The organism is Arthrobacter sp. AZCC_0090, assembly GCF_014207375.1.
Taxonomy (GTDB): Bacteria; Actinomycetota; Actinomycetes; order Actinomycetales; family Micrococcaceae; genus Arthrobacter.
Genome location: NZ_JACHEE010000009.1, coordinates 137,520 through 222,739 on the forward strand (window position 1 = coordinate 137,520; position 85,220 = coordinate 222,739).

General features: G+C 62.1%; 84 protein-coding genes. 22 read left to right on the plus strand and 62 right to left on the minus strand.

From position 1 onward, the window contains the following. The first annotated feature begins 102 nt into the window (after positions 1–102). Positions 103–1,062 carry a DUF559 domain-containing protein gene (locus tag HNP00_RS15200; protein ID WP_184740540.1) on the plus strand — a complete coding sequence of 320 codons (960 nt, stop codon included), beginning with the start codon at positions 103–105 and terminating at the stop codon, positions 1,060–1,062. A gap of 27 nt (positions 1,063–1,089) precedes the next feature. On the opposite strand, the gene HNP00_RS15205 is transcribed toward HNP00_RS15200, so the two are convergent. The 9 genes from HNP00_RS15205 to glmS form a co-directional block, all read right to left on the minus strand. Next, positions 1,090–1,614 carry a DUF2306 domain-containing protein gene (locus tag HNP00_RS15205; protein ID WP_184740542.1) on the minus strand — a complete coding sequence of 175 codons (525 nt, stop codon included), beginning with the start codon at positions 1,612–1,614 and terminating at the stop codon, positions 1,090–1,092. Positions 1,615–1,788: 174 nt separating this feature from the next. Continuing rightward, on the minus strand, positions 1,789–2,874 hold the full coding sequence (locus HNP00_RS15210) for an inositol-3-phosphate synthase (protein WP_184740544.1): 1,086 nt from the start codon (positions 2,872–2,874) through the stop codon (positions 1,789–1,791). A gap of 165 nt (positions 2,875–3,039) precedes the next feature. Then, positions 3,040–4,077 (minus strand): L-glyceraldehyde 3-phosphate reductase, encoded by a 1,038-nt coding sequence (mgrA, locus tag HNP00_RS15215; protein WP_184740545.1) that lies wholly within the window; start codon positions 4,075–4,077, stop codon positions 3,040–3,042. 60 nt (positions 4,078–4,137) lie between these two features. Beyond that, positions 4,138–5,886: a malto-oligosyltrehalose trehalohydrolase gene (gene treZ / locus HNP00_RS15220; RefSeq protein ID WP_184740547.1), complete on the minus strand. Its 1,749-nt coding sequence runs from the start codon at positions 5,884–5,886 to the stop codon at positions 4,138–4,140. 67 nt (positions 5,887–5,953) lie between these two features. Further along, positions 5,954–8,272, minus strand: a complete 2,319-nt coding sequence (treY, locus tag HNP00_RS15225) for a malto-oligosyltrehalose synthase (protein WP_184740550.1) — start codon at positions 8,270–8,272, stop codon at positions 5,954–5,956. Continuing rightward, positions 8,269–10,632 (minus strand): glycogen debranching protein GlgX, encoded by a 2,364-nt coding sequence (gene glgX / locus HNP00_RS15230; protein ID WP_184740552.1) that lies wholly within the window; start codon positions 10,630–10,632, stop codon positions 8,269–8,271. Before glgX ends, treY begins: the two co-directional genes overlap by 4 nt. 75 nt (positions 10,633–10,707) lie before the next feature. Continuing rightward, complete coding sequence (locus tag HNP00_RS15235; RefSeq protein WP_184740554.1) at positions 10,708–12,252, minus strand: NAD(P)H-hydrate epimerase; 1,545 nt, start codon at positions 12,250–12,252, stop codon at positions 10,708–10,710. Positions 12,253–12,266: 14 nt separating this feature from the next. Further along, positions 12,267–12,614: a holo-ACP synthase gene (locus HNP00_RS15240; RefSeq protein WP_184740556.1), complete on the minus strand. Its 348-nt coding sequence runs from the start codon at positions 12,612–12,614 to the stop codon at positions 12,267–12,269. Positions 12,615–12,618: 4 nt separating this feature from the next. Next, complete coding sequence (gene glmS / locus HNP00_RS15245) at positions 12,619–14,511, minus strand: glutamine--fructose-6-phosphate transaminase (isomerizing) (protein WP_184740558.1); 1,893 nt, start codon at positions 14,509–14,511, stop codon at positions 12,619–12,621. Positions 14,512–14,645: 134 nt separating this feature from the next. On the opposite strand from glmS, the gene coaA reads away from it, so the two are divergent. The 3 genes from coaA to mscL all read left to right on the plus strand — a co-directional run bounded on the left by coaA (position 14,646) and on the right by mscL (position 16,990). Then, on the plus strand, positions 14,646–15,656 hold the full coding sequence (gene coaA / locus HNP00_RS15250; RefSeq protein WP_184740559.1) for a type I pantothenate kinase: 1,011 nt from the start codon (positions 14,646–14,648) through the stop codon (positions 15,654–15,656). A 5-nt stretch (positions 15,657–15,661) separates the two neighbouring features. Further along, positions 15,662–16,510, plus strand: coding sequence for a D-alanyl-D-alanine carboxypeptidase family protein (locus tag HNP00_RS15255; protein ID WP_184740562.1), 849 nt, complete (start codon positions 15,662–15,664; stop codon positions 16,508–16,510). Between the two features lie 90 nt (positions 16,511–16,600). Beyond that, a complete protein-coding gene (mscL, locus tag HNP00_RS15260; RefSeq protein ID WP_184740564.1) occupies positions 16,601–16,990 on the plus strand; it encodes a large conductance mechanosensitive channel protein MscL in 390 nt (129 codons plus the stop codon). A 60-nt stretch (positions 16,991–17,050) separates the two neighbouring features. Here mscL and glmM read toward each other — a convergent pair whose 3' ends face one another. The 3 genes from glmM to rplM all read right to left on the minus strand — a co-directional run bounded on the left by glmM (position 17,051) and on the right by rplM (position 19,587). Further along, a complete protein-coding gene (gene glmM, locus HNP00_RS15265; protein ID WP_184740566.1) occupies positions 17,051–18,415 on the minus strand; it encodes a phosphoglucosamine mutase in 1,365 nt (454 codons plus the stop codon). A 184-nt stretch (positions 18,416–18,599) separates the two neighbouring features. Next, positions 18,600–19,106 (minus strand): 30S ribosomal protein S9, encoded by a 507-nt coding sequence (gene rpsI / locus HNP00_RS15270; RefSeq protein ID WP_184740567.1) that lies wholly within the window; start codon positions 19,104–19,106, stop codon positions 18,600–18,602. Positions 19,107–19,143: 37 nt separating this feature from the next. Beyond that, on the minus strand, positions 19,144–19,587 hold the full coding sequence (rplM, locus tag HNP00_RS15275) for a 50S ribosomal protein L13 (RefSeq protein ID WP_024817563.1): 444 nt from the start codon (positions 19,585–19,587) through the stop codon (positions 19,144–19,146). Between the two features lie 295 nt (positions 19,588–19,882). On the opposite strand from rplM, the gene HNP00_RS15280 reads away from it, so the two are divergent. From HNP00_RS15280 to HNP00_RS15325, 10 genes are all read left to right on the plus strand, one after another. Then, on the plus strand, positions 19,883–20,536 hold the full coding sequence (locus tag HNP00_RS15280) for an A24 family peptidase (RefSeq protein ID WP_184740569.1): 654 nt from the start codon (positions 19,883–19,885) through the stop codon (positions 20,534–20,536). Positions 20,537–20,806: 270 nt separating this feature from the next. Next, positions 20,807–21,019: a Flp family type IVb pilin gene (locus tag HNP00_RS15285; protein WP_184740571.1), complete on the plus strand. Its 213-nt coding sequence runs from the start codon at positions 20,807–20,809 to the stop codon at positions 21,017–21,019. 126 nt (positions 21,020–21,145) lie between these two features. Further along, positions 21,146–21,529 (plus strand): TadE/TadG family type IV pilus assembly protein, encoded by a 384-nt coding sequence (locus tag HNP00_RS15290; RefSeq protein ID WP_184740573.1) that lies wholly within the window; start codon positions 21,146–21,148, stop codon positions 21,527–21,529. Beyond that, the gene (locus HNP00_RS15295) at positions 21,517–22,551 is read left to right on the plus strand and encodes a pilus assembly protein TadG-related protein (RefSeq protein WP_184740575.1); all 1,035 of its coding nucleotides are present in this window, start codon (positions 21,517–21,519) and stop codon (positions 22,549–22,551) included. The genes HNP00_RS15290 and HNP00_RS15295 overlap by 13 nt, the downstream gene beginning before the upstream one ends. Before the next feature lie 42 nt (positions 22,552–22,593). Then, positions 22,594–23,361, plus strand: coding sequence for an RcpC/CpaB family pilus assembly protein (locus HNP00_RS15300; protein WP_311770589.1), 768 nt, complete (start codon positions 22,594–22,596; stop codon positions 23,359–23,361). Further along, a complete protein-coding gene (locus HNP00_RS15305) occupies positions 23,358–24,563 on the plus strand; it encodes an AAA family ATPase (RefSeq protein WP_184740577.1) in 1,206 nt (401 codons plus the stop codon). The genes HNP00_RS15300 and HNP00_RS15305 overlap by 4 nt, the downstream gene beginning before the upstream one ends. Next, the gene (locus HNP00_RS15310) at positions 24,560–26,035 is read left to right on the plus strand and encodes a CpaF family protein (protein WP_395893824.1); all 1,476 of its coding nucleotides are present in this window, start codon (positions 24,560–24,562) and stop codon (positions 26,033–26,035) included. The genes HNP00_RS15305 and HNP00_RS15310 overlap by 4 nt, the downstream gene beginning before the upstream one ends. Continuing rightward, a complete protein-coding gene (locus HNP00_RS15315; RefSeq protein ID WP_184740579.1) occupies positions 26,032–26,982 on the plus strand; it encodes a type II secretion system F family protein in 951 nt (316 codons plus the stop codon). The genes HNP00_RS15310 and HNP00_RS15315 overlap by 4 nt, the downstream gene beginning before the upstream one ends. Positions 26,983–26,995: 13 nt before the next feature. Further along, entirely contained in the window at positions 26,996–27,871 is an 876-nt protein-coding gene (locus tag HNP00_RS15320) for a type II secretion system F family protein (protein ID WP_184740582.1), read from the plus strand. 34 nt (positions 27,872–27,905) lie between these two features. Next, complete coding sequence (locus HNP00_RS15325) at positions 27,906–28,097, plus strand: Flp family type IVb pilin (protein WP_184740584.1); 192 nt, start codon at positions 27,906–27,908, stop codon at positions 28,095–28,097. A gap of 178 nt (positions 28,098–28,275) precedes the next feature. Here the strand turns inward: HNP00_RS15325 and HNP00_RS15330 are convergent, their stop codons facing one another. The 15 genes from HNP00_RS15330 to HNP00_RS15400 all read right to left on the minus strand — a co-directional run bounded on the left by HNP00_RS15330 (position 28,276) and on the right by HNP00_RS15400 (position 41,357). Further along, positions 28,276–29,166 carry a tRNA pseudouridine(38-40) synthase TruA gene (locus tag HNP00_RS15330; RefSeq protein WP_184740586.1) on the minus strand — a complete coding sequence of 297 codons (891 nt, stop codon included), beginning with the start codon at positions 29,164–29,166 and terminating at the stop codon, positions 28,276–28,278. Between the two features lie 32 nt (positions 29,167–29,198). Beyond that, complete coding sequence (gene rplQ, locus HNP00_RS15335) at positions 29,199–29,747, minus strand: 50S ribosomal protein L17 (protein WP_184740588.1); 549 nt, start codon at positions 29,745–29,747, stop codon at positions 29,199–29,201. 66 nt (positions 29,748–29,813) lie between these two features. Further along, entirely contained in the window at positions 29,814–30,824 is a 1,011-nt protein-coding gene (locus tag HNP00_RS15340) for a DNA-directed RNA polymerase subunit alpha (protein ID WP_184740590.1), read from the minus strand. Positions 30,825–30,967: 143 nt separating this feature from the next. Next, a complete protein-coding gene (gene rpsK / locus HNP00_RS15345) occupies positions 30,968–31,369 on the minus strand; it encodes a 30S ribosomal protein S11 (protein ID WP_028265083.1) in 402 nt (133 codons plus the stop codon). A gap of 99 nt (positions 31,370–31,468) precedes the next feature. Next, positions 31,469–31,846 (minus strand): 30S ribosomal protein S13, encoded by a 378-nt coding sequence (gene rpsM, locus HNP00_RS15350; RefSeq protein WP_011775569.1) that lies wholly within the window; start codon positions 31,844–31,846, stop codon positions 31,469–31,471. A 191-nt stretch (positions 31,847–32,037) separates the two neighbouring features. Continuing rightward, positions 32,038–32,151, minus strand: coding sequence for a 50S ribosomal protein L36 (gene rpmJ, locus HNP00_RS15355; protein ID WP_011775570.1), 114 nt, complete (start codon positions 32,149–32,151; stop codon positions 32,038–32,040). Positions 32,152–32,226: 75 nt separating this feature from the next. Further along, positions 32,227–32,448 carry a translation initiation factor IF-1 gene (infA, locus tag HNP00_RS15360; RefSeq protein WP_009358723.1) on the minus strand — a complete coding sequence of 74 codons (222 nt, stop codon included), beginning with the start codon at positions 32,446–32,448 and terminating at the stop codon, positions 32,227–32,229. A 256-nt stretch (positions 32,449–32,704) separates the two neighbouring features. After that, the gene (locus HNP00_RS15365; RefSeq protein ID WP_184740592.1) at positions 32,705–33,655 is read right to left on the minus strand and encodes a P1 family peptidase; all 951 of its coding nucleotides are present in this window, start codon (positions 33,653–33,655) and stop codon (positions 32,705–32,707) included. A gap of 15 nt (positions 33,656–33,670) precedes the next feature. Beyond that, positions 33,671–34,711, minus strand: a complete 1,041-nt coding sequence (locus HNP00_RS15370) for a sugar phosphate isomerase/epimerase (RefSeq protein ID WP_184740594.1) — start codon at positions 34,709–34,711, stop codon at positions 33,671–33,673. A gap of 108 nt (positions 34,712–34,819) precedes the next feature. Further along, positions 34,820–36,439 carry an ABC transporter substrate-binding protein gene (locus HNP00_RS15375; protein WP_184740596.1) on the minus strand — a complete coding sequence of 540 codons (1,620 nt, stop codon included), beginning with the start codon at positions 36,437–36,439 and terminating at the stop codon, positions 34,820–34,822. Position 36,440: 1 nt separating this feature from the next. After that, complete coding sequence (locus HNP00_RS15380) at positions 36,441–37,286, minus strand: ATP-binding cassette domain-containing protein (protein WP_184740598.1); 846 nt, start codon at positions 37,284–37,286, stop codon at positions 36,441–36,443. Continuing rightward, the gene (locus tag HNP00_RS15385; protein WP_184740600.1) at positions 37,283–38,338 is read right to left on the minus strand and encodes an ABC transporter ATP-binding protein; all 1,056 of its coding nucleotides are present in this window, start codon (positions 38,336–38,338) and stop codon (positions 37,283–37,285) included. Before HNP00_RS15385 ends, HNP00_RS15380 begins: the two co-directional genes overlap by 4 nt. Continuing rightward, positions 38,338–39,354, minus strand: a complete 1,017-nt coding sequence (locus tag HNP00_RS15390; protein ID WP_184740602.1) for an ABC transporter permease — start codon at positions 39,352–39,354, stop codon at positions 38,338–38,340. Before HNP00_RS15390 ends, HNP00_RS15385 begins: the two co-directional genes overlap by 1 nt. 9 nt (positions 39,355–39,363) lie before the next feature. Further along, a complete protein-coding gene (locus HNP00_RS15395; protein ID WP_184740603.1) occupies positions 39,364–40,251 on the minus strand; it encodes an ABC transporter permease in 888 nt (295 codons plus the stop codon). Continuing rightward, a complete protein-coding gene (locus HNP00_RS15400) occupies positions 40,248–41,357 on the minus strand; it encodes a sugar phosphate isomerase/epimerase (RefSeq protein WP_184740604.1) in 1,110 nt (369 codons plus the stop codon). The genes HNP00_RS15395 and HNP00_RS15400 overlap by 4 nt, the downstream gene beginning before the upstream one ends. 187 nt (positions 41,358–41,544) lie before the next feature. Between HNP00_RS15400 and HNP00_RS15405 the strand changes: the two genes are divergently transcribed. The 5 genes from HNP00_RS15405 to HNP00_RS15425 all read left to right on the plus strand — a co-directional run bounded on the left by HNP00_RS15405 (position 41,545) and on the right by HNP00_RS15425 (position 47,427). Next, positions 41,545–42,243 (plus strand): FadR/GntR family transcriptional regulator, encoded by a 699-nt coding sequence (locus tag HNP00_RS15405; RefSeq protein ID WP_184740605.1) that lies wholly within the window; start codon positions 41,545–41,547, stop codon positions 42,241–42,243. Positions 42,244–42,274: 31 nt separating this feature from the next. Beyond that, positions 42,275–43,735, plus strand: coding sequence for a chlorohydrolase family protein (locus HNP00_RS15410; protein WP_184740606.1), 1,461 nt, complete (start codon positions 42,275–42,277; stop codon positions 43,733–43,735). 347 nt (positions 43,736–44,082) lie between these two features. After that, a complete protein-coding gene (locus tag HNP00_RS15415) occupies positions 44,083–45,042 on the plus strand; it encodes a carbohydrate ABC transporter permease (RefSeq protein ID WP_184740607.1) in 960 nt (319 codons plus the stop codon). Continuing rightward, positions 45,039–45,977, plus strand: a complete 939-nt coding sequence (locus HNP00_RS15420) for a carbohydrate ABC transporter permease (protein WP_184740608.1) — start codon at positions 45,039–45,041, stop codon at positions 45,975–45,977. The genes HNP00_RS15415 and HNP00_RS15420 overlap by 4 nt, the downstream gene beginning before the upstream one ends. Before the next feature lie 103 nt (positions 45,978–46,080). Then, positions 46,081–47,427: an ABC transporter substrate-binding protein gene (locus tag HNP00_RS15425; RefSeq protein ID WP_184740609.1), complete on the plus strand. Its 1,347-nt coding sequence runs from the start codon at positions 46,081–46,083 to the stop codon at positions 47,425–47,427. Positions 47,428–47,513: 86 nt separating this feature from the next. On the opposite strand, the gene map is transcribed toward HNP00_RS15425, so the two are convergent. The 23 genes from map to rpsJ all read right to left on the minus strand — a co-directional run bounded on the left by map (position 47,514) and on the right by rpsJ (position 60,452). Then, the gene (gene map / locus HNP00_RS15430) at positions 47,514–48,341 is read right to left on the minus strand and encodes a type I methionyl aminopeptidase (protein ID WP_184740610.1); all 828 of its coding nucleotides are present in this window, start codon (positions 48,339–48,341) and stop codon (positions 47,514–47,516) included. Between the two features lie 211 nt (positions 48,342–48,552). Then, positions 48,553–49,122, minus strand: a complete 570-nt coding sequence (locus HNP00_RS15435) for an adenylate kinase (RefSeq protein WP_184740648.1) — start codon at positions 49,120–49,122, stop codon at positions 48,553–48,555. Between the two features lie 5 nt (positions 49,123–49,127). After that, positions 49,128–50,438 (minus strand): preprotein translocase subunit SecY, encoded by a 1,311-nt coding sequence (gene secY / locus HNP00_RS15440; RefSeq protein WP_184740611.1) that lies wholly within the window; start codon positions 50,436–50,438, stop codon positions 49,128–49,130. 187 nt (positions 50,439–50,625) lie between these two features. Continuing rightward, on the minus strand, positions 50,626–51,108 hold the full coding sequence (rplO, locus tag HNP00_RS15445; protein ID WP_184740612.1) for a 50S ribosomal protein L15: 483 nt from the start codon (positions 51,106–51,108) through the stop codon (positions 50,626–50,628). After that, positions 51,108–51,314, minus strand: coding sequence for a 50S ribosomal protein L30 (gene rpmD, locus HNP00_RS15450; protein ID WP_059387371.1), 207 nt, complete (start codon positions 51,312–51,314; stop codon positions 51,108–51,110). Before rpmD ends, rplO begins: the two co-directional genes overlap by 1 nt. Before the next feature lie 2 nt (positions 51,315–51,316). After that, on the minus strand, positions 51,317–51,988 hold the full coding sequence (rpsE, locus tag HNP00_RS15455) for a 30S ribosomal protein S5 (RefSeq protein WP_184740613.1): 672 nt from the start codon (positions 51,986–51,988) through the stop codon (positions 51,317–51,319). A gap of 29 nt (positions 51,989–52,017) precedes the next feature. Continuing rightward, complete coding sequence (rplR, locus tag HNP00_RS15460) at positions 52,018–52,401, minus strand: 50S ribosomal protein L18 (RefSeq protein ID WP_184740614.1); 384 nt, start codon at positions 52,399–52,401, stop codon at positions 52,018–52,020. Positions 52,402–52,404: 3 nt separating this feature from the next. Further along, positions 52,405–52,941 (minus strand): 50S ribosomal protein L6, encoded by a 537-nt coding sequence (gene rplF / locus HNP00_RS15465; RefSeq protein WP_059387368.1) that lies wholly within the window; start codon positions 52,939–52,941, stop codon positions 52,405–52,407. An 18-nt stretch (positions 52,942–52,959) separates the two neighbouring features. Then, the gene (gene rpsH / locus HNP00_RS15470; RefSeq protein ID WP_028265096.1) at positions 52,960–53,358 is read right to left on the minus strand and encodes a 30S ribosomal protein S8; all 399 of its coding nucleotides are present in this window, start codon (positions 53,356–53,358) and stop codon (positions 52,960–52,962) included. A gap of 77 nt (positions 53,359–53,435) precedes the next feature. Continuing rightward, positions 53,436–54,023 (minus strand): 50S ribosomal protein L5, encoded by a 588-nt coding sequence (gene rplE / locus HNP00_RS15475; RefSeq protein ID WP_184740615.1) that lies wholly within the window; start codon positions 54,021–54,023, stop codon positions 53,436–53,438. Continuing rightward, a complete protein-coding gene (gene rplX, locus HNP00_RS15480; RefSeq protein WP_184740616.1) occupies positions 54,023–54,385 on the minus strand; it encodes a 50S ribosomal protein L24 in 363 nt (120 codons plus the stop codon). The genes rplE and rplX overlap by 1 nt, the downstream gene beginning before the upstream one ends. 3 nt (positions 54,386–54,388) lie before the next feature. Next, positions 54,389–54,757 (minus strand): 50S ribosomal protein L14, encoded by a 369-nt coding sequence (gene rplN / locus HNP00_RS15485; protein WP_003803789.1) that lies wholly within the window; start codon positions 54,755–54,757, stop codon positions 54,389–54,391. Positions 54,758–55,107: 350 nt separating this feature from the next. Further along, positions 55,108–55,407 carry a 30S ribosomal protein S17 gene (gene rpsQ, locus HNP00_RS15490; RefSeq protein WP_059387365.1) on the minus strand — a complete coding sequence of 100 codons (300 nt, stop codon included), beginning with the start codon at positions 55,405–55,407 and terminating at the stop codon, positions 55,108–55,110. Continuing rightward, positions 55,404–55,727, minus strand: coding sequence for a 50S ribosomal protein L29 (rpmC, locus tag HNP00_RS23665; protein WP_059387364.1), 324 nt, complete (start codon positions 55,725–55,727; stop codon positions 55,404–55,406). The genes rpsQ and rpmC overlap by 4 nt, the downstream gene beginning before the upstream one ends. A gap of 2 nt (positions 55,728–55,729) precedes the next feature. After that, entirely contained in the window at positions 55,730–56,146 is a 417-nt protein-coding gene (gene rplP / locus HNP00_RS15500; protein WP_028265101.1) for a 50S ribosomal protein L16, read from the minus strand. Then, positions 56,147–56,983: a 30S ribosomal protein S3 gene (gene rpsC, locus HNP00_RS15505; protein WP_028265102.1), complete on the minus strand. Its 837-nt coding sequence runs from the start codon at positions 56,981–56,983 to the stop codon at positions 56,147–56,149. It abuts the gene before it with no gap. After that, positions 56,984–57,349 carry a 50S ribosomal protein L22 gene (gene rplV / locus HNP00_RS15510; RefSeq protein ID WP_184740617.1) on the minus strand — a complete coding sequence of 122 codons (366 nt, stop codon included), beginning with the start codon at positions 57,347–57,349 and terminating at the stop codon, positions 56,984–56,986. 38 nt (positions 57,350–57,387) lie between these two features. Beyond that, the gene (gene rpsS / locus HNP00_RS15515) at positions 57,388–57,669 is read right to left on the minus strand and encodes a 30S ribosomal protein S19 (RefSeq protein ID WP_018773666.1); all 282 of its coding nucleotides are present in this window, start codon (positions 57,667–57,669) and stop codon (positions 57,388–57,390) included. A 12-nt stretch (positions 57,670–57,681) separates the two neighbouring features. Beyond that, on the minus strand, positions 57,682–58,521 hold the full coding sequence (rplB, locus tag HNP00_RS15520; RefSeq protein WP_028265104.1) for a 50S ribosomal protein L2: 840 nt from the start codon (positions 58,519–58,521) through the stop codon (positions 57,682–57,684). Between the two features lie 29 nt (positions 58,522–58,550). Next, entirely contained in the window at positions 58,551–58,856 is a 306-nt protein-coding gene (gene rplW / locus HNP00_RS15525) for a 50S ribosomal protein L23 (protein WP_059387362.1), read from the minus strand. Then, positions 58,853–59,470 carry a 50S ribosomal protein L4 gene (gene rplD, locus HNP00_RS15530; protein WP_184740618.1) on the minus strand — a complete coding sequence of 206 codons (618 nt, stop codon included), beginning with the start codon at positions 59,468–59,470 and terminating at the stop codon, positions 58,853–58,855. Before rplD ends, rplW begins: the two co-directional genes overlap by 4 nt. 4 nt (positions 59,471–59,474) lie before the next feature. Beyond that, a complete protein-coding gene (gene rplC / locus HNP00_RS15535; RefSeq protein WP_028265107.1) occupies positions 59,475–60,125 on the minus strand; it encodes a 50S ribosomal protein L3 in 651 nt (216 codons plus the stop codon). A gap of 18 nt (positions 60,126–60,143) precedes the next feature. After that, positions 60,144–60,452: a 30S ribosomal protein S10 gene (gene rpsJ, locus HNP00_RS15540; protein WP_003803825.1), complete on the minus strand. Its 309-nt coding sequence runs from the start codon at positions 60,450–60,452 to the stop codon at positions 60,144–60,146. A 388-nt stretch (positions 60,453–60,840) separates the two neighbouring features. Between rpsJ and HNP00_RS15545 the strand changes: the two genes are divergently transcribed. After that, on the plus strand, positions 60,841–62,268 hold the full coding sequence (locus tag HNP00_RS15545) for a GH1 family beta-glucosidase (RefSeq protein ID WP_184740619.1): 1,428 nt from the start codon (positions 60,841–60,843) through the stop codon (positions 62,266–62,268). A 34-nt stretch (positions 62,269–62,302) separates the two neighbouring features. Here the strand turns inward: HNP00_RS15545 and HNP00_RS23400 are convergent, their stop codons facing one another. The 8 genes from HNP00_RS23400 to rpoB all read right to left on the minus strand — a co-directional run bounded on the left by HNP00_RS23400 (position 62,303) and on the right by rpoB (position 79,124). After that, positions 62,303–62,428 (minus strand): hypothetical protein, encoded by a 126-nt coding sequence (locus HNP00_RS23400; protein ID WP_260404995.1) that lies wholly within the window; start codon positions 62,426–62,428, stop codon positions 62,303–62,305. A 29-nt stretch (positions 62,429–62,457) separates the two neighbouring features. Further along, positions 62,458–66,549, minus strand: a complete 4,092-nt coding sequence (locus tag HNP00_RS15550) for a hypothetical protein (RefSeq protein ID WP_184740620.1) — start codon at positions 66,547–66,549, stop codon at positions 62,458–62,460. A 155-nt stretch (positions 66,550–66,704) separates the two neighbouring features. Continuing rightward, positions 66,705–67,895 (minus strand): elongation factor Tu, encoded by a 1,191-nt coding sequence (tuf, locus tag HNP00_RS15555; protein WP_028265109.1) that lies wholly within the window; start codon positions 67,893–67,895, stop codon positions 66,705–66,707. A gap of 237 nt (positions 67,896–68,132) precedes the next feature. Beyond that, on the minus strand, positions 68,133–70,247 hold the full coding sequence (fusA, locus tag HNP00_RS15560; RefSeq protein ID WP_184740621.1) for an elongation factor G: 2,115 nt from the start codon (positions 70,245–70,247) through the stop codon (positions 68,133–68,135). A 68-nt stretch (positions 70,248–70,315) separates the two neighbouring features. After that, positions 70,316–70,786 (minus strand): 30S ribosomal protein S7, encoded by a 471-nt coding sequence (gene rpsG / locus HNP00_RS15565; protein ID WP_059387355.1) that lies wholly within the window; start codon positions 70,784–70,786, stop codon positions 70,316–70,318. Position 70,787: 1 nt separating this feature from the next. After that, positions 70,788–71,162 (minus strand): 30S ribosomal protein S12, encoded by a 375-nt coding sequence (gene rpsL / locus HNP00_RS15570; protein WP_009358312.1) that lies wholly within the window; start codon positions 71,160–71,162, stop codon positions 70,788–70,790. A gap of 450 nt (positions 71,163–71,612) precedes the next feature. Continuing rightward, on the minus strand, positions 71,613–75,512 hold the full coding sequence (locus HNP00_RS15575) for a DNA-directed RNA polymerase subunit beta' (RefSeq protein WP_184740622.1): 3,900 nt from the start codon (positions 75,510–75,512) through the stop codon (positions 71,613–71,615). Positions 75,513–75,617: 105 nt separating this feature from the next. Further along, positions 75,618–79,124: a DNA-directed RNA polymerase subunit beta gene (rpoB, locus tag HNP00_RS15580; protein ID WP_184740623.1), complete on the minus strand. Its 3,507-nt coding sequence runs from the start codon at positions 79,122–79,124 to the stop codon at positions 75,618–75,620. 410 nt (positions 79,125–79,534) lie between these two features. Here rpoB and HNP00_RS15585 point away from each other — a divergent pair, with 410 nt between their 5' ends. Beyond that, complete coding sequence (locus HNP00_RS15585) at positions 79,535–80,743, plus strand: acetyl-CoA C-acetyltransferase (protein ID WP_184740624.1); 1,209 nt, start codon at positions 79,535–79,537, stop codon at positions 80,741–80,743. Between the two features lie 45 nt (positions 80,744–80,788). Continuing rightward, on the plus strand, positions 80,789–81,256 hold the full coding sequence (locus HNP00_RS15590) for an aminoacyl-tRNA deacylase (RefSeq protein WP_184740625.1): 468 nt from the start codon (positions 80,789–80,791) through the stop codon (positions 81,254–81,256). Between the two features lie 153 nt (positions 81,257–81,409). On the opposite strand, the gene rplL is transcribed toward HNP00_RS15590, so the two are convergent. The 4 genes from rplL to HNP00_RS15610 all read right to left on the minus strand — a co-directional run bounded on the left by rplL (position 81,410) and on the right by HNP00_RS15610 (position 84,991). After that, the gene (gene rplL / locus HNP00_RS15595; protein ID WP_184740626.1) at positions 81,410–81,787 is read right to left on the minus strand and encodes a 50S ribosomal protein L7/L12; all 378 of its coding nucleotides are present in this window, start codon (positions 81,785–81,787) and stop codon (positions 81,410–81,412) included. A gap of 76 nt (positions 81,788–81,863) precedes the next feature. Beyond that, positions 81,864–82,469 carry a 50S ribosomal protein L10 gene (rplJ, locus tag HNP00_RS15600; protein ID WP_184740627.1) on the minus strand — a complete coding sequence of 202 codons (606 nt, stop codon included), beginning with the start codon at positions 82,467–82,469 and terminating at the stop codon, positions 81,864–81,866. Between the two features lie 300 nt (positions 82,470–82,769). Next, positions 82,770–83,921, minus strand: coding sequence for a GNAT family N-acetyltransferase (locus HNP00_RS15605; RefSeq protein WP_395893825.1), 1,152 nt, complete (start codon positions 83,919–83,921; stop codon positions 82,770–82,772). Beyond that, positions 83,900–84,991, minus strand: coding sequence for a GNAT family N-acetyltransferase (locus HNP00_RS15610; protein WP_184740629.1), 1,092 nt, complete (start codon positions 84,989–84,991; stop codon positions 83,900–83,902). Before HNP00_RS15610 ends, HNP00_RS15605 begins: the two co-directional genes overlap by 22 nt. Between the last annotated feature and the right edge of the window lie 229 nt (positions 84,992–85,220).

Below are 85,220 nucleotides of genomic sequence, written 5' to 3' on the forward strand. Positions count from 1 at the left end.
CTCGCTCACGTACGGCTCTCGACGGCGGCGTCGCCTTCAACCGCGCCTTGAGCCTGTGGATAACTTCTGCAAGCAGCTGCCCTTTTGGGTAACAATGCGGGTATGCAAAACCAGTTTGCCCTTCCCGCTGAACTGCTATCAGGACCATTTACGCTCAATCAGGCCCGGATCCGAGGTGTCCCGCGCGAGCGTCTGCTCCAGGCCGACGTCGAACGCGTCAGCCGCGGCCTCTACCGCCCGGGCGGCTGGGACTTCGATCTTGAGTCGGCCGCCCGTGCGCTATCGGCCGCGACGCCCGGCGCCTGGATTTCCCATGTGACAGCAGCACGCCCTCGCTGTTCCTGCCTGCCTCCTTGGCTCGCCGATTCGACGGAACTGCATCTCAGCAAGCCGCGATCGTTGCCTGGAGCGCGCCGGAAAGGCGTGATCGGTCATACCGTGATCGCGGCCGCGGACGAGGTCGAATCCGTTGATGGCATTCGGATCAGTAGCCGATCGCGTACGTGGTTGGACATGGCGAGATTGCTGCCTTTGAACGACCTCGTCTGCATGGGCGACGAACTGATCCGCGTTCCCCGGGAATCCTTGGAAGGACGAGACACTCCATTCGCGACCCTTGAAGAACTGCGCGCCTTAGTGGAGCGGCATCCAAATCTGCAAGGCGTCGTGCGCGCGCGTCAGGCGCTGGAACTGATGCGCGTTGGGGCGGATTCCTCGCCCGAGTCCTTGCTTCGCTTGGCCATGCTGGACGCTGGAATCCCTGAGCCCGAGCTTCAACTCAAGCTGCGAGATGCAGATCCGTTCTCGCCGTCGGCGGATCTGGGCTTCCGCCACAGGCGAATCGCGATTCAGTACGACGGCGGCCATCACCTCGCGGAGGCCCAGTCGCTGAGCGATCGACGCCGGGACAATGCCTTCGAAGCAGCCGGATGGACTGTTCTCGTGTTCCGCAAGGACGATTTGGCAGATGGGTTCAAGCTCGCAACCAAGAAAATCAAGACAGCACTTCGATCGGCGTGGATAGATCCCGCCGTCGTGTCCGGTTTTGCGCGTGCGGTGTAGTGAGCGCGTCCGCAGGGACACGCCGGCCTATCCGGATCTGTTATCCGCCAGTTCCTCATCCTGGCTGCGGGGAGTGGTGGAACGCACCGCAGGTACCTCCCGGATCCCGCGGAACAACGACAAATATGCGATGCCCACCCCTAATAGCACCAACGCAGCAACGAACACGCCCATTGCCGGATCCGTGGAGAGAAGTTCGGGAATGGATCGGCTAGGCACGCCAACGGCAAAGCCAAAGGCTATGGCAGTGCCGATGTAGCTGCCAATCATGTTTCCCCGGTGCGCTGGAATGTTGCCGCGGATGGCACTGCTGAGCCCTAGCGTCACCGTGATGAGTGTGAACGCGGACAAGCCATGAAGCCACGTGAAATGTCCCTCGCTGACAATCCAGAAGCTACTAAGACACACGTAGTATATGGCCGAAACCCATGCGTAACCCATGGTTCGATGGACGCGATCCCGGCGTGGCCGCAGGATCTGGACCGGGCCTATCGCCAATACAAACAGTGCCGCAACAACATGACTGACCAACAGTACGTTCCAGTGCCCCATAACCATAGGATACGGACCCTTGGCCGTAGCCACGTTATCTGTCGCGTCGAGGACGGATCTTAAAAGACAGACGCTCGCTCAACAATTTGAGCGAGCGTCCGCCAAAAACCCCACATAAGTGAGCGAGCGTCCGGGAAGGCGGGGAAGGCGAGAGGGTAGAGGGACGGTGAGCGGTTAGCGCTCCACGTCTCCGCGGATGAAGGCTTCGACCTTTTCGCGGGCGAGGTCGTCGTTGAACTGCTCCGGCGGGGACTTCATGAAGTAGCTGGAAGCGGAGAGCAGCGGGCCACCGATGCCACGATCCAGGCCGATCTTGGCGGCGCGGATGGCGTCGATGATCACGCCTGCGGAGTTCGGGGAGTCCCAGACCTCAAGCTTGTATTCCAACGACACCGGAGCATCGCCGAAATTACGGCCCTCGAGGCGAACGAAAGCCCACTTGCGGTCATCGAGCCAAGCGACGTAGTCGGACGGACCGATGTGGACGTCGTCGGCGTGTAGCTCGGCCTCGACGTTGGACGTCACGGCCTGGGTCTTGGAGATCTTCTTGGACTCCAGGCGGTCGCGCTCCAGCATGTTCTTGAAGTCCATGTTGCCACCGACGTTCAGCTGGTACGTGCGGTCCAGGGTGACGCCGCGGTCTTCGAAGAGCTTCGCCATGACGCGGTGCGTGATGGTGGCGCCGATCTGGCTCTTGATGTCGTCGCCGACGATCGGCACGCCAGCGGCGGTGAACTTGTCGGCCCATTCCTTGGTGCCTGCGATGAACACGGGCAAGGCGTTGACGAACGCAACACCGGCATCAATGGCGCACTGTGCGTAGAAATGAGCGGCTTCCTCGGAACCAACCGGCAGGTAGCAGACCATGACGTCGGCCTTGGCATCGCGCAGTGCAGCGACGATGTCCACTGCCTCTTCCGGAGCCTCGATGATGGTCTCGCGGTAATACTTGCCCAAGCCATCCAGGGTGTGGCCGCGCTGCACGGTCACGCCGGTCGAAGGGACGTCGGCGATCTTGATGGTGTTGTTCTCGCTCGCGCCAATGGCGTCCGCGAGGTCCAGTCCGACCTTCTTGCTATCGACGTCGAAAGCGGCGACGAACTGGACATCGTTGACATGGTACTTACCGAACTCGACGTGCATCAGACCTGGAATCGTGGCCTGGGGGTCGGCGTCGCGATAGTAGTGGACACCTTGGACCAGCGAAGCGGCGCAGTTACCTACACCGACAATGGCGACACGAATCGGATGTGAAGACACGGTACTCCTTTGAGAACTAACCTCAGGTGCCTGGCGCGTCCGTACCTGAATGTACGATGGCGTCTTAAAGGCACAGCGCCATTCGGCGCTCTTTGCATTGTAACCAACCCGAACGGGGCCGGCGTTGTTCCCGGCCGGCCCCGCACTTGTATTAAGTTTCCGAATCTACTTCTGCGCCCACAGATTGATGTCGGATTCGACGGCGAACTCGTCGATCGCCGTCAGTTCCTCTGACGTGAAGTCGAGGTTGTTGATCGCGGACACGGTGTCCTCCAGCTGCGCGACGCTTGATGCGCCCACCAAGGCCGAGGTCACCGGCGATCCCTTGGGTTGATCGCGCAGGATCCAGGCGATAGCCATCTGGGCGAGGGTCTGGCCGCGTCCTTCGGCAATGGCGTTCAAACCACGCACCCGGCTCAGCTTTTCCTCGGTCAGCGCTGATTCGGAGAGGAACCGTTCCTTGGCGGCGCGCGAATCCGCGGGGATGCCGTTCAGGTACCGGTTGGTGAGCATCCCTTGTGCCAGCGGGGAGAAGGCAATGGATCCTGCACCGACTTGGTCAAGCGTTTCGTAGAGGTTGGGCGAACCATTCTCGGTCCAGCGGTTGAGCATGGAATAGCTGGGCTGGTGGATGAGCAGCGGCGTGCCCATCTCCTTGAGGATGCGGGCGGCCTCGAGGGTCTGTTCCGGGGTGTAGGAAGAGATACCGGCATAGAGCGCTTTGCCGGAACGGACGGCATAGTCCAGCGCGCCCATGGTTTCTTCCAACGGGGTTTCGGGATCGGGACGGTGGCTGTAGAAGATGTCCACGTAGTCCAGGCCCATGCGCTGCAGCGACTGGTCCAGGCTGGAGAGAAGGTACTTGCGGGAGCCCCATTCTCCGTAGGGGCCGGGCCACATGTAGTAGCCGGCCTTGGTAGAGATGACGAGTTCGTCGCGGTACGGCTTGAAGTCGTCCTTCAGGTGGCGGCCGAAATTCGTTTCGGCCGAACCGTCCGGCGGACCATAGTTGTTGGCGAGGTCGAAGTGGTTGACCCCGAGGTCGAAAGCCCGGCGCAGGATGGCGCGCTGCTCATCGAAACGCTTGTCGTCGCCAAAGTTGTGCCACAGTCCCAACGAGATGGCGGGAAGTTTGAGACCGCTGCGTCCGACGCGGCGGTAGGGCATGGTTTCATAGCGGTTTTCCGCAGCCGAATAAGTCATACCCACCATCCTGCCACCCGCTTCGAGGCTCGAAGCGCGGTGTCCGTCATGTGGTCAGGGTCACCTCAGGCGTACGACGGCGGCGCTCTCCCCTGGGATTGTCACCGTGCCGTTCCCGACGGCGGCAGAGGGGTCCGTGGCGAGCAAGAGTTCACCGTCCATGGACCTCGCCAAGGTCTGCGTCCCAAAGTTGAAGGCAACCCTTACGGTGCCACGGCTGAGAACCAACCACCGGTCCTCTTCGCTGAAGTCAACGTGTGTGTCGGTGAATCCGCCGGCGGCAAGCTCCGGCGTCGAGCGCCTAAGGTTCGCCAAAGCTCGGTAAAGTTCCAGCAACCGGGCGTGATCACCTTCGTGCGCTTCCTCCCACTTGAGCTTGGAACGCTTGAACGTCTCCGGATCCTGGGGGTTGGGCACCAATGCGGGGTCCCAACCCATCCGTTCGAATTCCTTGAGCCGGCCCTTTGCTGTGGCCTCTGCCAGCCATTCCTCGGGATGCGACGTGAAAAACTGCCAAGGCGTGGAGGCACCGAATTCTTCGCCCATGAAGAGCATCGGGGTGAACGGCGACGTCATGGTCAGTACGGCGGCAAGCGCCAGCCTGCCGTGCGACAGGCTCGCTGTGAGTCGATCGCCCACGGCACGGTTGCCGATTTGGTCGTGGTTTTGGCTGCACACCACGAGCGCCGCAGGATGAACCAGCCCCGGGCGAATGGGCCGGCCATGATGCCTACCGCGAAAGCTCGAGTAGCTTCCGTCGTGGAAGAAACCGTGTTCAAGGACTTTGGCCAAGGCGGCCAAGGACCCGAAGTCCGCATAGTAGCCAGCGGTCTCACCGGTGAGGTTCACGTGGACGGCATGGTGGAAGTCGTCGCTCCACTGCCCCTCCAGGCCGTAACCGTTGGTGTCCCTGCGGTAGATCAGGCGCGGGTTGTTCAGATCCGATTCGGCGATCAGGGTCTTGGGGACGCCCGTTTCGGCTTCGATGCCATCCGCAAGGGTGGCAAGGTCCTCCAGGATATGGACGGCCCGTTCGTCGCGGAGCGCGTGCACGGCGTCGAGGCGCAGCCCGTCCACGTGGAAATCGCTCAGCCACATGGCGGCATTGTCCAGAATGTATTGACGGACTTCGTCCGAGCCGGGGCCGTCCAGGTTCACCGAATCGCCCCAGGTGTTGCCCTCCCCTGACTTCAGATACGGGCCAAACTTCGGCAGGTAGTTGCCGCTAGGTCCGAGGTGGTTATAGACCACGTCCTGGATCACGCCGAGTCCGGCAGCGTGCGCGGCATCAACAAATCGATGGTAGGCCTCCGGCCCGCCGTAGGCCTCGTGGACGGCGAACCACAGCACGCCGTCGTACCCCCAGTTGTGGGTACCGTTGAAGGCGTTGACGGGCAGAAGTTCTACAAAGTCGACTCCCAAGTCAACGAGGTAATCGAGTTTTTCCACGGCCGCGTCCAGTGTGCCCTCTGGAGTAAAGGTTCCCAAGTGGAGTTCATAGATGACGGCCCCGCCGAGCCCGCGGCCTGGCCATTCAGCGTCGTTCCAAGCGTGAGAAGATGCGTCGAACGTGCGGGACAGGCCATGGACGCCATTCGGTTGTCGCTTCGACCTCGGGTCGGGAAAGGGCCCTTCGCCGTCCACGAGGTAGCCGTAGTCCGTCCCGACCCCGTGCGGGACGTCCGCCGTCCACCAGCCGGCAGCTCCGCCGTCGTGCGGTCGCATTTCATGGTGCTGACCTGCCGCGATCAGAGTGACAGACCCCGCAAACGGCGCCCATACATCGAATCGTTTTCTCGCGCTGGTCATCTCGGCCAAGGTTCCCCCTCGATCGTCTCGTCCGGGCTTCGGTTGCCCGCCGTTGTTGGTGCCGTGGCTAGGTCATGGGTACGAGCAGGGCCACCGGGTATCTCAGCAGAAGCCTTGCGAGTTGGACCTCCCCCGCTGGGTAGCTGTTGCCCGTGAGCTCATCCCTGACCGCGCTCTCCAGACGGATGAAAGTGCCCTGCCAACCGCCGTTGCGTTCAAGCTTCCGCGGGAGCCGGGTGGCCAACGTCATGGCACCACTACCCATGCCGAGGGCTCCGCGGTCAAAGCCGAGCAGGTGTTCGGCTGCGGGCCCCTCGGCGTGGACGGGGCTGTATCCGTTGAAGAGCTCCGGCCGGTCCCGACGCAGGCGCAGTGCCCGCGAGGTCAGCAACAACTTGGCCGACTCGTCGCGCGCTTCGGTCTGGGCTCCGGCGTCGAGAGCTGCGAGCGCAGCCCTTCGCCGTTCGAAGTCGACCGGTCGCCGATTGTCCGGATCGGTGAGTGAACGGTCCCAAAACTCAGTTCCCTGGTAGACGTCCGGTACGCCCGGCATGGTTAGCTGAACAATTTTTGCTGACAGCGAGTTGGACGCTCCATAGGGATCCAAAAGGGCGACGAACCCCTCCAGTGCGGATGTCACCTCCGGTAGGTCGAAGGCGGCGTCGACGGCGGAGGCCAGTTTCGTTTCGAATCCTTCGTTCGGATCCGTCCAACTGGTGGAGTTGCCTGCCTCGCGTGCCGCCTTGAGTACATAACCCTGGAGGCGCTCACGGCTTGCCGGCCAAGCACCTGCAATGCCCTGCCACACGAGGGCTGCGAGCGGCCCGTCGGGAATCGGAGCCAGCTCCTGCATCCGGTCCACGAATGCTTCCCATTCGGGGACTGCCTCCGAGATGACGGAGATCCTCGCCCGGGTGTCTTCGCTTCGCTTGGTGTCGTGCGTGGTCAGTGTGGTCATGGACAGCGGCAGCCGCGCCTGGCGGTGAACCATGCGCTCATGGAATCCATCCGGGAGCAGGGCGAACTCCGTGGGATCCGCTCCGACTTCGGTCAGTGTGCCAAGACGCGTGTAACGGAAGAACGCGGTGTCTTCCACGCCTTTGGCCATGACCATCCCTGAGGTCTGCTGGAAGCGGCGGCCTAGTTCGCTGCCCGCGTCGAGCAGTAGTGGAAGCAGTGCCTCCAGGACCTGCTTCAGCTCCGGCCTGGTCTGGGCGGCCCGCTCAACGGACTCCACCACGACGTCCTTGCCGTACGGAAGATAACTTCGGTAGACAGGAAAAGAGGCAATGGTTTCAGCAAGGGCGTCGGCCACCTCTTGACGCGGAAGTTCCGGAGACTCCGGGACTAGCCGCGCCAGCCGCAGGATTTCCGAGTGCAGGATCCCGTCTGTGATACGCCGCTTGGTGCCATGGATCATCGCTTGGTAATCGGCCGGTGTTTCCGCACCCCGCAGCTTGGCGTCCAAGGCATCTAGCTGCACTTCGGCGTCGGGATCAACGAAAAGGCGGTCGACATCGGTGAGCGCGTCGTAGCCGGTGGTCCCCTCGCAGTCGAAGTTCTCCGGAAGTTCCTCCCCCGGCTCCAGGATCTTCTCGACAAGCACGTACGAACCGCCGGTGGTTTCCTTCAGGCGAGCCAAGTAGCCGGAAGGGTCGGCGAGCCCGTCCGGATGATCGATCCTCAGCCCATCCGCCAGCCCTTCCCGGAACCAGCGGACCACCTCTGCGTGGTCTTCCTCAAAGACCCATGGGATTTCGACGCGGATCCCGGCCAAGGTGTTGACCGCGAAGAATCGGCGGTAATTCAGTTCGGAATCCGCGCGGCGCCAATCGACCAGTTCGTAGTGTTGCCTTGCATGGACGTCGCGGGCGTTGTCACCCGCGACGTAGCTGCCCTCGGCCAGGGGGAAGCGGTGGTCGAAGTAGCGCAATTCGCCGTCGACTACTTCCAGTTTGTCGAGGTCGTCGTCGCTGCCGAGCACGGGGAGCCGCAGCTTGCCTCCCCCGAAGTCCCAATCGACGTCGAACGCTTCAGCGTAGCGGGAGGACCTGCCGTCCTTGAGGAGTGACCACCACCAGGCATTTTGCGGAGGCGACGCAACGCCCATGTGGTTGGGGACGATGTCCACCAGGACACCGAGGCCGGCTTCCCGGGCGGCCTTGGAAAGCGCGGCGAACCCTTCGGCACCGCCACGCGACGCGTCAACACTGGAGGGATCAGTGACGTCGTAACCGTGGTCCGAGCCCTCCTCCGCAGTCAAAATCGGAGACAAGTACACCCAGTCAGCCCCGAGGTCGCGCAGATAGCCCGTGAGGGCTGCCGCATCATGGAGCGTGAACGAGGGCCGGATCTGGAGCCGGTACGTGGAGGCAGGTGTCCTCATGATCCCCCGTTCTTGGGGGCCCGCGGCTTTCTGGGTTTCTTCGGCGGTGCAGCAGGCTTGGTTTCGGCGGCAGGGATCGCCCCCTGGTCAGTTTTGGCCTCCGCGTCAGACTTCGGTTCCGGCACGGACCGGAGCGGCGCCGACGCGGCTGGTGTCAGTGTGGCCGGCGCGGTCAGAGATGCCGCTTCGGGGGTGGTTGCCTGCGACAACGCGGCTAGCGACGCAGCCACGGAGTGGTCCGGTTCGGTGTCGGGGATGCTGTGGGCCCGCAAGACGACGAGTGACTTGGCCGCCACTGTGAGGACCGATTCCGCAGGCATGAGTTCGGTGTCGGCTCCGCCGCCAGCGGTGTCGATGATGATGTCCCAGGCAGGAGCGTATTCGTCAGAGGGTACTTTGAAGCCCACTTCGTCGTCGTGGGCGTTGAAATAGAGCAGGAAGTTGACATCCGTGATGCGCCGGCCCTGACTATCCCGGCCGCGGATGCCGTCCCCGTTCAGGAACACGCCCACCGAACGTCCGAAGCCGCTGTCCCAGTCCGACGGGGTCATGGTGGTTCCGTCGACGTCGAGCCAAACAATGTCCGGGAGCCGCTCGCCTTCGCCTCGAAGCACAGGCCGCCCATCGAAGAAACGGCTCCGCCTGAACGTGGGGTGTTTGGCGCGCAGTGCACTGACGGCTGCCGTGAACTCCACAAGGGGTTGGTCCACGCTGTCCCAGTTGATCCAGGTCAGCTCTGAGTCCTGGCAGTAGCCGTTGTTGTTGCCCCGCTGCGTCCTGCCAAGCTCGTCGCCGTGCAACAGCATGGGGACACCTTGGGAAAGGAGCATGGAGGCGATGAAGTTTCGCTGCTGGCGGGCACGCAGACCGAGGACGACGGGATCCTCGGTGGGGCCTTCGACACCGCAATTCCAGGATCGGTTGTGGGATTCGCCGTCGTTGTTGCCTTCGCCGTTGGCCTCGTTGTGCTTCTCGTTGTAGGAGACCAGGTCCGCCAGGGTGAAGCCGTCGTGGGCCGTGACGAAGTTGATGGAAGCCACCGGGCGGCGGCCGGAGTGCTCGTAGAGGTCCGCCGATCCGGTCAACCGGGAGGCAAACTCGCCGAGAGTGGAGGGCTCGCCCCGCCAGAAATCACGGACGGTATCGCGGTATTTACCGTTCCATTCCGTCCATTGCGGCGGAAAGTTGCCCACTTGGTAACCGCCTGGGCCCACGTCCCAAGGCTCGGCGATCAGCTTGACCTGCGAAACGACGGGATCCTGCTGAATGAGTTCGAAGAATGTCGAAAGCTTGTCCACGTCGTAGAACTCGCGCGCCAATGTTGAAGCGAGATCGAACCGGAAACCGTCAACGTGCATTTCGGTAACCCAGTAGCGCAGGGAATCCATGAGGAGCTGAAGGGAGTGGGGGCTGCGTACGTTCAGCGAGTTACCGGTGCCCGTGTAATCCATGTAGTGCTTAAGGTCGCCCTCCACCAGGCGGTAATAAGCGGAGTTGTCGATCCCCTTGAAGGACAGGGTGGGACCGAGGTGGTTGCCCTCTGCTGTGTGGTTGTACACGACGTCGAGAATGACCTCGATGCCTGCCGTGTGCAACGCCCTGACCATCGCTTTGAAGTCCTGGACTTGCTGGCCGGTATCGCCCTTCGAGCTGTAACTGTTGTGGGGCGCGAAGAACCCAATGGTGTTGTAGCCCCAGTAGTTGTTCAAGCCCCTGTCCTGCAGGATGCCGTCATTCGTGAACTGGTGGACGGGCATGAGCTCGATGGCCGTGACGCCGAGTTTTTGCAGGTGGGAAATCACTGCCGGGTGCGCCACGCCGGCATAAGTGCCGCGTTGTTCCTTCGGAACCTCCGGGTGGAGCTGCGTCAGCCCCTTGACGTGCGCTTCGTAAATCACCGAGCGGTGGTACGGGATGCGAAGCTGCTGGTCACCAGCCCAGTCGAAGAAGGGATTGATGACGACGCCCATCATCATATGTGGCGCGGAGTCCTTGTCGTTTCGGGAGTCTGGATCTCCCATGTTGTAGGAGAAAAGCGCCGGGTCCCAGTCGATCTGCCGGTGGACGGCCTTGGCGTAAGGGTCCAGGAGGAGCTTGTTGGGGTTGAAGCGCTGGCCCGCGGCAGGGTCATACGGACCGTGCACACGGTATCCGTACTTCTGCCCCGGCTGAACGTGCGGAAGGTAGCAATGCCATACGTAACCGTCCACCTCGTTGACGGTGTAGCTGATCTCGTTTCCGTCGTCGTCAAAGAGACACAATTCCACCTTTTCCGCCTTCTCGCTGAAGAGCGCGAAGTTGGTTCCCGTGCCATCGAACGTGGCCCCCAACGGGTATGCGGTTCCTGGCCAAATGTCCATGTGTTCTCCTTCACGTGCCGGATAACTTGTTGCCAAGCCTAGCTATGTTGGGTGACATTCAACGAACATCCGGAATTATCCGGCGCGACATTCCTGGAGGATTCGGAAGACACCAGGGACCGCGCGAGCGATATCGGAAGCAGTCAGGGGTCCTCCAGCAGAGGCGGCGCTTCCTGCCATGCCGTGGATGCTCGCAGCCGCGGCCGCTACCGCCGCCCATCTCTCCTCCGTGGCGATTCCCAAGGCCGCGAAGGGGCCGTCGTCATCCAACGCGGACTCCGCGAAGGCTGCAGCCAGGGCTCCAAGGATCCCTCCGAGAACGTCCCCGCTTCCCGCCGTCGACATCCATGGGCATCCCTCGGCCTGGCTGAAGACCGCTCCCGATGGGGACGCAATCAACGTTGTGGCACCTTTGAGGAGGACAACTGCTCCCGTGTGTTCGGCAGCGAGACGGACGAAGTGCAGTGTCCGCGACTCCACGTCCTCACGGGTGACGCGCACTTCGCTACGGCCAAGAAGGGCGGCCAGCTCCCCGGCGTGCGGGGTCAGGATCCAATTGGGCGGGCAGCGTTCCGGCAGGAGCTCCAGAGCTCCGGCGTCGACGACGGCGGGCTGGCCGGCGCCGAACGCTGCGGCCAGTACGTCACGGGCTCGCTTGGACTGTTCAGCTCCGTCCAGGCCGGGACCGAGCAGCCATGCTTGGACTCGGCCTGGCTCGCCCGGCTCCCAAATAGCCTCGGGAGTCCGATCCAGGACCTGCCGTGCCACAACTTCCGGGCCGAGGTACCGCACCATTCCAGCGCCGGCCCCCGACGCGGCCTCGACACAGAGGACTCCAGCACCCGTGTAGTGTTCTGAACCAGCAACGACCCCCAGGACTCCCCTGGTGTACTTTTGCGCCCGACGCCCGGGGTCTGGCAGGACAACAGCCAGGTCACGGACAGACAGGCGGCGAAGGAGGGGCGACGGAAGACGGTCCTCAATGCCGATGGGTACCAGGAGTACGCGGCCGGCACAGCCCTCGCCGGGATCGGCCATCAGCCCAGCCTTGATTCCTCCGAATGCCACCGTCAGCCGCGCCGTCAGCACGGGCCAGTGGACCTCGCCCGTGTCTGCGTCCACGCCGCTGGGAGTATCGCAGGCCACGACCAAATTCGGCCGCAATTCCTGCAGGGCAGCAATCAATTCCGCGGCCGGACCGCTGAGGCCTCCCCGGGCGCCCGTGCCCAGGATGGCGTCTATGATCACATCGTCGCTGGCACTTAGCACGGCTAGTTCTTCGGCATTGTTCTCGTCGAGGACGTGGATGCGTCCACCGGCCGCCCTGAAGGCCGCCGTGGCGTCCAGGTGGGCGGAACCGGCGGCGAGCACCGCCGTCGTGCGCATGCCGCGACGGGCGAGCATTGCTGCGGCGAAGAGACCGTCCCCGCCGTTGTTCCCCTTGCCAGCCAGTACCGTGACGCTGGAGCCGTAGACGCGGCGGCCCTCCGAACGGAACTCGCGGACGACGGCGTTCGCCAAGCCATGGGCCGCGCGCTGCATGAGAACAGCGCCCTCACCGGCGTCAAGAAGCGGTTGTTCCGCTGCCCTGATCTGTGTTCCGGTGAAGGCGCTGATCATGTTTGCTTGGGTTGTTAGGCTTCAGCGATGACCATGGCAGTGGCGATTCCGCCATCATGGCTCATGGATACATGCCAGCGTTTCACGCCTTTGGAATCGGCGACTGCCAGCACGGTGCCTATGACCTTGATAGTGGGGCCGTTCTGGTCCAGGCCGATCCAGCAGTCTTGCCAGTTCATGCCCGCCGGAGCTCCCAATACCTTGGCCACAGCCTCCTTCGCCGCGAAGCGCGCAGCCAAGGAGCGCGTGTTGAGCTCGCGTTCCGCGGGAACGAACAAACGGTCCCGGAGCCCGGGAGTCCGCTCAAGCTGGCGCCCAAAGCGCTCAATGTCTACGACGTCTACGCCTATGCCAACAATCATGCGGCTATTCTACGGTCACGCTCTTGGCAAGGTTGCGCGGTTGGTCCACGTCGTACCCTTTGGCCTTGGCTAGTTCTGCCGCGAAAATCTGCAGCGGGACAGTAGTCAGGAGCGGCATCAGGAGAGGGGGCGTCTGGGGGACATAGAAGACGTGCTCAGCGTAGGCCCGCACTGCTTCGTCCCCTTCCTCGGCGATGACCAGGGTACGCGCACCGCGGGCACGGATTTCCTGGATGTTGCTGACTACCTTCGCATGGAGGGAGTCGCGGCCGCGCGGCGATGGGACAACCACGAAGACGGGCTGTCCTTCGTCGATGAGGGCGATCGGGCCATGCTTGAGCTCACCGGCGGCAAAGCCTTCGGCGTGGATGTACGCGATTTCCTTAAGCTTCAACGCGCCCTCGAGTGCCACCGGGAAGCCCACGTGGCGGCCCAGGAACAGTACCGACTTCTCGTCCTTCATGCTGCGGGCGAGTTCACGGAGAGGGCCCGCATTGTCGAGGATCTTCTGGATGTGGGCGGGTATTTTGCCAAGGTCCGCCAAGACGTCCTTGATCTGGCCAGAGAAGATGTTTCCGCGCAGCTGGGCAAGGTAGAGGCCCAGCAGGTAGGCGGCCGTGATCTGGGCGAGGAAAGCCTTGGTCGAGGCGACGGCGATCTCCGGCCCGGCGTGCGTATAAAGCACCGCATCCGATTCGCGCGGGATCGTGGAGCCATTGGTGTTGCAAATGGAGATCGTCTTGGCGCCCTGCTCGCGGGCGTACCGGACGGCCATCAGCGTGTCCATGGTTTCACCGGACTGACTGATGGACACCACCAAGGTGTTGGCGTCAACGATCGGGTCGCGGTAACGGAACTCATGTGCGAGTTCCACCTCGGTGGGGATACGGCACCAGTTCTCAATGGCGTACTTGGCCACCATCCCGGCGTAGGCGGCCGTACCACAAGCCAGGACGATGATCTTGTTGACCTGCTTCAGCAACTCGGGATCGATCCGGAGTTCGTTCAAGGTCAGCTGGCCGTTGATGTCCGAGCGGCCGAGGAGGGTCTGGGTGACGGCGTCGGGCTGGTCGTGGATTTCCTTCTCCATGAAGGAGCTGAAGCCGCCCTTTTCCGCAGAGGCAGGATCCCAGTCGACGTGGTATTCCTTGCCCTGGGCTGGAGCGCCGAAAAAGTCGGTGATCTCGACGGAGTGCGCAGTAATAGTGACGATCTGGTCCTGGCCAAGCTCGACGGCCCGGCGAGTGTGGTCGATGAAGCCGGAAACGTCCGAGCCCAGGAAGTTTTCGCCCTCGCCAAGCCCGACGACAAGGGGAGAATTGCGGCGGGCGGCCACCACGACGTCGGGCTGCTCGGCGTGAACGGCGAGGAGCGTGAACGCGCCTTCGAGCCGCTGGCAGGCAAGCTGCATCGCCTTGGTGAGTTTGCCGTTGGACGTGTCCCCGTTGAGCTGGTTGCGGAAAATGTCGCCCAGAAGGGCTGCCGCAACCTCGGTATCCGTCTCCGAAGCGAAAGTGACACCCTTGGCAACGAGTTCCTGTTTGAGCTCGGCGAAGTTTTCGATAATTCCGTTGTGGATCATCGCAAGGCGTCCGCCGTCGGCCAGATGCGGATGCGCGTTCTGGTCTGTGGGTCCACCGTGAGTGGCCCAGCGGGTGTGGCCGATGCCCGTCAGGGAGCTAGGGAGCGGATTGCTTTCGAGTTCGCCCAGCAGGTTGCTAAGTTTTCCCGACTTCTTCCTCAAGGCGATAGTTCCATCGGCGACCACGGCGACACCGGCCGAATCATAGCCTCGATACTCAAGCCGACGGAGTCCCTCAAGAACAACGTCAAGGGCCGTGTGCCCGGCATCTGCCCGGCGGGATGAATTGCCAACGTAACCTACGATTCCACACATGCCTACAAGAGTAGCGGGTGCCCCACGAAATGGACGTAGGATATCCGGCCGTGCAAGCAGGCCAACCGCCGGATATTGCCGGATCGCGCGGCTTTCCAAGAGAGCATGCTCACACAAAAATCTCCCCGCCGTTCATGCTGTATTTCCGGATCAGCCAAGTGGGGGGCAGAATCTCTAAGGTGACTTTGCAACGCAATGAAGCGAACGGCGACGGCTCCTCTCCGTTCGTGGAGCTGGACAGGCAGACGTGGTCCCGGCTGGCTGCACAGATGGAGCAACCGCTTAACGAAGAGGACATCGTCCGGCTTCGCGGCCTCGGCGATCCCCTGGACATGAAGGAAATCCGCGAGGTCTATCTCCCGCTCTCCCGCCTGTTGCACCTCTACGTCCAAGCATCCCAGCAGCTCCATGCGGCCACAACGACGTTCCTTGGCGAGCAAACGCAGCGCACGCCTTTCGTGATCGGCGTGGCAGGTTCGGTGGCGGTCGGCAAGTCCACCATCGCCCGGGTGCTGCGCGAAATGCTCCGCCGTTGGCCGGGCACGCCGAACGTCGAGCTCATCACCACCGACGGATTCTTGTACCCGCTCGCCGAATTGAAGCGTCGGCATTTGCTTGAGCGCAAGGGCTTTCCAGAGTCCTACGACCGCCGGGCACTGCTTCGCTTCGTGAGTGCGATCAAGGGTGGCGCCGAAGAGGTCCGCGCCCCTTGGTATTCCCACGTCACCTACGACATCGTCCCGGACAAGGAAGTGGTGGTCCGGCGGCCGGACGTCCTCATCGTCGAGGGCCTCAACGTGTTGGCCCCGGCCCGTCCCCGGCAGGACGGCCGGCAGGGCTTGGCGTTGAGCGATTTCTTTGATTTCTCGATTTATGTTGACGCCAAGACTGCGTACATCGAAGACTGGTACGTGGACCGCTTCCGGAAGCTTCGAAGCACGGCCTTCGCCCAGCCCGAATCCTATTTCCATCGTTACGCGACACTCTCCGATGCCGAGGCGGAAGCCACTGCCCGCGGCATTTGGAAACGCATCAACGAGCCCAACCTTGAGGAAAACGTGCTCCCTACCCGCGGCCGGGCGCAGCTTGTCCTCACCAAGGACGCAGACCATTCCATCCGCCGCATGCTGCTCCGAAAGGTCTAGTACGGATGTGCCACAACTGCGGCCCGAGCAGAAGGTCCTTCACAACCATGCTGGCGGCAGGCGTAAGTATCGCGGCGTTGGCCGCCTGTACCCCGGAGACCCCGGTCGCTTCACCCGCTGCGGCCCCGTCCCCCTCAGGTCCTCAAACGGCAACGTCGACGCCGGCAGTGGCGACCACGACGGCGGTCCCTGCCCCTGCGGCGAGCGCGGCACCGCCGTCGAGCACGCCGCCGTCGGGGGCTTTGTCCCAAAAGTATTCCCTGAGCGACCCCGCGAGCCAGTGGGTCATCGTCAATAAGCACCGGCCGCTGACTCCCTTGCAGTTCGCCCCCGCTGACCTCGTACAGCCCCGCGTCGAACTTGCGGTAAGTGGAGAGGCGTCGTTGCTCAACAGCACAACTGCCGCAGCCGCAGAAAAGCTCTTTGCCGGGGCCGCCTCGGCTGGGGTGAACATGACCTTGGCCTCCGGCTACCGCTCCTTCCAAACCCAAACGGCGACGTACAACGGTTATGTGACCTCGCGCGGCCAGGCTTCAGCAGACACAGCCTCCGCCCGCCCCGGGTTCTCGGAACACCAGACGGGTTGGGCATTCGATATCGGCGACGGCGGCGGGGCGTGCAGCTTCCAGCCTTGCTTCGCTGAGCAGCCGGCAGCCGTTTGGGCCAAGGCCAACGCATTCAAGTATGGATTTGTTGTCAGGTACCCGTGGATGCTCCATGAAATCACTGGCTATTACTACGAGCCCTGGCATTTACGCTTTGTCGGGGTTGAGGCCGCGACGGATATGGCCAATCGTGGCATCGGCACCCTCGAGGAATATTTTGGCCTCGAAGCCGCACCAGGCTACCTCTAGCAGTTGACTAACCCGAAGATTTCCCGACACTCCGGAAAGAATTGACCAGTAGCTCGCCCCGAATTAACACGCATGCACTAGCTTGGTGCCATGTTGAGTGGATTTAGGAATTTCATTCTGAAGGGCAACGTCGTAGACCTTGCCGTAGCCGTCGTCATGGGTGCCGCCTTCGGTGCAGTTGTTGATGCACTCGTCAAGAACGTCCTCATGCCGCTGATCGCTGCCTTGGTTGGGTCACCCAACTTCGACAGTTTCGCGAAGGTGACCATCAACGGAAACGACCTGCAGTTCGGCGTCTTGCTGACAGCGATCGTCAATTTCCTCTTGGTAGCAGCCGCCATCTATTTCGTTGTGGTAGCTCCGATGAACCACCTCATTGAGCGCCGCAATGCCAAGTTGGGCATCACGGAAGACGAACCCGCTGCTGACCCCGCAGTCACGCTCCTCACCGAGATCCGCGACAACCTGGTCCAAAGGTAACTGAGCGGCTGTGGCCCGTCTCCTGGGGGAGACGGGCCACCGCTTTTTTGGGGCTCGGACCTATAGGGCCAGTTCGCGCGGAATCGCGAGGCGGTCTTCGACGACGCCGGCAAGTTCAGTGCATATACGGGTTGCGGTTTCCATGTCAGCAGCCTCGACCATCACACGGACCAGCGCTTCGGTGCCCGATGGCCGCAGGAGCACACGGCCGGTATCGCCGAGTTCGAGTTCGGCGGCAGCCACGGCAGCGGCCACGCCTTCGTCCGTGGCGGCCCTGGACTTGTCCACGCCCTTCACGTTGATCATGAGCTGCGGCAGCTTCGTCATGGCGCGGGCGAGGTCTTGGAGGGTTCGGCCGGTGCCGGCCACTTGGGCGGCAATCTGCAGGCCTGTCAGGACGCCGTCGCCTGTAGTGGCGTAGTCGGAGAAGATCACGTGCCCCGACTGCTCGCCACCAAGGCTGAAACCGCCGTCGCGCATTTCTTCCAGGACGTAACGGTCCCCTACCGCCGTCTCGCGAATGGTTATCCCGGCATCGCGCAATGCGATCTTGAGTCCGAGGTTGCTCATCACGGTGGCCACCAGGACGTCGTCCTTCAGCTTTCCGGACTCCTTCAGCGCGAGGGCCAGGATCGCCATGATCTGGTCACCGTCAACCTCGGTGCCTTCGTGGTCCACGGCCAGGCAGCGATCGGCGTCGCCGTCGTGGGCAATGCCGAAGTCTGCCCCGTGTTTGACCACCGCTTCCTTGAGCTGGCCGAGGTGGGTGGAACCGACGCCATCGTTGATATTCAGGCCATCAGGTTCCGCGCCAATCACCACAACTTCAGCGCCTGCACTGGCGAAGACCTGAGGGGAACAGCCGCTGGCCGCACCGTTGGCGCAGTCCAGGACGACCTTGAGGCCTTCCAGGCGATGTGGGAGGGTGCCAAGCAGGTGGACGATGTAGCGGTCCTCGGCGTCCGAGAAGCGTTGGATGCGGCCGACGTCGCCTGCCACGGGACGGGACGGCTCCTTGCCGAGCTGGGCTTCTATCGCGTCCTCCACCTCGTCCGGGAGCTTCTGGCCGCCTCGTGCAAAGAACTTGATGCCGTTGTCCGGCGCCGGGTTATGGGATGCGGAGATCATGACGCCGAAATCGGCATTGAGGTCCGCGATGAGGTACGCGGCTGCGGGCGTGGGAAGCACGCCCGCGTCGTACACATCAATCCCGGAGCTCGAAAGCCCGGCCTCAACGGCCGCCGCGATGAACTCTCCGCTGGCCCGCGGATCCCGGGCGACGACGGCGCGGGGCCGTGCTCCATCGGCCGAGCGCTCGTGGCCTAGGACCACGGCAGCTGCTTGGGCCAACTGGAGAGCAAGCTCCGCGGTGAGCAATCCATTGGCGAGACCACGCACGCCATCTGTTCCAAATAATCTAGCCATCGCGTCCCAGTCTAGACGACAGCCGGCCCTCCGCTTGCCGAACCGGTCCGGTTCAGGCGGTCAGGGACCATGCTGTGGCCAGCCATTTTACGACGGAGGCCCGCCCCGCCAAATGGCGGGACGGGCCTCGTCCGGACGCTGGAAGCGTCCCCAAGCATTTTTGCGCTTGTGGATCCGAGCGGGTTTAGCGCTTGGAGTACTGCTGAGCCTTGCGTGCCTTCTTAAGACCGGCCTTCTTACGCTCGATGACGCGTGCGTCACGGGTGAGGTAGCCGGCCTTCTTCAGGGTTGCGCGGTTGTTCTCGACGTCGATCTCGTTCAGCGAGCGAGCAACACCGAGACGCAGCGCACCGGCCTGGCCGGAAGGGCCACCGCCGTGGATGCGAGCGATGACGTCGTAGGCGCCTTCAAGGTCAAGGATCTTGAAGGGCTCGTTGACGTCCTGCTGGTGCAGCTTATTCGGGAAGTAGTTGGACAGCTCGCGGCCGTTGATGGTCCACTTGCCGGAGCCCGGCACAACGCGAACGCGTGCGACGGCTTCCTTGCGGCGGCCAACAGCAGCACCGGCAACGGTCAGTGCCGGGCGCTCCTTCTTGGGCGCGGCTTCGGCAGCCGAGCTTTCAGAGGTGTAGCTGGTGAGGGTTTCCTCGGCCTCGACGGCTTCGGCGGTCAGTTCTTCGTTCTGAGCCACGATTCTCCTTGTATTAAAAGTTGTTTGGTGGCCAGGACTACTGGGCGACCTGGGTGATTTCGAAAGTCTTCGGCTGCTGTGCAGCGTGGGGGTGCTCAGCGCCACGGTAGACCTTGAGCTTGCCCAACTGCTGTGCAGCGAGGGAGTTCTTGGGGAGCATGCCCTTGATGGCCTTTTCCACGGCGCGGACCGGGTTGGATTCCAGCAGCTCCGCGTAGTTGACGGAGGTCAGGCCGCCCGGGTAGCCGGAGTGGCGGTATGCGCGCTTCTGCTCCAGCTTGGCGCCGGTCAGGGCAACCTTTTCAGCGTTGATGATGATGACGAAGTCGCCCATGTCCATGTGGGACGCAAAGGTCGGCTTGTGCTTTCCGCGCAGCAGTGTTGCGGTCTGGCTGGCAAGACGACCAAGGACAACATCGGTGGCGTCAATGACGTGCCACTGGCGGTTGATATCGCCGGGCTTCGGGGTGTACGTACGCACGGTTTTGCCTCGTTCTTGTTCTGGCGTTCATGTTTTAGGCGGCACGCTTGGAGCGTGTGCCTACTAGGTATGCGTTACCGGAGCAGAGGTGAGGGCTCTATGTACCAGTTATCCCGAAGTCCCGATATGCCTGTCGAGTTAACGATCCTGCAACTGGATCCCCAAGCGGGCATGTGTCATCGAGAAAGGACACGCACAACGACTATCAACAATAGCGTCAAGGAGCCGCAGGGTCAAAATAGGCTGACAACCACAGTGAACACGTGGGACCATGCCTTGAATCTTAGGAGATGCCATGACCGCAACTGCAGCGCAGCCCTTGCTTCTAGGCGTCCTTGGACTTTTGGGACTGCTCTTGAGTCCCCTGGCCGAGCTCCTGATAGCCCGATTCCTGCCCCGCCTCGGCGGACTCCCCTCCCTCAAAATCCGGATCACGACGGCGGCGGCCACCGCGGCGTTGTTCGTCCTCCTGGCGCTCCGGTTCGGTCTCTCCCCGACGCTCCCCGCCTATCTCCTCTTAGCGGTGCTGGCAGTACAGCTGTCGCGCCTGGACGTAGTCCATCATTTGCTCCCGAACCCATTGGTGCTGTCCCTGCTTGCAGCCGGTTTGGTCCTGTTAACTACGTCGGCCGCGCTGCTTCCAGACTGGCCCGGACTGCTTCGCGCGGCTGCCGGCGGTGTCATCTTGTTCCTCGGGTACTTAATTCTTGGATTAATTTCTCCAAGAGGCCTCGGGATGGGCGATGTGAAGCTCGCAGCACCACTCGGAATGTACTTGGGCTACTTGGGTTGGACCCAGGTGTTCTACGGGGGCCTGCTGGGGTTCGTGGTGGGTGGGGTGATGACGGTGCCGATGTTGCGCCTGAAGCGCGGAATCAAGCCATCTGAAGTAGCTCACGGACCGGCCATGTTCGCCGCGGCAATTGGAGTGGTGTTGCTGGCCGCCTAAAGCCACCGCTATCTTCCCAGGTTCCCCTCAGTTCACTGGAACCCCATCTGTGCCGGCGCCTAAGTAGTACTTAGGCAGAAAAACCGAGTACCCGCAGAGCGTCCTTCGAGTAATCAACACCCCCCGCACGGAAAAAGACGAGTACCACTACGCATTGTTTGTTAACCCTCCCAGGGGCAATTCTTGTCCTATCGAAATCCGAACCGCCAAAGGGATATGTAAGCGGCAGGGATTCGTAAACAAATTCACTTATCTGGGAAGGGTTTTCCAATGTCATCTCTCATGGTTTCTGTCATTGCTTTCGTCGCCGGCGTCAAAGATCGCCTCACTTCCGAAAAGGGCGCAACCGCAACTGAATATTCACTGCTTGTTGCGTTCATCGCACTCGTCATCATCGCTGGCGTCACCCTTTTCGGCGATGCCCTGAACAAGTGGTTCGGCGACCTCGCCGGCCACGTAGGCGCCTGGCACACCGGAGCCTGATCCACTTAGAGCCGAGCATTGCTGATGCCGCGTCCGCTCAACGCGGGCGCGGCACAGCCGTTTCTAGGAAGGATCTCTTCCTAACTAAGTTAAGTCCCGAAGCTGCTTAATCCTCTGGGGGATAACATGATCCGCAGCAAAGCAAGAACAAAGGGAGAACGCGGAGCCGTCGCTGTGGAATTTGCGCTCATTGCGCCAATTCTCTTGCTCTTGGTTGCGGCGATCATTGAATTCTCCTATTTTTACAACCTCCAAATTTCCGTCACCCAGGCAGCCCGCGAAGCTGCTCGGACCATGGCAGTCACCAACAATACGGGCAAGGCACAAGCGGCCGCTGTTGCCGGGGCACCGAGCATCAGTCTCTCGCCCGGAAACGTCAGCCTTTCGGGCGCCTGCAGCCATGGAGTTACCGTCCAGTCCACAGTGACTTTCACCGCCCCATCTCTCACTGGCTTCTTTACTCCGTCGATCACGGTTACCGGGAAGGGGGCCATGGCATGTGGCGGCTAACACGAAGGACAAGGAATCAGGACGGCGAGCGGGGCGTCGCCGGCGTCATGGTGGCGCTCATGGTGCTCGTCCTCATCGGAGTCGGTGCCATGGCGGTGGATGTCGGCCAAATCTACGCAGAAAGGGCGCAACTGCAAAACGGTGCTGACGCCGGGGCCCTTGCTGCAGCTCAACTGTGCTCGAATAGCGGCGGATGTACGCAAAGCGCCGCCAACGCCGCTGCCAAGGCCCTCGCGGACAGCAACTCCAACGATGGTGTTTCCAACGTCCAGTCCGTCGACCTGAGTGTCGCCAACCAGGTCACGGTCACAACCTCGACTATTGACGGCACCACACACGCCGGCTTCTTGAGCAAGTTGTTTTCCAGCGCTTTGAACGTGCCGCCAGTCACTGTCGGCGCAAAGGCGACTGCTTCCCTCAAACCTCCGAGCGGGGGCGGCGCGTTCCCCCTTGCCTTCTCCAACCAGTGCTGGGACCTGAGTGGAGCAACCGCAGCAGGGACCCTCCAGAAGATCTCCTGGAAGCCCGGTACCACGTGCACCAACCCCTCTGGCCACACCGTTCCAGGCGGTTGGGGTTGGTTGAGTGATCCTGACGCCGACTGCTACGCCGTAACCTCTACGGGCAACATGGCCGGAACGGATCCGGGCAATGACAAGCCAACTCAATGCGCCACCATTCTCCAAGGTTGGATCAATTCCCTCACAAGTGGAACTGCGGTCAAAGTCACTTTCCCTGTCTTTGACACGTCAGCAGGCTCTGGGAACAACGCCACTTTCCACATCATCGGCTACGCCACCTTCAACATCGTTGGCTGGAAGTTCGGCAACGGCGGCGTCTATGAGTACCACAACACTGCGGCCGCTCTGGGTAGCGGCAACGCAAAGCTTGCGTGTCCCGGTGGCAATGATCGCTGCGTCATAGGCCAATTCGTCAAGTTCGCAACCGTCGACGACTTCGATGGCAATGGTTCCGGCCCTGCCCAAGACCTCGGCACCTGGCAAGTGCAACTCATCAAATAGCGGCCCCGGTTCCACGCTGCCGCGTACCGAATAGGAGATAAAGTGAAAACACGCCTACTGGGAGGCATCGCTGCGCTTGTCGTAGCCATCATTGGAACAGTGATGCTCGTGTTCTACGTCCAAGGCGCCGACAAGCGCGCCCTGGCAAATACGGAGACTCAAGACGTCTACGTCATCCAAAAAGAAATCCCCAGCGGCACTCCGACCGCTAAATTCGGAGATTCCGTCATCAAGAAAGCTGTGCCGAAGTCGGCAGTAGCAGCAGATAGTGTCACCAGCCTTAGTGATCTGGGTTCCAAGGTTTCTTCGATCGAATTCATGCCCGGTGAGCAATTGCTCGCATCCCGCATGGTTGATCCGAACAGCTTGGCCGGTCCCGGCCGGGTTGAAGTCCCCACTGGACTTCAAGAAGTCACGGTCAAACTGCCGATCGAACGTGTTGTTGGAGGGCACCTGGCTGCCGGCGACACAGTCGGCATGATGCTGTCCTTCAAAGCGGACGACAAAGCGAACGTCCCCGACCAAACGAGCTTTACGTTCAACAAGGTCCTCGTCACCGCGGTGCAGGACTCCAGCGGGGCTATTTCAGACAACAGCGGCTCTGCATCCCAAACGGGCGGCGGCTCGCTCAACTCCAACAAGGCTTCTGGCCAGAGCGGTGGCTATCTCGTGACTGTGGCGCGCTCCGCCGTGGACGTCCAGAAGATCGTCTATGCCGCGGAGTTCGGTGCCATCTATCTGAGCAAAGAGCCCTCGGATGCCCTAGTAGGCGCAACCGGGGTCATAGACCGGGGAAGTGTATTCAAATGAGTCGCTTCGTTCTCATTACCCCGGACCTTGACTTCGAACGGCGGGTTCGGTCCGCGACCGCCGGCATGAGCGGAAGCCTCCAATGGTTCCAGGCAGACTACTTGCCAGCCGGACCGCGCGAGATCCTGGATCAGCTCCTCGGAGAGCCTCCTGAGGTGTTGATTTTGGGTCCAGGCCTGGAAATCGATGATTCCCTCAAGCACGCTTCCCTGCTGGATCTTCAATTCCCGGAAATCAGTGTTGTGCTGGCCGCGGAACAGAGCGAATCACTGGTCCTCGCGGCAATGCGCTCAGGCGTGCGGGACATCCTCTCCCCCGCGGCGGACTCAGACTCCATCCGCGTGATGGTGGAGCGGGCGAGTCTAGCTGCTGCGGGCCGGCGAAGGGGGCTGGCCCCCAACGCCATTGAGGCTCCAACCCAGGCTTCCGGCGGCCGAATCATCGCCGTCATGTCGCCGAAGGGCGGCGTGGGCAAGACAACGGTAGCCACTAACCTGGCGGTCGGTCTCGGGACGATGGCGCCGATGGGCGTGGTGATCGTCGACCTGGACCTTCAGTTTGGTGACGTAGCCAGCGGGTTGCTTTTGCATCCTGAACGTACCATCACCGACGCGGTGCTGGGTCCGGCCAGCCAGGACTCCATGGTGCTCAAGACGTACTTGAGTGTCCACCCCGCGAGTATCTATGCTCTGTGTGCCCCCCGCAATCCAGTGGAAATGGATCGCATCACGGCCCAGCACGTGTCTAGATTGCTCGAACAACTTCGTCAAGAATTCCAATACGTCGTGATCGACACTGCTCCCGGACTCGGTGAACATGTCCTAGCAGCGTTGGAAAATGCCACGGATGCCGTGTGGGTATGCGGGATGGATATTCCGAGCATCCGCGGTTTGCGGACGGGCTTGAACATTCTCGACGAATTGCAGCTGCTCCCGCAGTACCGGCACGTCGTGCTGAACATGGCCGATCCGAAGAGCGGTCTGGTCCTTTCGGACGTGGAAGCGACCATCGGAGTTCCGGTGGATGTTGCCATTCCGCGATCCAGGACGCTTCCCTTCTCCACCAACAAAGGCGTCCCGCTCCTCCAGGACGGGGCGCGGGATGCCGCCACCAAGGGCTTGCGCCTGCTGGTGAACCGGTTTAGGCCCAATTGGGATGAGCGATCACACAAGCAGTTGCACAGAAGGGCGGTTGTCCGGTGAACCTCTCACGCAGACTCGAAAGCTATCGGTTCGGCACCGGTTCCGGCGCCCCGGATGCAGCGGCGGTTCCGGATGCGGGGGCGCCGATAGCAACAACCCTCGGCCGCATCCAAGAAGTGAAAGCGGCAGAGTCCTCACACGCCTTGGCCCACTCCGAGGAAAACGCGTCGTCGACGATCCTTGCCAGTGAAGCCCTCAGCGACCTCAAGGAGCGAGCCAGCAAGACCCTGTTTGAACGGCTCGGCTCCAGGCTCTCGGATTCCTCCTTGGATGAGGCAGAACTGCACCAGTATGTCCGCGACGAGCTGAAGGTTGTTGTCGACGAGGAGCAGGTTCCCCTGACTTCCACCGAACGGCAACGCCTCACGGCCGAAATCATCGACGACGTCCTGGGGCACGGCGCCATCCAACGTTTCCTTGACGATCCGGAAATTACGGAAGTCATGGTCAACCGCTACGACAGCATCTACGTCGAACGGTACGGGCAACTCTACAAGACGGAAGCCAAGTTCTCCTCGGACGAAGCCCTGCGGCGGGTCATTGAGCGCATTGTGTCCAAAGTTGGGCGCCGAATCGACGAGTCGTCTCCGCTTGTGGACGCACGGCTGGCTGACGGCTCCCGCGTGAATGCCATCATCCCTCCGCTTGCCGTCAACGGTCCTTCACTGACCATCCGGAAATTCGGCCGCGAGGCCCTGACAGTCAACAAGCTCATCGAGTTTGGCAGCCTGTCTCCGGAAATGGCTGAGCTTCTCAGGGCATGCGTCCTGGCGCGGATGAACATCATTGTGTCCGGCGGTACAGGTACTGGTAAGACCACGCTGTTGAATGTCCTATCTTCCTTCATCCCGGCGACGGACCGGATCGTCACCATCGAAGATGCCGTGGAGCTGCAACTCCAGCAAGAGCACGTGGTGCGGCTTGAGAGCAGGCCCGCCAATATCGAGGGACGGGGTGAAGTCACCATCCGGGATCTCGTGAGGAACTCGCTCCGCATGCGACCGGACCGCATCGTGGTGGGCGAGGTCCGCGGCGGGGAGTCCTTGGACATGCTGCAGGCCATGAACACCGGCCACGACGGTTCCATTTCCACGGTGCACGCCAATTCGCCCCGCGATGCCATAGCCAGGCTGGAGACTCTGGTCCTGATGGCTGGCATGGACCTGCCTCTCCGGGCTATCCGCGAACAAGTCGCCTCCGCCGTCAACTTGATCGTGCACATCAGCCGCTTGCGCGATGGAACCCGCAGGGTTACGCACATCACCGAAGTCCAAGGGATGGAAGGCGATATCGTCACTCTCCAGGACGCCTTCGTCTTCGACTACTCAGCCGGAGTGGATGCCAACGGCCGATTCCTCGGCAAGCCGGTCCCTACCGGAGTGCGTCCCCGCTTCACCGACCGTTTCGCGGAACTCGGAATTTCCATTTCTCCGGCAGTATTCGGGGCCCACCTGTCGGGAGGCCTGCGATGAGCGATGCAGGAATCCAGATCATTTGGCTTGCCGCGGGGCTTGGCCTGGTGTACCTCGCATTGCTTCTTGTGGTGCTAGTGGTACTAAAGTCAAGAAGGCTCGACGTCGAGAGGCGGCGTCCTGATTCGCCGCTTCACACGTCCACGTTGACGCGGATTACCGACGGCGCGCGAGATGCCATCCAAACCCGCATTCACCCAAGCTCGGGCGGCTATCTCTCCCAAGTGAAGCTGGATGCCGCCGGGCTGAAGAAGCAACCCGCCGACTACGTGTTGATAGCTGGTATCGCGACCGTCTTCGCCGGCGCCATCGGCTTCATGTTGGGTGGCCTCGTCTTCGCGATCCTCATGGCACTCGCTGCCATCGTTTCTCTCGCTTGTCTTCTCAGCTTGCTGATATCCAGGCGTTCGGCGAAATTCGACGAGCAAATACCCGACGCCCTTCAGATGATGAGCGGCGGGATGCGCGCCGGGCACAGCCTCTTGAGGGCAGTGGACGCCACTGCCCAGGAGAGCGAAGCACCCATGGCGGAAGAGATGAGCAGGATCGTCAACGAAACCCGACTCGGCCGGGATCTAGGAGGTTCGCTGGGCGACGTCGCAATCAGGACGAGGAGCGAAGACTTCGGCTGGATCGCCCAAGCGATCGAAATTCACCGGGAAGTCGGCGGGGACTTGGCCGAAGTCCTGGACCACGTTGGTGAAACGATTCGCGACCGCAACCAAATCCGCCGACAAGTCAAGGCACTAAGCGCTGAGGGCCGGATGTCAGCGCTCGTGCTGCTTGGGCTGCCCGTTTTGATGTTCATCCTGCTGCAGTTCCTCAACCCCGGCTACGCCCACGTCTTTACGTCAACACTGCCCGGCTACATCATGCTTGCCGTCGCGATCATCATGCTCAGCCTGGGTGCGCTGTGGTTGAACCGGCTCATCAAGCCGAAGTACTAGGGAGGATTTCACCATGCAACCCATCGCTTATGCGGCCATGTTGGCCATTGTGGCCCCCGTATCCTGGATGGTCTGGCTCGTCGTCACCGGCGACCGGGCAGGCCTTCGCAATATCCGCACCAATCTGGGCGCCCGCGCGGCAGTCGCGTCGCAGCCTGCCAACGCGCGGGATCGATTGACGGTATTTTCACGACAACTTGCGCCGAACGGTTACGTGGCCTGGCTCGACATGCAATTGGCTGGCGCGGGACGGCCGAAGGATTGGCCGCTGGGGCGGATCCTGATGGTCAAACCGCTCTTGGCACTCGGCGGCGCTATACTCGGGCTCCTCCTGTTCCTCGGAGATCGATCGGTCGGCCGTCTCCTCCTCGGCCTTGGCGTCATCGCAGTGGCCTACTTCGTACCGGATCTGCTGATCCGGTCCAATGCCCAAAAGCGCCGGGCCGCCATACGGCTGGAACTGCCCAACACACTGGACCAGATGCTGATTGCTGTCCAAGCAGGGCTCGGTTTTGAGGCGGCGATGGCCCGTGCTGCCGAAAATGGGCGGGGTCCCCTGGCCGATGAATTCATCCGGACACTGCAGGACATCCAAGTGGGACGGAGCCGCAAGGATGCCTATCTGGATATGTCCCAGCGCGTGGATGTACCCGACGTTCGGAGCTTCATCAGGGCGGTCGTCCAGGCGGATGCCTACGGTATCGCAATCGCCAAGGTCCTCAAGTCCCAGGCACAAGAGATGCGAACCAAGCGTAGGCAGGCAGCGGAGGAGCATGCCATGAAGATCCCTGTGAAGATCCTGTTTCCGCTGATCTTCTGCATCTTCCCCACGCTGTTCATTATCCTTTTGGGTCCGGCGGTCATGAAGATTATCGCCGCCTTCTCCTAAGCACCGGCGCACGTCGCCTGAAAGGTCGGTCATCATGAAAAGCAAGCTCAAGTGCCTCGTTTCGTCCTTCGCAAAGGAACGCGGAGCAACAGCCACCGAGTACTCGATGTTGGTCGGGTTCATCGCTGTAGTCATCGTTGTGGGCGTTGGTGCCTTTGGTCTCGCCCTCAACGGATTCATCGACGGCCTCGCTGCCGCCGTCAGGACAGCGCTCGGAGTGCACTAGGCATCTCCGAACCTTTGAACCAGGCGCGTCTGGGGTGCCTTCAAACCGATCACCCGCGATACCCAGAACCGCGGGTGGTCTTCGCAGGCCCCCTCCACGGTACCCAGAACCGGGAGGGGGCCGTTCAACGTCGAGGCCTCGTCTGGGACAGAACGTCTTGCAGGGCCCGGCCCCAAAACTACTCCCGCCGCGCCCGGGTCAGTTCGGCCCGGGCAAACAGTTCGTCGTCGGAGGGGTAGGCCACTTCTTCAAGCACCAAAGGGTGCGGTGCGGCCAGCACAGACTTGGCGTCCCTGACCCCCGCAAGCAAGCGTTCATGCAGCCATTCCGGCTGTTCCAAGCCCTCCCCCACGCGCAATGCCGATCCGACCAATGCCCGCACCATGTTGTGGCAAAACGCATCGGCCTGGACGTTGGCAACAAGCACGCCATCGCTGCCGCGGACGAACTCAAAGCGCTGCAATTCGCGGATGGTGGTGGCTCCCTCGCGCGGCTTGCAGTATGCCCTGAAGTCTTGAAGCCCCAACAGCGCGGTGGCTCCCGAGTTCATCGCGCCTTCGTCCAGCACGGATTTGTGCCACAACGTCAGCCTGCGTAGAACCGGGTCCCAGCGTTCCGGGCCATCGGCAATCCGGTAACTGTAGCGGCGCCACAACGCTGAGAAGCGAGCGTCAAAGCCGTCAGGTGCCAGTCCGACGTCGTGCACTTCAATGGCGCCGGTTTCATCCTGCAGGACACGGCTCAAGGCTCCACGAAGCCTCCGGAGCAGCGCAGCGGCGGGATCAATCTCGTGGCCCCTCGGAAGTCCGCTCCACTCGGCCTGCGACAGATCAATGTGCGCCACTTGTCCCCGTGCATGCACACCGGCGTCGGTTCGACCAGCCACGGTGACACGCGCGGGACGGCGCACGATCAACGCCAGTCCCTCTTCCAGCGAACCCTGCACAGTCCGTAGGCCGGGCTGCAGCGCCCAACCATTGAAAGGGCCGCCGTCGTACGAAAGATCCATCCGGACACGCAAAAACCCGCCGCCCCCCAAAACGGGGGCAGCGGGTTTTCGTTCGTTCATAGACTTAAGTCTACTGTGAAGAATTCAGTGAATTACTTCTTTTCCTCAGCGGCCGGAGCCTCTTCGGTTTCAGCAGCTTCAGCTTCAACGGCTTCGGTCTCAACCTCGGCGGCTTCGGTCTCAACGACCTCTTCCTCGGCAACCGGAGCGGTTTCTTCGGCAACCGGAGCAGCCTTCTCAGCAGCCTTAGTTGCCTCGGCAACTACAGCCTGCTTCGGGGAAACCGGCTCAAGAACCAGTTCGATGACAGCCATGGGAGCATTGTCGCCCTTGCGGTTGCCGATCTTGGTGATGCGGGTGTAGCCACCATCGCGGTTGGCAACGGCGCCGGCGATGTCGGTGAACAGCTCGTGGACGATGCCCTTGTCGCTGATCAGGCCGAGTACGCGGCGACGGGAGGACAGGTCGCCGCGCTTGGCGAAGGTCACGAGGCGCTCTGCATACGGCTTCAGGCGCTTGGCCTTGGTGACCGTGGTGGTGATGCGCTTGTGCTCGAACAGCGATGCTGCCAGGTTCGCGAGCATCAGGCGCTCGTGAGCCGGACCGCCTCCGAGGCGCGGACCCTTAGTGGGGGTAGGCATAGTAATTTCTCCTGTAATGAAGGCCCTCCGGGTCCGAACGTGGACTCGGTGGCCAAGATCTGCTTGTTAGAGCTCGTCGTCGCCGAACGCGGCGTCGTCCTCTTCGATGGCTGCGGCGCGGGCTGCAAGATCGAAACCGGGAGGGGAGTCCTTGAGGGACAGACCCAGTTCAACCAGCTTTGCCTTGACCTCATCAATGGACTTCGCACCGAAGTTACGGATGTCCATCAGGTCAGCCTCGGAGCGGGCAACGAGTTCACCCACGGTGTGGATGCCCTCACGCTTGAGGCAGTTGTAGGAACGGACGGTGAGGTCCAGATCCTCGATCGGCAGTGCCATGTCAGCTGCCAGGGCAGCATCCGTCGGCGACGGGCCAATCTCGATACCTTCAGCTGCGGTGTTCAGCTCACGTGCAAGACCGAACAGCTCCACCAGGGTGGTGCCTGCCGAGGCAACGGCGTCGCGCGGGGCGATAGCCTGCTTGGTCTCGACGTCGACAATCAGCTTGTCGAAGTCAGTGCGCTGCTCAACACGGGTAGCTTCCACGCGGAAGGTAACCTTCAAGACCGGCGAGTAGATCGAGTCGACCGGAATGCGGCCGATCTCGGAGTCGCCGGACTTGTTCTGAGCTGCCGAAACGTAGCCGCGGCCGCGTTCGATGGTCAGTTCGAGTTCGAACTTGCCCTTCGAGTTCAGCGTGGCAATGTGCAGATCCGGGTTGTGGAATTCGACGCCGGCCGGCGGAGCGATGTCCGCGGCGGTAACGACTCCGGGGCCCTGCTTGCGCAGGTATGCAACAACCGGCTCATCGTGCTCGGAGGACACGGAGAGGTTCTTGATGTTCAGGATGATCTCAGTGACATCTTCCTTGACACCCGGAACCGTGGTGAACTCGTGCAGCACGCCATCGATCCGGATGCTGGTAACAGCAGCACCGGGGATGGAGGAGAGCAGGGTACGGCGGAGGGAGTTTCCGAGGGTGTAACCGAAGCCCGGTTCCAGCGGTTCAATGATGAAACGCGAGCGGTTCTCGGAGACTACTTCTTCAGACAGAGTGGGGCGCTGTGCAATAAGCACTTAGGTTTCCTTTCGGCGAGCATCCGCTATATGACGCAACACAGGTGGTGGAAATCGGCTTGGTTCCGGCTTTGCCGGCCGGGCGCTGCGGAACAGTCAGACTGTTCCGCAGCGGACCCGGCCGGCAAAAGCCAAGAAGCCAATTAGACGCGGCGGCGCTTCGGCGGGCGGCAACCGTTGTGGGCGCTGGGGGTGACGTCCTGGATGGAGCCAACCTCGAGGCCAGCGGCCTGCAGCGAACGGATTGCGGTCTCGCGTCCGGATCCCGGTCCCTTGACGAACACGTCGACCTTGCGCAGACCGTGCTCCTGGGCGCGCTTTGCAGCAGCCTCGGCAGCCATCTGGGCGGCGAACGGGGTGGACTTACGGGAGCCCTTGAATCCAACCTCACCGGCGGAAGCCCAGGAGATGACAGCACCGTTCGGGTCCGTGATGGACACGATGGTGTTGTTAAAGGTGCTCTTGATGTGCGCCTGGCCAAGCGCGATATTCTTCTTGTCCTTCTTACGCGGCTTGCGAACCGCGCCACGAGTCTTCGGGGGCATTATTTCTCCTACAGAAAGTTATTTGGGTGACCGTGCTCTTGGGCCCACACTTGCGGGGTTCCCTAGAAGCGCGAAGCGCTTTTAGGGGGCAAGTGGGGACTAGCGGCCGGCCTTCTTCTTGCCGGCGACGGTACGCTTCGGGCCCTTGCGGGTACGAGCGTTGGTCTTCGTACGCTGACCGCGTACGGGCAGGCCCTTGCGGTGACGCAGGCCTTCGTAGCTGCCGATTTCAACCTTGCGGCGGATATCTGCTGCTACTTCGCGGCGAAGGTCACCCTCAACCTTGTAGTTGCCTTCAATGTAGTCACGCAGCTGGACCAGCTCGGCGTCAGTCAGGTCTTTGACGCGAACGTCAGCGCTGATGCCGGTGGCAGCCAGGGTTTCGTGTGCACGGGTCTTGCCCACGCCGTAGATGTAAGTAAGCGCAATTTCCAACCGCTTTTCGCGGGGAATGTCTACGCCAGCGAGACGAGCCATAGTGGCAGTACTCCTTGAATAAACCGGAGGTCGTAGGCAGTACACCCGCACTTTCAGTGCGGCCCCAGCCTCCGACCGGGGGTTAGCTGTCCGGGCTCTGTGCGTCCCAATTCAGCTTGTGCTGCCTTTATTTACTTGCGTGGGTTAGCAACCCAGGTTGCCCTTGCGGGCACTAGTTCCCTTGCGGGGAATTAGCCCTGGCGCTGCTTGTGGCGCGGGTTCTCGCAGATCACCATGACCCGGCCATTACGGCGGATCACTTTGCACTTGTCGCAGATCTGCTTAACGCTCGGCTTGACCTTCATGGCGTTCCTTTGCGTGTTGCAGTTGGTCGGCTGTTGCGGCAATACCTAAGGTTTCCCAAGGCTGCCGCCCAGCAATTACTTGTAGCGGTAGACGATTCGACCACGTGTGAGGTCGTAAGGGCTCAGCTCCACCACTACGCGGTCCTCAGGGAGAATCCTGATGTAGTGCTGTCGCATCTTCCCCGAGATGTGTGCAAGAACGATGTGCTTGTTGGTGAGCTCAACGCGAAACATCGCATTGGGCAGCGCCTCAGTCACAACGCCCTCGATCTCAATGACCCCGTCCTTCTTGGCCATATCCTCCGCTAACTGTTGTTTGCCGCAGCCCTCCGGATAGGCACCGGAAAATCTGCGGACGTTTTTTGTTTGTTTGGCCGTCCGGCTCCTGCCACTCCACATAGCAGGACTCGCGACCTGTTAAATGGGCGTGGCTGTGCAGACAACCAACAGACAACTCTACGCTAATGCGGCGCGAATGTTAAATCCGCCCATGCTAGCGCAGACACCGGCGCGGTGTCACCCTTCTCCGTGCCGGAGAACCCCCTAGAACACGCTAAACCGCGCCGTAGGACGGGAAAGTCCCTGCCGCCGTCGTGATGGATTCCGCGGAAGCGACGCCGTCAAGAACAGCCAGGCGCACGGCGTCTGCCGCCGCGCTTTGCAGGGTAATGAGCGAGACCTGCCTCGCTTGTTCCGAACTGCGGTCGAGCCCGACGGCGCCCGTCGCCAGTGCGAACACCGTGTCGCCGTCGGCGAGGGTATGGGAAGGATTCAGAGCCCGGGCGAGGCCAGCGTGTGCGGCACTGGCAGTGCGCTTGCATTCGGCAGGGTCGAGGACCGCATTGGTCGCGACGACAACAAGCGTGGTGTTCAACGCCGGGGGCGCGGCCGGATTTGTGCTCCCGGGCTCCTCCCGCTGGGGCGATCCGCCAAAAGGCATGCCCAGCGCGTTCACCACTGCGAGCGCCCCCACCACCACTCCGTTGTCCAGGGTGATGGAGGACGTGCCCACTCCGCCTTTGAATGCGCCCCGTCCGATCACGGCACCGGTACCGGCGCCAATGTTTCCGCGCCCGACGTCGGCATGCTCACTTGCGGCTGCAGCCGCGGCGGCCGCTTCGTATCCCATGGCCTCGTCGGGGCGGGCTGCGAAGTCACCGCCGCGGCCCAAGTCGAAGATCGCGGCGGCCGGAACGATTGGCACTACTCCCCCGGGCACGGCGAACCCGCGCCCTTGTTCTTCGCACCATCGCTGGGCACCGTGGGCCGTGACCAAACCGAAGGCACTCCCACCCGTGAGCACCACTGCATCCACCGTGGGCACGAGGGTGGTGGGATCAAGCGCATCCGTCTCGTGCGTGCCCGGACCGCCGCCGCGCACATCGACCGATGCCACCGTCCCGGGCGGCGGGAGAACTACGGTCACCCCGCTCAGCCAACCGTCGCCGATCCGCTGGACATGTCCCACTCGGATTCCTGGCACATCAGTGATCTTGGAAGTCATGTGCCTATTCTGCTCCTACACTGCTGCGCCGATCCGGGACAGCGCGTCCCTCAGCGCCTTCGCCGAGATGTCGATGAAGTGCGCACCGTCGTACTGGGCGGCGCGCAAGTCGCTGAGCCGCGGCGCTTCGCCCCGTTCCGCCCGTTCCGCGTACTCCGCCGCCATGCTCCGGATGCTAGCCACTTCTTCGAGGTCCAAGTCCGGGTGCATGGCAATCCATTCAGGATCGTCGAGGCCGATTGGCAGGTGCAAGGTGGGGCCTGCGTTCTCGATCGAAAGCGGGAGGTCCGGGGTTTCGGCGTGCAGGATGCCGAGCACCGCGTCCCAATCGATCGAGCCGTGGCCGATCGGTGCGAAGATCCGCCCGAAGACACCGTCCTGTTCGCCCAGGACAAAGTCCCGCAGGTGGGTGGCCCGGGTATAGGGTGCCACGCGACGCGCAGCCGCCACCGGGTCCTCCCCTCGCACCACCACATTTGCTGTGTCAAAGGTGACCCCCAGGACATCCGGCCCCACGGCTTCGACCAGACGGACGATTTCGTAACTCGTGATCTCCTCGTGGGTCTCGATGTTCATGTGCACGCCGTGGTCCCGGGCCGCCGGCGCAAGGAGCCGCAGGAACTTCTCGATCGCCACGAGCTGATCGGCCCACGGTGCGTCGGTCCGGAAGCGGTCGAAAACGTAGTAACCCGGCATGCCGCGCTGGTAGTTGGCACACGCCACCCACAGGTCTGTCACGCCAGCGGCTTCGTGCGCGGCCTCGATCATCTTGATCATGCCGCGTGTGTAGTCGCCGTCGCCGAGCCTACGGACCTGGGGCGCTTCGGCCGTCGCGTACGGGTTGACCTTGGCGAGGCCCATCTGGAGGTAGAGATTGAGTGAATCCGCACAGTCCCGGACCTCTGCGAGCAAGCCGCGGTCCAGGGTCGGGGAGACGTCCATGACGCTTCGGAAGTACACGCCTTCCATCCCCATGCCATGTGCCCGCTCGAGGATACGGATCGCTGAGTCGTCCGCTTCGTGGGGGATCTTGCTTCCATCGACACCAATTCGCATTTTCTCGTCCTTAGCTAGTTCTTCCTGTTGTCTCGCCCGCCGCGGGTGCTTTTCGACGGGTATCTGCGTCGTCACCGAGGGTGGGCCTCCGGTGTTTCAAGCCGTGCCCTAACGCCCCCAGTTGTAAAACGTGGTTGACGAGGCGTAGTCGAAGTCCTTGACCGAGTGTGCAAGCACTGCCGTGAACTGCGCACGGTAGAGGATCATGGTGGGGGAACTGGCCCGCCAAGCGTCCACGAGTGCATTGATGTACGGCAGCTGGGCTTGCAGGCTTGGTGCGTCGTCGAGCTTCTTCATGAGCTCCGGAGTGCCTGGAATGCAGATGTGCTGGTTGTTGAAGCTGCTGCCACAGGTCATCTTCTTGCGGAGTTCGTAGGCCGCCACGGCACCGGCACTTTCGAAGAGCAGCGCGGATTGGTATTTGCCGGTATTGAACTTCGTGGCAAAGGCCGTGGGCGTCTGCGAATCGATATTGACAGTCACGCCGATTTCCTCCCACGAGGCTTTCAGGATCGTCGCAAGGGTCGAGACTCCGGGCGACGTTGGGTTGATCATGAGGTCGATCTGGGGATTCGCCAGGCCCGACTCCTTGACCAACGCCCGTGCCCGGTCCTTGTCAAGGGGGCGGGGGGCGGAACGTTGCGGGTCGAATCCGGGCGTCCCTGGAACGAACGGGCCGTAGTAGCTGTCCGCGTAGCCGTAGGCGACGCTGGCCTTGATCTGCTCGTACGGCACGGCGTACGTCAGTGCTTCACGCAATTTCGGATTGGACGTCACGCCTGACGAGTTGTCGAAGGATACGGTGACCGGGGCAAATGCCGGGGCCGTGGACACATTGCAGCAGTCGTTCTGGCTCAGTTCGTGGACCACGTAGGGCGGCAGTCCAAGCGTCACATCCGCCTCGCCTCGACGCGCCTGCAGCATCAGGGTCGGTATCGAGGTGATGAAGTTGACGCGGACCACCGGTTCTTTGGCAGCCGTGCCGTAGTAGTTCGGATTCCGTTTGAGCACCGCGTAGTTGTTTGCTACGTATTCATCCAGGACATAGGGGCCGCTGCTGCTGGCGGTGTGCGCGGCCAGCCATTGATTCGGCACGCCCTTCTTGTCCTCGCCATGTTCCTTGATGACCTTCGGGTCATAGATCGACCCGCGACTCTGCGCCAGGGTCACCAAGATCGCGGGATAGGCGCGTGACAGTTCGAGGCGGACAGTCTGGGGGTCTACTACTACGACCCCGCTGATCAGGGGCGGATCCGTCAGGCCTATCTGAAGGCCCAGGGAACCGCATCCGCCAATCGTGAGATTCCGCATGATCGAATACCTGACGGCCTCGGCATCCAAGGGGTTGCCGTTGGCGAACTTGGCCCCGGGGTGCAGGGAGAACGTGTAGGCCTTCCCATCAGGAGAGACCGTCCAGGTTGCGGCCAAGTCGCCCTTGACCCGGGCTGGATCTGTGTTGGCTACGAGCGTTCCGTCGGGCTGCTGATCCTCGTCGAGCTTGACCAGCCGGGCATAGAAATTACTGGCGAAACTGTTTTCGTTGCCGGCGCAGACGAAAGCCGGGTCGATATTGGTCAGCGTCGTGGCCCAGTTCACTGTGAACGGCCGGCTTGTCCCACCGGAAGAGTTCGCTGGGCTTGCGCAACCGGCCAAGGCGAGCAGGCCGGCGGCGGCGAGGAACGCCGTCGTCCTCTTCATCAGGACACGTGGGGTAGGCAGGGTCCTCATCTCACTTTCCTTCCGTGGCTGCGGCCGTTCCGGCCGCCGCAAGCGCCTTGGCCCGGCGGCGAGCGCCCGGAACGGCATCCAGCAGCGCCCGCGTATAGGGATGGGTGGTGTTGTCGAATACGTCCGCCGAGGTTCCGGCCTCTACGATCTGTCCCGAGTTCATGACGGCGATGTGATGGCTCATGAGCCGGGCCACTGCCAGGTCATGAACGATGAACAGATAGGTCAACCCAAGCTCATCCTGGAGGTCGCTCAGGAGATTGAGGACCTGCGCCTGGATGGAGACGTCCAGCGCGCTCACCGGTTCGTCCAAGACCACGAGGTCCGGGTTCAGGACCAGCGCCCGGGCGATCGCGATCCGTTGGCGTTGACCGCCGGAGAACGCGAAGGGATAGCGCTGCGCCTGCTTGACAGTGATGCCGACGCGGTCGAGCACTTCCTCGACCCGGCGCGAGCGCTCAGCGGCGTCCGAGACGCCATGGATGACCAATGGCTCTTCCACCAAGTCAGCGACCGTGAAGCGCGGGTCCAGTGAGCCGTTGGGGTCCTGGAACACCATCTGGATGCGCTTGCGCATCCGCCGCATCTGCGGCTTCGAGAGGGAGGTGAGGTCCACGCCATCGAACTCGATCAGGCCGCTGTCTACGCCCGTCAGGCCCATAACGCACGCCGCCGTGGTGGACTTGCCGCTGCCCGATTCTCCAACGAGTCCCAGTGTTTGTCCGCGGCGCAGTTCGAAGGAGACGTCCCGCAGGATCTGGGTCCGGTTCCGGGATCCGACTCCTCGGCCGTAGGACTTGTTGAGGTTCTCCACCCGCAAGAGCGGGGCTGTGGCTAGGTTGCTCATGCTGCATCTCCTGGGGTATCGCTCGCGAAATGGCAGCGGACGACGGCGCCGCTCGCCAAAGCGCGGGCCTCGGGACGTTCTGTTGCGCACCGCAGTTCATCCCGGCCAAGTGGGCATCGGGCGACAAAGGGGCATCCGGGCTCGTCCACGGAAAGGTCCGGGGGCGAGCCCGGGATGGCGGGCAACGCCCCGCGCTTGGTGGCGGCGGGGTCGATGACACAATCCAGAAGTGCCTTGGAGTACGGGTGTGCCGGCGAGCCGAAGAGGGACCGGGTACTGGTGGATTCGACGAAGCGGCCCGCGTACATGACGTTGACGCTGTCGCAGAGTTCTTCCACGATCCCCAGGTTGTGGGTGATCATGATCAACGCATTGCCGCGTTCGTCGCAGATTTTGGCCAGGAGGTCGAGCACTTGTGCCTGCGTGGTGACGTCCAGGGCCGTCGTGGGTTCGTCCGCGATGACCACGGTGGGGTCGTTGGCTATGGCCATGGCGATAAGCACGCGTTGCCTCATGCCCCCGGAGTATTGGTGGGGGTAGTCGGCGATCCTCCGCTGCGGATCGTTGACGCCCACCTCGGCGAGGAGTTCACAGGCCATTCTCCGCGCCACCTTGACAGACACGTCCTGGTGCACCCGGATGGTTTCCACGAACTGGCTTCCGATGGTCTTCAGGGGATCCAGGGCAGCCATCGGGTCTTGGAACACCAAGCCGATATCCTTGCCTCGGATCCTGGAGATCCCGGCGTCGTCGAGCCCCACGAGTTCTGTCCCGTTGAGCTTAACGCTGCCGCTGACGACCCGGCCCGGCTGCGGGACCAGCCCAACGAGTGACATGGCCATGGCGGATTTCCCGGAGCCCGACTCTCCCACGATCGCCAGGCGCTGGCGTTTGCGCAGCTCGAAGGAGACGTCACGCACAGCATGGACCGTTCCCGAGGCGGTGTCGAAGTCGGTGACGAGGCCGTTGACGCTGAGCACGAGCGATCGGTCTCGGTCCCCGTTCTCGGCCACGCTTTGGGAAGGTAAGGGAAATGCGTTGGTGTGCGACATCAGCGGGCTCCTACTCGGGTGCGGGGATCTGCCGCGGTCATGATGAGGTCCGCGACGAGGCTGACCACTACGTAGAGGATGGCGGCCAGCAGAAGAACTGCCTGGACCACGGCAAAGTCCTTCTGAATGATGGCGTCGGCCGTCATGGAACCAATCCCTGGCCACCCGAACACCTTTTCGACCAGCAGGCTCCCCGCCAGTAGGTCGGCGAACAAGAGCGACGCCGCCGGCAATAGCGACAAGAGCCCGTGCGGGGCCACGTGGCGCGTGTAAACGGGAAACCGGCGCAGACCATGGCTCTGGGCAACAGTGACGAAGGTTTCTCGCAGCGTGCCTCGAAGTTGGTTCCGGTACAGCCTGCTGAGGAAGGCGAACGGGCCCAGGGCGACGATCGTCGCGGGCAGGATCAGGTGCCAGGCGGCGTTGGCAAACGTTCCCCACTGTCCAGCCAGCACGGCATCCACGGTGAACATGCCGGTGATGTTTGGCGGACGGAGAGTCCCAGGTGACAGGCGACCTTCCGGACCCGGGAAGATCCCGAGCTGGATCGAGAGAACCAGCAAGGCAAGCAGCGCGATCCAGAAAGGTGGTGAACCCATGGCCAAGGAAGAGGCGACGCGGAGGAAGCGGTCCGGCCAGCGGCGTCGTGAGTAGACGGCGACGCTCGCGGCGAGGACTGCTGCCGCAATCGCAATGAGGACCGACAACAGCCCCAGTTCGATCGTGGCCGGTAGGCGCTGCGCAAGGAGGTTGCCCACACTGTTCCCGGTGCTGTAAGAGAAGCCGAAGTCACCGCGCAGAAGCGACCCCATGTAGTTCCCGTACTGGACGAGCAGGTTGTCATCCAAGCCCATTGATTTCCGCAGGGCCGCGATGGTGTCGTCGGTGGCCGTATCCCCGGCGATGGCCCGGGCCGGGTCACCGGGAACCTTGCGGAGGAGGATAAAGGCGAAGATCGAAGCCCCGAAGACAGTGGCCAGTGCCACGCCGAGTCGTTTGGAAATGGTGCTAATCATCAGGAAACCTCACTTTGCCTGGACGAATTCGCCGCGTGGGTCCAGGACTTCCCGGGCCCGGTCTGCGATCAGGGTGGTCAGGCTGACGGCAAGGAGCAGGCCCAGGCCGGGGAAACCGGCGATCCACCATTGACCGGTCAGGAAGAATTGCTGGCCGTCCGTGATCATTTCTCCCCATTCGGCGGTGGGCGGTTGTGCCCCGAGGCCCAAGTAGCCGAGGGCGGCGAGGGAGAGCACTGCCGCACCGAAGACGGCGGCCATCTGAAGGATCATGATCGGGACCAGGTGCGGGAAGACGTGGCGGAACAAGACGCGGGCCGGGTGTGCTCCGAGTGCCATGGTGGAGCGGATGAAGTCCTGGCCATACAAACGCATCACCTCACCGCGGAGGGTCCGCATGTACCAGGGGAACGAGTGTAGCGAGAGCCCGATGACCACGGCCGTCACGCCCGGCTTGAGCGCCATTGCGATGGCCATCGCCAGGAGGATGGCCGGGAAGCAGAGGATGGAGTTGGTCAACCAAGTGAAAAGCGTGTCCACCCAGCCGCGCATGGATCCCGCCAAAAGGGCTGCGATACAACCGAGCACGGCCCCGATCAAGGCAATGGTCAGGCCGGCCAGGATCGATGTCTGGCCACCCGCCAGAACCCGGGCCAGTACGTCACGGCCCGTGTCGTCGGTGCCCATGGGGTGGCCCAAGCTGGGAGCCTGGAGGACTGCGCCAAGGTTGATGGAATCGGGCTGCGCCCGCCAGACCAAGGGGCCCAACAATGTGGCCACAATAAGGGCGGCCAAGAGGGACAGGGTCATGGTCAATGTCGTGTCCCGTCTGAGGAAGTTCCTGAAAGGCCTGCTTCTGGCAGGGACAACGATCTGTGAGGCGGCAATGGCTGTCATGAGAGTCCTTCCTCTCCGGAAAGGATCGTGGCCGGTTCTTTCACAACGGCACCGATCGATGTGAGGAGCCCCCGCAACGTCGCGGCGCTGTGGAGCAGTTGACGACGACGCTCGGCCGGGCCGGGCTCGTCGTCCCAGTCGGCGAGCGCCGGGATACGCCCGTGCGCCACGCCGTCGTGCGTCGCAACACCGAGCCGGGCCAACTGGCCCAGCCCCGCGGCGTCGAGGTGGGGTTCGTGGGTGAACCACGATCGGTCGAAAACCGGAGAATCGAACTTTCCCCGGTGCTGTTCCAAGGTGAAGTCACTCACCCCGGCACTGAGAAGGTGGCCGAGGATCGCTTCCCAGTCGAAGACTCCCTCGCCGATTGCCCGCAGGCGGCGCCGGTATCCGTGGGGTAGGGGAAACAAGACCGCGTCTTCCAAGTGCGTCATCCTGATGTACGGTCCAAGGCTCCGGGCTGCCTCGATTGGGTCCTCTGCGCGGACCACGAGGTTGGCCACGTCGAATCCTATTCCGAACACCGCGGGATCCAGTGCCTGGACAAGTGCCAGCACTTCCGGTGAAGCCAGGTCTTCGTGGGTCTTGAGGTTGATGCGCACCCTGGCGTCCCGCGCCGCGGGTGCGAGCGCCTCGAGGTTCGCCCGTATGAGCCGGAGTTGCGCAGGGTGGTCGAGGAACCTGCCCTGCTCCACGGCACCTTGCCGTTCGGATCGGGTGTGAACGAAAAACTCGGTAATGCCAAGATCCACTCCCCTGGAAAGGGCTCTCCCCATCCCGGCCCTCACCGTGGCAGGATCGCCGAACGGCCCGGCGCAGCCGAGGCCAAGCTGGATCTCGACCCCGGAATGCCGGGCCTCCTCCGCCACCTCATCCAGTTCGCCAGGCTTGTCCGGTTGCGCAAGTGATTCACCGGAATGTTCCGCGGCGATGCTGTTGAGAACAACGAGCGTGAAGCCGTCGTCCACGGCGGCCTGCACTGATTCCACCAGTGGCCGGCTTTCGTGGCCTGGGTACCGGGTGAACTGCACCCCTAAGCGCGTCTCCGGCAATCTGCCAGTGCCGAGGAGCCGCGAATCTACCGGCAAGCGTGTGATCTGGGTCATGTTTGCCAAGATACACTCGTAAGACGTCTTACGAAAGAGTAGCTTTTCCAACCCCCATGTGAGACGCTTCGTTGACGTAAGTGGACCGGTCGCCGGCCGGAGCGAATGACGCGAATTTGCAAAAGCGCCGCCTGCCCCGGAGGTACCCGGATCTGCGAACTCAGAGCATTTCCTGGAAGGAGGCACCATGACCGTGAATGGCCGGCGCAGCGTCGTCGACGACGCGATCGACGACATCCGCCTGCGGATTCGGCAGGGCGAGTGGGGCTTGGGAGACCGCATTCCCCCCGAGCCGGAACTCGGAAAGGCCCTGGGCCTCAGCCGGGCGCCCCTGCGGGAAGCACTCCGGGCGTTGGTGCACGCGGGACTTCTCGTGACACGGCAAGGTGACGGGACCTTCGTCGCGGCCGTAGACGAACAAGAAGTCGCCCTGCGGAAGGGCCTCCAGGGAGCGGATCGATTCGAGGCCATCGAAGTCCGGCGCAGCCTTGACGTACCCGCGGCCGCCCTCGCCGCCCAGCGCCGGGACCAAGAGGATCTGGACAGGCTTCAGGATGCGCTGGAACGGCGCCGCGCTGCCGCGGAAGCCCACGACGACGACGGTTTCCGGCAGGCAGACATCGACTTCCACCGCGGCGTGGTGGACGCCGCGCACAACCAGCTTCTAGCTGGCATCTATGGCTCTCTTGCGGCGAGCATCGACGGTTCGTGGACATCACCGGCAGGCCTGGAGCGCGCAGCCAGCACCGAGCACGATAACCATGACGAGCTCTTCGAGGCGATCCGCGACCGCGCAGCCCAGGACGCCATGATGGTGGCCGGATCGATCCTCGACAACCAGGCTTCCGATTTGGAAGGCAAGCCCCCACGTTCCACTCGCTCGTAGCTTCTCCGGACCACCACCCCCAAGGAGACCAGTGATTACCCGCATCAAGGCCGCCTTCGTCATTGGATACGCCGACGGCGACCACTGCATCCTGCCCAACGCGGAGCTGGTCCACGAGGACGGGACCATTGTCTTCGTGGGCAGGGACTATCCCGGAGCAGTGGACATCAATATCGACGCCGGGCAGGCTGTCGTCTCCCCCGGGTTCATCGACCTGAACGCCTTGGCAGACATCGACCATGCCCTCTTCGATTCTTGGCCCGACCCCACCCGGCGGCTGGGGCTCGTCTGGTCCGAGTCCTACTTGAGGGACCATGGGGCTGTCTTCACACGCGAGCAGCTACGATTCCGACGTGAGTTCGCCCTCTCGCAATTGGTACGCAACGGCATCACTACGCTCATGCCCATTGCATCCGAGAGCTACCACGAGTGGTGCGAGGACTACGAGGACCTTGCCGACACCGCCGACGCCGTCGAGGCGCTTGGCGTCCGGGCCTACCTGGGGCCGAGCTACCGCACGGCGGTCCCCTATACCGACGGCAAACGGGTGATGCTCCATGAGGATGAACGGCGAGGCCTCGACGGTCTGGATCAAGCGGTCCGCTTCGCCCAGGACTTCGAAGGGAGGGCTCATGGGCTGATCCGGGCGGCCCTGCTACCTGCGCGGATCGAAACGCAGACCGAAAAGACCCTCCAACTCACTCGCCAAGCTGCCGATGAGTTAAAGCTCCCCGTGCGCCTGCACGCCGCCCAAGGTCTCTTCGAAGTCGAGACCATGATCTCCCGCACGGGCAGGCGTCCGCTCCCCTACCTGGCCGATCTTGGTTTCCTCGCCGAACGCACGTTCATCCCCCACGCTTGGACCATCCCTGGCCATTCGCATATGCCTGCCGCCTTCGGCACCGGGGACGATCTGGCTCTCCTCTCTGATTCGGGGACAACTGTCCTGCTCTGCCCCATCCCCATGGCGCACTACGGCGGGATGCTCGACAGCTACGACTCCTACCGCGAGCGCGGAGTGCGGATCGCGCTGGGGACGGACTCCGCCCCGCCGAACATGATCCGCGCCATGGACCTCGCGATGGGCATGACCAAAACTCTCACCGGGGACCGTTCAAGCGCCCAGGCCGCGGACTTGCTTCGCTCCGCCACCGTGGACCCCGCCGAGTCGCTGGGCCGTTCCGACCTGGGCCGTCTGGCACCTGGAGCGCAGGCGGACTACTTTGTCCTGGACTTGACCGGGAGCCACATCGGCCCACTCGCCGATCCCGTCCGCACCCTGATCATGAACGCGGACGGACGGGACATCACGCAGGTGGTCGTGGCCGGCCGCACCATTGTGGACAAGGGAGAAATCGTCACCGTGGACACGAGCGGCTACCGGGAACGTGCGCAGGAATTCCTGGACCACTACATTGCCTCACTGACCGTTTCGGACTTCGCCCGGCGCCCTCTCCACGAGCTCCTTCCGCCCAGTTTCCCCTTGCGCTAATCAGCGCAAGTAGTCCAGGCGCCGCCGGAGGACGTCGACGGCGACGCACCCTCACATGGCAGCCTCGCCGTCGTCGAGGGCACTATCCGGAAGGGATCCCCCGCGCCCTAGCGGCGCGCCATGCCCTCTTCAGAAAAAACGGTAGTCGTGCCTCGAATGTAAACACGGCCCCACCCGCCACGAAACACCGAGTAAACGAACGCAGAAGGCTTGTCCAACAATCCCGGGTATGCCCGATTTTTTGACTTGACAGGTGCTCCCGTGTGGTGAGGTAAAGCTAGCCGCCCCTCGACTCACTCGTCCGAATCCGGCGCGCCCCGATATCTGCAAACCGTTAGAGATCCCCAATGACAAGACAACTGACTGGCAGCCCCGCGGCCCCTGCGGCCCCCGCGCAGACTGTCCCGGCCCGTCAAAGCCGCGGACGTTGGTCCGGGCGAACGCGACGCGACTTCTTTGTGTTCCTGGCGCTGGCCTTGCCGAACCTGGCGCTGATTGCCGTGTTCACGTATCTGCCCCTGATCAACAACGTGTACTACTCAACCCTCGACTGGACCTTGGGCTCAGCATCGGCCACCGTTGTGGGAATCGACAACTACATCAACTTCTTCACCAGCTCCGATGCCCCGCAGGTACTTGGCACAACGGCTATGTTCACAGTGGTCACCGTCGGCGGCTCCATGGTGCTGGGGCTCTTGGTCGCCTTGGCCTTGAACTCCAAGGTCCGCGGCACCACCTTTGCGCGTTCCGCGGTTTTCGCCCCCTATGTCCTCAGCGGCGTAGGCGTTGGCCTCGTGTGGCTGTTCATCTTCGACCCCGGCTACGGCGTCCTGTCTTGGCTTCTCCGAGGCATCGGCCAGCAAAGCCCGCAATGGATCAACGATCCGCAGCTTGCCCTGGTAATGGTCATCATCGTCTACGTCTGGAAGAACCTGGGCTACTGTGCCGTCGTATACCTCGCAGGGCTCCAATCGCTCCCGAAAGACGTCATGGAGGCAGCCTCCTTGGATGGCGCCAACGGCATCCGCCGCTTCATGAGCATTTCGGTTCCGCTGCTCTCGCCCACCACCTTCTTCCTGCTCATCACCACGATGATCAGCTCGCTGCAAGCCTTCGACCTGATCCGGATCATGACGCCGTTGGGCAACGGCACCAGCACCCTGATCTACGAGGCCTATCTTCAAGCCTTCGGAGCCTACAACCGCGCAGGGTACTCCGCCTCCATCTCGGTGGTGCTCTTTGCCATCCTGCTCATCATCACCGTGCTCCAGCTGCGGTTCGTCGAACGGAAGGTGCACTACTCATGAGCACGCTCTCTCCCGTCAGCCCTAACCCCGCAAGCGGCGTCGGGACCCGGAATGCCCCCGACGCCGGTCCGGGACTCCCAGTGCACCGCGACCGGCCCTTCTCCCGCACAAACCTCGTCCAGACACTGGCCGGTGGCTACATCCCCCTGATTGTCGCCACCTTGGTGGTGGTCCTGCCGCTGTTGTGGATGGTACTAAGTTCCTTCAAGCAACCCGGCGAGATCGTCACCGTGGATCTCAAGATCCTCCCGCAAGGCCTGAACCTGGAGAACTACCACACGGCCATGACCACAGTGCCGTTCGGACGGTTCTTCCTGAACAGCCTGATCGTTACCACCGTGGGCTCCACGGTGAAGGTGATCCTGGCTATCCTGACGGCTTACGCCCTGGTATTCGTCCGGTTCCCGTTCAAGAACGTCATCTTCGTCGTGATACTCGTGGCCTTGATGGTGCCGCCGCAGGTGTCGATCCTCCCGAACTACATCCTGATCGCGGGAATCGGCGGGAAGAACACCCTGTGGGGAATCATTCTTCCAGGCCTCGGCACGGCCTTCGGAACCTTTCTCCTTCGCCAGCACTTCAAGACCCTCCCGGGATCCATCCTCGAAGCGGCGGAAATCGACGGCGCAGGTCATTGGCGCAGGCTGTGGCAAGTCGTCGTCCCCGTGTCGCTCCCCTCCATCGCCACCGTGGCCCTCGTCACCGTGGTCAGCGAATGGAACGACTACATCTGGCCGCTCATCATTACCGACAGGCCGGAAACCATGACTCTCCCTGTCGGCCTGACCTTGCTTCAGAACTCTGAAGGAAACGGCGCCGGCTGGGGAATCCTGATGGCCGGGGCAGTCCTGGTGATCATCCCCATCCTCCTGGTCTTCGCAGCGTTGCAGCGCTATATCGTTGCCGGGCTCACCCAGGGCAGCGTCACCGGCTAGCGGCGCCGCACCATCACCCGTGCGTTCCCCACCCGGCCGAACCGCGGCCCGGCCGAACCGTACGAAATACCTCACCACCTTTGCATCCTTGAGAGGACCAACCATGGCAATGAATCTTGACCGTAGAAACTTCCTGGGGCTCGCTGGACTTGGAGTCGGCGCCGCTGCCCTTGCGGCCTGCGGCGGTCCGTCGACCGGCGGCAGCGTTGCAAGCAGCGGACCTTCGGACGTCGACTTCACCGGCGTCAAGCCCGCCGGCTCGTTCGACTTCTGGACCAGCCACCCCGGGCAGTCGCAGAGCGTCGAGCAATCCATCATTGACAAATTCCAGGCGAAGTTCCCGGACATCAAAGTGAACCTCGTAACGGCAGGCGCCAACTACGAGGAAATCGCCCAGAAGTTCCAGACGTCGCAAGCTGCGAAGTCGGCCCTCCCCGGCCTCGTGGTGCTCTCCGACGTCTGGTGGTTCCGCTACTACACCAACGGCAACATCATTCCGCTCGACGGACTCATCAAGCAGTTGGACTTCAAGATTGATGACTTCCAGAAGTCCCTCGTGGCGGACTACCAGTACGCCAATAAGCAATGGGCGCTACCCTACGGCCGCTCCACCCCGCTCTTCTACTACAACAAGGACCACTTCAAGGCCGCCGGCCTCCCGGACAGGGCGCCGAAGACCTGGCAGGAATTCGCCGACTGGGCCCCCAAGCTCCAGGCCAGCTCAGGCGCGAAGTACGCCTACATCTACCCGGCCCTCGCCGGATACGCCGGCTGGACGCTGCAGAACAACCTGTGGGGCTGGGGCGGTAGCTGGTCCAATGGGTGGACCTTCAACTGCGATTCCACGGAGTCAGTCGCGGCCTTGCAGTGGGCCCAGGACTCGATCTACAAGGACAAGTGGGCCGGAGTCTCCTCCAAGAGCGCCGCGGACGATTTCGCCGCGGGCATTACGTCTACCACGATCTCCTCCACCGGTGACCTGCTGGGCGTACTGAAGTCCGCTAAGTTCAACGTCGGCGTCGGTTACATGCCGGGCGGACCCAAGGCTGAGACCAACGTCTGCCCCACCGGCGGCGCCGGCCTGGGCATTCCCAGCGGCGTCAGCAAGGAGGTCCAGCTCGCTGCCGCCACCTTCCTGAAATTCATGACCGAACCGGAAAACACGGCGGCCTTCTCCGCCGCGACGGGCTACATGCCCACCCGTCTCTCTGCGGACATGACAGCAGTCCTCGCAAAGACTCCCCAGATCAAGACGGCCATGGATCAGCTCGCAGTCACCAAGGTGCAGGACAACGCCCGAGTGTTCCTGCCCGGTGCCGATCAGGAGATGGCCAAGGCCGCCGCGAAGATCCTCACCCAGCAGGGCGACGTCAAAGCGACCATGACGGACCTTAAGGCAACCCTCGACAGCATCTACACCAAGGACGTGAAGCCCAAGCTCAAGAGCTAGGCAACACCCACGCTACGCAAAATCCCTGGCGAAACCCGAGTTCGGGCGTCGCTAGGGATTTTCTGTATCGGTACCTGTTGGGGGCGTCAGGGAATCGGGACAGGCACGACGCCGAGCGGCACCAGCTGCTCTGCTCCGCCGTCGGGGGCCGAAAGCACCCAGATGCCCTTTTCGTGGACGGCGACCGAGTGCTCCCACTGGCAGGAACGCTTGCCGTCGGTGGTCACCACGGTCCAGTCGTCGTCGAGGGTGGCCGTCTCGATGCCGCCACGGACGAGCATGGGTTCAATGGCAAGGCACAATCCTGGCCGGATCTTGGGGCCCCGATGGGTGGTGCGATAGTTCAAGACGTCAGGGGCCATGTGCATCTCTGAACCGATACCGTGGCCTACGTAGTCCTCCAGGATGCCCAGCGGCTTTCCCGGTACGGAAGAGACGTAGTCATCCACGGCGTTACCGATGTCGCCGACGAACTTGCCCTTGGCCAAAGCGGCGATTCCACGCCACATGGCGGCCTGGGTGACATCCGAAAGCCGCTGGTCCTCTGGGTCGGCAGTGCCAACTATCACCGTCCGTGCGGAGTCGGAGTGCCAACCATCAACAATCGCCCCGCCATCAATCGAAATGATGTCCCCGTCCTGCAGGACGCGGTCCCCGGGGATGCCGTGGACTACTTCCTCGTTGACGGAGGTGCAAATGGTGGCCGGGAAGCCGTGGTACCCGAGGAAGTTCGACTTCGCGCCGGCGTCGTTCAGGACCGCCGCGAAGACGGCGTCGATCTCCCGTGTGGTGACGCCGGGTTTCGCAGCCGCAACGGCCGCGTCGAGGGCGCTGCTGAGGACCAATCCGGCCTCGTGCATCTTGCGCATTTGCTCGTTGGTCTTGTATTCGATGCGGGGCTGGCCGAACGCCATGGTCTCCTCTTGTAGTGTGCTGCTTGTGGTGGGCTGCAGAACCAGATCACCCTCTGATCTCCCCCATTTTCCCGCATCTGCGGCCTAGTTCGAAACCGGCCCTGAGATCGTTCCAGGAACCACCCCGTTCCGGGGCCGCACAAGGGAACAGAAAAGGGTGTGTCCCGCGCCCACAGCGCCGGCCACACCCTTTTCATCACATCGTGCGGAACTAGACCGCCTTGGCCGCCTCGATGGCCAGCAACACGCGATCAGTGACCTCGTCGATGCCGCCGATGCCATCGACTTTGGTCAGGATGCCACGTTCGGCGTACTTGGCCACCACGGCCTCCGTCTGCTCGTGGTAGAGGTCCAGGCGGTGGCGGATGACGGCTTCGTTGTCGTCCGAGCGTCCGGTCTCCTTGGCGCGTCCCAGCAGGCGCGAAACAAGTTCCTCGTCGTCGGCCGTCAGCTGAAGCACGACGTCGAGCTTCTCTTCGGTGTCGGCAAGGATCTGGTCCAGGTATTCCACCTGGGCGGTGGTGCGCGGGTAACCGTCGAGCAGGAAGCCGTTTTCGACGTCGTGCTCGCTCAGGCGGTCACGGACCATCTTGTTGGTCACGCTGTCCGGAACGAAATCGCCGGCGTCCATGTACTTCTTGGCTTCGATACCCAGCGGGGTTTCGCCCTTGACGTTTGCACGGAAGATGTCGCCCGTGGAAATGGCGACTACGCCCAAGCGCTCGGAAATCCGCTCAGCTTGGGTTCCCTTGCCCGAACCCGGAGGTCCAATGATCAGCATTCTCGTCATCGCAAAAGCCCTTCGTAGTGACGTTGTTGTAGCTGCGCATCAATCTGCTTGACGGTCTCCAAGCCAACACCCACCATGATCAGGATTGACGTGCCACCGAACGGGAAGTTCTGGTTGGCGTTGATCAGGACGAGTGCAACCAGCGGAATCAATGCCACGAAGCCCAGGTAAAGGGCACCGGGGAGGGTAATCCTGGAAAGCACGTACTGCAGGTAGTCCGCGGTCGGTTTGCCCGCCCGGATGCCCGGAATAAACCCGCCGTACTTCTTCATGTTGTCCGAGACCTCTTCAGGGTTGAAGGTGATCGCGACATAGAAGTACGTGAAGAACACAATCATGACGAAGTACAGCGCCATGTAGATGGGGTGGTCACCCTTGGTGAGGTTGTTGTTGATCCACTCAACCCAGGGAGCCAATGACTCTCCTGCTTTGGGCCGGTTGAACTGCGCAACCAGTCCGGGCAGGTAGAGCATGGAGGAGGCGAAGATGACGGGCACGACGCCGGCCATGTTCACCTTGATGGGGATGTACGTGCTGGTGCCGCCCACGGTGCGTCGGCCGATCATACGCTTCGCGTACTGGACCGGAATGCGCCGCTGGGACTGCTCAACGAACACGACGAGTGCGACTGTCACCAGACCGATGGCCAACACCGTGAAGAACGTGCCCGGGCCCTTGGAACGCCAGATGGCACCCAGGGAGGTCGGGAAGCCGGCAGCGATGGAGGTGAAGATGAGCAGGGACATACCGTTGCCCACGCCCTTCTCAGTGACCAATTCGCCCATCCACATGATGAGGCCCGTACCGGCCGTCAGCGTGATGACCACAAGAATCGTGGCGATGATGCTGTTATCCGGGATGATCGGCAACTGGCAGTTGGGCAGCAGCTGCCCGGAGCGAGCCAGGGACACCAGGGTGGTGGCGTTCAACAGACCCAGCGCAATGGTCAGATAGCGCGTGTACTGCGTCAGCTTCGACTGGCCCGAGGCACCTTCTTCGTACAACTGCTGGAACCGCGGAATGACCACGCGGAGCAACTGCACGATGATGCTGGCCGTGATGTACGGCATGATCCCCAGGGCAAAGATAGAAACCTGCAGCAGTGCACCACCGCTGAACAGGTTGACGAGCTGGTAGAGGCCGCCCTGGTCCTGATTGCTTGACAAACATTGCTGAACATTTTGGTAGCTCACACCAGGCGAGGGGATAAAAGCGCCCAAGCGGAAGATTGTGATGATTCCCAGCGTGAACAACAACTTGCGTCGCAGATCAGGCGTCCGAAATGCCCGGCCGAATGCGCTTAGCAAGCGTCCTCCTGAGTTAAAAGTCCAAGGGTGTCGAAGGGGTCATTGAAACCCAACACCCGAGTCTAACGGCTTGATACGCCATGCGAACAATCGAGGGGGTCGCGTCACACGAAAAAACTCCCGGCGCGAAGGGCCGAAGCCCCTCACACCGGGAGTCAATTCACAGCGGGCGAACGCCCCAGAGCCCTTAGAGGGCTGTGGTGGTTCCGCCTGCTGCTGCAATCTTTTCAGCTGCGCTGGAAGAGAAAGCGTGGGCGGTGACGTCGACCTTGACGGTGATGTCGCCAGTGCCCAGCACCTTGACGGGCTGGTTCTTGCGAACGGCACCCTTCTCAACCAGAGACTCGACAGTGACAACGCCACCTTCCGGGAACAACTCGTTGAGCTTGTCCAGGTTGACAACCTGGAACTCAACCCGGAACGGGTTCTTGAAGCCGCGAAGCTTCGGCAGGCGCATGTGCAGCGGCAACTGGCCGCCGGCAAAGCCAGCCTTGACCTGGTATCGGGCCTTCGTACCCTTGGTACCGCGACCGGCGGTCTTACCCTTGGAGCCTTCACCACGACCAACACGGGTCTTGGCAGTCTTGGCACCCGGGGCGGGACGCAGGTGGTGGACCTTCAGAGTGTTCTGCTTGTCAGCGGCCTCTGCGGCGGTTTTGTTCTCAGCCATTACTTCGCCTCCTCTACATTCACGAGGTGCGGAACCGTGTTGAGCATTCCAACAGTCACGGCATCAGCGGTACGGACAACAGTGTGTCCGATGCGCTTGAGGCCGAGGGACCGCAGGGTTTCACGCTGGTTCTGCTTGGCGCCGATGACGCCCTTGATCTGGGTGATCTCCAACTGAGCGTCGGAGGGAGTCAGGTTCTTAGCCATGACTAAACACCTGCCTTCTGGTTCTGGAGTGCGCGCACCAGAGCAGGAGGAGCAACCTCGTCCAGCGGCAGGCCACGGCGGGCTGCCACGGAAGCGGGCTCTTCCAATCGCTTCAGGGCGTCAACAGTCGCGTGAACGATGTTGATGGCGTTCGAGGAACCGAGCGACTTGGAGAGAACGTCGTGGATACCGACGCATTCCAGTACCGCGCGGACCGGACCACCGGCGATAACACCGGTACCCGGGGAAGCCGGACGCAGCATGACAACGCCTGCTGCTGCCTCACCCTGCACGCGGTGCGGGATGCTGTTGCCAACGCGGGGAACGCGGAAGAAGGACTTCTTGGCCTCTTCAACACCCTTTGCGATAGCTGCCGGAACTTCCTTGGCCTTGCCGTAGCCAACGCCAACCATGCCGTTACCGTCACCGACGACCACCAGGGCGGTGAAGCTGAAGCGACGACCACCCTTGACGACCTTGGCAACACGGTTGATGGTTACAACGCGCTCTACGAACTGGCTCTTCTCGGCCTCGCGACCGCCGTCGCGGCCACCACGGCCACCACGGTCGCCGCGGCCCTGGCCACGGTCACCACGCTCGCCACGACGGCCGCCGCGGCGGTCGTCAGTGGCAGCAGCGGTCTCAGTTGCCTCAGCAGCTGCAGCTTCAGTCACCTGAATGTCCTTTTCGTTATTCTCAACGGTCACAGTGCCAGCCCACCTTCGCGTGCACCGTCAGCGACGGCGGCGATGCGGCCGTGGTACTTGTTACCACCGCGGTCGAAGACAACAGCCTCGATGCCTGCAGCCTTAGCACGCTCTGCAACGAGCTCGCCGACGCGCTTGGCCTTGGCAGTCTTGTCGCCATCGAGTGCACGAAGGTCAGCTTCCAGCGTGGAAGCGGAAGCCACGGTTACACCCTTGCTGTCATCGACAACCTGGACGAAGATGTGGCGTGCGGAGCGGTTGACGACCAGACGAGGACGAACAGCCGTGCCGCTGATGCGCTTGCGGATACGAAGCTGGCGACGGCTGCGTGCAGCCGACTTGCTCTTGTTCGTACGCTTCTTGTTAATTGCGATGGCCATGGTTTACTTACCAGCCTTTCCGACCTTGCGGCGGATAACTTCGCCGGCGTAACGGACACCCTTGCCCTTGTAGGGGTCGGGCTTGCGCAGCTTGCGAATGTTGGCAGCAACCTCGCCGACCTGCTGCTTGGAGATACCAGCGACGGAGAGCTTGGTCGGCCCCTCCACCGTGAAGGTGATGCCTTCCGGAGCGGAGACATTGACCGGGTGGCTGAAGCCGAGAGCGAACTCAAGGTCAGAACCCTTGGCCTGAACGCGGTAACCAGTGCCTACGATTTCAAGCTTCTTCTCGTAGCCCTTGGTGACGCCCTCGATCATGTTGGCGATCAGGGTGCGGGTCAGGCCGTGCAGGGAACGCGAAGCGCGCTCGTCGTTCGGGCGGGTGACAGTCAAGGTGCTCTCGTCCAAGGTGACCTCGATCGGGCTGGCTACAGTGTGGCTCAGCTCGCCCTTGGTGCCCTTGACGTTGATGACAGAGCCATCAACCTTAACTTCAACGCCGGCAGGAACGGTGATGGGGAGACGTCCAATACGTGACATTATTCTCTTCCTTTCCCGTTACCAGACGTACGCGAGGACTTCGCCGCCCACGCCCTTCTTGCCGGCCTGCTTGTCAGTCAGGAGGCCGGAAGAGGTGGACAGGATTGCGATACCCAGGCCACCCAGCACGTGAGGCAGGTTGGTGGACTTCGCATAAACACGGAGACCAGGCTTGGAAATGCGGCGGACACCAGCGATCGAACGCTCGCGGTTCGGACCGAACTTGAGGTCGATGGTCAGCTTCTTGCCGACTTCGGCTTCCTCTTCCTTCCAGGCAGCGATGTAGCCTTCTGCCTTCAGGATGTCGGCAACGCGTGCCTTGAGCTTGCTGTACGGCATGCTCACGGTGTCGTGGTATGCCGAGTTGGCGTTGCGCAGACGCGTAAGCATGTCTGCGACAGGATCTGTCATAGTCATTTGGGCTCTTGCCCTTCCTCGTAATGGTTTCCGCGTTGGCTGTTCAAACAGCCGTGGCCGGACCTACTACGTAGTTATTAGTCTTCGGATTTGAACGGGAAGCCAAGTGCCTTGAGCAGCGCGCGGCCTTCGTCATCGGTCTTTGCAGTGGTGACAACCGTGATGTCCATACCGCGAACGCGGTCGATGGAGTCCTGGTCGATTTCGTGGAACATAACCTGCTCGGTCAGACCGAAGGTGTAGTTGCCATTGCCATCGAACTGCTTGCCGTTGAGGCCGCGGAAGTCGCGGATACGGGGCAGGGCGAGGGTCACGAGGCGGTCCACGAATTCCCACATACGGTCTCCACGCAGAGTTGCGTGTGCACCGATGGGCATGCCTTCGCGCAGCTTGAACTGTGCGATGGACTTGCGGGCCTTGGTTACCTGCGGCTTCTGGCCGGTGATCAGGGTGAGGTCGCGGACAGCGCCGTCGATCAGCTTGGAGTCCTTGGCGGCATCTCCAACACCCATGTTCACAACAACCTTCACCAGGCGGGGAACCTGGTTCACGTTCGCGTACTTGAATTCCTCAACCAGGGTCTGCTTGATGGAATCGGCGTACTTCGTCTTCAGACGCGGAACGATCTTCGTTTCGACGGTGGTCTCAGACAGTGTCTCACTCATCAGATGTCCTTCCCGGATGCCTTGGACACGCGGATACGGACGGTCTTGGAGACGCCGTCCTTCTCAACGGTCTCGAGACGGAAACCAACGCGGGTCGGCTTCTTGGTCGAGGGGTCAACAAGAGCAACGTTGGAGACGTGGATCGGGGCCTCAACGACCTCGATGCCACCGGTCTTGGTGCCGCGCTGCGACTGACCGACCTTGGTGTGCTTGGTGACGCGGTTGATGCCTTCTACCAGGACACGGTTGGTCTCGGTGAACACGCGCAGAACCTTGCCCTGCTTGCCGCGGTCGCCGCCGCGCTCCTGCTTGGCGCCAGTGATGACCTGAACGAGGTCACCCTTCTTGATCTTTGCACCCATGGGTTACAGCACCTCCGGAGCCAGCGAAACGATCTTCATGAACTTCTTGTCACGGAGTTCACGACCAACCGGTCCGAAGATACGGGTACCGCGGGGGTCGCCGTCGTTCTTCAGAATCACAGCTGCGTTCTCGTCAAACTTGATGTAGGAACCATCCGCACGGCGGCGTTCCTTCTTGGTACGAACGATGACAGCCTTGACGACGTCACCCTTCTTTACGTTGCCGCCCGGAATAGCGTCCTTGACGGTTGCGACGATGACGTCGCCAATGCCTGCGTAGCGACGGCCGGATCCACCGAGAACGCGAATGGTAAGGATTTCCTTAGCACCCGTGTTGTCGGCGACCTTCAGTCGCGACTCCTGCTGAATCAATTTTTACTCCTTGCGTCGCGCCGGTTCTCAGACCGAAATGGAGCATACGGAATGAGCCTTGCGGAACGGTTGATCGGGGTGTCTCTTGACCTGCCTGGATTTTGCCAGTGCGGGCCTAAACTCCCGTGCCGCCAGCATCAGCTTCCCTTGCGGAAATAACTGCGCGGGGCAGTATGCCGCGGCACGATCGTTTACGAGGTGGTTGTTGACGCACAACTGGCGCCATACAAACTCAATATCCTAGCACGCTTTATGCTAAGCACCGAAACGCGGGAAGGCCCGCATCCCTTGCGGGATACGGGCCTTCCTGCCAATCCATATCGCTGCCGGGCGCAAAGCCCGGCGCGGGACTACTTAGCCTTTTCGAGGATCTCGACCAGGCGCCACCGCTTGGTAGCGGAGAGCGGGCGAGTCTCAGAGATCAGAACGAGGTCGCCGATTCCGGCGGTGTTCTGCTCGTCGTGAGCCTTGATCTTCGAGGTGCGGCGAATGACCTTGCCGTACAGAGCGTGCTTCACGCGGTCTTCAACCTGAACAACGATGGTCTTTTCCATCTTGTCAGAGACAACGTAGCCGCGACGCGTCTTACGGTAACCGCGCTGTTCAGCGCTGGCTGCTGCTTCCGTCACAGTTTCCTTCTGTTCGCTCACTTGGCGTCCTCTCCAGCCTCAGCTTCGGCCTTTTCAGCCTTGGCTTCTGCCTTCTTGGACTTCTTTTCTTCCTTGGCTTCCACAACCGGTGCGGCAACCTCGGCACGAATGCCCAGCTCGCGCTCACGGAGAACGGTGTAGATGCGTGCGATGTCCTTCTTTACCGCGCGCAGACGACCGTGGTTCTCCAGCTGTCCGGTGGCGGACTGGAAACGCAGGTTGAACAGCTCTTCCTTGGACTTGCGGAGTTCTTCAACGAGACGCTCGTTGTCGAAACCGTCCAGCTGTGCGGGTGCGAGATCCTTCGACCCTACTGCCATTTCTATTCACCACCTTCGCGACGCACAATGCGTGCCTTCAACGGCAGCTTGTGGATTGCCAGGCGCAGTGCCTCGCGAGCTACCTCTTCATTGACACCGGCGAGCTCGAAGAGAACGCGGCCCGGCTTGACGTTTGCGACCCACCATTCCGGAGAACCCTTACCGGAACCCATGCGGGTTTCGGCCGGCTTCTTCGTCAGCGGGCGGTCCGGATAAATGTTGATCCAGACCTTGCCGCCACGCTTGATGTGGCGGGTCATCGCGATACGGGCAGACTCGATCTGACGGTTCGTGACGTAGGCCGGGCTCAGAGCCTGGATGCCGTACTCACCGAAAGTGACCTTGGTGCCGCCCGTTGCAGCGCCGGAACGACCCGGGTGGTGCTGCTTACGGTGCTTGACTCGACGTGGGATAAGCATTTAAGCCTGTCCTCCTTCTGCCGCGGGAGCAGCAGCTTCAGCTGCCGGAGCCTCTGCAGCAACAGGTGCTGCGTCGGCTGCCGGACGGTCGGTACGACGACGGCGGTCACCACGGTCTGCGCCACCCGGGCGGCCCGGGCGGTCGCTGGGACCGCGGCCGCGGGACGGAGCAGCAGCTGCCTGCTGGGCCAGTTCCTTGGCGGTGACGTCGCCCTTGTAGATCCAGACCTTCACGCCGATGCGGCCGAAGGTGGTCTTGGCCTCGTAGAAGCCGTAGTCGATGTTCGCACGCAGGGTGTGCAGGGGCACACGGCCTTCGCGGTAGAACTCCGAGCGGGACATTTCTGCCCCACCCAGTCGACCGGAGCAAGCGATACGGATACCCTTGGCACCCGCGCGCTGTGCGGACTGCATGGCCTTCTTCATCGCACGGCGGAAAGCCACGCGGGAAGTCAGCTGCTCAGCAACGCCCTGGGCAACAAGCTGGGCTTCCATCTCGGGGTTCTTGACCTCGAGGATGTTCAGCTGGACCTGCTTGCCGGTGAGCTTTTCGAGCTCGCCGCGAATGCGGTCCGCTTCAGCGCCGCGGCGGCCGATGACGATGCCCGGGCGAGCCGTGTGGATGTCCACGCGGACACGGTCACGGGTGCGCTCGATTTCGACCTTGGCAATACCAGCGCGCTCCATGCCCGTGGACATGAGCTGGCGGATCCGGATGTCTTCGCGAACGAAGTCCTTGTACCGCTGGCCAGCCTTGGTGCTGTCAGCAAACCAGTGCGATACGTGATCGGTGGTGATGCCGAGTCGGAACCCGTGCGGGTTTACTTTCTGTCCCACTTAGCGAGCCTCCTCTTTCTCCGGGGTAGCGACTACCACGGTGATGTGGCTCGTGCGCTTCTTGATCTGAAATGCGCGACCCTGAGCACGCGGCTGGAACCGCTTCATGGTCGGGCCTTCATCAACAAACGCTTCGCTGATGTAGAGGTCTCCTTCGTCAAAGGCAACGCCATCGCGGTCCGCGAGGACCCGTGCGTTTGCCATTGCCGACTGAACTACCTTGAATACCGGCTCCGAAGCTGCCTGTTGGGCAAACTTCAGAATTGCCAGAGCCTCATTCGCTTGCTTGCCACGAACAAGGTTGACGACGCGCCGGGCCTTCATAGGCGTTACGCGGATGTGACGCGCAATAGCCTTGGCTTCCATTGCTTTCCTTCTCTCGTCTAAGCCGTAGAGCGAGCGCCTTAGCGGCGCTTGCCCTTACGGTCGTCCTTGACATGGCCGCGGAATGTCCGCGTGGGAGCGAATTCGCCGAGCTTGTGCCCGACCATCGACTCAGTGACAAACACCGGGATGTGCTTGCGTCCGTCGTGAACGGCAATCGTGTGACCCAGCATGTCCGGGACGATCATCGAACGGCGGGACCAGGTCTTGATGACGTTCTTGGTGCCCTTTTCGTTTTCCCTGGCGACCTTTACAAAGAGGTGCTGGTCAACGAAAGGACCTTTTTTCAGGCTGCGTGGCATGTGTCCAGGCTCCTATCGCTTGTTCTTGCCAGTACGGCGGCGACGCACAATAAGCTTGTCGCTCTCTTTGTTGGGGCGGCGGGTGCGGCCTTCACGCTTACCGTTCGGGTTGACCGGGTGGCGTCCACCGGAAGTCTTACCTTCACCACCACCGTGCGGGTGATCCACCGGGTTCATGGCGACACCACGGACGGTCGGGCGAACGCCCTTCCAGCGCATACGGCCGGCCTTGCCCCAGTTGATGTTCGACTGCTCGGCGTTGCCGACCTCGCCGACGGTTGCGCGGCAGCGCACGTCAACGTTGCGGATTTCACCGGAGGGCAGACGCAGCTGGGCGAAACGGCCTTCCTTGGCGACGAGCTGAACCGAAGCACCTGCGGAACGGGCCATCTTGGCGCCGCCACCCGGACGCAGTTCAACTGCGTGGATGGTGGTACCAACCGGGATGTTGCGCAGCGGCAGGTTGTTGCCCGGCTTGATGTCAGCGTCGGGGCCAGCCTCGACGAAGTCACCCTGGGACAGCTTGTTCGGGGCGATGATGTAACGCTTGGTGCCATCAACGTAGTGCAGGAGGGCGATGCGAGCCGTGCGGTTCGGATCGTACTCGATTTCGGCAACGCGGGCGTTGACGCCGTCTTTGTCGTGACGACGGAAGTCGATCAGACGGTACTGGCGCTTGTGGCCACCACCCTTGTGACGGGTAGTGATCTTACCGGTGTTGTTACGGCCGCCAGTCTTGTGCAGCGGGCGCAGCAACGACTTTTCCGGAGTCGATCGCGTGATTTCGGAGAAGTCGGCTACGCTCGAGCCGCGACGGCCCGGGGTAGTCGGCTTGTATTTACGGATTCCCATAATTCATTTCCTCGTTAAAGTGGTCTCCGCTACGCGAGCGGACCGCCGAAGATGTCGATAGTGCCTTCTTTGAGGGTGACAATCGCACGCTTGGTGCTCTTGCGCTGTCCCCATCCGAATTTGGTGCGCTTGCGCTTACCGGCACGGTTGATGGTGTTGATCGATTCGACCTTGACGGAGAAAATCTTCTCCACGGCCAGCTTGATCTCGGTCTTGTTCGAGCGGGGGTCCACCAGGAAGGTGTACTTGCCCTCGTCGATCAGGCCGTAGCTCTTTTCCGAAACGACGGGTGCAATGACGACGTCGCGGGGGTCTTTGATGGTGGCTGCACTCACTTGGCATCCTCCTCGTTCTTTGCCTTGTCAGCGATGAAAGCCTCGAAAGCAGCCTTGGTGAAGACCACGTCGTCGGCGACCAGCACGTCGTAGGTGTTCAGCTGGTCTGCGTACAGAACGTGAACATCTACAAGGTTGCGCACGGAAAGTGCGGCAACATCGTTGGCGCGCTCGATAACAACGAGCAGGTTCTTGCGCTCGGAGACTGCCTTCAGCGCGGCCAGTGCTTCCTTGGAGGACGGCTTGGTGCCGGCGACCAGATCAGCAATGACGTGGATGCGACCGTTACGTGCGCGGTCAGACAGGGCGCCGCGCAGGGCAGCAGCCTTCATCTTCTTGGGGGTCCGCTGGCTGTAATCACGCGGCGTCGGGCCGTGGACAATGCCACCACCGGTCATGTGAGGAGCACGGATGGAACCCTGACGGGCGCGGCCGGTACCCTTCTGCTTGAACGGCTTGCGGCCAGCACCGGAAACTTCGGCGCGGGTCTTGGTCTTGTGGGTACCCTGGCGAGCAGCAGCGAGCTGTGCGACGACGACCTGGTGCAGCAGCGGCACGTTGGTCTGGACGTCGAAGATCTCTGCAGGCAGGTCTACCTTGACAGTGCTAGTCATTGAACTAGGCTCCCTTCACGGCGGTGCGTACGAGGACGACCTGGCCGCGGGCACCGGGGACGGCACCCTTGATAAGGAGCAGCGACTTCTCAACGTCCACAGCGTGAACCGTGAGGTTCAGCGTGGTGTGACGTTCTGCGCCCATGCGGCCGGCCATTTTCAGACCCTTGAAGACGCGGCTCGGGGTGGATGCGCCACCGATGGAACCGGGCTTGCGGTGGTTCTTGTGCGCACCGTGGGAGGCTCCAACACCGTGGAAGCCGTGACGCTTCATAACACCGGCGAAGCCTTTACCCTTGCTGGTGCCGACGACGTCGATCTTCTGACCGGCTTCGAAGAGCTCAACAGAAAGCTCCTGGCCCAGTTCGTAAGACGCGGCGTCTGCAGTGCGCAGTTCGACGACGTGGCGGCGAGGAGTTACGCCAGCCTTTTCAAAGTGACCAGCCAGCGGCTTGGTGACCTTGCGGGGATCGATCTGGCCGTAGCCGATCTGAACGGCGACATAGCCATCGGTCTCTGCGTTGCGCAGCTGGGTGATGACGTTGGAGTCAGCCTGGACGACAGTTACCGGGATGAGCTTGTTGTTCTCGTCCCAGACCTGGGTCATGCCGAGCTTCGTGCCCAGCAGGCCCTTTACGTTACGGGTTGCGGTCATAGTTTTCTCAGCACCTCCCTACAGCTTGATTTCGATGTTCACGTCGGCCGGCAGGTCGAGACGCATAAGCGAGTCGACAGCCTTGGGCGTGGGGTCGATGATGTCGATCAGACGCTTGTGAGTACGCATTTCAAAGTGCTCACGGCTGTCCTTGTACTTGTGGGGAGAGCGGATAACGCAGTACACGTTCTTCTCCGTCGGCAGCGGCACGGGGCCTACTACCGTTGCGCCTGCGCGCGTGACCGTCTCAACGATCTTCCGCGCTGAAACATCAATGACCTCGTGGTCATATGACTTCAGCCGGATGCGGATTTTTTGTCCCGCCATGTCGCCTGACTCTCTTTCAGTCTGTGCTGCCCTCGAATAAAGGCTGCCCTGTTCACTTACGTGTTGCATGTGGCTGCCGAAGCATTTGAAGTAGTACTACCACCCGCCGCACAAGCTGAATCCGGAGGGATCCGGGTTCCTCAACTTGCCGGTGTAACCGACCCCCGCGGTCGGGCGTGTCGCGATTTCCACGCAAACTCGTCCGCATTCCTTGGGGATCTGGGTTATGTTTGGGCTTCAGCTTGGACCCTGACACCCGGCATTATCCGGATCGGGACGCGAAGAAGCGCTTGAACAACTCACCTAGTATGCCGGAATTCCCCGGCATAAGCCAATTGGGCTCCCACCGACCATTGCCTTCGGCTCCTGCCGTCAGGATGATTAGGACATGACTGTCCAAGATGCTGCCACGGTGGAGGATCTTGCGAGCTGCCTCCGGCCCGGCTTCACCTTGGGCGTCGCCGCGGCGGCCTTCCAGATCGAAGGCTCACTTACGGCGGACGGACGCGGACCATCCAGTTGGGATGCATTCGCGGAGAAGCCCGGCGCGATCGTCGACGGCCACTCCCCCGCAGTTGCCTGCGACCACTACAACCGGACCGACGAGGACATTGCCCTCATACAGGACCTGGGCGTGGACTCCTACCGGTTCTCCCTCTCCTGGCCCCGGATCCAACCAGGCGGCAAGGGACCCATCAACCAGCAAGGCCTGGACTTCTACGACCGCCTGATCGACAAGCTCCTCAAAGCCGGAATCTCTCCAATGGTGACCCTCTACCATTGGGATACGCCCCTGCCATTGGAGCACGACGGCGGCTGGTTGAATCGGTCGACGGCGGACCGGTTCGCCGAATATTCCGCTGCGGCCGCAGGCCGCTTTGGCGACCGCGTGGCTCAATGGGTCACCCTGAACGAGCCCGTTTCAGTCGCATTGCAAGGCTACGCCCTTGGAGTCCACGCTCCCGGCAGGCGGCTGCTCTTCGATGCCTTGCCCGCTGCCCACCATCAGTTGTTGGGGCATGGATTGGCTGTCCAGGCCTTGCGGGCTGCCGGCGTTGCGGGAACTGTTGGCGTTGCCAACGTGCACTCGCCAGTCCAGCCCGCAAGTAAGCGACTCACAGACCGTCTCATGGCCAAGGCCTTCGACCTCATCTTCAACCGGGTGTATGCCGATCCCATCCTCTTGGGGAGATACCCGAAGCCCCCGCTACAAGTGAAACCCTGGTTCCGCGCCCTGGGCAACATCCGGGACGAAGACCTCAAGACCATCCACCAGCCCTTGGATTTTTACGGCGTGAACTACTATTACCCCGTCAAGGTCGCCTCTGGCCGCGGCAACGGAAGCACGCCTGGCAACAACTCCGACATGATGGCCAAGCTGCCGTTCCATCTGGCGGCCTTCCCCGAATACGAAACCACGGGATTTGGTTGGCCCGTGGCTCCCGAACACCTCGGAATCCTGCTACGGGAGCTGAAAGACCGCTATGGCCCTGCCCTACCACCCGTGTTCATCACAGAAAGCGGGGCGAGCTTCCCCGAGCCCGAGCACTCACCGGGTCCCGTTCACGACCCCGACCGCATCAACTACCTTGCTTCGCACCTTGGGCAAGCATTGAGGGCGACTGCCCCCGGCGGGATCGCCCACGACGTCGAACTTCTTGGTTACTACGTGTGGACGTTGCTGGACAACTTCGAATGGGCCGCCGGATACTCACAGCGGTTCGGGCTGGTGCATGTGGACTTCGACACCCTCGAGAGAACCCCCAAAGACTCGTTCTACTGGTACCAGTCCTTGAGCAGGGCGCGCCACAACTGATCAACAGCCCGTTTTGTAGAACGATCGTGCTAAATCAGTCCTTATTGTTCGCCCGTTTGATGCGCTTGGCACGTTCGATCTCGCGACGGAAGTACTTCCTTCCCCAGAAGATTCCAACTACCACGACGACAACCACGATCAGGAAAATGAGCCATCCCATTCCGCATTCCTCCTTTGGATGCAACGCTATCAGGGCGCAGTCCTGTTGAGGCGCCAGACTGCCAGGGCGATCAGAGCCAGTGCGAGCACGGCGAGCATGGCGAAGGCGTAGGAACGGAGAGCCCACATGATGCTGAGGGCAACGCCCACGGCACCCCACCATACGAACATGCGCTCAGCCAGGAGTAGGCCGGCAAGCAGCAGCACCGCGTGTCCCACGAGGACCCAAAGATGCTGTGGGACGGTACCCGAAAAGGCGGGCCCCGGGACTATCGAGAGCAGGCCACCGATGGAGAGCAAGCCTGCAGCCAGTCCGAGCCTGACACGTCCATCCAGGGCGCTTCCAGCGTAGTAGCGCAACCCTGCCAAAACGGCGCCGAGAACCACAAACCATTGCAGCACCCAAAAGAGCTCGGGCCTGGCTCCATGGGCGAAGAGAACCGCCCGCTGGACGGCCGCAAGGAGCAGCATAGAGCCAATCTCTGCGACAGTTAACCGGATGGCCCGGGGAACCTCAAGGCAAGCAACCGCCACGGCCGCCCCAAGCAGGCCGGTGCCAGCCAATGCGGTGTCATCGTGAAGCAAGCCGGCACCGGAAGCCAGGGCAAATCCCCCTCCAGCCGCAATTGCCAGCGACAACCTGCGCACCGGCTGCGATCCGATGCTCGGGATCCCGGACCAGCGCGCCGCGTAGAGTACAACGGCCGCCCCCACGCAGCCCACAAGCCACGGCAAGAAATCCTCCCATTGATACCCGGCCTGACCGAGGATCGCAACCTCAACCAGGATCGAATCGGCGAAAACCGTGGCGCCGACGATGCTCGCGGCCGAAGCAAACGCATAGAAGCCAGGCATTCCCTCAACGTGGGAGGCGACGAAACAGACCACTGCGAGTCCGAGTCCTGCCATCCCCGTGATGCTGTCCGATTCGTCCACGGACAGCAGGCCGCCGGCCCCGGTAAATGATAGTGCTGCCGCCAGCCAGAACCAATGTTCCGGAACACCAGTTCCCGGCTGGATGAGCAGTCTTCCCGCAGTCACCAGGAGCGCCAAGATGAGCAACACGACGGGCGCCGCGACCGGACCCAGTGGAGGTTCGGCGAGCCACGTACCGCCGGGGAATGACAAGTGTGGTCCTGCTGCCACCACCAAAGCAATTGTCGCCGGAACGGTGAGATATTCCGCGCCTCGCGCAGCGAAGATCCGATTCGCGACGACTGCGGAAACCAGAAGCAGGGCCAGCTCAATCAGCGGAACCCAGCGACCGCCGTCGTGGGCTTCCGGCTGAAGCAGATAGCTCGCCGGCAACGCTGCCTGCGCGGCAGGCGTGATCCACACGGCTGCCTGTTGGAAGGGAATCTGCTGCAAGCGGTTCCGCATGAGCCAGCGGATAATGTGCTGCACCATCAGAACGCCCGCAAAGGTCAGTGACACCACCGCCGCGGAGGCCGTGACGTCATGGGCAAAAACAGCTGCGAGGACCGCCGTGAGAATCCGGGCAGCCATGAAGTAGAAGCCCTTGGCCACCCGCTCTGGAGCCCCAGCCACCATGACCGCAGCAAACCCCGCGAAGATTACAAGCAACGCCTCGACCTCATGGACGTTTCCACCGCGAAGCGCCAGCAACAACGCCAGTGCGCCCGGCGCGAAGACCGCGGACCCAGTCTCCCTCCGCAGCATGAACCCAGCAGCCACAGCCGATGCAGCCATGAGAAGGGACACCGCACCAGCCTGCCAACTATCGGTCACGGAGCTGTCGAAGTACGTTCCGGAGATGCTCACGACGGCGGTAGCGCCAGCCATGAACGGCAGCACCACGGCAGCGTCGAGTGTCGCGAGTCCTCGATCAGGGCCGCGGACCGCCTCTGCAAGGGGCGGAATCAGCTGGAGGGCCAGTGCGACGAAGACTACTGTGGCCAGCTGAAGTGTCTCCCCTGCGAGCACCAGGCCGCTTTGGTCCTGGAGCAATTGCATATAGCCCGTGCCTGCGAGCACAGTCGCGAGGGCGCGGACGGCCCACCAATAGCTGCGTCGATGCAGTGTGCGCGGAAGACGCAGCGCCTGGACAGCGAAGTACAACACGGAGGCGAGCAACACGGTGTTTCCCAGGGCCAGGGACACTGCGCCGAAGCATAGCATCCCCGCCCATGCGATTGACACTGGTGCGAGGAACTCGGCCACGGTTCCGCGCCGTGGATGGTCTTGTGCGCCTCTCGGGAACAACATCGAGCCGGCCAGCATGGCTCCAAGGACATGAATCACAACGGCCGCTACCGTCATGGGTTGCCCGGGCATCCGCTCAAGGAGGAGAAGCCAAGGCATTACGGACATGCCGGCACCGGCAAAGGCCACGAGGCAGACAGTCGGAGCGAGCGTCCTGATCCCCGAGCGGAACAGTCCGGCTTCCAACAGCAACTGGATCGTGACAGCGGCAAGGAACGCCAGAATCACGGCGGCCAGGCGGTCGGGACGGTCCACCAAGAGACCCGCTGCCAAGGCGGGAACGGCGAGAGTCAGCGCAATGCGGCCCGCCAGGACAAAGACCAAGCGCTTGGTCTCCAGTGGTTTCCTTGCCCTCAACAACCAGTACACACCGGCAGCGGCGAACAATGCCGCCGTCGGCGCACCGCCAAGTTCATCGACAAACGGCCCCGCCGCCAGAATGGCGGCCACGGGGAGCCACTCCGCGAGTCCTCGCAGCTTCCATGCCAGGATCAAACTGCACAGGAGGGTAGCAAACAACGGGATACCCACAGGCGTCCCGGAATGCCGGGCCAGGATGGCGAACGCCGCCATGAAGGCAGCCGCCAGTTGAAGGCCAAAGCACACCACGGCATCAATCCAGCACCGCCGGATCGCCTGGGAGGTTCCCGCCCCCGGGAACCAACGGGCGAGCCGCCTACTGTCGAATGCCGACCACTGCGACTGCAGGGCCAGCAGAACCACTCCCGCCAGCAGCACCTCCGGCAGCCCGGCCCCGGCGTCGGACAACGCCACCGGACCGGCCACAGTGAACGCAAGCCGCGCGGCATAGAACTGTTGAAGGCGAAACCGGCCCTGCGGAAGAGCAGCCATCACGGCAAAATACAAGCCACACACCATCATGATCAGGGTGTACTCCCCCTTGGCCAGATGTTGCGGCACGAAAGTTACGGCTACGGCCACGAACGGCACGACATACGGGTGCAAGGCCATCAACGGCTGAACATAGGTTGGCGGGAGCCAGTGCGGCCTACGCAAGGCCACGAGGGACAGAAGCACGGCGAGACCGATGAGTGAAGCGAAATACCAGACAAGCGCGCCGCCCAGCATGGACACGCCGGACCAGCCCGTAGAGACAACAAAACCGAAGGACAAGAACGCGAGAACCTTGTTGTCCAAACGGACGGCGGCGAGGACATAGGCCACCGTGCCGACGATGGACGTGACCAGCCAGGCGGCAGGGCCGTTGTTCAAGGCGAAGTTGTACATTGCCAGGCCGGTCACGGGGATCAGGGCAAGCCCTGTTCCGGCGAACGCGATTGCGGCGGGCCGTAGCCTGGGAGCCCTGGCGTGGAGGATGAAACCGGATCCGTAAAAGGCGCCCGTGATAGCCCAGACGCCCGCGAAGCGGAGAACGGACGGGAGGCTGGTCCCGATGAACAGAGCTGAAGCGGCAACCAGCAGAAGGCTGGCCACGTAGAGCGTGACGTTGATGTTCTGCCGATCCCGTTTTTGTTTCCGCGCCGCTTGCTCGGCACGCAGCATCTCAGGAGGAATCGACTGGATTGATTGCGGTTGGGGCTGTACCGCCGGTGGCTGGGGCGCAGACGGGGCTGAAACAGGCCAGAAGGGGGCGGTCTGCACAAGAACCGGCCGGGAGGGTTGTGTGCTCGCGGAACTGGGCGGGCGGGAGGCCGGCCCTTCTGCACGATCGGTTCCGCGGCGAGCGTCGGCGTCGCGCCACCCAGCCGCGTGGCCGGCCAGATACCCGGAGCGATAAAGCCGATCGGAATCGTCCTCTAGCTGCTGGCGGGCGCGTCCGAGCAGCTCGCGTCCTTTTGATTTCCCTGCTGAATAGGACACCACGGCGATCAGGAGCACGACGGCCAGCGCGAGGATGGTGCCAAAGAAGCCAGACATTGCTGCTCTCCTGTCCAGGGTGGGTGATGCTCAATTTATCCATTCGATAGATAAACTATACCAAAGAAGAACCCCGCCACAGTAGTGACGGGGTTCTTCTTTGGTTTGCTACCGGCCGCTAGACAGCCAGTCCTTCACCGATCTACAAGCAGAAACTACTTGAGGATCTTGGTGACACGTCCCGAACCAACGGTGCGGCCACCTTCACGGATTGCGAAGCCGAGGCCCTCTTCCATAGCGATCGGCTGGATGAGCTCAACGGTCATCTCAGTGTTGTCGCCAGGCATAACCATTTCCGTGCCTTCCGGCAGGGTGATAACGCCGGTTACGTCCGTGGTACGGAAGTAGAACTGCGGGCGGTAGTTCGAGTAGAACGGGTTGTGACGTCCGCCTTCGTCCTTGGACAGGATGTAGACGTTAGCCTCGAAGTCGGTGTGCGGGGTGATGGAACCCGGCTTGACGACAACCTGGCCACGCTCGACGTCGTCGCGCTTCAGACCGCGGAGCAGGAGGCCACAGTTCTCGCCAGCCCATGCTTCGTCGAGCTGCTTGTGGAACATCTCGATACCGGTAACGGTGGTCTTCTGGACCGGACGGATACCAACGATTTCAACTTCAGAGTTGATCGCGAGGGTACCGCGCTCGGCGCGACCCGTAACAACGGTGCCACGGCCGGTGATCGTGAAGACATCTTCGATCGGCATCAGGAACGGCTTGTCACGGTCACGTACGGGGTCCGGAACCGAGTTGTCGACAGCTTCCATGAGGTCTTCGACGGACTTGACCCAAACCGGGTCGCCTTCGAGTGCCTTGAGGCCGGAAACACGCACAACCGGAGCGTCGTCGCCATCGAAGCCCTGAGCGCTGAGCAGCTCGCGAACTTCCATTTCAACGAGGTCGAGAAGCTCTTCGTCGTCGACCATGTCCGACTTGTTCAGCGCGACCAGCAGGTAGGGAACACCAACCTGGCGGGCGAGCAGAACGTGCTCGCGGGTCTGAGCCATCGGGCCGTCAGTGGCGGCAACAACGAGGATCGCACCGTCCATCTGGGCAGCACCGGTGATCATGTTCTTGATGTAGTCAGCGTGACCCGGAGCGTCTACGTGTGCGTAGTGGCGCTTCTCGGTCTGGTACTCAACGTGGGAGATGTTGATGGTAATACCACGCTGGCGCTCTTCCGGAGCAGAGTCAATCGACGCGAAGTCGCGCTGCTCGTTGAGAGTGGGGTACTTGTCGTACAGCACCTTGGAAATGGCGGCAGTCAGCGTCGTCTTACCGTGGTCAACGTGACCAATGGTGCCGATGTTGACGTGCGGCTTAGTCCGCTCGAACTTTGCCTTTGCCACAGGTTCCTCCTAGAACGATTTCAAGTGAGTTGCTCCTCGGCCGCGCTTTTCGCGGCAGAAACTCCAGCAAGTCTACTTGGGGGCTTTGGTTTTGGTGAAATTGCAGATTCAGGAACCAATGCTAGTACCTGGAGTCTGTTCGTGCAGGGGCCGGACCCGGGCCTGGGCCACGGCCCGGCCACCTGCACTGGATGCTTTCCCGAAACCGGGCCAGCATCCTGGTTTTTCCGTCGGTGATTACTCGCCGCGGGTCTTCTGGATGATCTCGTCGGCGACTGCCTTCGGGACCTCGGCGTAGCTGTTGAACGTCATGGAGTACACAGCACGGCCCTGGGTCTTCGAACGCAGGTCGCCGATGTAGCCGAACATGCCGGACAGCGGAACGTGCGCACGGATCACCTTGACGCCAGCGGCGTCTTCCATGGACTGCATCTGGCCACGGCGGGAGTTCAGGTCACCAATAACTTCACCCATGTATTCCTCAGGGGTGCGGACCTCAACATCCATCAGCGGTTCGAGCAGAACAGGGTTCGCCTTGCGTGCGGCTTCCTTGAAAGCCATACGGCCGGCAATCTTGAACGCCATTTCCGAGGAGTCAACATCGTGGTAGGCGCCGTCAATCAGCGTGGCCTTGATGCCGACAACCGGGTAGCCGGCCAGAACGCCGTCGTTGAGTGCATCCTGGATGCCCGCGTCAACGGACGGGATGTACTCGCGGGGCACGCGGCCACCGGTGACTTTGTTCTCGAACGCGTAGAGCTCGCCGTCGGCGGTGTCCATCGGCTCGATAGCGATCTGGATCTTTGCGAACTGACCCGAACCACCGGTCTGCTTCTTGTGCGTGTAGTCGTGACGCTCTACAGCGCGCTTGATGGTTTCGCGGTAAGCAACCTGCGGCTTGCCGACGTTTGCCTCGACCTTGAATTCGCGGCGCATGCGGTCCACCAGGATGTCCAGGTGGAGCTCGCCCATGCCGGCGATGATGGTCTGACCGGTGTCCTCGTTGAGGGAGACCTGGAAGGTCGGGTCCTCAGCGGAGAGCTTCTGGATGGCCGTGGAAAGCTTCTCCTGGTCACCCTTGGTGTTCGGCTCGATGGCAACCGAGATCACGGGCTCAGGGAAGCTCATGGACTCGAGGACGATCTGGTTGTTCGCGTCGCACAGGGTGTCGCCCGTGGTGGTGTCCTTCAGACCGATGGCTGCGTAGATGTGGCCTGCGGTAGCTCCCTCAACAGGCATTTCCTTGTTGGCGTGCATCTGGAACAGCTTGCCGATGCGCTCCTTCTTGCCCTTGGTGGAGTTGACCACCTGGGCGCCTGCCTCCACGTGACCGGAGTACACGCGGATGAAGGTGAGCTGACCGAAGAACGGGTGCGCCGCAATCTTGAACGCCAGGGCCGAGAACGGCTCTTCAGCAGAAGGCTTGCGGGTGAGTTCCTTCTCTTCGTCGCGCGGGTCGTGACCGACCATGGGCGGGACGTCAAGCGGGTTCGGCAGGAAGTCAACAACAGCATCCAGCATCGGCTGTACGCCACGGTTCTTGAAGGCAGAACCACAGAGAACCGGGTAGAGCTCAGAGTTGATGGTCATCTTGCGGATGCCGGCCTTGAGCTCCTCGACCGTGAGTTCTTCACCGTCGAGGTACTTCTCCATGAGTTCTTCGGAAGCCTCGGCAACAGTCTCAACGAGCTGTGCGCGGTATTCCTCAGCCTTGGCCTGGAGATCGGCGGGGATCTCCTGGACCTCGTACTTGGCACCCATGGTGACGTCACCCTTGGCATCGCCCGGCCACACCAGTGCGCGCATCTCAAGGAGATCCACGACGCCGATGAAGTCGTTCTCTGCACCGATCGGCAGCTGGAGAACCAGCGGCTTGGCGCCGAGGCGGCTGATGATGGTGTCAACGGTGAAGTAGAAGTCAGCGCCGAGCTTGTCCATCTTGTTGACGAAGCAGATACGCGGCACGTTGTACTTGTCGGCCTGGCGCCAAACAGTCTCGGACTGCGGCTCAACGCCTTCCTTGCCATCGAAGACAGCAACGGCGCCATCGAGGACGCGCAGGGAGCGCTCAACCTCAACCGTGAAGTCCACGTGGCCCGGGGTGTCGATGATGTTGATCTGGTTCTTGTCCCAGAAACAGGTCACGGCGGCAGACGTGATGGTGATGCCGCGTTCCTTTTCCTGTTCCATCCAGTCGGTCGTCGAAGCGCCGTCGTGCGTTTCGCCGATCTTGTGGTTCACACCCGTGTAGAACAGGATGCGCTCGGTGGTGGTGGTCTTGCCGGCATCGATGTGGGCCATGATGCCGATGTTGCGGACCTTGCTAAGGTCGGTAAGCACGTCCTGTGCCACGGTGTCTCCCTTTCGGATGGACTACACGTTCGCCGCCAGCTCAGGGAGCCGGCGGCGTACGGGAAGTTTTACCAGCGGTAGTGTGCGAAGGCCTTGTTCGACTCGGCCATCTTGTGGGTGTCTTCGCGACGCTTCACAGCGGCACCGAGACCGTTGGACGCATCCAGGATTTCGTTCTGGAGGCGCTCGGTCATCGTCTTCTCGCGGCGGGCCTTGGAGTAGCCAACCAGCCAGCGGAGAGCGAGGGCGGTGGAACGGCCCGGCTTGACCTCAACGGGAACCTGGTAGGTTGCGCCACCGACACGGCGGGAGCGGACCTCGAGGGAAGGCTTGACGTTGTCCATGGCCTTCTTGAGGGCAGCGACGGGGTCGCCACCGGACTTGGCGCGTGCACCTTCGAGTGCGCCGTAAACGATGCGCTCTGCGGTGGACTTCTTGCCGTCGATCAGAACCTTGTTGATCAGCTGGGTGACCAACGGGGAACCGTAAACGGGATCGGAAACTAGCGGCCGCTTCGGGGCCGGACCCTTGCGAGGCATATTACTTCTTCTCCATCTTTGCGCCGTAGCGGCTGCGGGCCTGCTTGCGGTTCTTGACACCCTGGGTATCGAGGGCACCACGGACGATCTTGTAACGGACACCCGGGAGGTCCTTCACACGACCACCACGGACGAGCACGATGGAGTGCTCCTGGAGGTTGTGGCCAACACCGGGGATGTAGGCGGTAACTTCAACGCCACCGTTGAGGCGCACGCGTGCAACCTTACGGAGAGCCGAGTTCGGCTTCTTCGGGGTGGTCGTGTAAACGCGGGTGCAAACACCGCGGCGCATCGGGCTGCCCTTAAGCGCGGGAGCCTTGGTCTTGGAGACCTTAGGCGTGCGGCCCTTGCGGACCAGCTGGTTAATCGTAGGCACTTTCGTGTTCTCCGTTGGTTGATCTCTGCCCCGCGCCAGGCGTCAGCCTGTGTTGCGTGAGAGCTTTGGCGTTGTCCTTGCGGCTACTCCCCCGTGAGGGTTCGTGGGCGTGCAAAAGTGCGGCATTCGTTGCGCACGTAGCCCGCAACCCGGAAACAGGCTCCACCCAACATCATGAGAACAAAACCAAAATGATGCTGCGGCGGCCTTCATCCACTGCCACACAGAACAATTACGAAAATTCTAGCATGGCTTGATCTAAGCACTTAATCGGGTGTAAAGCGCAGACAGCGACGGCGGGTTGCCCCGCGCCGTCGTCGGGCCCTAACGGGAAGGACCCCGCACTCACAGAGTGCGGGGTCCTTCCTTGACTTGTGAAGCCCAAGGGCAGGGCGGCAGGGTCCCTACGTGGCGCGGAACGCGACACGAAAGGGCCCGCCCTGACCGCGGTCAGCGGAAGTCGTTGCCGAGATCGTAGTCGTCCAGCGGGATGGCGTGGAACTCGGGAGCTCCATCGCCGCCCAACGCGTCGTACGAGAAATCGGTGAAGGCGCTGGGGCCCGTGAACAGGCTTGCCTTTGCTTCTTCAGTCGGCTCCACGGTGACTTCCGTGTAACGGGGCAGGCCCGTACCGGCCGGGATGAGCTTACCGATGATGACGTTCTCCTTGAGGCCGAGCAGCGGGTCGCTCTTGCCTTCCATGGCCGCCTGCGTCAGAACGCGGGTGGTCTCCTGGAAGGAAGCGGCCGACAGCCAGGACTCGGTTGCCAGGGATGCCTTGGTGATACCCATGAGTTCCGGACGACCGGAAGCCGGGGTACGGCCCTCGGACACCACGCGACGGTTCTCGTCCTCGAAGCGGCTGCGCTCAGCGAGCTCGCCCGGAAGCAGCTCGGAGTCGCCGGATTCGATGACGGTCACGCGGCGCAGCATCTGACGGACGATGACTTCCACGTGCTTGTCGTGGATGCCAATGCCCTGGCTGCGGTAAACGCCCTGGACCTCGTCCACCAAGAACTTCTGGGCGGCGCGCGGACCCATGATGCGCAGAACCTGCTTCGGGTCCACCGGACCGTTGATCAGCTTCTGGCCGACACTGACGTGCTCGCCATCCTCGATGAGGAGGCGGGAACGGCGCAGCACCGGGTAGGCGATCTCCTCGGAACCATCGTCCGGGGTGATGATGAGGCGCATCTGGCGCTCGGACTCTTCGATGGCGATGCGGCCGGCTGCTTCAGCAATCGGTGCAACACCCTTCGGAGTACGGGCTTCGAAGAGCTCCTGGATACGGGGCAGACCCTGCGTGATGTCGTCGCCACCGCTGGCGGAAACAGCACCACCGGTGTGGAACGTACGCATGGTCAGCTGGGTACCGGGTTCACCGATCGACTGTGCGGCGATGATGCCAACGGCCTCTCCGATGTCCACGGTCTTGCCTGTAGCCAGCGAACGGCCGTAGCAGAGTGCACAGGTGCCGACCTTGGACTCACACGTGAGCACGGAACGGACCTTGACCTCGGTGATGCCGGCTGCGAGTAACTCGGCAATGACGACGTCGCCGCAGTCGGTGCCGGCTGCTGCCAGCACCGCACCCTTGGAGTCGACGACGTCGACGGCGAGGGTACGTGCGTAGGCGCTGTTCTCGACGTTCTCGTCCAGGACCAGCTCACCGTTGGAGTCCGGCACGGCGATTGCGGTCATGAGACCACGCTCGGTGCCACAGTCCTCTTCACGGACGATGACGTCCTGCGAAACGTCCACCAGACGACGGGTCAGGTAACCCGAGTTGGCGGTACGCAGCGCGGTGTCGGCCAGACCCTTACGGGCACCGTGCGTGGCGATGAAGTATTCCAGCACCGACAGGCCCTCGCGGTACGAGGACTTGATCGGACGCGGGATGATCTCACCCTTCGGGTTGGCCACAAGACCACGGATACCAGCGATCTGGCGGACCTGCATCCAGTTACCACGTGCACCGGAGGACACCATGCGGTTGATGGTGTTCATCGGGGACAGGCTGTCACGCATCGCCTGGGCGATCTCGTTCGTGGCCTTGTTCCAGATCTCGATCAGTTCCTGGCGACGCTCGTCGTCGTCGATCAGGCCCTTGTCGTACTGGCCCTGGATCTTGGCAGCCATGGTCTCGTAACCGGCCAGGATGGCCGGCTTGGAGGTGGGCACCTCGATGTCGGAGATTGCCACGGTAACGCCCGAGCGGGTTGCCCAGTAGAAACCGGCATCCTTCAGGTTGTCCAGCGTTGCAGCCGTGACAACCTTGGGGTAACGCTCTGCGAGGTCGTTGACGATCCGGGAAAGCTCGCCCTTGTCGGCAACAGCCTCAACCCACGGGTAGTCCTCCGGCAGGGTCTCGTTGAAGAGAACCTGGCCGAGGGAGGTCTGGACCAGTGCGGTCTGACCCGGCTCCCAACCTTCCGGAGCTTCCCAGCCGGCGTAAGGAACAAAGCCCTCAAGGCGGATCTTGACCTGGGAGTTCAGGTGCAGCTCGCGGGCATCGTAGGCCATGATGGCTTCCGAAACCGAGGAGAAGATCCGGCCTTCGCCTGCGGAACCAACGCGCTTGGTGGTCAGGTGGTACAGACCGATGATCATGTCCTGCGAAGGCAGGGTCACCGGACGGCCATCAGACGGCTTCAAGATGTTGTTGGAGGACAGCATCAGGATGCGGGCTTCAGCCTGCGCTTCGGGGCTCAGCGGCAGGTGCACTGCCATCTGGTCGCCGTCGAAGTCGGCGTTGAAGGCACCACAAACCAGCGGGTGAAGCTGGATGGCCTTGCCTTCAACAAGCTGCGGCTCGAATGCCTGGATGCCGAGGCGGTGCAGCGTAGGTGCACGGTTGAGCAGCACCGGGTGTTCGGTGATGATCTCTTCCAGCACGTCCCAGACCTGCGGACGGTAACGCTCGACCATGCGCTTTGCCGACTTGATGTTCTGCGCGTGGTTGAGGTCAACCAGTCGCTTCATCACGAACGGCTTGAAGAGCTCCAGGGCCATCTGCTTGGGCAGGCCACACTGGTGCAGCTTCAGCTGCGGGCCGACGACGATGACCGAACGGCCGGAGTAGTCGACGCGCTTACCGAGCAGGTTCTGGCGGAAACGGCCCTGCTTGCCCTTGAGCATGTCGCTCAGGGACTTCAGCGGACGGTTGCCCGGACCCGTGACCGGACGGCCGCGGCGGCCGTTGTCGAAGAGGCTGTCAACAGCTTCCTGAAGCATGCGCTTCTCGTTGTTGACGATGATCTCCGGAGCGCCTAGGTCCAGCAGTCGCTTGAGTCGGTTGTTGCGGTTGATCACGCGGCGGTAGAGGTCGTTGAGGTCGGAGGTCGCGAAGCGGCCACCGTCCAGCTGGACCATCGGGCGCAGTTCCGGCGGGATCACCGGGACGGCGTCCAGCACCATGCCGAGCGGGCTGTTGTTGGTGGTCAGGAATGCGTTGACGACCTTCAGGCGCTTGAGGGCACGGGTCTTGCGCTGGCCCTTGCCGTTCTGGATGGTGTCGCGCAGGGACTCCGACTCTGCCTGCATGTCGAAGTTCTCAAGACGCTTCTTGATGGCTTCGGCACCCATGGAGCCTTCGAAGTACATGCCGTAGCGGTCGCGCAGTTCGCGGTACAGGCCTTCGTCACCTTCGAGGTCGGCGACCTTGAGGTTCTTGAAGCGGTCCCAGACCTGCTCGAGGCGCTCGATCTCAGCATCCGCGCGCTTGCGGACGTTGGCCATCTGACGGTCTGCGGAGTCGCGGGCCTTCTTCTTGTCAGCAGCCTTGGCGCCTTCACCTTCGAGGCGGGCAAGCTCGTCCTCAAGGTCGCGGGCAATCGTGGCGATGTCGCTGTCGCGGTTGTCGACGAGCTGCTTCTTCTCGAGGTCGTGCTCCACCTGAAGGTTCGGCAGTTCCGCGTGACGGCTCTCGGTGTCCACGCTGGTGATCATGTAGGCAGCGAAGTAGATGACCTTTTCGAGGTCCTTCGGTGCCAGGTCAAGGAGGTAGCCCAAACGGGAGGGAACACCTTTGAAGTACCAGATGTGCGTGACGGGAGCGGCCAGTTCGATGTGGCCCATGCGCTCGCGGCGCACCTTGGCGCGGGTGACTTCAACGCCACAACGCTCGCAGATGATGCCCTTGAAGCGCACGCGCTTGTACTTGCCGCAGTAGCATTCCCAGTCCCGGGACGGGCCGAAGATCTTCTCGCAGAAGAGGCCGTCCTTCTCGGGCTTGAGCGTGCGGTAGTTGATGGTTTCCGGCTTCTTGACCTCACCGTACGACCAGCCGCGGATGTCTTCCGCGGTGGCGAGGCCGATCTGCATGAGGCCGAAGGAGGATTCGCTGGACATATGGTCCCTGTTCTCTCTTGTTCTCTAAATTCTGAAGTCTTGATTTACGGAAAGAGGCAGCTGCCTTTTGGCTGGCGGTTCGCACCACCAGCCAAAAGCGGCTGTTTAGACCTCTTCTACGGAGCTGGGCTCTGCGCGAGACAGATCAATGCCCAGTTCTTCCGCAGCCGTAAAGACTGCGTCATCAGAGTCACGCATTTCGATCGTCGTACCATCCGTGGAAAGAACTTCCACGTTCAGGCACAGCGACTGCATTTCCTTGATCAAGACCTTGAAGGATTCCGGAACGCCAGGCTCGGGGATGTTCTCGCCCTTGACGATGGCTTCGTAAACCTTCACGCGGCCGTGGATGTCATCCGACTTGATCGTGAGCAGTTCCTGGAGGGTGTAGGCAGCACCGTATGCTTCGAGCGCCCACACTTCCATTTCACCGAAGCGCTGGCCACCGAACTGCGCCTTACCACCCAGCGGCTGCTGCGTGATCATGGAGTACGGGCCGGTGGAGCGAGCGTGGATCTTGTCGTCCACCAGGTGGTGGAGCTTCAGGATGTACATGTAGCCAACGGAGATCGGGTCCGGGAACGGCTCGCCGGAGCGGCCGTCGAACAGACGCGTCTTGCCGGAGGAGTCGATCAGGCGGTCGCCGTCGCGGGTCACGTTGGTGGAATCCAGCAGACCTGTGATTTCCTCTTCGCGTGCACCGTCGAACACCGGGGTGGCGACAGTCGTCTGGCCGGTTTCACGAGGCAGGTTCGGGAGGTTCTTGACCCACTCCGGCTCGCCTTCGATCTTCCAACCGGTCTTGGCAACCCAACCAAGGTGCGTTTCGAGCACCTGGCCGACGTTCATTCGACCCGGAACACCCAAGGGGTTCAGGACGATGTCCACCGGCGTACCGTCAGCAAGGAACGGCATGTCTTCTACGGGCAAGATCTTGGAGATAACGCCCTTGTTGCCGTGACGGCCGGCGAGCTTGTCGCCGTCGGTGATCTTGCGCTTGGCAGCTACGTAGACGCGCACGAGCTGGTTGACGCCCGGGGGCAACTCGTCGTCGTTGTCGCGGTCGAAGACGCGCACGCCGATAACCGTGCCGGACTCACCGTGGGGAACCTTCAGGGAGGTGTCACGCACTTCGCGGGACTTCTCACCGAAGATCGCACGGAGCAGGCGCTCTTCCGGGGTCAGTTCGGTTTCACCCTTCGGGGTGACCTTACCGACCAGGATGTCGCCGGCTTCAACCTCTGCACCGATGTGGATGATGCCGCGCTCGTCCAGTCCTGCGAGGACTTCCTCGGACACGTTGGGGATGTCACGGGTGATTTCCTCGGCACCAAGCTTGGTGTCGCGGGCATCGATCTCGTGCTCCTCGATGTGGATGGAGGAAAGAACGTCCTCAGCAACGATGCGCTGCGAGAGGATGATGGCGTCCTCGAAGTTGTGGCCTTCCCAGGACATGAATGCCACGAGGAGGTTCTTGCCGAGGGCGAGTTCACCCTGGTCCGTTGCCGGGCCGTCGGCGATGATGCCGCCGACTTCGAGGCGCTGGCCTTCGTTGACGAGGACACGGTGGTTGTAGCAGTTGCCCTGGTTTGAACGGGCGAACTTGTTGATGCGGTAGCTCGTTTCCGTGCCGTCGTCGTTGAGCATGGTGACGAGGTCAGCGGAAACTTCGTTGACGACACCAGCCTTCTTCGCGATGACAACGTCACCGGCGTCGACCGCGGCAGCGCGCTCCATGCCGGTACCCACGAACGGGGCCTCGGAACGGACCAGCGGCACAGCCTGGCGCTGCATGTTGGCACCCATGAGTGCGCGGTTTGCATCGTCATGCTCAAGGAACGGAATCAGGGCGGTAGCCACGGACACCATCTGGCGCGGGGAGACGTCCATGAACTGAACGTCGGCAGCCGGAACCAGAACAGGCTCGCCTCCACCACCACGGGCACGGACAAGCACGGTTTCTTCCGCGAACTTCTTGTCGGCGTCCAGCGGTGCGTTGGCCTGTGCGATCAGGACTTCGGCTTCGTCGTCGGCGGTGAGGTACTGGACCTCATCGGACACGACGCCCTCGGAAACCAAACGGTACGGAGTCTCGATGAAACCGAACGGGTTGATCCGGCCGTAGGAAGCCAACGAACCGATCAGGCCAATGTTCGGGCCTTCAGGAGTTTCGATGGGGCACATACGTCCGTAGTGGGACGGGTGAACGTCTCGAACTTCCATGCCTGCGCGATCACGGGACAGACCACCCGGGCCAAGGGCCGACAGGCGGCGCTTGTGGGTCAAACCCGACAACGGGTTGTTCTGGTCCATGAACTGGGACAGCTGGGACGTTCCGAAGAACTCCTTGATCGCTGCCACGACAGGGCGGATGTTGATCAGGGTCTGAGGCGTGATCGCTTCGACGTCCTGCGTGGTCATGCGTTCGCGGACGACGCGCTCCATGCGGGACAGGCCGGTGCGGACCTGGTTCTCGATCAATTCGCCGACGGCGCGGATGCGGCGGTTGCCGAAGTGGTCGATGTCATCGATCTCGACGCGGAGCTCGTGGTCTTCGCCATCGCGCTTGCCCATGAGGGTCTTCTCGCCAGCGTGAAGCGCGACGAGGAACTTGATCATGGCGACGATGTCTTCAACGTGCAGGACCGAAGCTTCCTTGTCGCCAAGGGAACGGTCAATGCCGAGCTTGCGGTTGATCTTGTAACGGCCAACCTTGGCCAGATCGTAGCGCTTTGCATTGAAGTACAGGTTGTCCAGCAGGGACTGGGCAGCCTCGACGGTGGGCGGCTCGCCCGGACGCAGCTTGCGGTAGATGTCCAGAAGGGCGTCTTCGCGGGTTTCGGTGGCGTCCTTCTCCAGCGTTGCACGCATGGAGTCGTACTGGCCGAACTCTTCCAGGATCTGGCCTTCGGTCCAGCCAAGGGCCTTCAGCAAAACGGTGACCGACTGCTTGCGCTTACGGTCGAGACGAACGCCGACCTGGTCGCGCTTGTCGATTTCGAGCTCGAACCATGCACCGCGGGACGGGATGATCTTTGCAGTGAAGATGTCCTTGTCACTGGTCTTGTCAGCGGTGCGCTCAAAGTAGGCGCCCGGCGAACGGACCAGCTGGGAGACGACGACACGCTCGGTGCCGTTGACAACGAACGTTCCCTTCTCGGTCATGAGAGGGAAATCGCCCATGAACACGGTCTGCTGCTTGATTTCACCCGTGTTGTTGTTCATGAACTCGGCCTTGACATACAGCGGTGCCGAGTAGGTGGCGTCGCGGTCTTTGCATTCGGCCATGGTGTACTTCGGATCAGCGAACTCCGGCTCGGAGAAGCTCAGGGACATAGTGCCCTGGAAGTCCTCGATGGGGGAGATCTCTTCGAAGATGTCGGCAAGTCCAGAGGTGGTGGCGACGCTCAGGTCGCCTTCCTCGACAGCCTTCGCTACCCGCGCCTGCCAGCGTTCGTTACCGACCAGCCAGTCAAAGCTGTCTGTCTGCAGTGCGAGCAGATTCGGAACGTCCAGCGGTTCGTGAATCTTTGCGAATGAGAGCCGGCGAGTTGCACCATCGGTGCTTGCCGTATTAGCGGTTTCGTTATTAGAGGTGCTCGAGGCGACCAAGAGGGATCCTTCCACAGACCTTCAGGCGTTTTCAGATCTCCCCCGCTTGCACCCTGCAGATTGAATCCGCAGTGTACCTTTCCGGTTCCGCTATATGACCCGGGACCCCGGCTGACCAGGAGCATGCACGTTCTAAACGGCACATCAAATGGCGCAGCTGAGGGGCAAAGCCCACCGCTATATGAAGGCTGAAGGTTAACAGGGAAGACGCAAATATCCACAATACGGCAAATCAACCCACCTGTCTACCCCACATTTCGCTTGAATGCAAGCACAGTTGCTACAGGCACCTATGCGCCCCGGCCCCACACCGCCGTCGGCGGAATGTTGTTCCGGGCTCCATTGTTGAATGGAGAGGTGATGGGCGTCACGGTAGCCTAGGCTCACCACCCTTGACCGGAAGAGAGAAAATGAGCACCCCCTCGGACAACAAAGACAACAACGACGTTGTCATCCTTTCCGCCAGCCGTACCCCACAGGGCCGGTTGAACGGTCAGCTGGCTGGACTCACCGCCGTCGAACTCGGCGCGCACGCCATTTCAGGCGCCATCGCGGCGAGCGGGCTCACCGCGGACAAAGTGGACGCGGTGATCATGGGACAGGTCCTGCAAGCGGGCGCCGGCCAGAATCCGGCCCGGCAAAGTGCCATCGCCGCCGGCATCGGCTGGAACATCCCGGCCGTCACCATCAACAAGGTGTGTCTCTCCGGGCTGACTGCCGTGATCGATGCCGCGCGAATGATCCGCAGCGGCGATGCCGCCGTCGTGGTTGCCGGCGGCCAGGAATCGATGAGCCGCGCTCCCCACCTGCTGCCGGGTTCGAGGCAAGGCTGGAGCTACGGGGCGATCCAGGCCCTCGATGTTGCGGCCCACGACGGCCTAACCGATGCTTTTGACGGCCAGTCAATGGGCCTGTCCACCGAGATCAAGAACCTCTCGCTAGGCATCGACCGCCGGTCCCAGGATGAAGTTGCCGCCGCTTCGCACCAGCGCGCGGCTGCGGCCGCCGCGCAAGGAGTGTTCGACGGCGAGATCACACCTATCAGCGTCAAACAGCGCAAGGGAGAACCCTTGGTGCTGACAAGCGACGAAGGCGTCCGCCCCCAGACCACGCTGGAGACCCTGGCACCCCTGAAGGGCGCCTTTGCCACCGACGGAACCATCACCGCGGGCAACTCCTCTCCCCTGTCCGACGGCGCCTCCGCACTCGTGCTCACGAGCCGCGCCTTTGCCGAGGAAAACGGCCTTGACTACCTTGCCGTCGTCGGCAAGCCCGGCCAGGTAGCGGGACCCGACAACAGCCTGCATTCGCAGCCATCCAACGCGATACGGCACGCCCTGGACCGCGCGGGGTGGACAACGGCCGATCTGGACTTCATCGAGATCAACGAAGCCTTCGGCTCGGTTGCGGTGCAGTCCTTGAAGGACCTGGACTATCCCTTGGAGAAGTGCAATGTCCACGGCGGAGCAATCGCGATTGGACACCCGATCGGCGCTTCCGGAGCCCGGCTTGCCCTGCATGCAGCCCACGAGCTGAAGCGCCGGGGCAAGGGCAAGGCGGCGGTCGCCCTGTGTGGCGGCGGGGGCCAGGGCGAAGCACTGCTCCTGTACCGCGACTAGGAATGCGCCATATTCGGCAGCGGCCACTTGAGAATCGAGGCATGAATGCGCGGCACTGAGCGGTTCTTGGCTGACGCGGCCGCCCGCGGCCTGGAAGTCCAGCTCGTTGAACGGGCGGCGGCAGGAAGCCTCGAGGAAGCGGCCCGCATCATGGGGATCACGCCGTCGGACATTGTGAAGTCCCTTGTCGTCAAACACCGGGACGGCACCTTCCTTTTCGCGCTGGTTCCTGGCGACCGGCAGATCTCCTGGCCCAAGCTGCGCGCACTCCTCGGCGTCAACAAGCTGTCCATGCCCTCCGCCGATATCGCCTTCGAGGCCACCGGCTATGAGCGCGGCACGATCACTCCGTTGGGAAGCTCAAAGCCCTGGCCGGTCTATGCAGATGCCAGCATCGCAGGACGGCGGGTATCCATGGGTGCTGGCGAACACGGATTCAGCGCTTTCGTGAAGGCCGACGAACTGGCTCTTGCTTTGAAGGCCGTGGTGGCCGACATCAGCGACCCCCTCTGACCCTTCCAAAGGCAACGCGGGGTCACTTACGGCCCATCCAGCAGGACCCAGTGGGCCGTAAGTGACCCCGCGTTGCTCTTAAAATGCAGGAAGCCCCGCCCGGACGAATCCGGACGGGGCTCGTGGGTAAAGTGAATTACCCGAAAAGGCGAGTTACTTGACAGTAACCGTGGCGCCGGCAGCTTCGAGCTGCTCCTTGGCCTTCTCTGCGGCTTCCTTGTTGGCGCCTTCGAGGACGGCCTTCGGTGCGCTGTCAACCAGGTCCTTGGCTTCCTTGAGGCCGAGGGAGGTGATGGCGCGAACTTCCTTGATCACTGCGATCTTCTTGTCGCCGGCAGCTTCGAGGATGACATCAAATTCGGTCTTCTCTTCGGCTTCTTCGCCAGCGCCGCCCGCAGCCGGGCCTGCAACTGCAACAGCAGCAGCAGTAACTTCGAAGGTCTCTTCGAAGAGCTTGACGAACTCGGAGAGCTCGATGATGGTCAGTTCCTTGAAAGCTTCAATGAGCTCTTCGTTGCTGAGCTTCGCCATGTTTGGCGTCCTTCCTTTAGGTGGTGCCGCTACGGACATCGTCCGTTACCGCACCTCAGTTTGGTGGGGGGAGAACTTAGTTCTCTTCGGTTGCTGCTTCAGCGGCTTCAGCCGGAGCGGCAGCCTCTTCTGCAGCAGCCTCGGCGGGAGCCTCTTCGGCAGCCGGTGCTTCTTCAGCGGCCGGTGCTACAGCGCCGCCCTCTTCTTCAACCTTGAGGCGCAGAGCGTCAATGATGCGTGCAGCAGCGGCAGCAGGTGCCTTGAGGATGCCTGCAACCTTTGCGAGCTGCAGCTCACGGGACTCGAGGGCTGCCAGAGCGGCAACCTCTGCTGCGTTCAGTGCCTTGCCTTCGAAGTAACCGGTCTTGATGACCAGCTGCTTGTTGACCTTGGCAAAGTCCGTCAGGCTCTTGGCGGCAGCAACCGCGTCACCCTTGATGAATGCAATCGCAGTGGGGCCGGCGAGCTGACCGTCGAATGCTTCGACACCAGCTTCCTTGGCTGCAATGGCGGTCAGGGTGTTCTTGACGACCGAGAACTTGGTGTCCAGGCCGAGAGAAACACGCAGCTCCTTGAGCTGTGCGACAGAGAGCCCGCGGTATTCGGTCAGGACAGCGGCGTTCGATTCCTTGAAATCGTTCGTGATCTCAGCTACTGCAGAGATCTTGCTAGGCGTTGCCATAACCCTCCTTCCGGGGAATAAAGCCGGTCTTCCGGGTCCCCGCTCAAAAGAGCTGTAACTAAAAAACGCCCCGCGCAGATGCACGGGGCTTGGCTCGACACGATCAAATGATCATGGAGACTTGCTTCGTTCACCTGCGCCGGCCGCCCTTTGTCAGGGTCCTTCGTCAGGGAAACCACTTGGTTCTTCCGCGCGCGGCTGCAGTGTTGAGCAGCGCCCAGAGGAGTGGATTCCCATCAACCGACGGTCTTTGGTAGTTCAAGCTTACGGGACGGGCAGGTGCAAACCAAATCACGCCGCTCACTCGGAAGAAGTGACCTTCGGACCCATGTCCGGCAGTTCCTTTTGCCACAGGCCCGTGACTCCAGCCGTGGTGAATCCCAATTGCTTGTTCACCGTCAGCAGGTACCGGTTTTCCGGCGCATTCCAGGTGTAGATCACCCGGGCGTCAGGGAACTGCTCGCTGAGGCGTTGCATGTTGGCGACCTTGATGAGGAGCCCGAGCTTGTTTCCCCGGTGCTCCTGCAGGACGATCGTGTCGTCTTGGAAGACGACATCCTGACGCTGCGCCAGGACGCCGATTGTGGTGAGCCCGACGATCCGCCCGCTGGCGACGTGCTCGACGGCGGTGACCACCGTTCGGCGTCCCTGCGCGACGGCGGCTTCTTCCGCCTGACGGAGGACACCGGCGTCGAACACTAACTGCTGCTGCTCGGCCTCCGCAGTCTCGCTGCCCTCCGATACTATTTCGCCGGCAGCATTCTCGAGCGCCGCCACGGCTTCGAGCCACTGTTCCGGGCAGCGGTCCGTCCAGTGGTGGACACGGTAACGGCCGGCATTCGCGTCTTCCGCCTCAGCCTCAAGCTCAGCGACGAGTTTCGAATCCAGCGGCAGGGTGCAGGAACTGAACTGTTCGATGTGCTGGAGCGTGTAGCCGGTGCGTCGGGCGAAGTCGACCTCACGGCTGGCCAAGGGGACGAACCCGAGGCCGCTGCCCGGCACCAATTGTTCGTCGGCACCGCCATGCAAGGACGCGGCAGGATGGTTGGTGTCCACCATGATCATTGTCCTGCCCTCGCTCTTGGCGAAGTGTTCGGCGGCCTCCAGAAGCTGCCGCCCGACGCCCCTGCGTTGGAACTCCGGGAGGATGTCGAGGGTGAATTCGGCCAGGTCCATGTTGTCGGCGAGCGGCAGCGCGATATCAACCGTGCCGACGATGCGGCCGTCGACGCGGGCCACAAGGATGACTTGGCGTTCGTAAGGATCTGCGAGTTCGAGCAGTTTCTCCAACGGCGTGTAGGCGAGATCGTCGCTCCCCCAGATCTGCATCCGGACTTTGCGGCTGACTTCCACGGCGGCGAGGAAATCCTTCGCGTCGTCGGCGTCAAGGGAATCCGGGATCCAGAGTTGGCCGATCTCCACCGTGCTCGTCATTTGGTCCTCTTTTGCCATTCGCCGTCGTATCCCACCGGTCGGAAGCCGAGCTGTACGTTGATGGCCAGCATATGTTCGTTTTCCTCGGCGTTAAAAGTCATGACGCGCTGGACAGCCGGATATTCCGCTTGCAGTCTTCTCAAGTTCGCCAGCTTCACGAGCATTCCCAGCCCGTGGCCTCTGTGGGGCCCCGCCACCAAGGTGTCGTCCTGATCGGCCACCCATGGCTTCGCGGGATCAAGGTAAATCACGGTGTACGCGGCGAGTTCCCCCGTTGAACGATGTCGTGCGGCTGCCACCAGGGCGGTCTGGCCCTCGGCACGGGTAGTGTCCTCAAGTTGCCTGATGCGGGCCGCGTCCCAGGCTTCTGCCTCAATCTCAAGGCCTCCCGCGGGAGTATCAGTGCTCATACGGCCCATCAGAACTGCCATCTGCTCCACGTATTCGCCGGGACAACGGTTAGTCCAGCTAACTACCTCGTATGCGGCGTCCGCCTTGGAATGCGCCGCGAGCTCAAGGCTCGCCCACTCGGCCTTGTGGTCCATTTCCAGCCCGCTGAACCTGCTGGCCTGCTCCAGGCTGTATCCGTTTTTGAGGCAGAAGGTGACTTCTGGACCGTCTCCGGGCACTCCCCCGGCTCCCGTGGCCGGGTCAAGGAGACCGCTTCCTGGGAAGCCGGCAGGGTGCTCGGTGTGCGCCTGCAAGACATGCCTCCCCTGGGCCTTCGCGACCTCCTCCACTGTGCGGAGCAATGCGGTTCCGATTCCCTGTCCGCGATACTTCTGCAAGACACCTACGTCCAGCCATGCGGTCCCGGCGTTGTCTTTGAGCGGAACGGCGCAGGAAGCATAGCCGACAATGCCGCCGTGATCCCGAGCGGAAAAGATCCTGGATGCCTCGTAAGGAGTGCCGCGCCAAGCCGCGAGACGGGATGGGGCCGAGGATGCCCTGTCCAAGTTTCCCCAGGTTTCCAGCACCATGGCGTCCATTGCGGAGCAAAGCTCCCGGAACTCCTTGCCCTCCGGTCCTTCCAGGGACTCCGGCAAGTGGAGCTCATGGATCCTGAAGTCCGGAAGCTGGCCTGTCATGTCCCCAGCCTAATCAGAGGCTGCAAGCCGCGATAGGTACCTGTCGGCCGCGCCCAGGTGCCGGACCCCGGGTGGCCGCGAGCCGCCGTCGTACGCTTCACCACGCCGCGAAAGCGGCTCCCATGGCGGACAAAAATCGAGTAGGAGGGCCGGGTTTCCCGGCCCTCCTCTCACACCACCGTACGTGCGGGCCTCGCATACGGCGGTTCGCTAGGTCGTTTGAAAGCGA

Coding starts and splice junctions, on each gene's coding strand:
- HNP00_RS15200 (WP_184740540.1), top strand. CDS start 103: ATGCAAAACCAGTTTGCCCTTCCCGCTGAACTGCTATCAGGACCATTT.
- HNP00_RS15205 (WP_184740542.1), bottom strand. CDS start 1,614: ATGGGGCACTGGAACGTACTGTTGGTCAGTCATGTTGTTGCGGCACTG.
- mgrA (WP_184740545.1), bottom strand. CDS start 4,077: ATGACTTATTCGGCTGCGGAAAACCGCTATGAAACCATGCCCTACCGC.
- treZ (WP_184740547.1), bottom strand. CDS start 5,886: ATGACCAGCGCGAGAAAACGATTCGATGTATGGGCGCCGTTTGCGGGG.
- treY (WP_184740550.1), bottom strand. CDS start 8,272: ATGAGGACACCTGCCTCCACGTACCGGCTCCAGATCCGGCCCTCGTTC.
- glgX (WP_184740552.1), bottom strand. CDS start 10,632: ATGGACATTTGGCCAGGAACCGCATACCCGTTGGGGGCCACGTTCGAT.
- HNP00_RS15235 (WP_184740554.1), bottom strand. CDS start 12,252: ATGATCAGCGCCTTCACCGGAACACAGATCAGGGCAGCGGAACAACCG.
- HNP00_RS15240 (WP_184740556.1), bottom strand. CDS start 12,614: ATGATTGTTGGCATAGGCGTAGACGTCGTAGACATTGAGCGCTTTGGG.
- glmS (WP_184740558.1), bottom strand. CDS start 14,511: ATGTGTGGAATCGTAGGTTACGTTGGCAATTCATCCCGCCGGGCAGAT.
- coaA (WP_184740559.1), top strand. CDS start 14,646: ATGCTGTATTTCCGGATCAGCCAAGTGGGGGGCAGAATCTCTAAGGTG.
- HNP00_RS15255 (WP_184740562.1), top strand. CDS start 15,662: ATGTGCCACAACTGCGGCCCGAGCAGAAGGTCCTTCACAACCATGCTG.
- mscL (WP_184740564.1), top strand. CDS start 16,601: ATGTTGAGTGGATTTAGGAATTTCATTCTGAAGGGCAACGTCGTAGAC.
- glmM (WP_184740566.1), bottom strand. CDS start 18,415: ATGGCTAGATTATTTGGAACAGATGGCGTGCGTGGTCTCGCCAATGGA.
- HNP00_RS15280 (WP_184740569.1), top strand. CDS start 19,883: ATGACCGCAACTGCAGCGCAGCCCTTGCTTCTAGGCGTCCTTGGACTT.
- HNP00_RS15285 (WP_184740571.1), top strand. CDS start 20,807: ATGTCATCTCTCATGGTTTCTGTCATTGCTTTCGTCGCCGGCGTCAAA.
- HNP00_RS15290 (WP_184740573.1), top strand. CDS start 21,146: ATGATCCGCAGCAAAGCAAGAACAAAGGGAGAACGCGGAGCCGTCGCT.
- HNP00_RS15295 (WP_184740575.1), top strand. CDS start 21,517: ATGTGGCGGCTAACACGAAGGACAAGGAATCAGGACGGCGAGCGGGGC.
- HNP00_RS15305 (WP_184740577.1), top strand. CDS start 23,358: ATGAGTCGCTTCGTTCTCATTACCCCGGACCTTGACTTCGAACGGCGG.
- HNP00_RS15315 (WP_184740579.1), top strand. CDS start 26,032: ATGAGCGATGCAGGAATCCAGATCATTTGGCTTGCCGCGGGGCTTGGC.
- HNP00_RS15320 (WP_184740582.1), top strand. CDS start 26,996: ATGCAACCCATCGCTTATGCGGCCATGTTGGCCATTGTGGCCCCCGTA.
- HNP00_RS15325 (WP_184740584.1), top strand. CDS start 27,906: ATGAAAAGCAAGCTCAAGTGCCTCGTTTCGTCCTTCGCAAAGGAACGC.
- HNP00_RS15330 (WP_184740586.1), bottom strand. CDS start 29,166: ATGAACGAACGAAAACCCGCTGCCCCCGTTTTGGGGGGCGGCGGGTTT.
- rplQ (WP_184740588.1), bottom strand. CDS start 29,747: ATGCCTACCCCCACTAAGGGTCCGCGCCTCGGAGGCGGTCCGGCTCAC.
- rpsK (WP_028265083.1), bottom strand. CDS start 31,369: ATGCCCCCGAAGACTCGTGGCGCGGTTCGCAAGCCGCGTAAGAAGGAC.
- rpsM (WP_011775569.1), bottom strand. CDS start 31,846: ATGGCTCGTCTCGCTGGCGTAGACATTCCCCGCGAAAAGCGGTTGGAA.
- rpmJ (WP_011775570.1), bottom strand. CDS start 32,151: ATGAAGGTCAAGCCGAGCGTTAAGCAGATCTGCGACAAGTGCAAAGTG.
- infA (WP_009358723.1), bottom strand. CDS start 32,448: ATGGCCAAGAAGGACGGGGTCATTGAGATCGAGGGCGTTGTGACTGAG.
- HNP00_RS15365 (WP_184740592.1), bottom strand. CDS start 33,655: ATGACTTCCAAGATCACTGATGTGCCAGGAATCCGAGTGGGACATGTC.
- HNP00_RS15370 (WP_184740594.1), bottom strand. CDS start 34,711: ATGCGAATTGGTGTCGATGGAAGCAAGATCCCCCACGAAGCGGACGAC.
- HNP00_RS15375 (WP_184740596.1), bottom strand. CDS start 36,439: ATGAGGACCCTGCCTACCCCACGTGTCCTGATGAAGAGGACGACGGCG.
- HNP00_RS15380 (WP_184740598.1), bottom strand. CDS start 37,286: ATGAGCAACCTAGCCACAGCCCCGCTCTTGCGGGTGGAGAACCTCAAC.
- HNP00_RS15385 (WP_184740600.1), bottom strand. CDS start 38,338: ATGTCGCACACCAACGCATTTCCCTTACCTTCCCAAAGCGTGGCCGAG.
- HNP00_RS15390 (WP_184740602.1), bottom strand. CDS start 39,354: ATGATTAGCACCATTTCCAAACGACTCGGCGTGGCACTGGCCACTGTC.
- HNP00_RS15395 (WP_184740603.1), bottom strand. CDS start 40,251: ATGACAGCCATTGCCGCCTCACAGATCGTTGTCCCTGCCAGAAGCAGG.
- HNP00_RS15400 (WP_184740604.1), bottom strand. CDS start 41,357: ATGACCCAGATCACACGCTTGCCGGTAGATTCGCGGCTCCTCGGCACT.
- HNP00_RS15405 (WP_184740605.1), top strand. CDS start 41,545: ATGACCGTGAATGGCCGGCGCAGCGTCGTCGACGACGCGATCGACGAC.
- HNP00_RS15415 (WP_184740607.1), top strand. CDS start 44,083: ATGACAAGACAACTGACTGGCAGCCCCGCGGCCCCTGCGGCCCCCGCG.
- HNP00_RS15420 (WP_184740608.1), top strand. CDS start 45,039: ATGAGCACGCTCTCTCCCGTCAGCCCTAACCCCGCAAGCGGCGTCGGG.
- HNP00_RS15425 (WP_184740609.1), top strand. CDS start 46,081: ATGGCAATGAATCTTGACCGTAGAAACTTCCTGGGGCTCGCTGGACTT.
- map (WP_184740610.1), bottom strand. CDS start 48,341: ATGGCGTTCGGCCAGCCCCGCATCGAATACAAGACCAACGAGCAAATG.
- HNP00_RS15435 (WP_184740648.1), bottom strand. CDS start 49,122: ATGCTGATCATTGGACCTCCGGGTTCGGGCAAGGGAACCCAAGCTGAG.
- rplO (WP_184740612.1), bottom strand. CDS start 51,108: ATGGCTGAGAACAAAACCGCCGCAGAGGCCGCTGACAAGCAGAACACT.
- rpmD (WP_059387371.1), bottom strand. CDS start 51,314: ATGGCTAAGAACCTGACTCCCTCCGACGCTCAGTTGGAGATCACCCAG.
- rplR (WP_184740614.1), bottom strand. CDS start 52,401: ATGGCCATCGCAATTAACAAGAAGCGTACGAACAAGAGCAAGTCGGCT.
- rplF (WP_059387368.1), bottom strand. CDS start 52,941: ATGTCACGTATTGGACGTCTCCCCATCACCGTTCCTGCCGGCGTTGAA.
- rpsH (WP_028265096.1), bottom strand. CDS start 53,358: ATGACTATGACAGATCCTGTCGCAGACATGCTTACGCGTCTGCGCAAC.
- rplE (WP_184740615.1), bottom strand. CDS start 54,023: ATGAGTGAGACACTGTCTGAGACCACCGTCGAAACGAAGATCGTTCCG.
- rplX (WP_184740616.1), bottom strand. CDS start 54,385: ATGGGTGCAAAGATCAAGAAGGGTGACCTCGTTCAGGTCATCACTGGC.
- rpmC (WP_059387364.1), bottom strand. CDS start 55,727: ATGGCAGTAGGGTCGAAGGATCTCGCACCCGCACAGCTGGACGGTTTC.
- rplP (WP_028265101.1), bottom strand. CDS start 56,146: ATGCTTATCCCACGTCGAGTCAAGCACCGTAAGCAGCACCACCCGGGT.
- rplV (WP_184740617.1), bottom strand. CDS start 57,349: ATGGAAGCCAAGGCTATTGCGCGTCACATCCGCGTAACGCCTATGAAG.
- rpsS (WP_018773666.1), bottom strand. CDS start 57,669: ATGCCACGCAGCCTGAAAAAAGGTCCTTTCGTTGACCAGCACCTCTTT.
- rplB (WP_028265104.1), bottom strand. CDS start 58,521: ATGGGAATCCGTAAATACAAGCCGACTACCCCGGGCCGTCGCGGCTCG.
- rplD (WP_184740618.1), bottom strand. CDS start 59,470: ATGACTAGCACTGTCAAGGTAGACCTGCCTGCAGAGATCTTCGACGTC.
- rplC (WP_028265107.1), bottom strand. CDS start 60,125: ATGACCGCAACCCGTAACGTAAAGGGCCTGCTGGGCACGAAGCTCGGC.
- rpsJ (WP_003803825.1), bottom strand. CDS start 60,452: ATGGCGGGACAAAAAATCCGCATCCGGCTGAAGTCATATGACCACGAG.
- HNP00_RS15545 (WP_184740619.1), top strand. CDS start 60,841: ATGACTGTCCAAGATGCTGCCACGGTGGAGGATCTTGCGAGCTGCCTC.
- HNP00_RS23400 (WP_260404995.1), bottom strand. CDS start 62,428: ATGGGATGGCTCATTTTCCTGATCGTGGTTGTCGTCGTGGTAGTTGGA.
- HNP00_RS15550 (WP_184740620.1), bottom strand. CDS start 66,549: ATGTCTGGCTTCTTTGGCACCATCCTCGCGCTGGCCGTCGTGCTCCTG.
- rpsG (WP_059387355.1), bottom strand. CDS start 70,786: ATGCCTCGCAAGGGTCCGGCCCCGAAGCGGCCGCTAGTTTCCGATCCC.
- HNP00_RS15575 (WP_184740622.1), bottom strand. CDS start 75,512: ATGTCCAGCGAATCCTCCTTCGGCCTCATGCAGATCGGCCTCGCCACC.
- HNP00_RS15585 (WP_184740624.1), top strand. CDS start 79,535: ATGAGCACCCCCTCGGACAACAAAGACAACAACGACGTTGTCATCCTT.
- HNP00_RS15590 (WP_184740625.1), top strand. CDS start 80,789: ATGCGCGGCACTGAGCGGTTCTTGGCTGACGCGGCCGCCCGCGGCCTG.
- rplL (WP_184740626.1), bottom strand. CDS start 81,787: ATGGCGAAGCTCAGCAACGAAGAGCTCATTGAAGCTTTCAAGGAACTG.
- rplJ (WP_184740627.1), bottom strand. CDS start 82,469: ATGGCAACGCCTAGCAAGATCTCTGCAGTAGCTGAGATCACGAACGAT.
- HNP00_RS15605 (WP_395893825.1), bottom strand. CDS start 83,921: ATGGCAAAAGAGGACCAAATGACGAGCACGGTGGAGATCGGCCAACTC.
- HNP00_RS15610 (WP_184740629.1), bottom strand. CDS start 84,991: ATGACAGGCCAGCTTCCGGACTTCAGGATCCATGAGCTCCACTTGCCG.